The 90908-nt window shown below is 73.8% G+C and carries 72 protein-coding genes and 2 pseudogenes (1 of these 74 cut by a window edge); 32 read left to right on the top strand and 42 right to left on the bottom strand.

Features of this window, described 5'->3' with window-relative positions; translation table 11 throughout:
• Positions 1-393 precede the first annotated feature (393 nt).
• Positions 394-1398 carry a chitinase gene (locus tag AC0B61_RS19680; RefSeq protein ID WP_471741975.1) on the bottom strand — a complete coding sequence of 335 codons (1005 nt, stop codon included), beginning with the start codon at positions 1396-1398 and terminating at the stop codon, positions 394-396.
• Between the two features lie 225 nt (positions 1399-1623).
• Positions 1624-2223 carry a hypothetical protein gene (locus tag AC0B61_RS19675; protein WP_471741974.1) on the bottom strand — a complete coding sequence of 200 codons (600 nt, stop codon included), beginning with the start codon at positions 2221-2223 and terminating at the stop codon, positions 1624-1626.
• A gap of 415 nt (positions 2224-2638) precedes the next feature.
• On the opposite strand from AC0B61_RS19675, the gene AC0B61_RS19670 reads away from it, so the two are divergent.
• The 5 genes from AC0B61_RS19670 (at position 2639) to AC0B61_RS19650 (ending at position 7327) form a co-directional block, all read left to right on the top strand.
• Positions 2639-3394: a hypothetical protein gene (locus AC0B61_RS19670; RefSeq protein WP_471741973.1), complete on the top strand. Its 756-nt coding sequence runs from the start codon at positions 2639-2641 to the stop codon at positions 3392-3394.
• A 105-nt stretch (positions 3395-3499) separates the two neighbouring features.
• Positions 3500-3883, top strand: coding sequence for a VOC family protein (locus AC0B61_RS19665; protein WP_471741972.1), 384 nt, complete (start codon positions 3500-3502; stop codon positions 3881-3883).
• Between the two features lie 93 nt (positions 3884-3976).
• Entirely contained in the window at positions 3977-4318 is a 342-nt protein-coding gene (locus tag AC0B61_RS19660) for a nuclear transport factor 2 family protein (RefSeq protein WP_471741971.1), read from the top strand.
• A 242-nt stretch (positions 4319-4560) separates the two neighbouring features.
• On the top strand, positions 4561-5913 hold the full coding sequence (locus AC0B61_RS19655; protein WP_471741970.1) for a M64 family metallopeptidase: 1353 nt from the start codon (positions 4561-4563) through the stop codon (positions 5911-5913).
• Positions 5914-6172: 259 nt separating this feature from the next.
• Complete coding sequence (locus AC0B61_RS19650; protein WP_471741969.1) at positions 6173-7327, top strand: chitinase; 1155 nt, start codon at positions 6173-6175, stop codon at positions 7325-7327.
• A 66-nt stretch (positions 7328-7393) separates the two neighbouring features.
• On the opposite strand, the gene AC0B61_RS19645 is transcribed toward AC0B61_RS19650, so the two are convergent.
• The 4 genes from AC0B61_RS19645 to AC0B61_RS19630 form a co-directional block, all read right to left on the bottom strand.
• A complete protein-coding gene (locus AC0B61_RS19645) occupies positions 7394-7750 on the bottom strand; it encodes a hypothetical protein (protein WP_471741968.1) in 357 nt (118 codons plus the stop codon).
• Positions 7751-8067: 317 nt separating this feature from the next.
• On the bottom strand, positions 8068-8661 hold the full coding sequence (locus AC0B61_RS19640) for an anthrone oxygenase family protein (protein ID WP_471741967.1): 594 nt from the start codon (positions 8659-8661) through the stop codon (positions 8068-8070).
• Between the two features lie 220 nt (positions 8662-8881).
• Entirely contained in the window at positions 8882-9529 is a 648-nt protein-coding gene (locus AC0B61_RS19635) for a hemerythrin domain-containing protein (protein ID WP_471741966.1), read from the bottom strand.
• Between the two features lie 86 nt (positions 9530-9615).
• Positions 9616-10467, bottom strand: a complete 852-nt coding sequence (locus AC0B61_RS19630) for a Rossmann-fold NAD(P)-binding domain-containing protein (protein ID WP_471741965.1) — start codon at positions 10465-10467, stop codon at positions 9616-9618.
• A gap of 585 nt (positions 10468-11052) precedes the next feature.
• Between AC0B61_RS19630 and AC0B61_RS19625 the strand changes: the two genes are divergently transcribed.
• Positions 11053-12576, top strand: coding sequence for an MFS transporter (locus tag AC0B61_RS19625; RefSeq protein WP_471741964.1), 1524 nt, complete (start codon positions 11053-11055; stop codon positions 12574-12576).
• A gap of 35 nt (positions 12577-12611) precedes the next feature.
• Here AC0B61_RS19625 and AC0B61_RS19620 read toward each other — a convergent pair whose 3' ends face one another.
• Positions 12612-14276: an alpha/beta hydrolase gene (locus tag AC0B61_RS19620; RefSeq protein ID WP_471741963.1), complete on the bottom strand. Its 1665-nt coding sequence runs from the start codon at positions 14274-14276 to the stop codon at positions 12612-12614.
• Positions 14277-14495: 219 nt separating this feature from the next.
• On the opposite strand from AC0B61_RS19620, the gene AC0B61_RS19615 reads away from it, so the two are divergent.
• From AC0B61_RS19615 to AC0B61_RS19590, 6 genes are all read left to right on the top strand, one after another.
• The gene (locus tag AC0B61_RS19615) at positions 14496-15755 is read left to right on the top strand and encodes a Rieske 2Fe-2S domain-containing protein (protein ID WP_471741962.1); all 1260 of its coding nucleotides are present in this window, start codon (positions 14496-14498) and stop codon (positions 15753-15755) included.
• Positions 15756-15866: 111 nt separating this feature from the next.
• Positions 15867-17489 (top strand): serine/threonine-protein kinase, encoded by a 1623-nt coding sequence (locus tag AC0B61_RS19610; protein ID WP_471741961.1) that lies wholly within the window; start codon positions 15867-15869, stop codon positions 17487-17489.
• A 279-nt stretch (positions 17490-17768) separates the two neighbouring features.
• Entirely contained in the window at positions 17769-18587 is an 819-nt protein-coding gene (locus tag AC0B61_RS19605; protein ID WP_471741960.1) for an AfsR/SARP family transcriptional regulator, read from the top strand.
• A gap of 148 nt (positions 18588-18735) precedes the next feature.
• Positions 18736-19524 (top strand): SDR family NAD(P)-dependent oxidoreductase, encoded by a 789-nt coding sequence (locus AC0B61_RS19600; RefSeq protein ID WP_471741959.1) that lies wholly within the window; start codon positions 18736-18738, stop codon positions 19522-19524.
• Between the two features lie 62 nt (positions 19525-19586).
• Positions 19587-22001 (top strand): condensation domain-containing protein, encoded by a 2415-nt coding sequence (locus AC0B61_RS19595; RefSeq protein ID WP_471741958.1) that lies wholly within the window; start codon positions 19587-19589, stop codon positions 21999-22001.
• Between the two features lie 71 nt (positions 22002-22072).
• Positions 22073-22507: an SRPBCC family protein gene (locus tag AC0B61_RS19590; RefSeq protein ID WP_471741957.1), complete on the top strand. Its 435-nt coding sequence runs from the start codon at positions 22073-22075 to the stop codon at positions 22505-22507.
• A gap of 140 nt (positions 22508-22647) precedes the next feature.
• On the opposite strand, the gene AC0B61_RS19585 is transcribed toward AC0B61_RS19590, so the two are convergent.
• Positions 22648-22851: a hypothetical protein gene (locus AC0B61_RS19585; RefSeq protein WP_471741956.1), complete on the bottom strand. Its 204-nt coding sequence runs from the start codon at positions 22849-22851 to the stop codon at positions 22648-22650.
• A 119-nt stretch (positions 22852-22970) separates the two neighbouring features.
• The gene (locus AC0B61_RS19580; protein WP_471741955.1) at positions 22971-23912 is read right to left on the bottom strand and encodes a TIGR01777 family oxidoreductase; all 942 of its coding nucleotides are present in this window, start codon (positions 23910-23912) and stop codon (positions 22971-22973) included.
• A gap of 244 nt (positions 23913-24156) precedes the next feature.
• Here AC0B61_RS19580 and AC0B61_RS19575 point away from each other — a divergent pair, with 244 nt between their 5' ends.
• The 3 genes from AC0B61_RS19575 to AC0B61_RS19565 all read left to right on the top strand — a co-directional run bounded on the left by AC0B61_RS19575 (position 24157) and on the right by AC0B61_RS19565 (position 31241).
• On the top strand, positions 24157-26373 hold the full coding sequence (locus AC0B61_RS19575; protein ID WP_471741954.1) for a glycoside hydrolase domain-containing protein: 2217 nt from the start codon (positions 24157-24159) through the stop codon (positions 26371-26373).
• A 308-nt stretch (positions 26374-26681) separates the two neighbouring features.
• The gene (locus tag AC0B61_RS19570) at positions 26682-29057 is read left to right on the top strand and encodes an RICIN domain-containing protein (protein ID WP_471741953.1); all 2376 of its coding nucleotides are present in this window, start codon (positions 26682-26684) and stop codon (positions 29055-29057) included.
• 129 nt (positions 29058-29186) lie between these two features.
• Positions 29187-31241, top strand: a complete 2055-nt coding sequence (locus tag AC0B61_RS19565; protein ID WP_471741952.1) for an alpha-galactosidase — start codon at positions 29187-29189, stop codon at positions 31239-31241.
• Between the two features lie 36 nt (positions 31242-31277).
• On the opposite strand, the gene AC0B61_RS19560 is transcribed toward AC0B61_RS19565, so the two are convergent.
• Positions 31278-32510, bottom strand: a complete 1233-nt coding sequence (locus tag AC0B61_RS19560; protein ID WP_471741951.1) for an MFS transporter — start codon at positions 32508-32510, stop codon at positions 31278-31280.
• Between the two features lie 54 nt (positions 32511-32564).
• Between AC0B61_RS19560 and AC0B61_RS19555 the strand changes: the two genes are divergently transcribed.
• Together AC0B61_RS19555 and AC0B61_RS19550 are read left to right on the top strand one after the other, a co-directional pair.
• The gene (locus AC0B61_RS19555; protein WP_471741950.1) at positions 32565-33308 is read left to right on the top strand and encodes an AraC family transcriptional regulator; all 744 of its coding nucleotides are present in this window, start codon (positions 32565-32567) and stop codon (positions 33306-33308) included.
• A 50-nt stretch (positions 33309-33358) separates the two neighbouring features.
• Positions 33359-34102, top strand: coding sequence for an SOS response-associated peptidase (locus AC0B61_RS19550; protein WP_471741949.1), 744 nt, complete (start codon positions 33359-33361; stop codon positions 34100-34102).
• A gap of 24 nt (positions 34103-34126) precedes the next feature.
• Here AC0B61_RS19550 and AC0B61_RS19545 read toward each other — a convergent pair whose 3' ends face one another.
• The 13 genes and pseudogenes from AC0B61_RS19545 to AC0B61_RS19485 form a co-directional block, all read right to left on the bottom strand.
• On the bottom strand, positions 34127-35773 hold the full coding sequence (locus AC0B61_RS19545; RefSeq protein ID WP_471741948.1) for a thiopeptide-type bacteriocin biosynthesis protein: 1647 nt from the start codon (positions 35771-35773) through the stop codon (positions 34127-34129).
• A gap of 18 nt (positions 35774-35791) precedes the next feature.
• On the bottom strand, positions 35792-37756 hold the full coding sequence (locus AC0B61_RS19540) for a TOMM precursor leader peptide-binding protein (protein ID WP_471741947.1): 1965 nt from the start codon (positions 37754-37756) through the stop codon (positions 35792-35794).
• A complete protein-coding gene (locus tag AC0B61_RS19535; protein WP_471741946.1) occupies positions 37753-39516 on the bottom strand; it encodes a hypothetical protein in 1764 nt (587 codons plus the stop codon). Before AC0B61_RS19535 ends, AC0B61_RS19540 begins: the two co-directional genes overlap by 4 nt.
• The gene (locus tag AC0B61_RS19530) at positions 39513-40676 is read right to left on the bottom strand and encodes a hypothetical protein (protein WP_471741945.1); all 1164 of its coding nucleotides are present in this window, start codon (positions 40674-40676) and stop codon (positions 39513-39515) included. The genes AC0B61_RS19535 and AC0B61_RS19530 overlap by 4 nt, the downstream gene beginning before the upstream one ends.
• Entirely contained in the window at positions 40673-43492 is a 2820-nt protein-coding gene (locus tag AC0B61_RS19525) for a lantibiotic dehydratase (RefSeq protein ID WP_471741944.1), read from the bottom strand. Before AC0B61_RS19525 ends, AC0B61_RS19530 begins: the two co-directional genes overlap by 4 nt.
• Before the next feature lie 97 nt (positions 43493-43589).
• Positions 43590-43787, bottom strand: coding sequence for a thiazolylpeptide-type bacteriocin (locus AC0B61_RS19520; RefSeq protein ID WP_471741943.1), 198 nt, complete (start codon positions 43785-43787; stop codon positions 43590-43592).
• A gap of 60 nt (positions 43788-43847) precedes the next feature.
• Entirely contained in the window at positions 43848-44048 is a 201-nt protein-coding gene (locus tag AC0B61_RS19515) for a thiazolylpeptide-type bacteriocin (RefSeq protein ID WP_471741942.1), read from the bottom strand.
• A gap of 368 nt (positions 44049-44416) precedes the next feature.
• Complete coding sequence (lanL, locus tag AC0B61_RS19510) at positions 44417-47113, bottom strand: class IV lanthionine synthetase LanL (protein WP_471741941.1); 2697 nt, start codon at positions 47111-47113, stop codon at positions 44417-44419.
• 94 nt (positions 47114-47207) lie between these two features.
• On the bottom strand, positions 47208-47375 hold the full coding sequence (locus AC0B61_RS19505; RefSeq protein WP_199807811.1) for an SflA family class IV lanthipeptide: 168 nt from the start codon (positions 47373-47375) through the stop codon (positions 47208-47210).
• Positions 47376-47569: 194 nt separating this feature from the next.
• Positions 47570-48481: a phytoene/squalene synthase family protein gene (locus AC0B61_RS19500; RefSeq protein WP_471741940.1), complete on the bottom strand. Its 912-nt coding sequence runs from the start codon at positions 48479-48481 to the stop codon at positions 47570-47572.
• Between the two features lie 90 nt (positions 48482-48571).
• Positions 48572-49117, bottom strand: coding sequence for a hypothetical protein (locus AC0B61_RS19495; RefSeq protein WP_471741939.1), 546 nt, complete (start codon positions 49115-49117; stop codon positions 48572-48574).
• Between the two features lie 257 nt (positions 49118-49374).
• Positions 49375-49578: pseudogene (locus AC0B61_RS19490) on the bottom strand (styrene monooxygenase/indole monooxygenase family protein); the annotation flags it as partial.
• A 107-nt stretch (positions 49579-49685) separates the two neighbouring features.
• On the bottom strand, positions 49686-50336 hold the full coding sequence (locus tag AC0B61_RS19485; RefSeq protein WP_471741938.1) for a helix-turn-helix domain-containing protein: 651 nt from the start codon (positions 50334-50336) through the stop codon (positions 49686-49688).
• Positions 50337-50676: 340 nt separating this feature from the next.
• Here AC0B61_RS19485 and AC0B61_RS19480 point away from each other — a divergent pair, with 340 nt between their 5' ends.
• Together AC0B61_RS19480 and AC0B61_RS19475 are read left to right on the top strand one after the other, a co-directional pair.
• Positions 50677-51510: a slipin family protein gene (locus tag AC0B61_RS19480; RefSeq protein ID WP_471741937.1), complete on the top strand. Its 834-nt coding sequence runs from the start codon at positions 50677-50679 to the stop codon at positions 51508-51510.
• Between the two features lie 228 nt (positions 51511-51738).
• Positions 51739-53103, top strand: a complete 1365-nt coding sequence (locus AC0B61_RS19475) for an FAD-dependent oxidoreductase (RefSeq protein ID WP_471741936.1) — start codon at positions 51739-51741, stop codon at positions 53101-53103.
• A gap of 209 nt (positions 53104-53312) precedes the next feature.
• Here AC0B61_RS19475 and AC0B61_RS19470 read toward each other — a convergent pair whose 3' ends face one another.
• Entirely contained in the window at positions 53313-53930 is a 618-nt protein-coding gene (locus tag AC0B61_RS19470; protein WP_471741935.1) for a TetR-like C-terminal domain-containing protein, read from the bottom strand.
• Between the two features lie 586 nt (positions 53931-54516).
• Here AC0B61_RS19470 and AC0B61_RS19465 point away from each other — a divergent pair.
• Positions 54517-54738, top strand: a complete 222-nt coding sequence (locus AC0B61_RS19465) for a hypothetical protein (RefSeq protein WP_471741934.1) — start codon at positions 54517-54519, stop codon at positions 54736-54738.
• Positions 54739-54872: 134 nt separating this feature from the next.
• Here the strand turns inward: AC0B61_RS19465 and AC0B61_RS19460 are convergent, their stop codons facing one another.
• The 3 genes from AC0B61_RS19460 to AC0B61_RS19450 form a co-directional block, all read right to left on the bottom strand.
• Positions 54873-56936 (bottom strand): sensor histidine kinase, encoded by a 2064-nt coding sequence (locus AC0B61_RS19460; RefSeq protein WP_471741933.1) that lies wholly within the window; start codon positions 56934-56936, stop codon positions 54873-54875.
• A gap of 156 nt (positions 56937-57092) precedes the next feature.
• Positions 57093-59024 (bottom strand): glycoside hydrolase family 5 protein, encoded by a 1932-nt coding sequence (locus AC0B61_RS19455; RefSeq protein ID WP_471741932.1) that lies wholly within the window; start codon positions 59022-59024, stop codon positions 57093-57095.
• A 296-nt stretch (positions 59025-59320) separates the two neighbouring features.
• Positions 59321-59677: a zinc ribbon domain-containing protein YjdM gene (locus AC0B61_RS19450; RefSeq protein WP_471741931.1), complete on the bottom strand. Its 357-nt coding sequence runs from the start codon at positions 59675-59677 to the stop codon at positions 59321-59323.
• A gap of 213 nt (positions 59678-59890) precedes the next feature.
• Here AC0B61_RS19450 and AC0B61_RS19445 point away from each other — a divergent pair, with 213 nt between their 5' ends.
• Together AC0B61_RS19445 and AC0B61_RS19440 are read left to right on the top strand one after the other, a co-directional pair.
• Entirely contained in the window at positions 59891-60739 is an 849-nt protein-coding gene (locus AC0B61_RS19445) for a universal stress protein (RefSeq protein ID WP_471741930.1), read from the top strand.
• 46 nt (positions 60740-60785) lie between these two features.
• Positions 60786-61349, top strand: coding sequence for a YbaK/EbsC family protein (locus tag AC0B61_RS19440; RefSeq protein ID WP_471741929.1), 564 nt, complete (start codon positions 60786-60788; stop codon positions 61347-61349).
• 84 nt (positions 61350-61433) lie between these two features.
• Here the strand turns inward: AC0B61_RS19440 and AC0B61_RS19435 are convergent, their stop codons facing one another.
• The 4 genes from AC0B61_RS19435 to AC0B61_RS19420 all read right to left on the bottom strand — a co-directional run bounded on the left by AC0B61_RS19435 (position 61434) and on the right by AC0B61_RS19420 (position 65698).
• A complete protein-coding gene (locus AC0B61_RS19435) occupies positions 61434-62618 on the bottom strand; it encodes an ABC transporter ATP-binding protein (protein WP_471741928.1) in 1185 nt (394 codons plus the stop codon).
• A gap of 34 nt (positions 62619-62652) precedes the next feature.
• Positions 62653-63486 carry a carbohydrate ABC transporter permease gene (locus AC0B61_RS19430; RefSeq protein ID WP_471741927.1) on the bottom strand — a complete coding sequence of 278 codons (834 nt, stop codon included), beginning with the start codon at positions 63484-63486 and terminating at the stop codon, positions 62653-62655.
• On the bottom strand, positions 63483-64328 hold the full coding sequence (locus AC0B61_RS19425; RefSeq protein WP_471741980.1) for a carbohydrate ABC transporter permease: 846 nt from the start codon (positions 64326-64328) through the stop codon (positions 63483-63485). The genes AC0B61_RS19430 and AC0B61_RS19425 overlap by 4 nt, the downstream gene beginning before the upstream one ends.
• Before the next feature lie 92 nt (positions 64329-64420).
• Positions 64421-65698, bottom strand: a complete 1278-nt coding sequence (locus tag AC0B61_RS19420) for an ABC transporter substrate-binding protein (protein WP_471741926.1) — start codon at positions 65696-65698, stop codon at positions 64421-64423.
• 319 nt (positions 65699-66017) lie between these two features.
• On the opposite strand from AC0B61_RS19420, the gene AC0B61_RS19415 reads away from it, so the two are divergent.
• Positions 66018-67580 (top strand): MFS transporter, encoded by a 1563-nt coding sequence (locus tag AC0B61_RS19415; protein WP_471741925.1) that lies wholly within the window; start codon positions 66018-66020, stop codon positions 67578-67580.
• Between the two features lie 84 nt (positions 67581-67664).
• Here AC0B61_RS19415 and AC0B61_RS19410 read toward each other — a convergent pair whose 3' ends face one another.
• Complete coding sequence (locus AC0B61_RS19410) at positions 67665-68633, bottom strand: molybdopterin-dependent oxidoreductase (protein ID WP_471741924.1); 969 nt, start codon at positions 68631-68633, stop codon at positions 67665-67667.
• A 210-nt stretch (positions 68634-68843) separates the two neighbouring features.
• On the opposite strand from AC0B61_RS19410, the gene AC0B61_RS19405 reads away from it, so the two are divergent.
• Entirely contained in the window at positions 68844-69233 is a 390-nt protein-coding gene (locus tag AC0B61_RS19405; RefSeq protein WP_471741923.1) for an SCO5389 family protein, read from the top strand.
• A gap of 283 nt (positions 69234-69516) precedes the next feature.
• The gene (locus AC0B61_RS19400; RefSeq protein WP_471741922.1) at positions 69517-70560 is read left to right on the top strand and encodes an LLM class flavin-dependent oxidoreductase; all 1044 of its coding nucleotides are present in this window, start codon (positions 69517-69519) and stop codon (positions 70558-70560) included.
• 84 nt (positions 70561-70644) lie between these two features.
• Here the strand turns inward: AC0B61_RS19400 and AC0B61_RS19395 are convergent.
• Positions 70645-71052 (bottom strand): annotated as a pseudogene (locus AC0B61_RS19395) (Uma2 family endonuclease); the annotation flags it as partial.
• A 189-nt stretch (positions 71053-71241) separates the two neighbouring features.
• Between AC0B61_RS19395 and AC0B61_RS19390 the strand changes: the two are divergent.
• On the top strand, positions 71242-72258 hold the full coding sequence (locus AC0B61_RS19390; protein ID WP_471741921.1) for an NADP-dependent oxidoreductase: 1017 nt from the start codon (positions 71242-71244) through the stop codon (positions 72256-72258).
• 114 nt (positions 72259-72372) lie between these two features.
• On the opposite strand, the gene AC0B61_RS19385 is transcribed toward AC0B61_RS19390, so the two are convergent.
• The 4 genes from AC0B61_RS19385 to AC0B61_RS19370 form a co-directional block, all read right to left on the bottom strand.
• Entirely contained in the window at positions 72373-73308 is a 936-nt protein-coding gene (locus tag AC0B61_RS19385; RefSeq protein ID WP_471741920.1) for a class I SAM-dependent methyltransferase, read from the bottom strand.
• Between the two features lie 117 nt (positions 73309-73425).
• A complete protein-coding gene (locus AC0B61_RS19380) occupies positions 73426-74214 on the bottom strand; it encodes a hypothetical protein (protein ID WP_471741919.1) in 789 nt (262 codons plus the stop codon).
• Positions 74215-74251: 37 nt separating this feature from the next.
• Positions 74252-76384: a protein kinase domain-containing protein gene (locus AC0B61_RS19375; protein ID WP_471741918.1), complete on the bottom strand. Its 2133-nt coding sequence runs from the start codon at positions 76382-76384 to the stop codon at positions 74252-74254.
• Positions 76381-78582, bottom strand: coding sequence for a protein kinase domain-containing protein (locus AC0B61_RS19370; protein WP_471741917.1), 2202 nt, complete (start codon positions 78580-78582; stop codon positions 76381-76383). Before AC0B61_RS19370 ends, AC0B61_RS19375 begins: the two co-directional genes overlap by 4 nt.
• Before the next feature lie 432 nt (positions 78583-79014).
• On the opposite strand from AC0B61_RS19370, the gene AC0B61_RS19365 reads away from it, so the two are divergent.
• The 5 genes from AC0B61_RS19365 to AC0B61_RS19345 all read left to right on the top strand — a co-directional run bounded on the left by AC0B61_RS19365 (position 79015) and on the right by AC0B61_RS19345 (position 83841).
• Positions 79015-80799: an ATP-binding protein gene (locus tag AC0B61_RS19365; protein WP_471741916.1), complete on the top strand. Its 1785-nt coding sequence runs from the start codon at positions 79015-79017 to the stop codon at positions 80797-80799.
• Between the two features lie 17 nt (positions 80800-80816).
• Positions 80817-81203, top strand: a complete 387-nt coding sequence (locus AC0B61_RS19360; RefSeq protein WP_199807809.1) for a roadblock/LC7 domain-containing protein — start codon at positions 80817-80819, stop codon at positions 81201-81203.
• Positions 81204-81266: 63 nt separating this feature from the next.
• Complete coding sequence (locus tag AC0B61_RS19355; protein WP_471741915.1) at positions 81267-81626, top strand: DUF742 domain-containing protein; 360 nt, start codon at positions 81267-81269, stop codon at positions 81624-81626.
• The gene (locus AC0B61_RS19350; RefSeq protein WP_471741914.1) at positions 81607-82224 is read left to right on the top strand and encodes a GTP-binding protein; all 618 of its coding nucleotides are present in this window, start codon (positions 81607-81609) and stop codon (positions 82222-82224) included. Before AC0B61_RS19355 ends, AC0B61_RS19350 begins: the two co-directional genes overlap by 20 nt.
• Positions 82225-82260: 36 nt before the next feature.
• Positions 82261-83841, top strand: a complete 1581-nt coding sequence (locus AC0B61_RS19345; protein WP_471741913.1) for a cytochrome P450 — start codon at positions 82261-82263, stop codon at positions 83839-83841.
• A 93-nt stretch (positions 83842-83934) separates the two neighbouring features.
• Here the strand turns inward: AC0B61_RS19345 and AC0B61_RS19340 are convergent, their stop codons facing one another.
• From AC0B61_RS19340 to AC0B61_RS19330, 3 genes are all read right to left on the bottom strand, one after another.
• Positions 83935-85572 (bottom strand): purple acid phosphatase family protein, encoded by a 1638-nt coding sequence (locus tag AC0B61_RS19340; RefSeq protein ID WP_471741912.1) that lies wholly within the window; start codon positions 85570-85572, stop codon positions 83935-83937.
• Positions 85573-85713: 141 nt separating this feature from the next.
• Positions 85714-86538, bottom strand: a complete 825-nt coding sequence (locus tag AC0B61_RS19335) for an SAM-dependent methyltransferase (protein ID WP_471741979.1) — start codon at positions 86536-86538, stop codon at positions 85714-85716.
• Between the two features lie 103 nt (positions 86539-86641).
• Positions 86642-87994 (bottom strand): MFS transporter, encoded by a 1353-nt coding sequence (locus AC0B61_RS19330; RefSeq protein ID WP_471741911.1) that lies wholly within the window; start codon positions 87992-87994, stop codon positions 86642-86644.
• 146 nt (positions 87995-88140) lie between these two features.
• On the opposite strand from AC0B61_RS19330, the gene AC0B61_RS19325 reads away from it, so the two are divergent.
• The gene (locus tag AC0B61_RS19325) at positions 88141-89757 is read left to right on the top strand and encodes an alpha/beta hydrolase (protein WP_471741910.1); all 1617 of its coding nucleotides are present in this window, start codon (positions 88141-88143) and stop codon (positions 89755-89757) included.
• A 122-nt stretch (positions 89758-89879) separates the two neighbouring features.
• On the opposite strand, the gene AC0B61_RS19320 is transcribed toward AC0B61_RS19325, so the two are convergent.
• Positions 89880-90230, bottom strand: coding sequence for a 5-carboxymethyl-2-hydroxymuconate Delta-isomerase (locus AC0B61_RS19320; protein ID WP_471741909.1), 351 nt, complete (start codon positions 90228-90230; stop codon positions 89880-89882).
• Between the two features lie 100 nt (positions 90231-90330).
• Positions 90331-90908, bottom strand: partial view of a phosphatidylinositol-specific phospholipase C domain-containing protein gene (locus AC0B61_RS19315; RefSeq protein ID WP_471741908.1) — the 3' portion only. Its footprint extends 493 nt past the window's final position; 578 of the gene's 1071 nt are visible here — the last part of the coding sequence; its start codon lies off the right edge, out of view; the stop codon is at positions 90331-90333.

Here is a 90908-nt window from a genome sequence, read left to right as displayed (position 1 = left end):
ACAGCACGGAAGCGACCAGCGGACCACCGGCACGCGAGCGACACGGAAGCGACGACCCGCGAAGCGGGTACCGACCGCAGCACGCACCCGCCTGGACCGACACCACCCTCAACTACCGGCCACCACAGGCAAACCCGCGACCCGGCCCCCGCACCCCGCAACCCCGGGCCACAACCAGCACCAGGACCGGCACGTCACGTCACGGCACGGCACGACAGTTTCGGCTGAGCTCAGCGAGGTGTACGGATTGCGTTAGCGCTCACATGGTCGGCCGGAACGTGCCCCTCACGGTGCCCACGTGGTCGCCGCCCCCACCACGGCCGGGCGAGGCGGCGTGGCGGGGGCGGCGAGGGTCAGGGCGGGCGGATGCCTCGTCCGCGAGGCCGCCGGGGCTCAGCCCTGGTACTGGACGACGATCTTGGTGAACTCGTACGGGGACTGCGAGACCCCGCTGCAAGCGTCGGCGTCCGTGCCGGACCCGCAGGCGCGGTCGCGGTTGACGGCCCAGTAGGTGAAGCGGGCGAGGTGGTGCTGCTTCGCGTACCCGAGGATGGTGCGGAAGTCGCCGGTGGTGACGGTCTCCCCCGCCTCGTCGGTCTTCCCGTTCATCGAGGAGACGCCGATGTGCCGGTACGCCGCGTCGTCGCCGTAGCCGTACGCGCTCGCGACTGCGGCCTTCAGCCCGTCGAGTGCGCCGACCGTGGCCTGCCCCATGCTGCCGCTGTGGCCGCCGAAGTCGAAGGGCATCACCACCCAGCCGTCGTTCGCCAGGCCGGCGGCCGCGCCGCGCTTGATGAGATCCTTGCCGTTGGCGTCCGGGCCACTCGGTGTGGTGCCCATGGTGACGTAGGTGACGATGCCGGGGTTCTTGGTCTTGACGATCTTCAGTGCGTCGACCACCCGCTGACGGACCGTCGCGCTGCCGAACTCGGTGTTCTCGATGTCGATGTCGAGGGCCTTCAGCCCGTAGGCGTCGATCACCTTCTGGTAGGCGCCGGCCAGTGTGCTCGCGCTGGTGCACTTCTCGCCGAGCTTGTTCCCGCTCCACCCCCCGACGGAGACCACGACGTCACCGCCGGCCGCCCGGATCGACTTGATGGCGGCCTCGTCGGAGCCCCCGGTGAGCGGTCGGCTGCCGTCCCACTTCGCGTTGCATCCGCCGTCGGAGAGGACGAACGCGAGGGTGAACCACTTGACCCCGGCCGCCTTCATGACGTCGGTCGGCTTCTGCGGGTTGCCCCAGCCGAGGTACTCGTACGGCGCGGCGACCATCCCGGGTACGGCGGCCGCAGCGGGGGCCGCCACGGCGAAGGTCGCCGGGGCGAGCAGGAGTGCGGCCGGGCCGAGGGCGGCGGCCAGCAGCGGGACGGTGAGGCGGACTCCGATAGTCGTGCGCATGCCAACTCACTTTCGTCGTTCCGGGGCTGTGACGGCAGGCCGGGAAGGCGGGGCCACCCGCGACGGACGACGGGTGCCCGCCGACGGGTGTCTCACAGAATCGGGGCACCGGGCTGCGGGGTCAATGGCTTTCGTTAGGAAAGTTTCCCAACGTTTCGCCGACGACCCCGCGCCGAGCGCGCACTCCGCCGTCGCCGCCCTGCGGACATGCGCGTCGCAGACCGGTCAGCCGCTCCAGGACGTGGTCGAGGCCGTCGAGGTGGTCGAACTCGACGAGCCGGTCGAGCTCGACGAGGTCGTCGTCCGGGTCGCGCCTCCCCCGCTGGTGATTCGCCCACCGGGGACGGCAGGCCGCAGGTTGTCGGCCCCGACTCCCGAGGCGGTCGTCCGCACGCCCGGGGCCGTGGTGCCGCCCGCCGGGGCGTGCGGCACGGCGGTGGTCCGGCGTGCGGCGGGGGTGGCCGTCACGGCCGAGGGCCTGTCAGCGCCGTCACCGCCCGGCGTGACCCGCTCGATCCGCAGGACCAGGTTGCGGTCCTGGCGGTCGCCCGCCTGGTCCCGGTTGCGGCTGTGTACGACCTGCGTCAGCTTGCCCTGAATCTCCTGCCAACGCCCCTGCACCGCCCGGACGTTGGCGCACCAGTCGCCCTGATGCCGGTGCTCCAGGTCGAGTTGCCAGCTCTCCGCGTCGACAAGGTGGACGGCGCCGACCTCCCCGGGGAGTACCACCGGCCCGGCACCCCGGACGGTCACCACCACCCGCTGCGGGAACCGCCCCTCCACCGCCGTCACCGTGATCCGGCTCGGCCCCTGGTACCAGGCCATCGCTGTCCTCCCGCATCCGTCCTCGTGCCGACTACCGACCGGCCTCAACCGGTAGCACGGACGGCGCGCCCTCCGGGGTTCGACCGGCCCGACCCCGGCCTGAACCCGAGGGCGCACGGCGTCCGTTCGCTCACCGTCGACGGCGTGCCTCGTGGCACCAACGGTCGGGGCCACACCGGGGGCCTGCGCCACGCGGCACGGGCACCCGCCCCCAGCTCCCGAAGCCACCCCGAGAGCGCCGCTGGCGGAGCGGCCGCCGGGGTGTCGCAGTTCTGTACCGGAGTCCACCGGTCCGTTCCTCGGCGGGCGGGGGCGTGGCTATCGTCTGCCGGGCATCGCGACGACGGCGGGGGACGGGACGGACGTGAGACGTGTGGACGACGGGGGCTCGCCGAGAACGGGTACGGCAGCCGGCTTGAAGGCGGCGGGCCGGGGCGCGCTCCGCTTGCTGCTGACGGCGTTCGCCGGTGTGGGGATCACCGTGGTCGCGGCGGGCATCGCACTGTGGAGGCTGCTGTCCTGGACCGGCCCTGACCCGACCGACACCGTCGGCTTCGCGAGCTACCTGCTGGTCGCCGCCCTGTGGGCGGTCGGGATGGGGCTCGCCGGCCTGTACGGGGCGCAGGTGCGGCGTTCCGGTGGCAGGGGATCGGCACTGGCCTGGCTGGCCTGGTGCGATCTGGGGCTGCTGCTGGCGCCCCTGTGGCCGCTGCAGGTGCTGGCCGTCGCCGGCGTCTGTGTCGTACGGGCCAGGCACCGGGCCCGGTGGTTGCGCGGGAGCGCGGCCCTGGCGGGGGTCTGCCTGGCCGCCGCAGGATCGGCTTGGGGCGCCACCGGCTACGAGGCCGAGCAGCCGTGGACGGCCACCGATCCTGCCGGCCGGGCCGTCATCGGCACCTGGAGCGGCCCGGCCGGCGAGACCCTCACCCTGCAGGCCGACGGCCGGTTCCGCGCCACCGTTCCGGCGGAGGCCGGCAGGCACCCGGCAGAGTCCTGGTACGCCGGCGAAGGCCGTTGGACCCTGACCGGCACGGTCAGTCCGGGAGGGACGCTGACCCTCGCCTTCGCCTCCGGCGGCAACGACGACCTGGTGGTGTACGGGGCCCTGTCCCCGTCCACGATCTGCCGGCCCGTCGCGGAGGAGTGGTGCCAGACCGCCCTCCATCGGTGACGCCCTGCCGGAGACAGGCACGGGGCAGGCACGGAGACGGGCACGGGGCAGGCACGGGGACGGGCATCCTGGCGTTCGACGTGGAGATCGGGAACACTCGCGCGCATGGTCTCAGTACTGCAGAACGTGGCGATCGACTGTGCGGATGCCTACGAACTGGCACGGTTCTGGAGCCGCGTGACCGGCCGTCCGCTGGATCCCGACGACCGCCCGGGCGCGCGGGAGACCCAGGTGCAGCTGGCAGAGGGCCCGGTGCTGTACTTCAACCAGGTGCCCGAGGCCAAGGCGACCAAGAACCGGATCCACCTGTGCCTGCGCCCCGAGACCTCGCGCGACCAGGAGGTCGACCGGCTGCTGGCCCTCGGCGCGACGTTCGTCAGCGATCACCGGAACCCCGACGGTTCGGGGTGGGCAGTCCTCGCCGACCCCGAAGGCAACGAATTCTGTGTTCTGCGCAGTGCGTCCGACCGCGCAGTCGGCGCCTCCTGACGTCCTGACGCGGAGGAGCAAGCACCCCTTGTCCGCGCGGAGGTCAGACCGCCTCGCAGGCCCCGTCCCCATCACCCGAAGCACGGAGATCGCATGCACGACAGCCCCGCCAGCATCGTCGACGAGGCGTTCCGCTGCTACCGGTCGCAGGACCGGGACGCGGCCCTGCCCCTGTACGCCGACGACTTCACCTTCACCAGCCCGCAGGACGACCACATCGACAAGGCCACGTTCTTCCGGCGCTGCTTCCCCACCGCCGACCGCTTCCGGGAGCAGCGGCTCCTGCACGTCACACCCGCCGACGACGGGGAACTCGTCTTCGTCCACTACGAGTACGAGCTCGCCACGGGCGGCCGGTTCCGCAACGTCGAGGCAATCACCGTACGGGACGGCCTGATCCAGGAGGTGCAGGTCTTCTTCGGCGGCAAGGTGTAGGCGGATGAGCACCCCCTCGGGGCGATCCACGCCGCTCACGTCGAGCTGCACACGTTCACCACCCGGTCTTGGACCCGCCCGCCGGGCCCGGGCGAAAGCCATGGGGCTTTCACGGCCTCCACCAGCCGTTCGCCGCGATGGCGCTTCGGAGCCGTCGCAGCTCGGCGGACGGGAGGTGATTGTCAGGTTCTCGACATGGGAAGGGGGAGGCCACAGACCGCTTACCGGGGAGGACCACGCTCGTGCACCGCACCGCCGTCAGAACCACCACCGCCCTGCTCACCGCCGCCCTCGCCGCAGCGCTCCTCGGCTCCGCGCCGGCCTGGAGCGCTGCGGCCGCAAGTACGCCGGCCGCAAGTACGCCGAGCGGAAGTGCACCAAGCGAAAGTGCACCGGCCACGCGGCCGGTGGAGTCGTTCGCCGAGGACGGCGCCATCTCGCACGCCCAGGCCCCGACCGTCTCCCCGTTCGTCGCCGCCCAGCAGCAGGGCGTGGCGCCGGTGCCGGGCGACGGCGACGTGACGCCGCTGGTCCACGGCGGCGACCCGGCCACCAAGCTGGACGTGGTGGTGATAGGCGACGGCTACTCCGCGCAGGAACAGGAGAAGTTCCGTGCGGACGCGGCCGAGAAGTGGCGCGAGGTGACCGCCGTCGAGCCGTACGCCACCTACCGCGGGCTGTTCAACGTCTGGGCGGTGTCCGCCGTTTCACCGGAGTCGGGGGTGACCGGGGATCCGGACCAGGCGACGGTGCGGCACACCGCGCTGGGCTCGTACTTCTGGTGTGACGGCGTCGAGCGGCTGCTCTGCGTGGACGAGAAGGCGGTCGAGCGGTACGCGGCGAAGGCCCCGCAGGCGGACCTGGTGCTCGTGGTGGCCAACAGCACCAAGTACGGCGGCGCCGGCTACAACGACGTCAAGTCCCCGCTCGGCTACGAGGGGATCGCCACGGTGGCGGGCGGCAACGCCAAGTCCGGACAGATCGCGGTGCACGAGACCGGGCACTCGCTGGGCAAGCTCGCCGACGAGTACGCCTACGACGGCCAGGGGACGTACCAGGGCGCGGAGCCGGCCGAGGCCAACATCAGTACGCTGACCGCCGACCGGATGCGCGGGCAGGGCACCAAGTGGTCCCGCTGGCTCGGCCAGGCCTCCCCGGACGGCGGCACCGTCGGCACGTACGAGGGCGGCGGCTACTACCCGGCCGGGCTGTACCGGCCGACCGAGAACTCGATCATGCGCTCGCTCGGACGGGAGTTCAACCTGCCCGGGCGTGAGGCGATGATCGCCGGCTTCTACCGCCACGCCACCCCGCTGACCAGCCCCACCGCCGCGGGCAGCCGGCTGACCGCCGCCGACCACCTGACCGTCGACCTGCCCGTGCCCGGCACCCGGCTGCACTGGTACCTGGACGGGCGCGAGTTGCCCCGGATCGCCGGCCGCACCGCGCTGGACCTCGCCGACCTCAAGCTCACCGGGCCCCGTTGGCGCCCGCACCTGCTCACCGCCATCGCCACCGACCCCACCCCGGCCGTGGCGGACCCGGCGCTGCGCGAGAAGCTGACCGCGAGCCTGTCCTGGCAGGTGACGCGCTAGGCCTGTCGGGCGGGACAGCCTGGTGGTCCAGACCTCTTGACGGTCCATCGGTGCGCTCCTACGATTCCCAGCGGCTGCACCGCGCCCCCTGCCGGGTGACGACGTGCGTGTCAGGGCCGCGACATCCGGGCCATCGGCACGCACCGCGGCCGGGCTTCCCGCCGACCGACCACCCCCACGTCACCCCGCCATGGCCACCCCCACGCCGCCCCGCCCCCACGGGGCGTCCCGGCCATGGCCGGAAGGGAGCTAGACCGTCATGGCCCACCGAACGATCCGCGCTGCCCTGCGCCGGAAAAGCCACCCCACCAGCCACCCCACCAGCCACCGCAGCCGTACCCCACGGCTGCTCGGCGCCCTGGCGCTCGCCGTCGTGGCGATCGCCCCCACCACCGCCACGGCGTCTGCCGCCACCACCACCGCCCCGGTCGCTGATGCCACTGCCGCCGGTTGCGGACAGCAGCAGCGGCCGGCCGGCAAGGTGCTGCAGGGCTACTGGGAGAACTGGGACGGCGCGGCCAACGGCGTCCACCCGCCCCTGGGTTGGATCCCGCTGACCGACCAGCGCATCACCGGCCACGGCTACAACGTGGTCACCACGGCCTTCCCCGTCATCCTCTCCGACGGCACCGCGCTCTGGCAGGACGGCATGGACACCGGCGTCAAGGTGCCCACCCCGGACGAGGTCTGCCAGGCCAAGGCGAGCGGACTGACCGTCCTGATGTCCATCGGCGGCGCGGCGGCCGGCATCGACCTGTCCAACAGCTCCGTCGCCGACCGCTTCGTCTCCACCATCGTGCCGATCCTGCGGGCCAACCACTTCGACGGCATCGACATCGACATCGAGACCGGCCTGGTCGGCGGCGGCAGCATCAACTCGCTCTCCCCCTCCCAGGCCAACCTGATCCGCATCATCGACGGCGTCCTCGCCGCCATGCCGCCCGGCTTCGGCCTCACCATGGCGCCCGAGACGGCGTACGTCACCGGGGGGAGCATCGTCTACGGCTCGATCTGGGGCGCCTACCTGCCGGTCATCAAGAAGTACCTGGACAACGGCCGGCTGTGGTGGCTGAACATGCAGTACTACAACGGCAGCATGTACGGCTGCTCGGGCGACTCCTACTCGGCCGGCACCGTCCAGGGCTTCACCGCGCAGACCACCTGCCTGAACAACGGCCTGACCGTGCAGGGCACCACCATCCGCATCCCGTACGACAAGCAGGTCCCCGGCCTGCCCGCCCAACCCGGCGCGGGTGGCGGCTACCTGAGCACCGGGCAGGTCGCCCAGGCCTGGAACTCCTACGGCAGCGGGGCGTCCAGCAGCCTCAAGGGGCTGATGACCTGGTCCATCAACTGGGACGGTTCCAAGAACTGGACCTTCGGCAACAACGTCCGTTCCCTGCAGGGGCGTTAGCTGGAAGAGAGGCCAGGTCCCGGCAGCGCCCCGCTGCCGGGCCCGGGCCCTTTCGGCGTCCCGCCGTCACCCCGGTCGGCGCTGCTCCGGCACCGTCGGCGGGCGGCGACGCAGCGGCGCCAACTCGCGCTCCAGGGTGCGGACGTCCAGGGCGATCCGGGCCGCGATCTCCTGCGGGCCGGCTCCGGCGGGCAACCGGCGCGACCACGAGCGGGGCTTGGCCGGGCCGTCCTGGACCATGTGGAAGTTGAGCCGCACCACGTCGGCGACGTCGACCAGGCTCACCAGGATCCGGGTGTCCGGGAGGTCGATGCTCACCTCGTTCCCGATGCACGAGCAGGCCACCAGGCCTTCGATGTCCTCCTCGGCCAAGTACTTGGCCAGGGGGACAGCCTTCCCCCGGACCAGAAACGGACGTTCCATCGGACCCACCGGACCCGCCTCCTCCCCAGCACGCGTACGGCGCCTCGGCCGCGGCGCAACCGCGCCGCAACGGACCGGGCCCGCCCATGCTCCACCACATCGGCGCCCGGCGCCAACTCCGGGTCTCGCCAAGCGAATTGGGCGAAGTCACCGACCCGGCGCACTGGCGCACGCTCCGGCGCACCCGGCCCGCGCCCCGACAGCCGGCAGCGGCATTGGCGGCGGCAAGGGAACGGGAGAACGCGCAGGTGCCCGTCCGCGGACAGCGGACGGGCACCCGAGGTGGTACGGGGGGCAGGGCGGCAGGGCGGCCGGGTTCAGCGCCCGGCGCGGCCGTGCAGCACGAGGGAGCGGGTCAGGGCGAGCAGGGCGCCCGTGCACAGCGCGGTGCGAAGCATGTTGGCCGGTACCCAGCTGTCGGCGAACTGCGCCCGCACCGCGGCGAAGTCGTGGATCTGGGACGGGTCACCGGCTGCCGCCAGCTGGTTGTTGAGCGGGATGTTGACGCCCATCGTCACCACCAGCGCCACCACGTACAGCGCCGTCGCGGCCGCCGCCCACAGCGCCGCCTGCCGACGGCCCGCCTTGTGCTGCAGCCACGCCGCCAGACCCGTCGCGACGAAGGCCCCGACGAAGACCAGGCCGAACATCCCGTTCTCGATCGACTTGTTGATGTGCTGCATCGCCGTCACGTAGGTACGGTCGTCCGCGGCCGCCAGGCCCGGCATCACCGACACGTCGAAGGCGAAGAACAGCCCCGCCATCAGCCCCATCGCGATGGTGGCACCCACCAGCAACGGTCCGACGGCCTTGCTCTGCCCGGCGGCACGCACCGAACTGCCCGCCCCCACACCACCGATGGCCGACGGCGTGGAGTACGACAGCGGAACCGCGGTCTGATCCGAACGCATCTCAGGACCCCTTCACTCTCCCGGCCCCGCGGGCTGCGGTGCCGACGGACTTGGTACACACGACACCGCCCACCGTGCGGTGAACCGCGCAACGGAACCGCGACAACCGGAACCCCGGCCTGCGAAACGGGACTTGCCTCGTCTTGCACTGCCGGTCGGCGGCCGGCCAAGGGCCGACTGCCAGCGGGCGGCGACCGGCAACCGGCAACCGGCAACCGCGTCAGAGCACTGGAGCCAGGCCGCGCCGGTACCGCCGCTCCAGCACCGTGCGACCGATCAGCCGCACCGGGGCCGGGATGGTCGCCGACACCGCCCGGACGGAGGCCGCGTCCGCGCCGTCGAACATCCAGGGCTGCAGGTAGGTCATCACCGGAGTCGGCGCGCTCCTGATGATCCGGCGCTCGACCTGCAGGTACTCGTCCACCGGCAGACCGGCCAGCGCCGGGAACACCACCGGCTCCTCGTGCCCCAGGTGTTCGCGCACCAGGGTCTCGAACCCCTCGGCCGCTTCCGGGACTTCGGCACGCAGGCCGGAGCCGAGCACGCCCGCCACCCGCCGCATCGCGCGGTCCAGCGCCTCGTGGTCCTGCTCCAGGACGCCGCTGCCGTCGAAGGCGGCCACCCGGTCGCGCAGGTACGGCCAGAGGATCTCGTCCTCGCTGTGGTGGTGCCAGTCGATCACCTCGCGAAGCCGCCCGAACCACTCCGCAAGCGCCGCCGTGAAGCCCGACGGGCCGCGCGCGGCGAAGGCGCTGAGCCGTGCCGCGTCCCGGCGCATCGCCACGTGCATCAGGCCGAAGCCCTTGATGTGTCCGGGCAGTGCGCCGATGCCGTGCTCACTCGACCAGACCGTTGTGCCGTCCGACATGATGACCAGACCTCCAGAGTCCGTTCAGATTCCCTTGCGACGCCCGTCCGGGGGCGGCCGCTCGGGGCCGCCGGGGACGAGCCGGCTCACGCGTTCCACACGCCCGAGGCGGCGGCCTCCCGGGCGTAGTCCGCGAAGTCCCGCGGCTCACGACCCAGCGCACGCCGCACCCCGTCACCCAACGACGCGTTGCGACCGTCCAGGATCACCGAGAACAACTCCGCGAAGTCCCCCGGCAACCCCGCCTCCTCCAACACCCCCCGGTACACCTGCGCGGACACCGCCTCGAACCGCACCTCACGACCCACCGCACCCGACAACTCCACCGCCACATCCGCGAACGACAGCAACCGCGGCCCCGTCACCTCGTACACCTGCCCCGCATGCCCCGCCTCCGTCAACGCCGCCACCGCCACGTCCGCAATGTCCTCCGCATCCACGAACGGCTCCACCGCACCACCCACCGGCAACGCCAACACCCCCGCCAGCACCGGCTCCAGGAAGAACGACTCACTGAAGTTCTGGTCGAACCACGCGCACCGCACCACCGTCCACGCGGCCCCCGACTCCATCACCGCCTTCTCCCCCGCCTCCGCCGCCTCCTCACCACGGCCCGACAGCAACACCAGCCGACCCACCCCACGAGCCGCCGCCAACCGCGAGAACGCCCCCACCGCCTCCACCGCACCCGGGAACGCCAGATCCGGGTAGTACGTCAGATACGCCGCGCTCACGCCCTCCAACGCCGCCTCCCACGTCCCCCGGTCATCCCAGTCGAACGGCACCGCACCCGACCGCGACCCCACCCGCACCCCGAAACCCCGCGCCACCAACCGGTCCGCCACCCGCCGACCCGTCTTGCCCGTACCGCCCACCACCAGCACGACACCGGCATCCGCCGAAAGATCCACTACACCAGCCATCACGATCACCCTCATTCGAAGAGACACGGAGGAATCACAGGAGACCGACCTGCCGAAGGCGCCCGTCGCACCGATCGGTTCGTCGTCGTGGCACCATTCAAATCCCCCCGGGCCGGGCGAGCCATAGCCACCGCACTCACGTCCATGCGCGAGCGTCTACACCGCCCACCAGCGGTTCAGTCCACCGGCAGCCTGTCGACCAGCTGCGGCCACGGCTCTCCCGCCATCCACCACAACACACCCCACCCCCGCCCGAAAGCTCATTCCAGTACGTCTCGACCCCTCCTCGACCGTCTTCGGAAATGCCTGCGAATTCCGAACGGGAGGGGTCTGCGGGCAAATCCGCCAAGCGGGCGCGAATGGGAAAAGCCGGAGTGGGCAGACGAATCCCGGCCGGAAACCCCGGCTCCTCCGCCGGGTCTCTTCGCGGGCGATCGACGCGCGGGGTCGATGACACACCGGGCGCGACCGCTCACCGAACGCGACGGCGATACGGAGGCGGGCGAGGCAGCGGGGCGCCACGACCAGCGGGACCAGCAGGACCAGCGGGACAGGACGAACGAGAGGGGACCTGTCATGGCCGATCAGGCGAAGTCATCCATGTCATCCACCCCAGCAGCGCCATCGGGTTCAACAGCATCACCGCCGTCAACCGCCCACCGACCGCAGTCGGAGCCAGGGGTGGTCGAGACCCGGGTGCCCGCCCGTCTGGACCGGCTGCCCTGGGCCGCCTGGCACTGGCGGATCGTCATCGGCCTGGGCACGGTCTGGATCCTGGACGGCCTGGAGGTGACGATCGTCGGCAACATGGCGGCCCGCCTGGCGCAGAGCGGCAGCGGCATCGCCATCTCCACCAGTCAGGTGACCACCGTCGCCGCCGCCGTGTACGTGGCGGGCGCCTGCTCCGGCGCCCTGTTCTTCGGCTGGCTGACCGACCGGTTGGGGCGCAAGAAGCTCTTCATGCTCACGCTCGCCGTCTACCTGACCGCGACGGCCGTGACGGCGCTGTCCTGGTCGGCCTGGTTCTTCTTCCTCTGCCGCTTCTTCACCGGCTTCGGCATCGGCGGCGAGTACGCGGCGATCAACTCGGCCATCGACGAACTGATCCCGGCCCGGGTGCGCGGGCGGATCGACCTGATCATCAACGGCAGCTTCTGGGTCGGCGCCGCGCTCGGCGCCTTCGCCTCGATCGCGCTGCTCGACAGTTCGCTGTTCGCGACGGACGTCGGGTGGCGGCTCGCCTTCGGGATCGGCGTGGTGCTGGGCCTGGTGATCCTGCTGGTGCGCCGGCACGTCCCGGAGAGCCCGCGCTGGCTGTTCACCCACGGGCGGGCACGGGAGGCGGAGGAGGTGGTGGCCGACGCGGAGCGAGCGGTCGAGCGGTCGACCGGCGCGCCGCTGCCGCCGGTCACCGGTGAGCCGATCCGGATCAGCGAGCGGGCGGCACTCGGCTTCGGCACGATCGTCCGGACCGTCGTCGCCCGGTACCCGCGCCGCACGGCGCTCGGCCTCGCGCTGTTCGTCGGCCAGGCCTTCCTCTACAACGCGATCACCTTCGGCTACGCCGTCATCCTGACCACCTACTTCGGTGTGGCGGACGGCCGCACCGGCTACTACTTCGCGGTGATCGCGGTCGGCAACTTCCTCGGCCCGCTGCTGCTCGGCCACCTCTTCGACTCGGTCGGCCGCAAGCCGATGATCGCGGGCTGCTACCTCGGCTCCGGCGCGCTGTTGTTCGCCACCGCCGTCCTCTTCCAGCGCGGCGACCTCTCCGCCACGACGATGACGGCCTGTTGGACGCTCGTGCTGTTCCTGGCCTCGGCCGGGGCGAGCGCGGCCTACCTGACGGTGAGCGAGATCTTCCCGCTGGAGACCAGGGCGCTGTCGATCGCCTTCTTCTACGCGGTGGGCACGGCGGTCGGCGGGATCAGCGGGCCGCTGCTGTTCAACGGGCTGGTGAGCAGCGGGAGGGCGGCCGACACGACGCTCGCGTTCTGCGTCGGGGCGGCGTTGATGACGCTGGCCGGGCTGGTGGAGGCGGCGATCGGGGTGCGGGCGGAGGGGCGCAGCCTGGAGTCGTTGGCCACGCCGCTGAGCGCGGTCGGCGGGACGCAGAAGGGGTAGCCCGCGGGCTGCGCGGGCCACCCCCTGGCGGTCGGCTACCGCAGCACGCCGCGCACGGCCTCGGGGTCGGTCGGTGCGAGGCGGGCGGCGGTGCCGGTCGCGGTGCCCGCCGCGGTGCCGGCCTCGGGCGCAGCCTTCGCGGCGGCCGGCGCCGGCGGCGGAGTGACGTACACCGGCGCCGGGTCGGCTTCGGGCGCGCAGGTCTTGGCGATCCGTCCCCTGCCGTCGGGCAGGCTGCCGTCGCGCAGGTAGGCGGTGAAGGTGTCGTCCAGGCAGGCGTTGCCGTGGAAGAGGATCTCGTGGAAGCTGCCGCCGGTCTGGACGACCAGCTTGGAGCCGGGCAGGGCGTCGTGCATGGCGAGTCCGCCCTCGTACGGGGTGGCGGCGTCCTCGGTGGCCTGGAAGAGCAGTACCGGGGGCAGGCCCTTGCCGGTGATCTTCGGTCGGCCCGCCGGGTTGCCCTGGTACGGCCAGAACATGCAGGCGGCGTTGTACCACATGTTGTTATAGGTGTAGAAGGGCGCGGCGGCGTCGACCTTGGCCTGGTCCTTCTTCCAGGTCTCCCAGTCGCGCGGCCAGGCGTTCTCGGTGCACTGCGCCGCGTTGTACGCCGGGAAGGCGCCGTCGTCGGGGCCCGGGGCCGCGTACTTGTTGTACGCGATGTTCAGCGGGCGGGTGTCGTGCTGGGTGAGGTAGGCGGAGAGCACGGTGGCCATCCGGGGCCAGCGCAGGAAGTTGTAGCCGCCGCCGTAGAAGGTGTCCTCGAATTCGGCCGGGCCGATCCTGCCGGGGGCGGGGGCGGCGTCGACCGGGTCCTTCCGCAGGGCGTCCTCGACCTGGCGGTAGGCCTGCTCGACGGCGGTGGCGTCGGTGCCCAGGTGGTAGACGGGGTCGGCCTTGGCGGCCCAGGCCGCGAAGGCGTCGAAGCGGCGCTGGTGTTCCTTGTCCTGCAGGATGTTGTGGTCGTACCAGCTGATGGTCGGTCCGACGATGCTGTCCAGCACCATCCGGCGTACGTGCGAGGGGAACAGCTGGCCGTAGGTGGAGCCCAGCGAGGTGCCCCAGGAGCCGCCGTAGAAGTTGATCTTCGGGGTGCCGAGCGCCCGGCGGATGCTGTCCATGTCGCGGGCGTTGTCGACGGTGGTCATGTGCGGCAGCAGCCAGGACCAGTCGGCCGCGCAGTCGGCGGCGTAGCCGGCCGCCTTCTTCAGCCAGGCCTTGGACGTGCCCTGGCTCACCTGATAGTCGGGGCGCTCGGCGTCGAAGTAGTGGGCGTCGCAGACCACATGGGGGTCGCTGCCGTTGGTGCCGCGCGGGTCGAAGCCTATCCAGTCGTAGGTCGAGGCGACGTCCGCCGGGAGCTGCCCGGAGATGTACCCGGGCATCCAGAGCCCGGAGTCGCCGGGACCGCCGGGGTTGAGCAGGATCGGGCCCTGCTGCCTGTCCTTGGGCGCGGTGGCGGGGAGCCGGTTCAGCTTGATGGCGATCTTCCGCCCGTGCGGGTCGGCGTAGTCGACGGGTACGTCGAGCATCGCGCACTGCAGCGCGGGGGTGGTGGCGTCGTTGCAGGGGCTCCAGACGAGCCTTCCCTGGCCGGTGTCCGCCAGGTCGGTGGCGTCCGGTCCGGCGGCGGAGGCGGAGGTGCCGCCGAGGGCGGCGACGGCCGTGACGGCCGCGAGCAGGGCGATGGCTTTTCTCATGAGGAGCATGATGTGACATGTGCAATGGCACATCTAGGGAGCCGACCGGAATTTGCCAAGCTTTGACCATTTCAGCCTGGCACATCATCAGACTTCCACCGCTCTCGGGAGGTTGTCCGTGCGAGCACACACGGTCCGTGGCTAGCATCTGAAATGCATTCTGTTCGAGCGCTAATCGCCTGGGAGGGGCGGCGCCGGACGGACCCGACAGGAGAGTCCATGCACGTGTCCCACAAGCATGTCCACCCCGTCAGCGACCGCCCCACCGCGGCCGACCTCGCCCTGCCGCCGGCGCTGCCCTACCCCGACGGCTGGTCCGCACTCGCCTTCTCCGCCGAGCTCCCGCCCGGCACCGTCCTCACCCGCCAACTCGCCGGATCCGACGTCGTGTTGTACCGGCTGCGGAACGGCCGGGTACGCGCGATCCGCCCGTACTGCCCGCATCTGGGCGCCCACCTCGGCCTGGCGGCGGTCGAGGGCGACGACCTGGTCTGCCCCTTCCACCGGTTCGCCTTCGACGCCGACGGCCGCTGCGTGCGGACCGGCTACGGCACCCCGCCGCCCAAGGCCGCCCTGACGCAGCTGCCCATCCGCGAGGTGAACGAGACCGTCTTCGTCTGGCGCCACCACGACGGCCGGGAGCCGGACTGGGAGATCCCGTCCTGGCACGTCCTCGGCGACGGCCGGCAGCCGCTGCGGTACGCCTCCTTCGAGATGCCCGGCTACGCCCAGGACGTCATGGAGAACTCCTTCGACCTGGGCCACTTCGTCACCCTGCACGGCTGGCCGCAGGGCGAGTTGGCGGCCCCGGTGGAATTCGACGGCACCCGGTTCCACGTCTCGATGCGGGTCCGCGAGACCTTCCCGCTGCTCGGGATGCGGCAGGTCGACGTCGAGGTCGACGGCTACGGCCTCACCGCGCTGCACACCGACGTCCGCACACCCTCACTGGGCATGGAGATCTGCTCGCTGGTGATGCCCACCCAGGTGTCCCCCGGCCGGATGCAGCTGCGGCAGGCGAGCCGCTTCATCATGAGGGAGCCGGCCGGCCTGCCGCCGCTAGTCGCCCGCACCGTCAGCCGCACGCTCACCGCGATGCTGGCGGGGCTGATGTTCAAGCGCAACCTCGAATTCACCTCGGCCGACTTCCCGATCTGGTCCACCAAGAGGTACCTGTCGCCGCCCCGGCTCGCCGCCGGTGACGGGCCGATCGGCGCGATGCGGCACTGGGCGCGGCAGTTCTACCCGCCGGACCAGCAGGCGCACCTCCCGGCGCCCTCCGCCACCCCAGCCTTCCCAGCCTTCTCCGCCACCCCCGCGAGCCCTCCGAAACGTCCGAGCCGTCCGAGCCGCGACGGGCAGGCGGCACCCGGCGGCGACACCGTGAGCCACGGGACGGACCTCGCACCGGACGCCGCACCGGACGCCGCATCGGACGCCACCGCCGGTGGCGAGCCCAGCGGCGTTCCGCGCGGCTGAGCCTCCCACCCCGTCCCCGTCCCCGGCAGGACACCGGCCACCGCAACCGGGGCCCCCGGCGGTACCGTCTGGCGTGGAGTGTACGGGGCGGGCGGCGAGGGGAGTGTCGGCGTGGAGGCGCTGGGGGACGAGGATCCGCGGCAGGTCGGCGAGTACCGGCTGCTGCGGAGGCTCGGTGCGGGCGGCATGGGCCGGGTGTACCTGGGCCGTACGGCGGGCGGGCGCACGGTGGCCGTCAAGCTGGTGCACGAACAGTACGCGGCGGACCCGGAGTTCAGGGTGCGGTTCCGCAACGAGGTGGCCGCCGCCCGGCAGGTCGGCGGCCGGTGGACGGCGCCCGTGCTGGACGCGGACACCGATGGCGCCCAGCCCTGGGTGGCCACCGGGTACGTCGCCGGGCCCTCGCTGGGCAGCGCGGTCCGGGACTTCGGCCCGCTGCCCGGCGCGGCCGTCCGCTCGCTCGGCGTGGGTCTCTCGGAGGCCCTGCAGGCCGTCCACGCCCGGGGGCTGGTGCACCGGGACGTCAAACCGTCGAACGTGCTGCTGGCGCTGGACGGCCCGCGGCTGATCGACTTCGGGATCACCCGGGCGCTGGACGCGGCGACGGCGCTCACCCGGTCCGGCTTCGTGGTGGGCTCCCCCGGCTACCTCTCCCCCGAACAGGCCGAGGCCCGGGGCGCGGGGGCCGCGTCGGACGTCTTCTCGCTGGGAGCCGTGCTGGCGTACGCGGCGACCGGCACCGCGCCGTTCGGGTCGGGGGTGAGCGCGGCCGTCCTGCTCTACCGGGTGCTCCACGAGGAGCCCGAACTCGACATCCCCGACACGCAGTTGTACGCCGTCGTGGCGGACTGCCTGGCCAAGGACCCGGACCGCCGCCCCACCCCGGCGCAGCTGCGCGAGTGGCTGACGGCGCAGGACCGGGCAGCGGGCGAGCGGCTGGACCAACGGGACTGGCTGCCCCCGGCGATCGGAGGAGCACTGGCCGCCCTGGCGGTCGACCTGCTGGACCTGGACGTCGACTCACCTTCCGGGCCCACCTCCCCCACCGGGCGGTTCGGGCCGCCGGAGCCGTGGTCCGCACCGCCGCCCGTGCACCGGTACCCGACGGCCCCGCACCCGTCGCCCTCACACCCATCGCCCTCACACCTGTCACCTTCGCACCTGTCGCCTTCGCATCCGGCGGCTCATCCGTCGCAGCCCCTCCGGCACCAGCCGCACCCTCCGCAAACGCTGCCCGGCCGCCCTCGCATCCGACTCGGATCACTGCTTCTCTCCGCCGTGCTGATCGCCGCGCTGACCGGCACGGTGGTGTACCTGGCCGTCCCTGACGGCGACCGCAGCGCCACCAGGGATCCGGGCACCACCACGAAGCCGACGGCCGCCGCCCTCGCGTCCGACGGTGTGATCCCGGCGGCGTTCCTCGGCACCTGGCAGGGCACCCTCGGCAGCGAACAGACCTTCCTCAAGCCCGATTTCACGATCACGCTCAGCCAGGGCCGCCCGAACGACCCGGTCGCCCAGATCCACAACAACGGCGGCGTCGGCACCCGCTACTGCGATGCCGTCGCGGACCTCGTCCAGGCCACTGCCGACCGCGTGGTACTGCGCACCGCCCCGATGAACTCCCTGAGCGGTTGCGCGGCCGATCCGCACGACCAGGTGTACACCCGCAACCCGGACGGCAGTCTGCACCTGCTGGTCGGCGGTTTCTCGGGCGACCTGCGGAAGAAGTAGCGCCTCCCGCCCGCGCCCACCACTCCACTCCTGTCCGCCCCTACGGCGGGGCCGCACCCGCACCGGGAGCCGCCCCGCCGCACCGGCGCGCCCGGAAACTCCCACCAAGGCGCCCGGAACCGCGCTCGACCCGCACTAGAGGAATCCGGACCGGGCCCTGCGGCACAACTAGGGTGCGACGCATCCACCCACCATCCCCTCGATTCGCACACACATCCGCAGGACCGAGTCTCCACCCCTCGCCCGACCCACCGTCCCGCGCACGAAAGGAGAACCGCCATGCAGCTCAGAGTCCTCGGCCCGCTCACCGCCGACCTCAACGGCATCTCCGTCGTCCCCTCCGCCGCCAAGCAGCGCCAGATCCTCGCCCTCCTGGCGCTCTACCCGAACCGGATCCTGCCCATCGCCACGCTGATCGAGGAGATCTGGGGGGACGACCCGCCAAGACAGGCGCTCACCACCATGCAGACGTACATCCTGCAGCTGCGCCGCCGCATCACCCAGGGCCTCGGCCCGACCCCGCACATCACGGCCAAGGACATCCTCACCACCCGTCACGGCGGCTACCAGCTGACCACGCACCCGGACAGCCTGGACGTCCACACCTACAACCTGCTGATCACCCAGGGCCAGCACGCCTTCAACCACGGCCACGACCACCAGGCCGCCACCCACTTCCGCCAGGCCCTGGCCCTCTGGCACGGCCCTGCCCTGGTCGACGTGCGGCCCGGGCCGATCCTCAGCATCGAGATCATGCGCCTGGAGGAGAGCCGGCTGGTCACCCTGGAACGGCGCATCGACACCGACCTGCGCCTCGGCCGGCACAACGAGCTCATCCCCGAACTCACCCACCTCACCCATCAGCACCCGCACCACGAGGGCCTGCACGCCCAGGCCATGGTCGCGCTCTACCGGGCCGGCCGGCAGACCAGCGCCCTGACCACCTACCACCACCTGCGGCACCGGCTGACCACCGAGCTCGGCATCCAGCCCTCCCCGCACCTGCAGCACCTCCACCACGCGATCCTCACCCTGGACCCGACCCTCAACACGCCCACCACCGCGCATCCGACCACCTACAACCTGTACTCGGCCTGAGCCCAGGGCCGCCAGGACCAGCCTGTCCCCACCAGGACCAGCCATCCGAGCCCGGCCCAGCCCAGACCGGCCCATCCAGCCCAGCCCAGCCCGCCGGAACGGCCGTCCCGCCGACCTCTCCCAGCCGCCCTCACCCACAGGACGCGTCATGACCACCGCACCCGAGAAACCCCTCGCCCTGATCACCGGCGGCACCCGCGGCATCGGCCTCGCCATCGCCCGCGAACTCGGCAGCCGCGGCCACCGTGTCTTCATCTGCGCCCGCACCGCCCAGCACATCGACCAGGCGGTGGCCACCCTGCGCGAGGAGGGCCACCAGGCCGACGGCCGCCCCTGCGACGTCCGCGACCCGACCCAGGTCGCCGCGCTGATCCGGCATGCGGTGGCCGACCACGGCCCGATCACCGTCCTGGTCAACAACGCCGGACGCACCGGCGGCGGACCCACCGCGACCACCACCGACGACCTGTGGTACGACGTCATCGACACCAACCTCAACGCCGTCTTCCTGGTCACCCGCGAAACGCTCCGACACGGCCACATCACCGCCACCGCACACCCGCGCATCATCAACATCGCGTCCACGGCCGGGAAACAGGCCGTCACCCTGGGCGCGCCGTACACCGCGAGCAAGCACGCCGTGATCGGCTTCACCCGGGCGCTGGCCAAGGAGTTGGCGCCCACCGGCACCACCGTCAACGCCATCTGCCCGGGCTACGTGCAGACCCCGCACACCGCCCGGATCCACCACGAGTACGCCACCGCCTACAACACCACGCCCGAGACCATCCACCAGCACTTCCAGACGCACATCCCGCTCGGCCGCTACACCACCCCGGAGGAGGTCGCCTCGCTGGCCGGCTACCTGACCTCCCCGACCGCCGCCAGCATCACCGCCCAGGCGCTCAACGTCTGCGGCGGACTCGCCACCCAGTAACCCCGGCGCGATCCAGGCCGGCCCACGGGAAGGACTCGGGCTCCGGTGCCCGCTGATCAGTGATGACGAATCGTCAGTTCTCCAGCGCACCCGTCACCTTGCTGGTGTCCGGCGCCCCCGCGCCCGAGCCCTGCCTGCCCGCCCCCCGCCCGCCGAGACGGCTCGACGCGGGAGCCGTGAGCGCCGCGCTGGCCCGCACCGCGGCCCGGCCCCGGCAGGCCGCCGTACCGTCCTCCGTGCCGTCCGCCCGGGCCAGCGAGTTCGTCCTGGCCGAGCTGCACCGGACGTACGAGCCGGAGGTGCTGCGCGCCGCACTGCGCACCGTCCTGCCGGACGCCGCCACGCCGGGAGCCCCGCCCCCCGACACCCGGGAGGACGCGCTGTGGCAGCGGACCGTGGACGGCCCGGACGAACTCGACCGGGTGCTCGCCGAGCTGGGCCGCAGCCTGGCCCGCGGGCCGCGGCTGCGGGCCGTCCTGGTCGACGACCGGGGCGGGGGCGAGGGCGACAGCCACGGAGGGGCCTGGGGCGACGGCGGGGCCAGCCGGGACCGGGCGGCCGACCGCGCCGGCCGACGGCGGCTCTTCGTCGGCCTCGCACCCGGCCCGCCCGGGCACGCCGCCGCCCTGCTGGCGGAACTGCGCGAGGCGCTGGCGCAGCCGCCGGAGCCGGTCACCGTGCCGACCAGCGCGCTGCAGCGGGAGATGCTGCGCCAGGTGCTCGGGCCGGCCGACCACGGCGGCCGGCACGTCGAACAGCTGTCCTGGAACTGGCACGGGCCGCTGGACACCCAACGCTTCACCGCGGCCTGGCAGTCCGTCACCGACCACGAGACGGTGCTGCGCGCGGCCTTCGACTGGGACGAGGACGGCACCGGCGACCCCTGGATGGTGCTGCACGAACGCGCCGTCCCCGACGTGACCCGGCACCCGCACGGCGCCGCCGACTGGGACGAGCTGCTCGCCGCCGACCGCCGGCGCGGCTTCGACCTGCGCCGCCCCGCCCTGCTGCGCGCCACCCTGCTCGACGCCCCGCCGGACTCCGACGAGGGCCCCGCCACCCGGGTGCTGCTCAGCTACCACCACGCGATGCTGGACGGTTGGAGCGTGCGTCTGCTCCTGCAGTCCTTCTACCGCGCCTACCTGACCGGCGGCGTCCTGCCCGGCGGCGAGCGCCGCCCCGACCTCCGCGACCACGCCCGCTGGATGCAGGCCCAGGACACCGACGCACCACGGCAGTTCTGGTCCACCCGGCCCGGCGCCGCGGCCGTCCTGCCGCTCGCCCCCGACCCGCGCCGGCGCGGCAGCGGCCGGGCCCGGCGCCGACTCACCCCGTACGAGGCGGTCCGGCTGCGCGGCTGGGCGGCCGCCTGGGGCGCGGGCGAGAGCAGCGCGCTGCAGGCCGCCTGGGCGCTCCTGCTGTACCGCGCGACGCAGTCGGACCGGCCCCGCCGACCGGCCAGGGCGGTCCGGGTCGGCTTCGCGGTGACCGTCTCCGGCCGGGGCATCCCGCTGGACGGCATCGACCGGCTGCCCGGCGCCCTGCGCAACCCGCTGCCGATCTCCGTCCGGCTGCACCCCGGCACCACCGTGCCGCAACTGCTCGCGGCACTGCGCGACGGCGTGCTCGACCTCGCCGCGTACGAGTGGATCTCCCCCGGGCAGGCCCACCGCTGGACGGCCGGATCGCGCGGGCAGCGGCCCAACAGCCTCGTCGTACTGGAGCACCAGCCGACCGCCTCGCACCACCTGCGGCTGGAGACCGACCTGGCCGCGCACGGCATCCACGTGGAGAGCCCCGTCCCCGCGGGCACCTTCACCTCGTACCCGATCACCCTCGCCGCCCACTACGACGCCACTGGCGGGCTCGTCCTCACCGCCACCCACGACCGCGCCCTGCTCGCCGACCAGGACGCCCTCGAACTCCTCAGCCAGAGCGCCCACTTGCTGCGCACCTTCCCCGACCTGCCGAGCGGGCTGAGCACCACGGAGGTGCTGCGCTCCACCCTCGCCGGACAGCCGACACCCCGGCTCGGCGAGCCCGGCTCGGACGCGGACGGTTCGCACGGCTCGGGGGACACGGGTGGATCGCCCGGTGCCGACGCCCCGGCGGTGAGGCTGGACCTGCTGCGCCGCGCCACCCGCCCGGGCGCGGGCTGGGTCCTGCTGCTGCCGCCGCCCGGCGCCCCGCACACCCGCTACCCCGGCGCGACCCGCCGCTGGCCCGGCCCGCAGGCCCTCGCCGTGCTGCGCCCCGCCGACGGCGACCCGCCGCCCGCCGCCTACCGGCCGGTGCTCGGCCCGCTGCTGGAGTCCCGCGCGCCGGTCGCGCTGGTCGCCCCGCCGGGGCTCGGCGTCACCGCGTACGAGATCGCCCGGCTGGCGGCCGCGGCGAACCCGCCGCTGGTGGTGCTGCTCGGCGAGGAGGGCGACCTGACGGCGCTGGCGGGGCTGTTGGCGGACCCGCACCGGCGGTGAGGCCCGCACCCGTCTGACGGCACTGACGGCACTGACGGCACTGGCAGCGGCGACGGCACTACGGTGGGCCCATGGCCCGTTTCGTCCTGACCCGCCGTTCGCCGCTGCCGCCGGCCCGCTGCTGGGAGCGGCTGACCGCCTGGCCCCGGCACGGGGAGCGGGTGCCGTTCACCCGGGTCGGAGTCGCCCGGGGCACCGGCCGGGAGGTGGGCGACGTCGTCCTGGCCCGGACGGCCTTCGGACCGCTGCGCTTCGACGACCCGATGGAGATCGTCGAGCTGGTCGCGCCCGGGCCGGGGCGCGAGGGGCTCTGCCGGCTGGCCAAGCGCGGCCGTACGGTGCGCGGCGGGGCCGTGCTGCGGGTCCGGGCGGTGGATGGGAGCAGCGAGGCGGTCTGGGCGGAGGAGCTGCTGATCACCGGTGTGCCCCGGTTCGCCGATCCGGTCATCGCTGCCGTGGGCCGGCTCGTCTTCGGCCGGGTCCTGGACGGGCTGCTGCTGCCGTAGGCGGCTACTCGGCGCGGCGCCGGCCAGCCCGGAGCCCCATCGGGCGTAGGTGCTTCCCACGGGTCATCGCGCGGCCCGGATGAAGGTGAAACGCCCGTGGTCAGGTCGAGTCGGCGTCGCCACTCGACCTGACCGTTCGGCTACTCCTCAAGCGGGATTCCGTCCAGCAGCGGAACGCCGTGGCTCAGCATCGCCTCTGTGACGGCGCGCCATTCGTCGTTGTCCTCCATCAGGAGGAGCATGCGGGTGACCCGATTGAAGATCACCGGAATATCGACGATCTTGCTCCGGCAGAGGATCCAACCGGGTTCAGACCCGTCCCAGAGGTAGGCGTACTCCTCCATGTCACTGGCTGTGTGGTGTGCCGACGACATGCCATGTCCTCTGTAGGGCTCGTAGGTGGTGCGGCGCGGCAGCGGAGCTGTGACGGCCCCGTGCCGAACCGTGCGAGGTTCGGCCCGGGTCACCTTCCCCGCAGGCGCCGGACCAGATCGCGGGCGGCGGCTGACCAGTGCGGGTACTCGAAGGTGAAGCCGGCGCCCAGCAGGCGGGTCGGCACCACGCGGCGGCTCTTCAACAGCAGCTCGGACTCGGAGCGCAGGGCGAAGGCGCCGAGTTCGGCCATCCAGCGGGTGGCGGGCAGGGCCAGCGGCATGCCCCAGGCCGTCCGCAGGTCGCGCATGAACTCGCGCTGGGGCAGCGGGTTCGGCGCGGCGAGGTTGACCGGCCCGCTGAGCTCCTGGTGGGCGATCAGGAAGTCGACGGCGCGGGCGAAGTCGCGCTCGTGGATCCAGGAGACGTACTGCGCTCCGCCTGCGATCGGACCGCCGGCGCCGAGGCGGGCCAGCCAGGAGAGCGCGTCGAGGGCGCCGCCGCGTTCGGGACCGAGGACGACGGCGGTCCGCAGGGCGACCTTGCGGGTGTGCGGGGTTTCGGCCTCCGCCTGGGCGTGCTCCCAGGCCCGGGCGATGTCGATGCTGTACCGCCAGGACGGCGGGGCGTCGGGCTCGGCGCCGCCGATCAGACCGTCCCGCTCGCCGTTCGGGGCGTCGAGGCGGTGGGCGTAGACCGTGGCGGTGCTCATCTGCAGCCAGACGGCGGGTGGGCGCCGGGCTGCTGCGACGGCCTCGCCGACGGCCCGGGTGGAGAGCACCCGGGAGTCCATCATGGCGCGCCGGTTCGCGTCGGTGTAGCGGCAGTTGACGCTGCGCCCGGCGAGGTTGAGCACGACGTCGCTGCCGTCGATCTCCTTCGCCCAGGTGCCGAGTGTGCGCCCGTCCCAGGCGACCTGCCGGGGCCGGACGGCCCTGCGGGTGAGGGTGACCACCTGGTGTCCGGCGGCGGTCAGACTCCGGTCGAGCAGCGTCCCGAGGGCGCCGGATCCACCGGGAATGACGACCTTCATGAGTTCCCCCTGGTGCGTCAGCTTCTCGCGACAGCGTAGCCCAAGATTCTGAACGCGTTCACTTCCTTCGTCCGTCGCCCTCCCCGGCGCAGGACCGGGCGTCCCGGAGCGGCGTCTGACGGCCGGTCGGGACTACCGAGGGGCCCGCGTCGATCACCCGTCGTGGGCGTGGATATCGTGGCCGCCACCGCCGCGCGGCCGACTTCTCGGCGCGCGGCCCTTCGCCATGTCAGGAGAGATCTGGGTGAAGTCCCGTATCACAGCGCTCCGGAGCGCGTCGGCCGTCGTGGCGGCCGCGCTCATGGCGGCGTCCGCCGCCGGCTCCGCCGAAGCCGCGCCCGCCGGCAGTCCGGACACCAAGGCGGTGACGTACCAGGGGCGTGTCTTCCACGTGCCCGCGGCCTGGCCGGTCGTGGACCTGGCCGTGGACCCGCAGGCCTGCGTCCGCTTCGACCAGCACACCGTGTACCTCGGCCGGCCGGGCGAACAGCAGGCCTGCCCGCCCCGGTTGATCGGGCGTACGGAGGCACTGCTGGTCGAGCCCGCCGCGGCGGCCGCGCCGGACCGGGAGGGCACCAACCCCGTCGCGCACACGATCCGGGCGAGCGACGGTGTCGTCGCGGTGACCGGGACGTACGACACCGACCAGCCGCTGGTGCGGCGGATCATCACCGGCGCCGGGATCACCCCCGAGCCGGCGCACCACCCGGCACCGGCGCCCGCCAAACCGGCCACGGCCCTCGCACCGAGCGCCGCAGCGGGCTCCGCGCCGGGCGTCGCACCGAGGTCCGGCGCCGCCACCGCACCGTCGTCCGACCCCGCCGCGCCCGCCGCGGCTCCGGCGCTGGTACCCGCGTCCGCGACGAACTACAGCGGCAAGGGGTTCGACGCCTGTACGGCACCCTCCGGCGCCGCGATGAACGCGTGGATGGCCTCCTCCCCCTACCGGGCGGTCGGCATCTACATCGGCGGCGCCAAGCGGGCCTGCGCCCAACCGAACCTGACGGCCTCCTGGGTCCAGCAGCAGCAGGCCGGCGGGTGGGCCTTCATGCCGCTGTACGTCGGCACGCAGGCCGCGAAGATCGCCTCCCCGGCCGCCGAGGGCGCCAACGCCGCCGACGACGCGGTGAGCCAGGCCCAGTCCCTCGGCTTCGGCCCCGGCACGGTCCTCTACTACGACATGGAGGCCTACGTCTCGCAGTACTCGGGCGCGGTGCTCGGCTTCCTCACCGCCTGGACCAACGAACTGCACGCCTGGGGCTACAACTCCGGCGTCTACAGCAGTTCCTCGTCCGGGATGAAGGACCTGGCCGCCAACGCCGGCAACGGCGCCTACACCATGCCGGACGCCGTCTTCAGCGCCAACTGGAACGGCCGGGAGGACACCGACGACCCGGCGCTACCGGCCGGCTACTGGGCCGACCACCAGCGGGCCCACCAGTACGCCTCGCCGCAGGCCCCGGAGACCTGGGGCGGTTTCACGATCGGGATCGACCAGGACCTCCTCGACATCCAGCTCGGCAGTGCTCCGCCGGCCCAGTCGTCCGGGTTCTACCTCGGCGTGCGCCAGAGCTCGGGCAACTGGCCCGGTTTTGGTCCGCTGGTGGGCGGGGCGGGGATGTTCCGCGGCTCGGAGGCGGCGATCGCCGGGCTGCCGGGAGGTTCCTCGCAGGAGCTGGGCATCGGTCTGGACGGCCAGCTGTACCACGGGGTCCGCGCCGCGAGCGGCGGGTGGAGCGGCTTCGCCGCGCTCCCCGGGATCGGCACCACGACCATGGCCGCCCAGCGGGCCGGCATCGCCGGCCTGCCGGACGGCTCCTCGCAGGTGCTGGCGATCGGCAACGACGGCAACGTCTACCACCAGGCCCGTTACGCCGACGGCAGCTGGTCCGGTTTCGCCGCGCTCCCGGGGATCGGCACCCCGACCATGGCGGCCGGGGACGTCGCCATCGCCGGTCTGCCCGACGGCTCCTCGCAGGTGCTGGCGATCGGCAACGACGGCATCGTCTACCACCAGACCCGCTTCGCCAACGGCAGTTGGAGCGGCTTCGCCGCGATCCCCGGTGTGAACAGCCCGCGGATGGCGGCCACGCGGGTGGCCATCACGGGCCTGCCGGACGGCTCCTCGCAGATCCTGGCGATCGGCAACGACGGCAACGTCTACCACCAGACCCGCTTCGCCAACGGCACCTGGTCCGGCTTCGCGGCGCTCCCCGGCAACGGCACGCCCACCATGACCGCGCGGACGGTCGGCATCGCCGGCCTGCCGGACGGCTCGTCCCAGGTGGCGGTGGTCGGCGGGGACGGCAACGTCTACCACGAGACCCGTTTCGCCAACGGCAGTTGGAGCGGCTTCGGCGCCGTCCAGGGCCCGTACGGCGCGAGCTCCTTCCCGGCCCGGCGCGCCGCCATCGCCGGGCTGCCGGACGGCTCCAGCCAGCTGGTGGTCGCCCGGGGCTGACCCGAAACGCCCCCCATCATGCGCCGCCCGGCCCGGTACGGCCGGGCCTGGCGGCGCGACGGCTCCTGCCCCTCCTCGTGGGCAGGAGCCGTCGCCACTCGGGCGGCCTTTACCGCCGCCCGTGACGGCCTGTCACCCCGCACAACGGCGCCCGGTCGCACCCAGCCGTGCGCTGCCCGTTGACGCGACTCAATCAACCATGTGAAATGTCACCCATCACATGAGACGAGCCATCGGCCTGTCACGCTCGGATTTGAACGTTCCAACCGCGTCCCACACCCCCCGCCCCCGGCCGGAAGAAGACCGCCATGCCCCGCACCCGCGCCTTGCCGTCCGGTCTCCTCCTCCTGGCCGTCCTCGCCGCCCAGGCCCTCGGCGGCGGCCCGGCACTCGCGTCCGACCAGGCACCCGCAGGGGCGCCTCCCGCGGACGGCGGCAGCTACGTCCTCGGCTCCGCGCTGGACGGCAGCTGCCTCAGCCCGCGGTACGCGGAGTCCGCCGCCGGCACGCCGGTCGTCGGCGCCGCCTGTCAGCGACTGCTCAGCCAGCGCTGGCAGTTGCGCCGCACCGGCGGCGACTACCTGCTCGTCAACGCCGTGAGCGGCCGCTGTCTCACCCTCGGCAGCCAGGGCCGCCAGCCCGCCACCACCGACTGTGGCACCGCCCCCGACGCCGAGCGCTTCACCATCTCCCCCGCGCCGCACGGCACGTACACCCTCGCCGTCCGCGCCACCGGCGCCTGCCTGAGCACCGAGCCGGCCGCCGTGCACCGCCACTGCGACGCGCGCCCCGCCCACCGCTGGACGCTCACCCGCACCGAGGCCCTCGCCCTCGCCAACCCCGGCTTCGAGCAGGGCGCCGACGGCTGGACCCTCACCGAACACACCGGCATCGCCACCAACAACCCGCACGGCGGCACCCGCCTCGCCTACCTCGACGCCGGAAGCGGGTACGCGGTGAGTCGGCAGACGACCGCCGGCACCGCCGGCAGTCACGACCTCTCCGCGTGGATCGCGACGGGCGGCGCCGGCGGCACCTTCTCGGTCAGCGTCAACGGCACCGTGGTGCGCTCCCTCGCCCTCCCCGAGCAGCCGCTGTACGCGAAGTACACCCTCCCCCGGGTCCGCGTCGCCGCCGGTGACCGGATCACCCTCACCATCGGTTCCACGCCCGCCGGCTGGGTCAACGTGGACGACGCCGCCGTGGCCCCGTCCGCGCCCGCCGATCCGGTCATCAGCTCCTCCGACCCCGAGGTCGTCGCCCTGTTCGACTGGGCCAAGACCAAGGCCAACAGCTGGGTGCAGCAGGCCGGCACCGCCGGAGTCCTCGACATGGACGAGAACCACCCCGGCGGCACCGGCAGCATCGCCTACGACACGACGTACTGGGCGGGCTACCCGTTCCGGTCCGCCTTCTACAGCCGCGACTTCGCCCACCAGCTGGTCGGCGCCCACCTGCTCGGCCTGGACGCCGAGAACAAGACCATGCTGCGCGGCTTCGCCGCCTCCGCCACCGAGACCAACGGGCTCCACCCGGTCTGGGCGCTCAACTTCGACGCCCGCACGTACGGCGCCATCGACTACCGCAGCCCGAACCGGTTCGTCCGCGAGCTGCCCGCGCCGTTCGAACTCGTCCAGAAGACCGGCGAGGCCTACCGCTGGACCGGCGACCGCGACTACGCCGACGACCCGGCCCTCGGCACGTACGTCCGCAACACCCTCGGCCCGTTCATCACCCGCCGGCCCGGCCCCGTCGACAACGGCGGCCTGCCGATCCCGCAGGCCACCAGCCGCAGCATCTTCGCCGGCACCGCCAGCTACGCCGAGAACGCCACCAGCACCTACGCCGAGGCCGGCGACGCGCTCGGCGCCCAGTACCAGGCGTACCTCGCCGCCGCCACGCTGGCCGAAGCGCGCGGCGACGCCGCCTCCGCCGCCGGCTACCGGCAGGCCGCCGAGGCGCTGCGGTCGTACGTCAACTCGACCTGGAGCTTGGCCGTCGGGCAGCCCGGCGAGGTCGTGCACGGCTACGACACCGCCGGCCGGCCGATCACCGGCTGGGGCTACGAGGCGAGCGTGCTGATGCCCGTCAAGCAGCTCCTCGACCCGGGCCCGCGCCGGGACGCCGTCCTCGCCGCCGTCGACGCCGCCGACTCCGGCCCGGAGCGCTCGGCCAACCTGGAGGCCTACACCTACCTGCCGGACGCCTTCTTCGCCAACCACGACGGCGCCACCGCCTGGAAGTGGATGCGCCACGTCTACGAGGGCGTCGGCGAGCAGCACGTGAGCGGTCGGCTGCTCAACGGCGACTACCCCGAAGTCCCGTTCACCCTGCTCGCCCAGACCGTCCAGGGCCTGCTCGGCGTCGACCCGGACGCCGCCGCCGGCACGCTCGCCACCGACTCCCGGCTGCCCGCCTCGATGGGCTGGCTCCAGGTCGCGGACATCCCGGTCGGCGGCGGCACGGTGACCGTCCGCCACGACGGCGAGCGGTCCAGTACGGTCACCAACACCGGTACGAAGCCGCTCACTTGGGAGGCCCGCTTCCGGGGGCAGCACGCGCACCTCACCGTCGACGGCGAGGCGGCGGAGGTCCGCGCCAAGACCGTCGACGGCAGCACGTACACCTACGTCACCGTGACCCTCGCCCCCGGCCGCTCCGCGACCGCAGCCGTCACTGACTGACCCCACCCCACCACTGACCCCCACACCGCACCACCGCGGCCGGCCGGCCCCACCCGGCCGGCCGCGGCTCCCTGAACCCGGACCTGACGTGTCATCAGTTCCGCTCGCCCCCACCTCAGGAGAGCACGCATGCGCCCAACTCCGCGCCGCCTGGCGGCCACCCTCCTCGCACTCGCCCTCGCCACCGCCGGCCTCACCACCGCCGGCCTCGGCACGGCCACGCCCGCCGCCGCGCTCGGCAACGGCAACGCGCTCACCCCGCCCATGGGGTGGAACTCCTGGAACTCCCTCGGCACCGAGGTCACCCAGGAACAGGTCGTCCAGACCATCGACTTCATGGCCGGCAACGGGCTGGTCTCCGCCGGCTACGACACCGTCACCATCGACGACGGCTGGTCGCTCTGGCACCGCGACGGCCAGACCACCGACCTGGTCCGCAACCCCGACGGCGGCCTCCAGCTCTACGACAGCGCCGGGCACCCGGTCAGCGGCAGCGACGGCACCGGCACCGACCCCACCTCCGGCCACCTCCTCCCCCGCCCCGACCACTTCCCCGATCGCACCGTCAACGGCCGCACCGTCAACGGGATCGCGTACCTCGCCCAGTACGCGCACAGCAAGGGCATGAAGTTCGGCCTGTACGGCACCGACACCTACCTCACCTGCCAGATGCACCCCGGCAGCCTCGGCCACGAGAGCACCGACGCGGCCGACTTCGTCTCCTGGGGCGTCGACTTCGTCAAGTACGACGACTGCCCGTACGGCCCGCCGATCACCGGCCCGGACGGGCACGACTACGGCACCCAGGGCGAGGGCAGGGAGTTGACCCGCTCGATCTACACCCGGGTGCAGACCTTCCAGCACGCCCTCGACGCCGCCTCCGCCGCCCAGGGCAGGCCCAAGGTCACCCTCAGCGTCTCCGCCCAGCCCGTCCACACCGGCGTCCCGTACCTGCTCGCCGCCGACGACCCGGCCCGCACCGACCCGGTCGTCCGAGCCGCCGGGACGGCCCCGTTCCAGGCGCCCGGCTACTCGCCCACCGGCATCTGGTGCGGCCAGGTCGCCCACCTGTGCCGGATCGGCGGCGACCGGGACAGCGAACTCGACGGGGTGCTCTGGAACGGGCAGTTGCAGACCGCGCTGCGCTACCCCGGCAACGTCCGCCCGGGCAGCTGGAACGACCTCGACATGATGTTCACCGGCTGGCAGGACGTCTACGGCCTCTACGGCACCACCGACACCTGCCCCTGCCACAGGCCCTTCACCGACGACGAGTCCCGGACCGAGACGTCGATCCTCGCCATGCTCGCCGCACCGCTGATCTCGGGCGCCGACCTGCGCACCCCGGAGCAGTCCCGGCACAGCTCCGACGGCTACACCTGGTCCACCGGGATCAGCGCCGCGAGCCTGGCGGTCCTCAGGAACGGCGACGTCATCGCCGTCGACCAGGACGCCCTGGCCAAGCCCGCCACCCTGGTCGGCGCGAAGCCCGCCGACGGGCGGTCACCGGTCGTCCTCAAGCGACAGCTCGCCGACGGGGGCACCGCTGTCCTGCTGCTCAACCAGGACCCGTCCGCCGCCCGCACGGTGGGCACCAGCCTCACCGAACTCGGCCTCGCCGGCACCGGCTACCGTGCCAAGGAGCTGTGGACCGGCACGAGTTCGACCGTCACCGGCGCGCTCGCCGCCGCGCTGCCCCCGCACGGGGCAGCCCTGTACCGGCTCGGCGCGCAGCCGACCGGCGGCACCTCGGGCGTGGTCGACGACGGCGCCTCCCACCCGCTGACCACCGGCGGGCTCGCGCTCTCGGTCGCCGGCTCCTGCGGCTCGCCGCTCACCTCGATCACGGACGTGGAGCCGCGGCGCAGCGGGGATCCCGCGCAGCAGTGGACCTTCACCGGCAATCCCGACGGCACCGTCCGGATCACCGACGGCTGCGACACCCCGACCCACCGCCACACCGTGCTCTCGGCGGGCGCCTCCGCCGGCGACAGCGCCTACCTGCTCGACCTCGCGCCCGGCAACCCCTGGCAGGAGTGGAAGGTGGCGCAGGACCCGGCCACCGGCGCCCTCGCCGTCACCAACGTCGCCACCGGCCTCGCCCTCGGCGTCGGAGCCCCCGCCCCCGGCGCGCCCGTCACCACCGACCCGCCCGCCGGCCAGAGCTGGGCCCTCGGCTCCTGAACCACCACTGAGTCGCCCGCACCGGGCGCCGGACCGCTACCGCGACGGGTCGGCCGGCGCCCGGACGCCACCGGAGTCCGCCGGCTCCTGGCCGGCCGGCTCCGGCAGCGCCGGCTCCGGCAGCGTCCGGAACAGCGCCCAGCTCAGCACCGGCATGAGCACCAGCGGCAGCAGCGCCGCCCGCAGCGAGGTCGCGTCCGCGAGGCCGCCGATCAGCGGTCCGGCCAGGCCGCCGATGCTCACCGTCAGGCCGAGGGTGATCCCGCTCGCCGTGCCGATCCGCGACGGCAGGTAGTCCTGCCCCAGCGTGACCTGCAGCGAGAACGGCACGTACAGCCCGGCGGAGGTGAGCGCCACGCACAGGTACAGCGCCGGGCCCGGCACCAGCAGCACCCCGGCGATCGCGGCCGCCGCCACCAGGTACGACCGGCGGGCCACCGTGACCCGCCCCCAGCGGTCCGCCAGCGCGCCGCCCAGCACCGAACCCACCGCGCCGCCCGCGTACAGCACCACCAGCGCGGCGGTGCCCGCCGCCGAACCGCCGCCGAGGCGCCGGGTGACGAAGAGCGAGAGGAAGGTGCTCAGCCCGACGAAGGCGATCGAGCGGCACACCACGGCCAGCGACAGCTTCACGAAGGAGGCCCGGTCGTCCGCCGCCGGAGGCTTCGCATCGCCCGCCCCGGCCGTGCGCCGCCGCTCCAGCTCGCCCAGCACCGGCAGGCACAGCGCCACGCCCGCGAGCGCCGGCAGCACCAGCAGCGGCGTCAGCCGCAGCCCGCCGGTGCCGACCACCACCGCGACCAGCAGCGGCGCCGCCGCGAAGCCCAGGTTGCCGCCCAGCGAGAACCAGGCCATCCCCCGGTGGCCGCCCCGCCCGCCCCGCGACCGCTGCGCCGCCAGGCGCGCCACCCGGGCCGACTCCGGGTGGTAGGCCGCCACCCCGATCCCGGACAGCGCCACGAAGGCGAGCGTCAGCCCGTACGAGCCGCTCACCCCGCCGAGCGCGATGCCCGCCCCGCCCGTCAGCGTGCCGGCCGGCAGCAGCCAGGGCAGCGGTCGGCGGTCGGTGAGCGCCCCGAACAGCGGCTGCGCCACCGAGGACAGCAGCGACGCCGCGAGCACCACCCCGGACACGGCGGCGTAGGTGTAGTGGCGCTCGGCGACGAAGAAGGGCACCAGGGCCGCCACCGCGCCCTGGTAGACGTCCACGCAGGCGTGCCCGACGGAGAGCAGCAGGATCGACGTGCGGTCGGAGGTTCGCTTCGGCATGCCGCCATGCTCCGCTCGACCACCTCTGTCGGACTTCCGATAAGCTGCCAAGCAATGCCGAGAATCCGCCACGATCCGGTGGCGCCGACCCGGGCCCAACTCCTGCCACCCGGCGGCGGGATCGACGCGCACCGGCACGACGACCACCAGATCGCCTACGCCGCCCGGGGCGTCGTGGCCATCACCACCGACGCCGGCTCCTGGGTCGCCCCCGGCAACCGCGCCCTGTGGATCCCGGCCGGCACCGTCCACGCCCACCAGGCCCACGGCGCACTCGAACTCCACCTCGTCGGCCTGCCCGCCACCGACAACCCGCTCGCCCTCGACCGCCCGACCGTCCTCGCCGTCGGCCCGCTGCTGCGCGAACTGATCGTCGCCTACACCCGCACCCCCGGCCAGGACACCCCCGAGCGCGCCCGGCTGCGCGCCGTCCTCCTCGACCAGCTGCGCGCCTCGCCCCAGCAGCCGCTCCACCTGCCCACCCCCGTCACGCCCGTGCTGCGCGCCCTGTGCGCCCTGCTGGACGCCGACCCGGCCGACCGCCGCACCCTCGCCGAACTCGGGCGCGCCGTCGGCGCCAGCGACCGCACCCTCTCCCGGCTGTTCCGCGCCGACCTCGGTATGACCTTCCCCCAGTGGCGCACCCAACTGCGGCTCCACCACGCCCTGGTGCTGCTCGCGGACGGCCTGCCCGTCACCGCCGTCGCCCACCGCTGCGGCTGGGCCTCCGCCAGCGCCTTCATCGACGTCTTCCGCCGCACCTTCGGCCACACCCCGGGCGGCCACGCGCCGCGCTGACCGCCCCGACCGCGAGCGCGTTGTCCGTGCCACGTGGCAGGCTGGGACGCATGTGCGGCCGCTTCGTCTCCACCACCACGCCCCAGGACCTCGTCTCCCTCCTCGGAGAGCTCCGCTGGGATCCGGCCGAGGCCCTCGCGCCGAGTTGGAACGTCGCCCCCACCGACCCGGTGCCGGCCGTCCTGGAGCGCGTCGACCGGGAGACCGGCGAGGTGCTGCGGCAGCTGCGCCCGCTGCGCTGGGGCCTCGTCCCGTCCTGGTCCAAGGACCCGTCCGGCGGCGCCCGTATGATCAACGCCCGCTCGGAGACGGTCGACACCAAGCCCGCCTTCCGCAAGGCCTTCACCGCCCGCCGTTGCGTCATCCCCGCCGACGGCTACTTCGAGTGGCGCGAGGTCCCCGCCACCGCCGACCGCAAGACGTACAAGCAGCCGTACTTCCTCAGCACCGGCGGCGTGATGCTGATGGCCGGCCTCTACGAGTTCTGGCGCGACCGCACCCGCCCCGACGACGACCCGCTCGCCTGGCTCGCCACCGCCACCGTGATCACCACCGACGCCACCGACAGCGCCGGCCGCGTCCACGACCGGATGCCGCTGACCATCGCGCCCGACGACCTCCCCGCCTGGCTCTCCCCCACCCACACCGACTCCGCCGAACTCCACCACCTCCTGCGCCGCCCCGCCGACGGCGACCTGCGCGTCCGCGCCGTTCCCCCCACCGTCAACAGCGTCCGCAACAACGGCCCCGAGCTGCTGGCCGACGCCCCCGACCCGCTGGGTCTCGCGGACTGACCGACCGTCACAGGCCCTCAGCCCCTACGGGGGCGTCGGCCGCCCGAGCGGGAGCAGGTACTGGATCGGCTCCGCCAGGTCGTCCAGGCCGAGGAGTTCGTGGGCGAGGTCGTCGTGGAGGCCGCCGAGGGGGGTGGTGCCGAGGCCGAAGGCGGCGGAGGTGAGGAGCAGGTTCTGGGTGAGGTGGCCCGCTTCGAGGAGGCCGAGGCGCAGGGCCCGCAGGCCGTAGCGGCGGCGCAGGTGGGCGAGGTCGAGGTAGACGGCCAGGACGGCGGGGGCCTCCTCGATGTCGATGGCGTTCGGGTCCACGGCCGGGCGGGAGAGGTAGGAGGAGAGGGCCTTGAGGTCGGCGAGGGCGGGCGGCGGGCCGATCGGGCGCAGGCTGCGGTGTTCGGGGAGGCACTGGTAGGTGCCGGCTGGCAGGCCGTCCACGGTGCGGGCGACCAGCCGGGCGCGGACGCTGTGCAGGGCGCCCGCGCTGGGGTACGGGCGGTGGCCGGTGTCGGGGCCGGGGGCATACGCGGACCACAGCAGGCCGCCGAGGGTGCCGGCGGTGAGCGGGCCGGTCAGGGTGCCCCGGGTGGAGCGGCGGGTGTGCAGGGCGGCGGCGAGGGTGACGGGCGGCAGGGGGTCGGCGGGCAGCGGGACGTCGCCGGGGCGGGGCGGTGGTGCCGGGGTGGGCGGGAGGTCACGCAGGGCGGTGTCCTCGGTGCGGCCGATCTGGAACTTGCTGCGCTCCAGGTACTGGTGGTCGGGCGCGTAGTGGTCGGTGGGGAAGAAGGTGAACGGCTGCGCGGTCTCCAGCAGGGTCCGGGCGGCGAGGCGGCAGACGGCGCGTTCCTCGTCGGGGCCGACGCCGAGCCGGTTGAACAGCATGTGCAGCTGGGAGGCCCAGACCCAGGACAGGCGTTCCGAGGCGTCCGCAGGCGCCACGGCCCGCATCCGGGCTGCTGCGTCGGCGGCGTGGGCAGCCCAGTCGGCGAGCCAGGGAGCGGCCGTCCCGGCGTCGAGCGCCGCGCGCAGGGCCCGGGCGCGTCCGGCCAGGGCCTGCCGCTGCCGCGCGAACACCGTGTTGACCCGGGTGTGGACGGCGGCGCCGGGCAGCGGCGGGTACTCGGTGACCCAGCGCCAGGAGGCGGCGTGACGGCGCAGCCAGCGCGAGGCGGCGAGTTCGTCGAGGCCGAGGGCGTACGCGGTGGTGTGGGCGAGGTCGAGGGCGAGCGGCAGGCGGGAGTCGGGGGCCGCCCCGAGGGCGCGCAGGGCGTGCACGGCGGTACGGGTGGAGCGGGTGAACACCTCCTCGGCGATCGGCAGCAGGGCCGGGCCGCCGTAGCGGTCGGTCTCGGGCTCGTATGGGACCTCGGTGACCTCGCCGTGGCGGGGTGTCCAGGGCCCGTCGAGCGGGGCGCGGCGGGTGGCGAGGCGGGTGAGGTCGGCGGCGAGGGTGGCAGCCGGCGGGCCGGGGCTGCGCAGCCGGATCCGCAGGTGGGGGCCGCCTTCTCCGTAGCGGATGAAGAACCAGTCGGTGTCCGCGAGTCCGTCCATCAGCGGGGCGAGGTCCGCGGTGACGAAGTCGTCGGCCTGCCGGGCGGACAGGGGCAGCGCGAGGTGCAGGCTGTGCCAGCCGGTGCCGGGTGTGGCGGGGGCGGTGGGCAGCTGGTGGGTCGTCATCGCGTCCTTCCCGGACGGCTAGGGGAACGGGTGCGGGTGCAGCGGCAGTTCGTCGTGGCGCAGCGGGGCCGGGGTGCGGCCGAGCCGGTACGGGACCTCCAGCAGGCGCGGCAGGCCGAGGGTGCGGCGGTTGACGTGGCCGAAGGTCATCGGCAGCGTGCCGGGGACGATCACCTTGGCGCAGTACAGGCCGAGGCGGTCGCGGACGCCGGGTTCGTCCTGGCTGACCACCACGACGTCCAGCCCCTCCACGGCGAGGCGGGCGACCGTCCGGTCCAGCAGACCGGTCAGGTCGGTGACGGGTCCGGGGGCGCCGGGCCAGCGCTCGCGCCAGGGCACCGGGGGCGGGCCGGCGAAGAGGAAGTCCAGCCGGGGCTGCGCCTCGGGCAGGGCGTTGAGGCCGACGTGGTCGTCCAGGGTGACGACCAGCTCGGGCCGCTCCAGCATCGTCCGCAGGCGCTGCGGGTCGCGCGGGCCGCCCGGGGCGGTGGAGCGGTGCGGGGCCTCCTGGACGTTGGTGACCACCTCGGCGACGGCGGAGCGGATCGCCGTCAGGGGGTCGTGGTGGGCGCCGGCGGCCAGGAAGGTGCGCGGGGCCGCCGGGTGGCCGCCGTGGTGGCTGTCCTGCCGGCCTCGGTGGCGGCCGCCCTGGCTGCCTCGGTGGCTGCCTCGGTGGCGGCAGAGGGCGATCACGGCGGGGACGCCGAGGTCGTTGGTGGCGTCGAGCAGGGTGAGCCGGTAGCCGAGCAGGCTGGCGCGCTCGGCGAGGTCGGCGACCTGCGGGTCGTCGGTGGGGACGGCGACGGCGGGCAGCGGGGTGCGCGCGTACCAGGCCATCAGGAAGGCATCGCGTTCGGCGACCTCGAACAACCCGTAGAGCGCGGCCTCCTGGGGGCTGTTGCCGAGGCCGCAGCCGTTCGACGACTCGTAGACCACGCGGGGCCGGTCGCGGTCCGGCAGGTCCCAGTAGGCGATGTGCTCGGGCACGGCGACCGGGCGGCGGCGGGTGAGCGACCAGCCGTGGACCCAGTCGAGCACCAGGTCCGGGCGGTACGGGACGGTGGCGGCGGCCGGATGCCCGTGATGGGCGGGGTCGGGCAGGCCGAGCCGGGCGGGGTCGAGGACCGCGCCGGGGCCCGACCCCCGGGCGAGCGCGGCGAAGGAGGCCCGCAGGACGGTCCGGCGCCCGAGCGGACGCATGCCCGCCAGACGCTCCACGGCCTCGAACAGCGCCACCCGCTCGCTGGAACGGAAGTCCGCCGCCCTCCCGTACCCGCCGTCGTCGAGCGCGCGCCCGTCGGTCACCCAGGCGGTGGTGAGGGCGAACGCCGAGTCCTCGGTACGGAACAGCCGACGGACCGGGCCGAACCGCTCGTCGTGCAGTTCGGCCCGCAACTGCGCCGCGCTCGTACGGTCGTTGGGGCCGCGCAGCACGGCGGGGTCGGGCAGCGGGCGGGGCGTCGCGAGCAGCCGGGCCGCCTCCGGTGCGTCGGCGGGCAGCGGACGGCAGACCGGGCAGCCCCCGACGGGGCGGACCCGGTGGGTGGACCACGTGGCCCGGGCGCCGTTCACGACGTGGACGACGGCTGCGGCCGGGTCGGCCGGGTTGTCTGCGGCTTCGGCTGGTTCGGTGGCGGCTTCGGCGAGGTCTGCGGCGAGCGCGGCCACCGCTTCGCCGAACGCCGGGGTGCCGGTGCCCGCGAGCGCCAGGTCCGGGCTCTGCCAGGGCACCCGGCCGCCGGCGGTGGCGAGCCGCTGGTACTCGGTGCAGCCGAGGCAGGCGGACGCGCCGGGGTGCAGGACGGGGCCGACCAGGGTCAGCGCGCCGTCCTCGCGCACCGGCACCAGTCGTACGGGGTGGGCCAGGGCGTGGCGGCTGAGCCGGGTGGCCAGGCCGAGGGTCCACTCGGCGAGGTACACGACGGCGGTGCCGCTGGTGGCGGCCAGCGCCTGGTCCGGGGTGAGGACGGGGAGTTCGGTCATCGGCCGTCTCCGGTGGTGACGAGGGCCGTGAACCCGCAGCCGTCCAGGGCGTTGGCGAGCGGACGGGCGCCGGGGGCGGCGGGCCGCCAGGGGGTGGTGCGCAAGCCGGTCAGGCGACGCAGTGTGGTGCGCAAGTCCGCTTCGTGGTCGGCGAGTTCGGCGAGCCAGCGGTCCGTCCAGCCCTCGTCCGCCCACGCTGCCGGCTGGCGACCGGCGGCGGCGAGCCGGGCAGCCGCGCCGCTGAGGGCGGTGTGGTGGGCGGCGGCGAGGCCGTGCTCCCGGGCGAGGAGGCGGGTGAGGGCGGCCAGGGCGGCGTGCGCGACCGCGGCGGCGGGAGTGGCCTCGACTGCTCGGGCGCCCTCGATGTCCGCCAAGTACACCTCGTGCCGCCTGACTTGATGCAGCGTCAGCGCTGGCGGACGACTGAGGCGCCGGACCAGGACACCCCACCAGTGCGCGGCCTGCGGATGGTCCCGCCAGGCGGCGTCCGACAGCGGGCGGCCGTCCGGGGCCACGTGGGCGACGGCTGCCCGACGCAGCGCCCGGCCGAGCGCGTGGTCCGGGTCGACACCGACCGTCACCTGGGCTCCCCCGTCGACGGCCGCCACGTGCAGCTCGACGGACCGGCAGGCGGCGGCCAGCCGCGCCAGGTCCGTCCGGACCGCGCCCGCTGCCAGGGTGCCGGACGGCGTGCCGCAGCAGACCAGGGCGGCGGGCAGCTGCGGGAGGTCCCCGGGGGACGGCGCGTCGAGGACGCCCAGCCGGGGATCACCGAGGACGGCCACCCGGCGCAGGGCCTCGGCGAGATCCGTGGGCGGCGCGGCGGCGGCACCGGGGCCCGCCGCCCACGGGTGGTGCTCAGCGCGCGGCGGGCGGGCCCCGGCGAGCAGCACGGCGGGGCGACCGGCCAGCAGGCGCGGGTCGTCGCCGGGCGCGCCCGGGTCCGGCAGGCCGGCGACGGCGCAGAGCAGCCGCTGGGCACCGGCGGCGGCGAGTAGGACGGGCAGCGTGGCAGAGCGCCCGGTGATGTCCCTGGTGATGGCCCGGGTGGCGGTGTCGGAGGAGGCGGAGGAGGAGGCGGAGGAGGTGTCGGTGGCGGCAGTGCCCAGCAGGGCCGCGAGGGCGGCAGCGTCCGCGCGGGTGCGGGCCGGGTCGGCGGGTTCCGTGACGAAGCCGCCGTCCGCGCCGCACTGCACGGCGACCGCCACCGGCGGTTCGCCCGCCGAAGCCACCACCCGACCGGCAGGCAGTCCGCGCTCGGCGACCACCACCGGTGCGGCCGTCCCGCCCCGGGCGAGGGCGCGGGCCAGCGCACGGGCCGGTGGCCCGTCCGGGTCCGCCGCCGCCACCACCGGACGCGCGGCCGCGAGGGCAGTCGCCACGCGGGCGGGCGCGTCAGCCACCGCACCCGGCCAGGGGGACGGTCGGGTGCCGTCGGGGTGGTCCACGATCAGGTCGTGTTCGCGCAGCCGGGCGGTGACGGTGGCCAGCGCCGCCGCCACCTGCGGGAGGGGCGCGGGCTGCGCCGGCGCGTCCGGGCCGGGGGCGAGCCGGCTGGCGAGCAGCTTCCACAGCGCCGGGAGCGCCCGGCTGCCCTCCAGGGTCAGGCTGGTACCGCGCCCGCGCAGGTGGAGGCCGTCCCGCAGCGGGGTCACCGCCACGCCCGGGCGCAGGTGGGGCCGCAGCCGCCCGGGCCGTGCGGCGCCTGGTTCGGTGACCGGTCCGGCGACCGGTCCGGTGACCGGTTCGGTGGTGGTCACGCGGCGCCCTCCACCACGGCGATGACCTCGTCCAGCCGGTCCTGCCACCGGTGCCCGGTGAGCGCGGGCACGCTGCGGACCACCAGGTGGGCGGCGAGGTAGCGCTCCACCGGCCGGACGTCGCAGATCGCGAGCAATCGGTAGAGGCCGTTGGTGCAGGCCCGGTAGATCAGGTAGTCCGGGCGGGTCCACATCGTGCCGTCGGGGTCGGAGCGGTGCAGCAGCTGGTGGAACTCGCTGTAGCGGGTGCGCAGTTCGGGGTTCCAACGCTCGGCGGTGGCCCGGTCGCCGAGGGCGGCGGCGCGCTCGCGGTACTCGCGGCGGTCGCCGCCGAGGTCGGCCCCTGCCGTCAGCCGCCGCTCCGCCAGCTCCCAGGCCGTCGCCGACCAGCGCGCCCAGTCCCGTTCCCAGCCGCCTGCGCCGCCGCCGGCGATCCGGCCCACCAGTTCCGTGACCGTGCCGCCGGCACACTCCCAGCGCCGCTCGAAGGCGGCCCGCAGGTTGCCGTCCGGGTCCTCGTGGACGAGGAAGTCCTCCAGGTGCGAGAGCATCGAGTAGTGGCCGCCGACCAGGCCGTCCGGGTGCGCGGCGGCGTGCGCCGCGAGCGCCGCGACGACCAGTTGTACCCTCGCCTCGGGTGCGTCGCCGTGTGCGCCGAGGAAGTCGCACCCCGAGCCGAGGGCGGGGAGCCCCAGGCGCAGCAACTCCTCGCGCAGGTCGGCGGATCCGGCTCCGAGCAGCGTCCGCAGGGTGTGCTCGGCGGACGGGTCCACGGGTACCACCCGGACGGTGTTGTCCGGCACCAGCGGACCGTACGGCGGTGCGACCAGCTCTGCCCGCCCGGCGACGGCGGCCTCGGCCAGCAGCTGCTCGTCGGTCCGGTCGGCGACGGACGGGTGCGCCGCCGCCCAGGCCCGCAGCTGCTCGGCGGCCCGCTCGGCCGCGACGGCCACCCGGGTGGAGGGGCCGCGCAGCCGCAGCCGCAGGTGCGGCCCGAACCGCCAGTGCCGCTCGACGTGCGCCGCCAGCCCGTCCGCCGCCGCCTGCCGGGCCAGCGGCAGGACGGCTTCGCGCAGCGCACGGGCCTTGACGGGCTGGTAGTGGGTCAGGACCACATCGCAGACGGTCACGGCCTCCGGGCCGTCGGCCGGGTCACTCATCGCACGTCTCCTCGGCTCTGCGGGGTCGGGACGGAAGGACGGACGGCAGCGTCGCAAGGACGCGCACCGACGTCGGCCACGCCGACGCCCGCCCTCCCGGGGCGGTACGTCTCCACCACGAGCTCGACCGCCCGGGTCGGTTCCGCCGCCCCGGCGACGGCGGGCAGGGCCTCCTCCAGCGCGACGCCGTTCGGGTACCGGGTGAGCCATTTGGCGAGGTGGCGCAGGTGCAGGGGGTTGCCGAGGTCGACGGGTTGGGGCTTGGGGGCGCGCAGGTGGGCCACGAAGGCGTCGGCGGGCGTGCCGGTGGTGGTGGCGGCCGGCACGGGGTGGAGGAAGAGCTGTTCGGGAAGGCCGAGCAGGGCGCGCCAGCGGGCGACGGCCGCCACCGGGACGCTCTCCGGACCGGGGCGGTGGCCGGGGCCGAGTCCGGGTCCGGGCCCGGGATCGGCAGCCAGGTCGGCGCGCAGGGCGTCGAGGACGGCGGCCGGGAGGTGCCAGCGGCGGCGGGCGAGGACGACGTGGCGGTGGCGCAGGCGCGGGGTGCGGGTGACGGTGCCGCCGGGTGCGGTGACGGCGGTGCGGGGCACGACGGGGCTGAAGTCGACGACGCCGTTGGGGTGGTCGGCGAGCAGCGGGGCCAGCCGCTGGGGCAGCATCAGCGGGGCGAGGAAGCCCAGGTAGAGGATGTCCAGTTGCTCGCCGGTGCTCCGCAGCCGGAAGCGGAGCTGGTCGGTGGCGGTGTCGTGGACGAGGTCGAGGTCGGCCTCGGCGAGGCTGGTCCACTGCCGGTCGGGGCCGATCTCGTCGGCGAGCAGCAGGGGGTGGAGGTTGGCGTTGAAGCCTCCTACCGGCCGGATCTGGGCGGCGCGGGCGCCGTCGCCGAGGCCGCGCCGGATCTGTCGGGCGACGTCGGCGGCGGCCCGTGGCGGGCCGGCGTCGAGGAAGCGGCTGGTGAAGCGTCCCCAGCCGCCGTAGACGTGGTTGACGCACAACAGGCCGTCAGCGGTGTCGCGTTGGACGAACCAGGAGTAGCTGAGCGGCCGGGCGGCGGTCCAACCGGGCAGCCGGGCGGCCAGCGCGCGGACCCGTTCGGCGGGGAGCACGAGTTCGCCGTCGGCCTCCGGTAGGGCGGTGAACTCGGCTCGCAGTGCGACGAGTTCGTCCGGAATGGCGGTGTCGGCCCAGGCCTGTGCGGCGTCGGCTCCGAACTCCCACGGGGTGGCGCACACCCCGCCGTCTCCGTACCGGGCGACGAAGCGGTCGCGGGCGGCCCGGCGCATCAGGTGGCCGTGGTCGAACAGCTCGGCCAGTGCGGTGAGTTCGGCGAGTGCGGCCCGGTCGGCGCCGCTCGGCCGGGGCTGCGGCGGGGCGGGGGCGTGGACGTCCTCGCTGAGGACGGTGAGCGGCGCCGCATCCGCCGGAACGGGCCGGCCCGCGTCGTCCAGCACCCTGCGCCAGACGTCGGCGAGTACGGCGAGCAGCACGGGGCGCAGCTCGCCCGGAGCCTCCGCCAACTGTTCGGTGAAATCGATGAGTTGGTCGATCCAGGTGACGATCGTGGCATCCTCCGGCCACTGCCGCAGCCACGCCGCGAGGCTGCGCAGCGCCTGCGGATCCTGCGGGTCGACCGGTTCGGTGGGCACCAGCAGTCCGGCGGCGAGGAGTTGGCCGACGAAGCGGTGGACGGCAGGGTCAGCGTCCGGGCGGCCGAGGGCGGCGGCGAGGCGGGTGGCGAGCCGGACAGGCGTGCAGTGGGCGCCGGCAGTGCCATCAGTGTCAGCAGTGCCAGCACTAACGGTGGTGCCGTGAACGCCAGCGGTGCCCGAGGTGTCGGCGAGCGAGGCGAGCAGCGCGAGTTCGGGCCGGGCGGCGAGTGCCACCTCCTCCTCGCGGGTGACCAGGTAGCGCCCGCCCGCGAACACCACCTCGCTGCGGGCGTAGTGCGCGCGGCCGTCGGCGACGCGGGCGGCGCTGGCCATCCGGTGCGGCAGGGTGCGGCTGCGCCGGGGGTCGTCGAGCAGGGCTTGGACGAGGGCGGCGACCAGCGTCCGGTTCTCCCGGACGACCGCGCGCGCGGGCCGACCTGCGCCGCCCGACCTCCCGTCCGCCGGGGCCCAGTCGACCGCCGTGAACCAGGAGAGCGGGCTGGTCTTGGCGGTGGCCCGCAGGGCGTGGCGCAGGACGGCGGCCTCCTCCTTGCGGGCCCGGCCGCTCCGTTCCCCGGCCGCACCGGCCGCACCGGCCGCGCGCGCCGTGTGGGTGACGGCGCGCAGCAGGTCGCCGCTGGTGAGGGCGACGGCTCGGGCGAAGGCGGGTTCGCGGCAGAGGTCGGCGAGGGCGGCGCGTTCGGCGGCGAGCGCGGGCGGGACGGCGTCGGCGAGCGCGGCGAGCACGGTGGTGCGCCGCTGCCGCAGGTCCAGCCAGGCGGCGAGGGTGGGGACGCGCTGCGGCAGGTCGGCGAGCCGGTCGAGCAGCGCGGCGCGGGGAGGGCGCCCGTTGTGCAGGTCCCGGCGGAGCGGGAGCACGACCCGGCGGTGGAAGTCCTCGTCGTGCCCGGCGCGGCTGGCGTACAGGTCGTCGCAGAGGGCGGGCCGCAGGGCCGAGTCCGTGGCCTCGACGGCGCCGAGTTCAGCCAGCAGGCCCCGTACGGCGGCCGACGCGGCGGACTGCGCGGGCCGGGCGAGCACGGTGGCGCGTACCAGTGCGTGGCGCGCCGTGGACGCGGTCGGCCCCGGCACGGGCTCGGGCGACGGCAGCGCGGCGTCCAGGAGCGGCGCCGGGGGCAGGCCTCGCGGCAGGACTCGGTTCGGCATGGCGCTTCCCTCCGACGGGGCCTGGGCGGTGCACGGGAGGAACCCGGCGCGTCCGCGCGAACGCGCCGGGTTCGGTGGTGGTGCGGTGGCACCGGCCTCAGAAGGTCTGGGTCGGCGGGTGCGGAACGGCGCAGGACGACGATCCGCAGGAGGTCGAGCTGGGGGCACCGGAGGCGCCGGTCTCGGGCAGCGCGACGGTGTCGCGCAGCGCGGTGACGGTCAACTCCCCCAGGTCGAGGCCGTCGAGGGCGAGGATCTCGTCGAGCGCGAGTTCACCCCGGGCGTGATCGGACATGTTCTCTCCCGGATTCTCGGTCCTCGAACGAGACGTCTTCGCCGACTTCCTGACGGTTGGTCAGACGATCGGGGCGACCATGGTCTGCGGCTGGGCACAGGAGGACGAGCCCTGGCAGGAGCAGGAGCCCCAGGACGCGCCGTTCTCGGGCAGCGCGACGGTGTCGCGCAGGGAGGTGACGGTCAGCTCGCTGAGGTCGAGGTCCTGAAGGTCGAGACCGGTCTCGGCGGCAGCGGAACGGGACATGGCGGTGTCGGACATGGCGGACTCCCTTGAGGTGGCAGGCGTGCCGGACGGTCCGGGACGCGACTGCGAAGCGGGTGCTGCGGGATGTACCAGGCCCCCCGTGGGTGCGGCGAACGCGGGCTGTTCGGATCCGGAGGTCGCGTCGCCCGTCGGCGAGTCTAGGTCGCGGGCAACGGCCGGCGGCATGGTCCAACCGGACATTGGCCAGTAGTCCCCACCCCGGCGGCGCATCGCCGCCGCTGCTCCAGCGGTGCTTGAGCGATCCGCCACTGACCTCCGACTTTCCCGCCGCCGACGGATCCCGAAAGTCCGTCACTGGCAAGGAACTTGGGCATACGCAGACCGACGGCTACGGCCCCCGCACCCGCCCGACGACAGAGACTTCAGCGCAGCGGCAGCTGCCCCGGCACCGGGCCGCCGCGCCGCGACAGCCGCCGGAGGAAGGTGGCGACGCCGGGTGTGCCGACCGCCCATGCGCGCGCCTCGGCGTCCGGCTGCCGGCCGGGGAGGACCGGCCGGCTCGGCGGGCCGCCGGCCCGGGTGAGCAGGAGCGCCGCCAGGTCCTCGGCCGCCGCCCAGTGGCGGTCGTCCCCGGTGGCCGTCGCGAGGTCGACCAGGAGGTCCCCGACGCCGGCCAGTCCGCAGCAGCGGAAGACCTGGGCGGTCCTCGGGGCGAGCGCCCGGCAGGTGTCGGCCGCGTCGGCGGCCAAGGCGAGCAGGTCCTCGTCGCCGTACCGCAGTCCGGCCTGGACCAGGAGCGTGCCGAGTCCGGCCAGTCCCCGGCACCAGGAGAGGTAGCGGCGGGTCGCTCCGGGGCGGCGGGCCGCGTCGACGATCCGGGGCAGGTCGGCGGCGAGCCCGTCGACGATGCGGCGGGCGGTGCGCTGTGACGCCGCGTCGGGCATGGCGAGCAGGAAGTGGGCGACGCCCGCGCGGCCGTGGGCGAAGCCCTCCGCGAGGGCGGCGGTGCCGGGGTTGGGCGCGTCCTCGGGGGCGTCGAGCGGCCCGGCGACCAGCCGCGCCGCGCAGTCGGCGGCTGCCACGAGATGCCGGTCGGCAGCCGGGCCGGAGACCGGACCGACGACCGGACGGCCGGGCGGGCGGAGCGCCGCGAGGAGCAGGTGCCCGGTACCGATCCCGGCCTCACCCGCGATCTGATCCGTCCCCTCTCCCGTGCCGGGCGCCGCCGGGAAGCCGTGCTCCGGCGCTTCCGGCCCGAGGACGGCCGCCGCCTGCGCGAGGAACAGCTCCACGCCCGTACGCCCCTGGTACAGCGAGCCGTCCAGACGGTCGAGGGCCGGGTGGGCGGCCGTCCAGCGGGCCAGGGTGGCGGCGGCCGCGCGGGCGTCCGGACGGTCCGCGTGCTGCAGCAGTTCGAGGCCGAGGCCGGCCCCGCCGTCGTAGAGGGAGAGCAGGGTGCGGGGCCGCTCCGCGCCCGGGCCGGTGGCGACCAGTTCGCGGGCCATCCGGACGCAGGTGGTGACGGTGTGGTCCAGGGCCTCGTCCAGCAGGATTCGACCGGAGCGCACCGACCGGGCCTTCACCGACCGGCTCCGCACGGGGGCCGCGCCCGCGCCAGCATCCCCGCCAGCGCCAGCACCGGCCCCCGCACCGCCGGCGCGAAGCGCGGAGGCCGCAGCGGCGCGCTCCGCCGGGTCGAAGCCCAGCAGCCCCTCGATCAGGCGCACCGCCGGGTGCGCCGGCTCCGGGAGGGCCGACTCCGGGAGGGCCGCGCGCAGGCACGCCACCGTCCGGTCGCGGTTGGTCGCCGGGTCCGGGTCGATCACGACGGGGTCGAGGCCGGTCAGGGCGTAGTGCAGCGTCGTCCCGAGCGCGTAGTAGTCCTCGGTGGGGTCGTCACCGGTGGCGCCGGGCAGGCCGTAGCCGGCGGCGGCCCCGGGCGGGCGGTCGCCGGCCAGGGCGCTCACCCCGAAGTCGACGAGCGCGGCGCGGCCGTCGCGGTCGAGCACCACGTTCGCGGGCTTGAGGTCGCACACGACCACACCGCGTGCGTGCACCGCGTCCAGGATGCGCAGCAGCCCGCGCGCCAGCCGCCACCCGTCGCGCCCGCCGTCGTCCGCAGCCCCGCCGGCATCCGCAGCCCCGCCGGCATCCGAAACCCCGGCGGTGTACGGACCGCAGGCGGTGTACGGACCGCAGGCCAGGACGTCCCGGCGCAGGTCGCGCTGCCCGCAGGCGCCGCTGACCAGGTACTCGTCGGTGCCGTGCCGGAAGTAGTCCACCAGCGGCGGCACTCCGGGCACCCCGGCCAGGGCGGCGAGCACCCGGCGCTCGTGCCGCAGCCGGCCGCGCGCGTCGGTGCCGGCGCCGTCCTCGGCGACGAAGGCCCGGGCCTGCTTGACTACCACATCGCGCCCGGTGGCGAGTTCGACCGCGCGGTAGACGTGGCCGCTCGGCGCACGGGTGATGCCGGCGGTGATCCGGTAGCGCCCGTCGCCCACGCGGGTGGTCGCCGGGCGGGCGGGGGCGGCGGCTCCGCCCGGGGCGAACGGGTCCTTCGCCCATGGGGGTTGGCGGTACCGGGCCTCGGCCAGGCCCGGGCACACCGTGCCGTCGGGGCCGGCCATGCCGCGCTCCGCCTCGTCGTCCGTGACCCGGAACGGCCCGTAGCGGTAGTACACCGGGGCGTCCGGCCGGATCCGGCGGTCGCTCACCACCTCGGGACCGGACCACCCGGCCAAGGCCAGCGCCAACTCCAAGCCCAGCATGCGGACTTCCTCGGGCCGGGGGTACACCGTCACGGCCTTCCCGACGGCGGCGGCGCCGTGTCGGCCGCTGTTGAGCTCCTGCAGCACCGCCGCGCTCTGCGCGAACTTCGCGTCGCAGGTGTGGCGCAGCAGGATCGGGACCACCACGTCGAGCAGGGCGGCCAGTTCGCCCGGGCGGGTGGACACGTGCAGCTTCCAGCCGTGGGGCAGCGCCGGCATCCTCGCGTCCCGGAGGTACCACCACGGGCCGTCGGTGCCCAGCGGGCGGCGCGCGCCGGGAGCGTCGGCGGTCAGCGCCTCGACGCGGCACCGCAGTGCCTCGGCGGATCCGGGGTCGGGTCGTGTGCTCAATGAGGCCCTCCCCCGGGTCCGCTGCGACGCCATGGATCCGATCAGTCCGCCAGCCCGACCCATCCAACCAGCCGAATCAGGCGGATCAACCGGATCAGGCATTCATCTCACAGGGGAAGCGGGTCGGAACGTACGTGACCCACGGGTCGGCGAGACACGCGACCGGCGCGAGGTCCGCGTCGAACTCGTCCTCGAACACGATGGCGTCCTCGTCGATGTCCAGCAGCCCCGCGTCGCGGATGTCGGTCACCAGTGCACTCATAGGGGTCCTCCCGGTGATTCTGGTCATTGGGTCCTGCAGCTGGGCGCTCATGCTAGCCAGGCCCCGGGAGCCGCGACAGGGCCACGACGGAGCTGCGAACTCTCCTACGACAGAGGGTGGTTCCGTTTGTGGACGCCCCCTCCGCATACCCTCCCACGCCGCCCGCCGCCCCCGGAGCCTCCACCCCGCCGCTCTCACCCCCGCAGCCGACGCGCCCGGAGGTACTCCCGCCCGAGCAGCCGCAGCGCGCCGGGCTTGGACGGGCTCGCGGAGCGGCGCAGCAGGGCGCCCCGGTCGGCCCGGGCGGCGGCGCTGGTGAGCTCGTCCACGCCGACGATGCACCGGACCATCGGCCGGTGGACGGCGGGCACCAGGTCGATGACGGCCCGGCCTTCGGCGAGGGTGCGGTCGACCCGGTCGAGCTGGTCGCCGAGCAGGGCCCGTACGGTCGGCAGGTCGCGGCGGTGTTCGAGGTCGGCTCGGGTGACGCCGTGTTCCCGGAGGGTCTGCTCGGGGATGGTCAGCCGGCCGTCCGCGAGGTCCTCGGCGAGGTCGTTGACGAAGTCGAGCCGCTGGCTGGCGTCGATGTAGGTGCGGCAGCCGGTCCGGTAGGCGCTCTGGTCGCCGTCCGGTCCGAGCAGCGCGGCGACGACCATGAAGCCGGGCAGCGAGTACCCGTCCACGTAGGCCTGGTAGTCCTCTTCGGTGGCGAACCCGGTGAAGCCGAGGTCCGCGTCGGTCGCGGCGAGGAAGTCGAGGACCCGTTCGCGGAGGACGGGGTGCGCGTCGATGCTGTGCAGCAGGGGGCGCAGCTCGGGGTCGTCGGTCCGGCCGGCGGCCAGGCTCTCGGTGACCCGCTGCTGCCAGCGGGCGGACGCGGCCCGGCGTTCTTCGAGGGGTCCGCTGTCGAGGAGGGTGTCGGTGCGGTGCATGAAGGCGGCGGCGGCGATCACGTGCGGGACGGTCCGGCCGGGCAGCAGCAGGGCGGCGGCCAGCGTGACCTCTCGCTTGTACCGGGCGACCTGCTGCCGCTGCCGGCTGTAGTCGGCCCGCAGTCCCGGGTCGTGTACGCCGGCCGCGTCGAGCGCCCGCTCCCACCTGCTCACTCGCTTCACCCCATCATCAGTTCGACGGGCACCGAGCGTAGTGGGTGGGAGCGGGAGGGCTTAGTCGGGCGTCCGCTCGGGGGCGGGCGGTCAGCGCTGGCGGATCGTGGAGAATCCGCAGGCGGGGGTGCAGAGGGTGACGATGCCGCTGTAGCGGTGGGTGGTGCGGCCCCGGGTGACGCTGTGGACGGTGAGTTTCTCCCGCAAATTGAGTTCGCGGCAGCGCGGGCAGGCGGCGGTGACCGGGGTGCCCCAGGGGCGGTTCGGGTTGAGCTTGGTGGCGGCGACCGCCATCAAGACGACGGCGAGGCCGGCGCCGCCGAAGCCGATGGCCCGCCACACTCCGTTGGAGGACTCCCGACGGTCGATCATCTCGTCGTACGAGTAGGTGCCCCCGCCGCCGTGGTTGGACCAGATCCGGCACTCGCTGGTCCGGGTCATGGTGTGGCCGTCGCAGGTCGGCGCGGAGGTCGAGTCCGACTTGCCGACCACCAGCCCCAGGAAGAGCCCGACCGCGGCCAGCAGGCCCAGCACGACCATGGCGGTGGTCCGGCTGCGGCCGGTGTGCAGCCGCTTGCGCTCGTTGTAAGCCGTATCGATCACAACCTGGGCCATGTTGCCCCCGTCGACCGCCACCACGTGTCTCCTGTTGTCCGCATGCTGTCCGCACTGCTCGCGTTCCGAGCCGAATGGTCCCCTCGGTGAGGGACTGACACGAACCCACCATGATCGACACGTTCTTGCACCCGATTTGGCGAACTCTTGACCTTTCAGTCGCCGATCGTGACCGAGGCCAGGTAGGCGGCCGCCTTGGCCGGGTCGAGATACCACCGGTCCACGCCCGCCGGCGAGGTGCTGCACGTCGGCGGCGGTCACCGTGCGCAGGTCCACCCGCCGCCGCGCTCGGCGAAGAGCTCCAGCCAGGTGGACATCTTCAGCCGCTGGTCGACGGACTGCGCGTAGGCGTCCAGCCGTCCGACCCAGTCGATCGCCCGCGCCCCGTCCGGGCCGGTCACCGACACGCCGACGCCCTCGATCCGGGGCGCCTGGTCGGCCCACAGGTCCAGGCCGAGGGCGCGCTCGGTGCGCAGCGCCGAGTCGGCCCGCGGGAACGCCGGTTGCTGCCACGGTGCCGATGCCCAGGCCGACTCAGGCAACACCTGCCCCACCAGGGGACCAAGCACCGCCACGGACCCGCGATCCCTCAGCCCGTGACCAGCCGGCGGCCGGTGATCTCCTGCGGGCGGATCCGGACCCAGCACGGCCGGTCCCCGCCCGACCACGGTCGGGCCCCGGGCAGACCGGCCAAGTGCTCCTGCTCGTCCGGCTCGTTCACGTAGTGCGCCTGGCCGAGGGCGAGCACGCTCCAGCCGCGGCCGAGGTACTCGTCGATGCGGTCGACCTGGAAGGAGACCGCGGCGCCCTCCTCCGGGGCGGCGGCGTGGTGCTCGCCGGTGCGGAAGGCGAAGGAGGCCCGGTCGACGACGTAGTTGACGGGCAGCACCACCGGTCCCGGCTCGACGGGCAGGCCGATCCGGCCGATGCCGTGCGTGCCGACGAGCTCCCAGCACTCGGCTTCGGTGAGGTTCTGCAGCCGGGGGCGCGGGCCGGGGCCGCCCTGTCCGGGCGGTGCGTCGCTACGGCCCTCCAGAATTTCGGACCGGCTGCTGCCGAGGGCCGCGGCGATCCGCAGGAACCCGCCGGGGTCGAACGCGGGCCCGGCGTCGAGCAGGTGCCGCAGGTAGCGGGGGGCCATCGCGGCCCGGCGGGCCAAGTCCTCCTCACTCAGGCCCAGTTGATCGCGCCGTTCGGTGATCCGGCGGGCCACGGCGGCGGCATCGGTGGTGTCGTTCACGGTGGTGGCTCCTCGGCTGGCCGGGTCCGTCCAGTTGACCAGGGCAGAGCCATCCAAGCGCCCGGCCTGCGGCAAGTCGAGCAACAGCACGGCCCCGTGCGTGTCGGCCCGCACCGCCCGCCGCTCCGGGATCCGGCCTTGATCCCCCACCACCCGGCTGCGATCGCCTCCCCGACGCGGACCCGGGTCCGAGCCGCCCGCCGAGGGCCCGTCAAAACCGCTGTGCACACGCCTGTCCCGCCCGGCACCCCGGGCGCATACTGTCCTGCGCGGCTCGCACCGCGCGACAGGGCCATCCCGGTCCCGGCCCGGCTGCGTGCCGACGGGGGAGGTGGGATTCGTGACAGCGGTCGTGATCGTCGCCGTGGTGCTCCTGCTCTGGCTGCTGACCGGCGTACGGGTGGTGCAGCAGTACGAGCGCGGCGTGGTGTTCCGGCTGGGGCGGGTGCGCGGGCGGGTCCGGGAGCCGGGCATCACCCTGCTCGTGCCGGTGGCGGACCGGATGCGCAAGGTCAACGTCCAGGTCATCACCATGCCGGTGCCCGCGCAGGAGGGCATCACCAAGGACAACGTCTCGGTGAGCGTCGACGCGGTGCTGTACTTCCGGGTGATCGACCCGGTCAAGGCCACCGTGGACGTGCAGAACTACGCCTTCGCCATGCTGCAGGTCGCCCAGACCTCCCTGCGCTCGATCATCGGCAAGAGCGAGCTGGACGACCTGCTCTCCGGCCGGGAGAACCTGCACCAGGGGCTGGAGATCATGCTGGAGAGCCCGGCCACCGGCTGGGGCGTGCACATCGACCGGGTGGAGATCAAGGACGTCAGTCTGCCCGGCTCGATGAAGCGCTCGATGGCCCGCCAGGCCGAGGCCGACCGGGAGCGCCGGGCCCGGATCATCACCGCCGACGGCGAGTTCCAGGCCGCCACCAAGCTGGCCGCGGCGGCCGCCAAGATGGCCGGGACGCCGGCGGCCATGCAGCTGCGGCTGCTGCAGACGGTCGTCGAGGTCGCGGCGGAGAAGAACTCGACGCTGGTGCTGCCGTTCCCGGTGGAACTGCTGCGCTTCTTCGAGGCCGCCGCCGCCCGGGTCGCCGACGGTACGGGCGACGCGGGTGCCGTGCCCCAGGCCCCGCCGCCCGCCGTACCGGCGCAGGCCCCGGCCGACGGCGGCTGACACCGCCACGCGGCCGGCCCGGGCGCCGTCCCGGTCCGGCCGCCCCCACCGGCCGCCCCGGCACCGACCGCCAGGTCCGGCCACCACCGACCGCCCCACCGGCCGCCCGGCCATAGGTCGTCTCTATGCCGCCATAGACCGGAGCCCCCTACACCCCCGTCCCGCCCCCGGGTTGGCTGCAAGGGTCCAGACCACTTCCCGCTGCGCCCGACCGGAGGCCCGCCCGCCATGCCCCGCCCGATCAGGGTCGCGATCGTCGGAGCCGGCCCCGCCGGTATCTACGCCGCCGACGCCCTGCTGAAGTCCGACGCCGCACAGACCCCCGGCGTCTCGATCGACCTGTTCGAGCGGATGCCCGCCCCGTTCGGCCTGATCCGCTACGGCGTCGCGCCCGACCACCCGCGCATCAAGGGCATCGTGACGGCCCTGCACCAGGTGCTCGACAAGCCGCAGGTCCGCCTGTTCGGCAACGTCGACTACCCGTCCGACCTCGCCCTGGACGACCTGCACCGGTTCTACGACGCCGTGGTCTTCGCCACCGGCGCGATGGCCGACCGCCCGCTGGACCTGCCCGGCATCGACCTCGACGGCTCCTACGGCGCGGCCGACTTCGTCTCCTGGTACGACGGCCACCCGGACGCGCCCCGCAGCTGGCCGCTGGAGGCCGAGAAGGTCGCGGTCCTCGGCGTCGGCAACGTCGCCCTGGACGTCGCCCGGGTCCTCGCCAAGACCGCCGAGGAGCTGCTGCCCACCGAGATCCCGCCGAACGTCCACGGGGGCCTGCTGCGCAACCGGGCCCGCGAGGTGCACGTCTTCGGCCGCCGCGGCCCGGCCCAGGCCAAGTTCAGCCCGATGGAACTGCGCGAGCTGGACCACTCCCCCACCATCGAGGTGATCGTCGACCCCGAGGACATCGAGTACGACGCCGGCTCGATCGCCGAGCGCCGCGCCGTCAAGCACGTCGACCTGGTCGCGTCGACCCTGGAGAACTGGGCGATCCGCGACGTCGGAGACCGCCCGCACCGGGTCTTCCTGCACTTCTTCGAGTCCCCGGTGGAGGTCCTCGGTGCGGACGGCCGGGTGGTCGGGCTACGCACCGAGCGCACCGAGCCGGACGGCACCGGCAACGTGCGCGGCACCGGCCGCTTCACGGACTGGGACGTGCAGGCGGTCTACCGCGCCGTCGGCTACTACTCCGACGAGCTGCCCAAGCTGCCCTTCGACCCGGTCTCGGGCACCGTCCCGCACACGGCCGGCCGGGTCGTGGACGGCGACGGCTCGCACCGCGCCGCCACCTACGTCACCGGCTGGATCAAGCGCGGCCCGGTCGGCCTGATCGGCCACACCAAGGGCGACGCCAACGAGACCGTCGCCTGCCTGCTGGAGGACCACACCGCGGGCCGCCTGCCCGGCGCCACCGAGCCCGACCCGGCGGCGGTCGAGGAGCACCTGCGCGGCCAGGGCGTGCGCTACACCACCTGGGCGGGCTGGCAACTGCTCGACGCGCACGAGCGCGCGCTCGGCGGAGCCGAGGGCCGTGCGCGGGTCAAGGTCGTCGAGCGCGCGGACATGCTCCGCCACAGCGGGGCGTGAGCCCGGACGTCACCTTCACCGAAACCGACGGGAATTCCGTCCGACCGAACACGGCATCCGACCGAAAGCGACATCCACCGGAAACGGCATCCACCACAAGCGACATCCACCGGCAAACGGCACCCACCGGAAGTGAAATCCGGAGAGAATCCGACGGCCGCTGCCGATCGTCCTACCGCACCGCGATCCGCACACCGGGCGGTGCCCCGTCACGGGCGGACGATCGGCAGCAGCACCTCGTCGACGATCTCCTCCGGGTCGAGCTGCACCGCCTCCCCGCCGCACATCTTGATCCGGTACAGCATCAACGCCGGCACTACGTCGGTGACCAGCGGGGTGACGGCCCCCGGGCGGACCTCGCCGCGCAGGGTGCCGCGGTCCAGCACCTCGGCGATCAGGGCGGTGGTCGGCTCGACCACCCGCGCCAGCACGATCTCCACGAAGGCGTGCGCGCGCCGGTGGTCGAGTTCGCTCATGATCGCCCGGACTGCGGCGCCCACCTCGCTGAACATCGCGGCGCGCAGCCTGGCCACCACCTCCAGCAGGTCGTCGCGCAGGCTGCCGGTGTCGGGGGCCGCCCCGCCCGGCGGCAAGCTGGCCCGCAGCGCGTCCATGACCAGCTCCTCCTTGGAGGCCCAGCGCCGGTAGAGCGCGGCCTTCCCGGTCTGCGCCGCGGCGGCCACGCCCTCCATGGTCAGCCGGGCGTAGCCGTCGGTGGTGAGCTGCCGGAGGACCGCCTCGTAGATGGCGCTCTCCAGCACCTCGCCGCGCCGCCGCAGCGGGGCTCCGGCCAGCGGTCCGCGCACGGCGTCCGTTTCAGCGGTCATGGCTGCGCACCTTCTTCAGTCGCCCTTCCTCGATCCCACCGGTACACGCATTCGTCCGCGCCGTGGTTCTCCGGGGCACGGATCTCGGATCTCCGAAAGGAGTTCCCGTCCGCCGGCGCGATGGCGAATACGGTTCCTCTATCACGGGACTACTGTCGATGTTAGTGAACGAACCCGTTCCCTCCCACCCCCTCGGCCTTTCCGTCATTGCGTCGACTTCCCAAGTCGCCGAGTTGCGAAGGACGTTCACGCCGCTACGCTTCCAGAAGAGGCTCCCCCGGTGCCCGGGCCCGGCCGTCCGCCGAGTCGCCCCCAGCGCACCGCACCCGCACCAAACCCGCACCGCACCGCACCGCACCGCACCAACCGAACCGGAACCCCGGTGGAGCCCGGATGCGGAGGTGCCCCACTGCAGAGCAGCCACGGCCGCGCCGCATCGCCCGCGCCCGATCACCAGGGGTGGCAGCCCGCGCGCTCAGCGGGACCGGGACAGGACCGTCGCCCCATGCGGTTGGGGCAGGACCGGCGGTGGCATGGAAGAGCAGGTCGGAGCGGCCGGCCTGCGGAACCCACCGTGGAGGTCACCATGACCGACAGAACGGCCGGCACGGCGCTGGTGGCGGCCGGTGCCGCCGCGGTCTGCGCCGCCGTGAGCCTCGCCGCAGCCGCCCGGGCGTGCAAGTGCCCGGTCGAGGGCGCCGAGAGCGTCGCGGGCAGCCGCAGGCCGAAGCGGCGCCCCCGCCTCGGGCACGGTCCCGGCGGTGGCGCGCCCCGACCCCTGTGCCCCAACCCCCCGAACTGCAATTGATCGCGTTACCGATCCCTTTTGCATCTTTCGATCCCGCACCGATCCCGCCCCCGGCCGACCACCCGTCGCGCCGGGGGCGAACCCTTGTCCGCCGCTCCACCCCCGCCCCCGGCCGCAGCCGACGGCACAGCACCTCACTCGCCCGCGGGCCGCCGAGGGAGCACCGCGTGCACCCGGGTGCCACGGCCGAGCGCGTTGACGGTGCAGCTGCCGCCGATCTCCGCGGCCCGCTCGGACATCGACCGCAGTCCGACCCCCGGGTGCGCGGGGCCGCGCCGGCCCGGGCCATGCCCGTCGTCCTGGACGACCAGTTCCAACTGCCCGGCGTCCACCCGCACGGACACCGTGGCACTGCTCGCCTGGGCGTGGCGCAGCACGTTGTTGAGCGCCTCCGCGGTGATCCGGTAGACGGCGACCTCGACGGCGGCGGGCAGCTCCGGCAGCGGGTCGGGCTCCAGCCTGGCGGTGACGGCGAGGTCGGCGCCGCTGAACGTCTCGGCGAGCCGGTTGAGCGCCTGGGACAGCCCGTAGTCGCCCAGGGCGGTCGGCCCGAGCCGGTCGGTGATCCGCCGGACCTCCCGGACCGCCGAGGCGAGGTCGTCCGCGACCCGCTCCAACGCGCCCGGGAACAGCGCCGGGTCGTCGACCGCGGCGGTGCCCTGGAGGCGCAGCCGCAGGCCGGCCAGCAACGGGCCGAGGCCGTCGTGGATGTCACGGCGCAGCTGGCGGCGCTCCTCCTCGCGGGCCGCGACGATCTGTTCGCGGCTGGCCCGCAGGTCCTCCATCAGCTGCAGCGAGGCGACGGCGGGCGCGGCCTGGTCGGCGAGCGAACGGAGGATGTCGCGGTCGCTGTCGTCGAGCGTCTGCTGGCCGGGGCGCGGGGCGACGGTGAGCCGGCCGATCTCGGCGCCGCGGTGCACCAGGGCGAAGCCCTCGCCGCTGCCGGAGCGGTCTCCGACGGCGGCCAGCGGGCGTTCGCCGCCTCGGGTGGAGACGGTCAACGCCACGCCGGAGAGCCGGAGTTCGTCACTGACGGTGGTGCACAGCACGGCCGGCACGTCCTGCGGGTCGACCGTCTGGCTGACTCGTCCGGCCAGGCTGCGCAGCACCTGGTACGGCTGTGCGCGCGAGCCGTAGTACCAGCGGTCGACGACGCCGGAGGCCCATCGGACGCCCCGGGGCAGCCCGGCGGCGAACAGGAAGACGACGGCGACCAGCAGCAGCGCCCCGGCGCCGCGCCGCCCGGGCAGCAGCATGGTGGAGAGCACGCAGGCCACCAGCACGAACACCACGACCAGCCCGGCGGCCACCAGCAGTCCGACCAGCACCCGCCGGGCCGCCCGGTCGAGCCGCCAGGAGCCGTCGCGCACGGCGACGACGGCCAGGGTGAGCGTCCACAGCGCGGAGGCGATCGCGAAGGCGATGTACGAGGGCGTGCTCTGCTCGTCGAAGTAGTAGCCGAGTTCTGCGCCGCCCCACAGCAGGTAGATGCCGAGGCCGATCAGCACGTTCTGTCGGCGCCGGGGGGACACTCCGCGGGTGCGGGCGAGCGGTACGAGGATCACCAGGGCGGTCAGCACGACGAACACCACGAGCTGGGTGGCGTGCAGCCGGTCGTTGAACTGCCGCAGCCAGCCCGCGACGGCGCTGCCGGCGAGCGGGTTGGGCCGGCCGAACACCGTGGGCTGGTAGACGTAGTAGCACGCCTGCGGCAGCATCCACAGGCCCACTGCCCCGATGGCGTACCACCAGCGGCGGCTCGGCAGCGTCCCGTACGGCAGCCACAGCGGCAGCGCGTGCCACAGCGTGCCGCTGACCGTGTAGCCGGCCGACACCAGGACCACCACGGCCCCGACCACCCGCGAGTCGCCCACCTCCACCCAGACCGGGGCCTGGGCGGCGAGCGGCACGATCAGCGCCGTCCCGTAGGCGAGCAGCGCCCAGCCGAGCTGGTTGCCCGGCCGGTGGGCGTGCAGCAGGACCCCGCCGGCGACGGCGGCGAGGCCGTAGCCCAGGACCGCCAGGTGGTGGGCGGGCTGGGAGAGCCCGGGCGAGCCGAGGTGGCTCACCACGTAGCCCACCCACAGGCCCCCGGCCACCAGGCAGACGGCGGCGCACCAGCCCGCCATGGCCAGTTGCCGCTCCGCCGCACCGGACCGGGGCCGCCACCAGGCTCTCCGCGCACTCTCCGCAGCCATGACCACCCTCTCCTCGCCGACGGCCGGATGGCAGCAGTGTCCTGCACCCGATGTCCCGGGCACATGAGGCACCGGCCCCGGGCGAGGCGAGCCACCACCAGACGGACGCCCGCCCCGGTCCGGCGCGTCAGGCGAACGGGACGGACACCCGGCGCGTCAGGCGAGCGGGCGGCAGAGCAGGGCGTCGGGGGCGCCGTACTGGAGCGACCGCCAGGTGTAGGCGACGCCGGCCACGTACTCGCCGTCCGTGCACTGGCCCTTGTAGTGGCCCGGCGCCCAGTCGCTCGCGACGGAGCCGCCGGTGGCGGGCCGGTTGTCGCCCCGGTCGAACCAGAGGGTGCGGCCGGTCGAGGGCAGCGGTCCCGCCGCGGGGGCGCACAGCAGGGCGGCCATGGCGTCACCGTGCACGCCGTAGCCGACGGCGTAGGTGCGGTCGGGGCACTGGAGCTTGCTGTAGCCGGAGGCCCAGTCCCCCGCGGTGACGTAGCGCTCGTCGGTGACGGTGGTCCAGTCGCCGGTGCCCGTCGCGGGCTCGCCCGTGTCGGTGCACAGGCCCCGGCTGTCGCCGCGGCCGAGGGCGAGCAGGCGCTGGCCGTCCGGGCAGTTGCCCTTGCGGTTGCCGGGGCTCCAGTCCGGGAGGGCGAGCATCCGCCGGGAGACGTTCTGGTCGCCGTGGTCGAGGTCGAGCATGTTCCAGTGGTCCACCCGGGCGACCGGGCCGGTGCGCGCGGCGGCGTCGACGAGCTTGTGCCAGTCGGGTGCCCGCCAGTCACCGGGGTCGCCGAGGCCGGTGCGCCGGCCGGCGGGGTCGTAGGAGAGCAGCGCCCAGGTGTCCAGCGGCCGTCCGCCGGCGTCGGCCCAGCCGACCAGCGGCCAGACGGCGAAGTCGGTGTCGTTGCGGACCAGCAGGTCGGTGAAGGCGTCCAGCCAGGCCTGCTCCTTGGCGTCGGTGGAGCCGCGTCCGCCCGCGCCGAACTCGCTGATCCAGACCGGGGCGGTGAAGTGCTGTCCGGCCTGGGTGACGAACAGCGCTTCGTCGTCCACGACCTGGGCCAGCTGCGCGGGGGTGAAGTCCTCGTAGCGGGGGTCGTTCGTCGCCCCCGGACCGCTGCCCGCACCGGTGTTGGCCGGTCCGGTGTAGGCGTAGAAGTGCGCGGAGTACACCAGTTTGCCGGAGTCGATCAGGGTGTTGGAGAGGTTGCGCACCGGGGTGAGCACCGGGCGGCCGTGGCTGAACGGCGCGGCGGGGATGCCGTACCAGTTGATGCCCTCCATGACGACGAGCAGGTCCGGGTCGGCCTGCAGGATCCGGTTGCCGGCCTCCTCGAAGGCGGCGTACTCGTCGTGGGCGTCGCCCAGGCCCCAGTTGGGGTCGTCCCAGGTGTCGCGGCGGACCTCGTTGCGCAGGTCGGCGCCGACCACCCGCTTGTTGTCCTTGTACCGCTTCGCCAGGAACACCCAGTCGTCCTCCCAGGCCTGCGTGGACTGGCCGCTGTTCCAGCGCTCGTTGCCGTCCAGGCCGCAGCAGAAGCGGTAGGTCGTGGTGTGGTTGTTGAGGATGACCGCGAAGCCGTCGTCGGTGAGCGCCGCCACCACGGCGTCGTACACCTGGAGCGGTGTGCGGCCCCGCAGTTGGGGGTTGGCCGCGACGGCGGCGTCCGGTACGGGCGCGGTGTCGTGGATCATCGCGTTGGCGAACGGCAGCCGGATGCTGTTGAGGCCCAGGGCGTGGAAGTCGTCCAGGAGCCGGGCCATCGGCACCCGGTCCAGCCCCAGCGGGAGGTTGTGCGACACCTGCCCGGCCTGGTTGTTCGCCGGGTCGTCGGCGTTCCCGCTGCCCTCCCAGGTGCCTTGCGCCCCGGCCCAGTTGGCGGCCTTCAGCTTGAACCGCTCGCCGTTGGCATCCACGATGTAGCGCCCGCGGGTGCTGAGCGGGCCGGTCCAGGACACCGTCGGCTGCGCGGCGGTCGACGCCCTCGCGGCCGCGCCCTCCGCGGCCGCGGGCCCGGAGCCCGCCGTCAGCGCGGCGAGTACGAGCAGGCACGCGGCCAGGGCACGCAGGCGCGTTCCGAGTCTCTTCATGGTCATCCCCGGGGTGGTGACGGTGGCTCGACAAGTCGGCGCTGACCGACCATACGGGGCGACCGTGGGTGCCGGGAAGGGCGCGGCGAGGACCGGAACAACGCTGCGGGCCCGGGTTTGACGCTCCGTCGGCCGACGGGCACGGCAACCACGGGGCCGCCGCATGAACACGAACACCCCGACCGACCGCTCCCCCGCCCCGTCCTCCAGGCTCCGCTACCACCCCACGCCGATCCAACGGGTCTTGCGTCAGGCCCGCGCCTAGGAGGCGCGGGCCTGCTCCACCGGAGGGGGCGGGCTCGTCAGGCCTTCTTCACCACACCGGACTTGAGCTGCATGGCTCCGAAGCCCTCGATGCGGCAGTCGATGTCATGGCCGTCGACGCCGTCGACCAGGCGGATGTTGCGGACCTTGGTGCCGGCCTTGATACCGGAGGCGCTGCCCTTGACCTTGAGGGCCTTGACGACGGTCACCGTGTCGCCGTCGGCCAGGACCTTGCCGACCGAGTCCTTGACCACTCGCTCTCCGGCCCCCGCGGAGGCGGCCTCGCCGTCGGTGGGCGCCCACTCGTGGCCGCACTCCGGGCAGACCATGAGGGCGTCCATCTCATAGGTGTACTCGCCGGCGCACTGCGGGCAGGCGGGAAGGGTGTCACTCATGTGACCAGGATATCCAGTCGCCCGGGGCGTTTTTCCCTGGTCAGTGGGTGCGCGGGCCCACTGCGACACCGCTCGGCGTCTGCCGCCCCGGGCACGGCTCCGGCCGCGGGCGGCGCGCTTCGGGAGGCGCCGGCCGCGCCCACCGCCGATACTGGGGCCGCACCCGAGGCGGCGGGCGCCGCCTCGATCCGCCGCGGAACCGAGGAGGACGCCATGAGCGGATCCGTGGTCGTCGGATTCGACGGCTCGCCCGAGAGCATGGCCGCCACCGAGTGGGCCGCCCGCGAGGCGGAGCGCCGCGGACTGCGCCTCGACCTGCTCCGCGCCTGGCCCCTGCCCAGGCGGGACGTGGTCGGCAGCGAGCAGAGCCACGCCCACGCCCTGGCCCTCCTCGGCGACCGCGAGGCCGAGTTGCGCGCCCTGGTACCCGGGGTGCCGGTCGCCGCGTCCCTGCTGTCCGCCGACCCCGTCGAGGCACTGGAGGCCGCCGCGCGCGATGCCGCCGTGGTCGTGCTGGGCTCGCGCGGCCTCGGCACGGTCCACGGCTTCCTGGTCGGCTCGGTGAGCCAGGAGGTGCTGCGCCGGGCCGCCTGTCCGGTGGTGCTGGTCCGGGCGGACGCGGGCGAGGGGAACGGCCCGGTGACGGTCGGCCTCGACCTGGCGCGCCCGGCGGACGCCGTCCTGGCCTTCGCCTTCGAGGCGGCCGCGCTCCGCTCGGCGCCGCTGCGCGTCGTGCACGTCTGGGCCCCGCCGCCGGGCAGTGAGCACCTGTCCTACGGCGCCATCGGCGGTCTGGAGGGCGAGGTGTCCGCCGGCGAGCGGGCCGACCTGGCCGAAGCCCTGGAGTCCTGGCGGGCCCGCCACCCCGAGGTGGAGGTGACGGCCGACCTGGTCCGGGGCCGGGCCGCCGTCGAGCTCGTGGACGCGGCGGCGACGGCCCGGCTGCTCGTGGTCGGCCGCCGTCACCACCGGATGCCGCTGCGCCACCACCACCTCGGACCGGTGGCCCACGCCGCGATCCACCACGTCCGCTGCCCGGTTGCCGTCGTCCCGTACGAGTGACCCAGCCCGCTCCAGCCGGACGGGCGACCGCGCTACAGTCCGTCCCATGAGTGAGTCCGTACACCCGCCCTTCGGGAACTTCCCAACTGCCTTCGCCGCACTGGACGTTTGCGACGACCTCGCCGCACCCGTGGCCGACGCCCTGAAGAACTGGGACGCCCGGGACGCGGCCGCGTCCGTGCTCTACGTGGACACCGACCCCGAGAAGGCGGACACGGCGGTGTTCTGCGAGACCTACGACGCGCCGCCGGAGCTCTCCGCGAACTGCGTGGTGGTCGCCGCCAAGCGCGCGGGCGAGGTCACCCTGGCGGCCTGCCTCGCCCTCGCCACCACCCGGGTCGACGTCAACCGGGCGGTCCGCACACAGCTGGGGGCGCGGAAGGCCTCCTTCGCCCCCGTGGACACCGCGGTGGAGCTGACCGGCATGGAGTACGGCGGGATCACCCCGGTCGGCCTGCCCGCCGCCTGGCCCCTGCTGATCGACGAGGCGGTGGCCGCGGCCCCGTACGTCCTGGTCGGCAGCGGTCGGCGCCGGGGCAAGCTGATCCTCCCCGGCCGGGCCCTGGTGGAGCTGCCGAACGCCGTGGTCCTGCCGGGCCTGGCCGGCTGACGGCCTCCACCTCTACCCGCCCCCGGCGCAGGCGCAGGCGCGGGAGTCACAGGAGTCACGCGGTGCCCGCCAGGCTCCGGCCCGTCACCCCGCCGCACGCTCCGGGTGGGTCAGGTTGGCTCCGCCGCGCGGGTCGAAGACGTGGATCCGCGCGGTGTCGACCCACAGCTCCAGCGGGCTGCCCTCGGCGGCGCGCGTGGCCGTGTTCAGCCGCGCGACGACGCGGTGCTCCCGCATGCCCGTGTCGGCCCGGCCCGAGTCGGCGGCGAGTTCGGCGAGCTCATCCGTCGGGGCCGGTCCGCCTTCCTCCGCGAAGTGGACGTACACGTCCGAGCCCACGGATTCGCGGACGTCGACGGTGACGCTGCAGGTGACGCCGCCGGGGTGCTCGGCCAGGGAGGCGTCCTCGAAGTCCTCGGGGCGGATGCCGACGATCAGGTCGCGCGGCGCGTCCGCGCGCTCCAGGGCGCGCCGGGTGCGGTCGTCCATCGGCAGGTCGCCCAGCGAGGTGCGCAGCACGTTCTCCTCCAGGACGGCGCCGAGGAAGTTCATGCCGGGCGAGCCGATGAACCCGGCGACGAAGAGGTTCACCGGCTCGTCGTACAGCTCCTGCGGCGCGCCGACCTGCTGGACGAGGCCGGCCCGCATGACGACCACCCGGTCGCCGAGCGTCATGGCCTCGACCTGGTCGTGGGTGACGTAGACGGTGGTGGTGCCCAGGCGGCGCTGGAGTGCGGCGATCTGGGTGCGCATCTGGACCCGGAGCTTGGCGTCGAGGTTGGACAGCGGCTCGTCCATCAGGAAGGCCTTGGGGTCGCGGACGATCGCCCGTCCCATCGCGACCCGCTGTCGCTGCCCGCCGGAGAGGTTGGCGGGCTTGCGGTCGAGGTGCTGGGTGAGGTCCAGGATGCGGGCGGCCTCCTCGACCTTGGCCGCGATGGTCGGTTTGTCGACCTTGGCGAGGCGCAGCGCGAAGCCCATGTTGTCGCGCACGCTCATGTGCGGGTAGAGGGCGTAGCTCTGGAAGACCATCGCGATGTCGCGGTCCTTGGGCGCGCGGTCGTTGACGACCTTCCCGGCGATGCTCAGGGTGCCTTCGGTGATGTCCTCCAGCCCGGCGATCATGTTGAGCGTGGTGGACTTGCCGCAGCCGGACGGGCCGACCAGGATCACGAACTCGCCGTCGGCGATGGTGAGGTTGACGTTGCGGACGGCGAGGGCGCCGTCGGGGTAGCGCTTGGTGATGCCGTCGAGGACGATCTCGGCCACGATCTGCCTTCCTGGTCCGCCGGGTGCGGCGGTCTCAACCTTTGACTGCGCCGGCGGTGAGCCCGGCGACGATGCGGCGTTGGAACAGCAGCACGAAGACCACGATCGGGATCGTGATGATCACGGCGGCGGCCGCGATCGAGCCGGTCGGCTGCTCGAACTGGGAGCTCCCGGTGAAGAAGGCGATGGCGGCCGGTACGGTCCGGGCCGAGGTGGTGGAGGTCAGCGAGATGGCGAACAGGAAGTCGTTCCAGCAGAAGATGAAGACCAGGATGCCGGTGGTGAACACGCCCGGTGCCGCCAGCGGGGCGATGACCAGCCGGAACGCCTGCCAGGGCGTGGCGCCGTCGACCTTGGCGGCCTTCTCCAGGTCCCAGGGGATCTCGCGGAAGAACGCCGAGAGCGTGTAGATCGCCAGCGGCAGCGAGAAGGTCATGTACGGGATGATCAGCCCGGGCCAGGTGTCGAAGATTCCCAGCACCCGCTCGATGTTGAACAGCGGTGAGACCAGCGAGATCGGCGGGAACATCGCGATCAGCAGGGACACCCCGATCAGCAGCCGTTTGCCGGGGAAGCGCAGCCGGGCGACCGCGTAGGCCGCCATGGTGCCGAGGACGACGGCGATGGTGGTGGCGATCACCGCGATCCCGATGGAGTTCACCAGGGCGCGGGTGAACTCCGAGGTCTGGAAGATGCCGCGGTAGTTGGCCCAGGTCCACTTGCGCGGCACGAAGTCGCCGTCGGAGAGGGTGGCGGGGTCCTTGAAGGAGAGCGCCACGATCCACCACACCGGGAAGAGCGCGTAGAGGACGACGACCAGGTTGGCGATGCCCCAGCCGGTCAGGGTCCGGGCGTGGCGGCCGTTCATCGGCCCTCCGGTTCGGCGCCGGGCGTCGCCGCGCCGAACAGCTTGACGAAGACCAGCGCGATGAGCGCGACGCAGCCGAAGATGAGGACCGAGATCGCCGAGCCGATGCCCAGGTTGAGCGCGGTGAAGAGGTTGTCGTAGCCGAGGATCGAGACCGACCCGGTGCCGTTGGAGCCGCTGGTCAGCACGTAGATGTTGTCGAAGATCCGGAAGGCGTCGAGGGTGCGGAAGAGCAGGGCGACCAGGATGGCCGGCTTCATCAGCGGCAGGATCACCAGGCGCAGCCGCTGCCCGAAGGTCGCCCCGTCGACCATCGCGGCCCGGACGGTCTCGTCGGGCACCAGCGCCAGGCCCGCGAGCAGGAGCAGGGCCATGAACGGGGTGGTCTTCCACACCTCGGCGAGGATGATCAGGCCGACGGCGGGCCACTGCTCGGTCAGCGGGGCGCTGCCCGCCGGCAGCAGGGCGGCCAGGTAGCCGGTGCCGGGTGTCCAGGCGTACTGCCAGGAGTAGGCGGCGACCACGGTCACGATCCCGTACGGCACCAGGACCGCGGTGCGGACGGTGCCGCGGCCGAAGACGGCGCGGTGCATCACCAGGGCGAGCGCCAGGCCGAGCAGCAGTTCGACGGCCACCGACACCGCGGTGATCAGCACGGTGACGCCGAGCGCCTGCCACCAGAACGTCGAGGTCAGCACGGCGCCGTAGTTGGCGAGCCCGACCCAGTGCGCCTGTGCGGGGAAGCGCAGGTCGTAGCGCTGCAGCGACAGGTAGAGGGCGTAGCCGATCGGGTAGGCGGTGACCGCGAGCATCACGATCACCGCGGGGGCGCAGAGCAGCAGGCCAAGGCGGCGTTCCTGGCGGGCGCCGCGGGAGGGCCCGGCCGGGCCGGCCGGCCCCCGTACGACCGGGTCGCGGGCTCCGGTGGACGGTGTCACGGAATCAGCCCCTTCGAGCCGAGGGCGTCCTGGATCTGCCCGCGGAGGTCGGCCACGTCCTGCTCCGGGCGGATGCCGGCGGGCGGGGAGAGGGTGTGGGAGATGGCGATCGACACGTTCTGGTAGGCGGGGGTCTGCGGCCGGATGCTCGCGGAGTCGAGGGCGGCCAGCACCTCGGCGGCGAACGGGTAGCTCCGGGTCAGCTCCGCCGCCTGGTAGAGGCTGCGCAGCGAGGGCGGCAGGCCGCCCTTCAGCGCGTTGGTGAGCTGGTTGTCCCGGTCGCGCAGGCACAGGGTGGCCTCGAAGGCCAGGTCGGCGTGGCGGCTGTAGGCGCCCACCGCGAGGTCGATCCCGCCGATGGTCACGCTGGCGGGGCGGTCGGGGGTGACCGCGGGGTACGGGGCCCAGCGGAAGTGCGGGAACAGCTGCGGCTGGTTGGCCTTCATCGAGGGGTAGACGAAGGGGTAGTTGAGTTCGAAGGCGGCGGTGCCGGACTCCATGGCGAGCCGGTTCTGGTCCTCCATCTGGTTCGGCAGGGAGGGGTCGGCGGCCACCGAGGTCGCCAGGTCGTGCATCACCGTGGCGGCCGCGACCGCCGGCGCCCCGAGCGAGGCCGCCTGCGCGTCGGCGCCGAGGATGGAGCCTCCCGCGCTGGTGACCAGGGTGTTGAACCAGACCGTCAGCCCCTCGTACTGGGCCCCCTGGATCTCCACGAGGTGGGGCTTGCCCTGGCGGGCCAGATCCTCCGCGCGGGCCAGCATCTCCGCCCAGGTCTTGGGCGGGGTGGGCACCAGGTCGTCGCGGTACCAGAGCAGTTGCGTGTTGGAGTTGTAGGGCACGGCGTAGAGCCGCCCCCGCCAGGTCGCGGTCCGCACCGCCGCGTCGAGCGTGTCGGCGGTGGCCTGCTCGTGCATCGCCCCGGTCCACTCCCTGATCCAGCCGGCCTCGGCGAACTCGGCGGGCCAGGTGACGTCCAGGCCCAGGATGTCCACGCCGGCGTCGTGCGCGGCCATCCGGCGCACCAGCTGCTGGCGTTGCCCGTCCGCGCCGCGCGGCAGTTTGTTGTAGCGGATCGTGTAGCGCCCGCCGGACTGCTGCCCGCAGCGGTCGGCGGCTTGTTGGAGGGCCCCCGAGTCGTCCGGGAAGTTGTACCAGTTCAAGGTGACCGGGCCGCCCTGCCCGCCGCCCCCGCAGCCCGTCAGGGCGGACGCGACCACGGCCAGCCCGGCGGCGGCGCGCGCCCACCGCGAGCGGATCCTGGAAACCCTGGGCATCGTTCTCCCGTGGTGGGGGGCTGACCGGTCCGCCGACCCTAGCCCGGCAGCCCTTCCGGCCCCCGGCGTGCCGCGCCGCCGACCATCCGAACGGGTGAACCGGGCCCCTGCCTGCCACCTGCCGCCTGCTACCGGCCACCTGCCCGCGGATTCGGACGGCGGGGTGCGAGCGCTCCGGCGGCTCGCCGTTCGTCCGGAAATCGCCATTCGTCCGTAATGAACGGTTGTGTTCCCTATCACCCCGGGTCTACTGTCGGGGGTGGCGAACGAATCCGTCCCCCCTCCCGCCGTTCGCTCCCGAGCCATTGGGGAACCTGCCATGGCCACTTCGCGTGCCCTGGCCACGGCTCCGCCCGCGACCGCACGCCGGGGCCAGCACCCAGGGATAGCCCTCACCGTCATCGCGGCCACCCAGCTGATGGTGGTCCTCGACATCACGATCGTGAACATCGCGCTGCCACACATCCAGCAGGCGCTGAAGTTCAACACCACCGACCTGTCCTGGGTCATCAACGCCTACACCCTGACCTTCGGCGGGCTGCTGCTGCTCGGCGGACGGGCGGGCGACATCCTCGGCCGGCGGCGGGTGTTCGTCGTCGGCGTCCTGGTGTTCAGCCTCGCCTCGCTGCTCGGCGGAGTCGCGCAGTCCTCCGCCTGGCTCCTGGCCGCCCGGGCCCTGCAGGGGCTGGGCGGTGCGATCGCCTCGCCGACCGCGCTCGCACTGATCGCCACCAACTTCAAGGAGGGCGCGGACCGCAACCGGGCCTTCGGCGTGTTCTCCGCCGTCGCGGGCGCGGGCGGCGCGATCGGGCTGCTGCTCGGCGGCATGCTGACGTCCTGGCTGTCCTGGCGCTGGGTGTTCTTCGTCAATGTGCCGATCGGCATCGCGATCGCCCTGCTGGCGCCGCTCTACATCAACGAGTCCGAACGCCGCCCCGGGCGCTTCGACCTGACCGGCGCGTTCACCGCCACGGTGGGCATGGTCTCGCTGGTGTACGGCTTCATCCGCGCCTCCGAGCACGGCTGGACGGACGTCGTGACGCTGACCGCGTTCAGCCTCTCCGTCGTGTTGCTCGCCGCCTTCCTGGCCAACGAGCGGCGGGTGCCGCAGCCGATCACCCCGCTGCACCTGTTCCGCGACCGCAACCGCTCCGGCGCGTACGGGCTGATGCTCTGCGTGGCCGCGGCGATGTTCAGCATCTTCTTCTTCATCACCCTGTTCGTGCAGGAGATCCTCGGGTTCAGCCCGCTGCGGGCGGGCTTCGCCTTCCTGCCGATCAGCGTGGCCATCATCGCCGCCGCCCAGTTCGCCGCGCGAAACCAACTGCGGTACGGACCCAAGCCGTTCCTGCTCACCAGCTCCGTCCTGGTGCTCGCCGGCGTCGCCTGGGCGAGCCAGATCGACCTCGGCAGCACGTACGTCGGCGGCATCCTCGGGCCGACGCTGCTCTTCGGCTTCGGCATGGGCTCGATCTTCGTCCCGGTGATGCTGACCGCCGTCTCCCGGGTGGCCCCGCACGAGACCGGCGCCGCCACCGGCATGCTCAACACCACCCAGCAGGTGGGCGGTTCGCTCGGCCTGTCGATCCTCGTCACGGTGTACGGAACGGCCAGCCGCAACGAGGCCCGGCAGCAGGTCGGGAAGTTCCTCCAACAGGCCACGCCGCAGCAGGCCCTCCAGTTCAAGGCGACCGGCAGACTCCCGGCGCCGTACTCCTCGGAGGTGCTGGTGCACGGCATCGCCGCCGCCTTCCAGCTGGGCCTGGTCTTCGCGGCGCTCGCGGTGGTCATCGCGACGTTCGTGATCAAGGTCCGCACCTTGCCCGTTCCGGGCGGCTCGGCGAAGCAGGATGCGGATACGGATGCGGGGAGATCCGCGTAGCCGGTGTGCTGGGCCTCGGCGGGGGCGGGCGGGGCGCGACCACCCCCGCCGCGATGTCCACCGAGGCCCGCCCCCGCCGGGCGATCACCCCTCAGCCGCCGGTACGCGGGCCGCCTCGGCGACGACGTGTATCTCGTGGACGGCGTTCCGGTCGCCCGCGAGCGGCTGGACCCGCCCCTTGGAGTCGGTGGCCCGGCAGCGGATGCGGTGCGGCCCGGGCTCGAGGTCGTACGAGAGGCGGAAGCGCTGCCAGGCGGGATCCGGGCCACGCCCGTCCAGCGCGGCGGGCCGCCAGTCGGCATCGTCCACGGCGATCTCGACGGACGTCACCTCGGTGGAACTCCAGGCGTAGCCCGCCACTTCGCAGCGCCCGGCCGGGACGGGCTGCCCGTCGGCCGGGGCGAGCAGCTTGCTGCTGACGTCCTTCTCGCGGACCGGCCGGGCCTCGGTCTCGCCGGGCAGGACGCGGGTGTAGAGGCGGGTGGTGAAGACGTGGTCGGGGCGCTCGGCCGCCAGCACGATCCGGGTCAGCCACTTGACCGAGTTGGTGCCGAACATCCGGGGCGCCACCGCGCGCAGCGGGTAGCCGTGGACGGGGCGCAGCGGTTCGCCGTTCATGGTGTGCGCGAGGACGACCTCGGCGCCCGCCTGGTCGAGGGGCAGGTCCTTGAGGTAGCTCAGGCCGGTCTCTCCCGCGAAGTCGCCCGAGTCGGCGCCCTCCAGCCAGACGTGTACGGCCTCCGGACGCGGGCGGGCCAGCTCCAGCACGGCGGCGAGCGGCACACCGGCCCACTCCAGGTTGGTGACGGCGCGGGTCGGCACGGTGGGGCGGAGCGGGCTGCCGAAGCACTCGTGGACGGCGGTGAAGCTGGTCTGCGGCAGGCCCTGGATGGTCGGGAGGTCCAGCCGCAGGGGCCGCTCCACCAGGCCCTCGACGGTGAGCGACCACGTCGCGGGATCAAGCCCTGGAGAGGGCCCGAGGTGGTTGCGGACGAAGACATCGTCGACCGGGGTGATGTAGAGGTCGGGCGTACTCGGATCAGTCCTGATCATTGGTCATGTCCCCGTATCGATCTCGCCATTAGGTCCGGTCGACAGTACAAGGAGCGACTGACATCGTTCCCGGCCCGCCCTTCGGAGGAGGGTACTTGACAGAGCGTCGGGGCTACCGGAAGAGTCCTGTCTGGAATGGTTTTCATCTTCGATAACCATGGCGGTGGCGGCTGCCCACCGACGCCCACGCACCCCCGAAAGAGGACCCCCATGTCGCTCGACGTCTCCCCCGCCCTCCTCGCCCAGGCCCGGGAGGGCCGCGTCGACGAGGCCGCCTTCCTCGACACCGTCCGCACCTCGCTCCCCTACGCCTACCAGGTCGTCGCCGGCCTCAGCACCGAACTCGCCGCGGGCGACGGCGAGTTCAGCACCGACAACACCACGCCCAGCGACGAGGAGCGCGCCCAGCTGCTGCGCGCGCTGGCCAGCAACGCCATCCGGGGCAGCCTGGAGGACCACTTCGGCGTGAAGCTCGCCTTCGTCAACTGCCACCGCGTCGGCGCGTTCCGCCCCGGCTCCGAGGACAGCGAGGCGTACCGCGAGTTCACCTCGCTGCACAACCAGATCCGCAACCAGAGCCCGGAGCTGCGCAGCTGCTGACGGTCGGCCTTCGGAGGGCCCGTACCCGCCCGGGCGGGTACGGGCCCTCCGACCGGGACGGCGCGAACGCCGGTACGGGGAGCGCCGGTACGGGGCGGCGGAAGCGTCGGTGTGGGGGCGGCGGGAGCATGGCCGTCCGTGACGCCGTGTTGCGCCCCGTGGCGGGCCGGTGTCCGGATCCGCTGCCGATCTTGTCGAGCCCTGCAGCGGATGCATACGTTCGGAGGGCAACCACCTCGGCACCCTTCCCGGGGCCGCCTCACACCACGCGGAGCCGCCCACCATGCCCTCGGACCCTCGTCCCCTGCGGAAACTCGGCTTCCTGACCATCGGGCTCTTCGACGAGGCGGACCCGCGCCGGGGCCACGAGTCCACGCTGGACCTCATCACCCTCGGCGAACAGCTCGGCTTCGACAGCGCCTGGCTGCGCCATCGCCACCTCCAGTACGGGATCTCCTCCCCCGTTGCCGTCCTCGCCGCCGCCACCCAGCGCACCAGCCGCATCCGGCTCGGCACCGCCGTCATCCCGCTCGGCTGGGAGAACCCGCTGCGGCTCGCCGAGGACCTCGCCACGGTGGACGTGCTCTCCGGCGGCCGGCTCGACCCCGGCTTCAGCGTCGGACCGCCCGTCCACTACGAGCACGTCCGCGGCGCGCTCTACCCCGACACCGCCGAGCACGAGGACTTCAGCCCCCGCCGCGCCGAACGGCTGCTCGCCCTCGTCCGCGGCGAGGACGCCTCCGGATTCGCCGGCACCGAAGGCATCGAGGTGTACTCCCGCCGGGTCCAGCCGCACTCCCCCGGCCTCGCCTCCCGGCTCTGGTACGGCGCCGGCAGCCTGCGCTCCGCCCGCTGGGCCGGCGAACAGGGGCTCAACCTGCTGACCAGCAGCGTCGTCAAGGCGGAGACGGCGGAGGGCCCGCCGGACTTCGCCACGATCCAGGCCGGGCTGATCCACGCGTTCCGCGAGCGCCACCCCGACGGCGGGCGGGCCCGGGTCTCCCAGGGCCTGGTGGTCATCCCCACCGACACCGCCACCCCGGAGCAGCGCGCCAAGTACGAGGCGTACGCCCGCTCCCGCACCCCGCGCACCCTCGCCCCGCAGGGCCCGGCCCGGCTGCTGTTCGCCCCCGACCTGGTCGGCACGACCGAGCAGCTCGTCGAGCGGCTGCACGCCCACGCCGGGTACCGGGAGGTCGACGAGGTCGCCTTCGCGCTGCCGTTCAGCTTCGAGCACCGCGACTACGTGCAGATCCTCACCGACCTCGCGACCCGGCTCGGGCCGGCGCTCGGCTGGCAGCCCGCGCCGGCCCCCAGCGAGGGGTGATCGGCCGGCCTGTCGGTGCGGCAGCCTGGGACCGCACCGACAGGCCGCGTCCTCTCCCCGCCCCGGCACCGGCCTACCCCGGTGTCAGAACTCGGCGGTGTCCAGGCTCAGTTCGAACGGCTCGGGCAGCCGCACCGGGACACCGAACGGGTGCGGCCCCTCGACCCGGGTGTAGCCGAGCGACCCGGGCTGGGCGAACAGCGTGCAGGCCCGCTCCTGCCGGTCCACCAACAGGTAGATCGGCGCGCCGAACTGCGCGTACCGCCGGCGCTTGACGGTGCGGTCGGTGTCGCCGTCGGGGGGCGAGGTGACCTCGACCACGAGGATGGTCTGGTCGGGCAGCAACGCGCCTTCCGTCTTTGCCAGTTCGCGCGGCACGACGGCCAGGTCGGGCACGTAGAAGTTCTCGACGCCCGGCAGGTCGCGGTTCCCGGAGCCGGCACGGAGGCCCAACTCCCGTATATATGGCCCGATCTGCTCACGGATCAGGTCGCCCGGCGCCTGTTCTCCGCGCTCGGGGGCTACCCGGGGCCAGACTACCTGTGGATCACCGCCAGGTCGGCTCCTTCGCGCTCCCAGCGCGGCCACGGTCCGAACAGTCTCTAGCCAGATGACTAAGCGCTTGCTTAGACTCGGACCCGTCGAGTTGCCAGAGCCGAGCGCGTACACCCAGGAGTCGTCATGACCGCAGACACCGGAGTCAACCGCCAGATCCGCCTCGCCCGGCGGCCGGTCGGCGAGGTCCGGGCGGAGGACTGGGCACACGGGAGTGAGGCGGTGGGAGTGCCCCGGGACGGGGAGTTCCTGGGGCGCACGCGCTACGTCTCGCTGGATCCGGCGATGCGGGGCTGGCTGGACGACCGGCCGTCGTACCTGCCGCCGGTGGGGCTGGGCGAGGTGATGCGGGCGGCCTCGGTGGTCGAGGTCATCGCGTCGAACCACCCGAAGTTCCGGGTCGGGGACCACGTGGTCGGCGCCTTCGGAGTGCAGGAGTACGCGCTGTCGGACGGCAAGGGCGCGCTGACCGTCGACCCCGCGCTCGCGCCGCTGTCGACCTACCTCGGCGCCCTCGGCATGCCCGGCATGACGGCCTACTTCGGACTGCTGGACGTCGGCGCGCTCAAGGAGGGCGAGACCGTGGTGGTCTCCGGCGCCGCCGGGGCCGTCGGCAGCATGGTCGGGCAGATCGCCAAGGTGAAGGGCTGCCGGGTGGTCGGCATCGCGGGCGGCCCCGACAAGTGCGCCCTGCTCACCGACGAACTGGGCTTCGACGCGGCGATCGACTACCGCGCAGAGGACGTCCGCAAGGCGCTTCGCACCCACGCCCCGGACGGCATCGACGTCTACTTCGACAACGTCGGCGGCCCGATCCTGGACGCCGCGCTGACCCGCCTCGCGATGCACGCCCGCGTCGTGGTCTGCGGGGCCATCAGCCAGTACAACAACGAGGACACCGTCCAGGGCCCGGCCAACTACCTGTCGCTGCTGGTGCGGCGGGCCCGGATGGAGGGCTTCGTCGTCTTCGACTACGCCCGCCGGTACGCGCAGGCGGCCGCCGAGATCGCGGGCTGGATCGGCGACGGCCGGATCACGGTGAAGGAGCAGGTGGTGGAGGGCACCGTCGACGACTTCCCGGGGACCTTCCAGATGCTGTTCCGCGGCGAGAACACCGGCAAGCTGGTGCTCCGCCTGGCCTGAGCGCACGCCCGGGGCAGTGCGGACGCCCGGGCGCCGACACAGTCGAATGACGTGATCGGGCCCCGGGCGCGTCCGTACGGACGGGTGACGGGTGACGGGTGACGGGTGACGGGCTCAGCTGAGCCGGATGCGGGTGCACCTCGTCAGGTACGGCATGGCGATGGTGTCCTGGCCGGCCAGGTCCGGGTGGGTGGCGAGCAGGTCCTCGACGTCGGCCAGCAGGCGGTCCCGTTCGGCTTCCGGTAGCGCGATGACGTAGCTGCGCGAGGCGACCAGGTCGACGATCCCGGCCCGCGTGGTGGGGTGCTCCCAGCGGATCTCCAGCCGCTCGGGCGCGCCGAAGGGCGCCGGGAGGACCGGCCTGGTGTCGATCCGCTGCTTCGTCGAACGGTGCATCAGCGCGCCCAGTTCGGCGGCCCACGGCTCGGACTCGTCCCGGACGTTCCACACCAGCGCGAGCGTCCCGCCGGGGGCGAGCACCCGGGCGACCTCCGGCACCGCGACGGCCGGGTCGAACCAGTGCCACGCCTGGGCCACCACGACGGCGTCCACGCTGCCGTCCGGCAGCGGGATCCGCTCCGCCGAACCCGCCCGTACGGCCGCCTTCGGCACCGCCGCGACCAGCTGCGCCCGCATCCCCTCATCGGGCTCGACCGCCACCACGTCCAGGCCCGCCTCGACCAGCAGCCCGGTCAACTTGCCCGTGCCGGCACCGAGATCGAGCACCTTCCGGGCTTCCCTGGGCACCGCCGAACCGATCAGCGCCTGCGGGTAGCCCGGCCGCCCGTGCTGGTAGGAGGCCGCCGCGACGCCGAACGACCGCGCCCGCAGCCGCTCGGCCCAACGCCGCGTCGCGCCCTGCCGGGTCATCCCGCAGGCCCGGCCGATCTCCTCCCAGGTCGCCTCCCGACCGCGCCGCAACTCCTCCACCAACCCGGTCCGCCGTTCCTCCAACGCCGCGATCACCCCCGACAACCGCCGCACCCCCTCCAGCCCGCCGCTACCGGCCACATCGTCCGCCACCCGCTGCCCAAGATCGTCCGTCTCCATGGCTCGGCACTGTAGGGGAGCTCACGGCAATTCGTCAATGACCGTTGCTCTCCGAGGCAACATATGTTGCCTCGACCATCGCAATTTCCGGACGCCAGGGGCCCCGGCCACCGGGGTTCAAGACGTGGTGAGCGTGCTCAGCACATCCTGCGCACAGGCGATAGCGGCGGCTTCGGCGGTGGTGCTCGGGATGTCTTTCAGGGTGTAGCCGGACCGAGTGGCTGCGTCGTAGCGGATCGTGATGATGGCGTTGCGCTGAAGCACTGCGAGGTCGACGTGGCCGAAGCCGCTCACGGTGGTGTAGAGCAGGGTCGCCTGCTCACCGAGGCCGGGAACAGCACGGTCGTCGGTGATCTGCGCGGCGGTGGTGGTCGCCATGGTCCGGTCCATGGTCAGCATCTGGTGGTAGACGCTTTCTGCGAGCGAGGACAGTGTGACGCTGACCTGTATGTCGGTGAAGCCGGAGTCCTTGCTCATCCACCCCCCGGTCGACACGGTCGTGCCACCGATCGGTTTCGGCTCGGTGCAGGTGGCGCCCTTGGCGTAGCGGTCGACCGTTTCCGGGCGCAGCAGCGCGCAGCCATTGACCAGCGTGGTGTAGAGGGCCGTGGCAGGGGTGCTCGGGCCGGCGGAGGACGGCGTCGCCGGGGTGGTCACCGCGGTGGTCCCTGCGGCGCTCGGCGCCGGGTCGACGAGGTTGGCGACCAGGCTCAGTGCGAGCGCTGCCGCGCCCGCCCCGGTCGTGATGCCGCCGAGCAGCCAGGTCCACCGCCGGGTGGGGCCGGCCGGGCGCAGGTCAGCCTGGTCGGGAAGGGTGGCCGGGGTGGGCTGCCCCGGCAGGAGGCGGGTGAGCTCGACAGTCGGCAGCGGCTGTGTCGCGGGTGGGGTGTCCTCGATGTCGGCCATCTCGTGGTGAACCTTTCGAAGTCTGGTCAGCTGCGGGTCAGCTGCTGGGCAGGTGATAGGCGGTCAGAGCGGTCCCGTAGCCGACCAGCAGGGCGGAGTCCTGGGCGAGGACCTGCGGATCCCCCGGCTGCCGGGCGAAGGTCTGGTGCCACTGCGGGGCGCCGGTGGTGGCGGTGAGCGCCTGCAGGGTGATTCCGCCGGTGGCGGTGGGTGCGGTGACGAGGACGAGCTTCCCGGCGGCGCCCCGGACGGTGGCGGCGCCCTGGGCCGGCCGCCAGGTCCAGGCGGCGCGCCCGGAGCGCAGGTCCACGCCGGACGCACCCTCCGGCCCGCCGGTCACGACCACCCCTCCGGCGTCCGCGCATCCGGTGATGGCTCCGGTGTGCGAGCCGCTCCAGAGCCGGGTGCCCTGGTCGGCGTCGAAGGCCGCCGTGACGATCCTCCCGTCCGTGACCGTCGCCGTGACGGTCGGCAGGCAGGTGACCACTCCCTGGCGGAGCGAGAGCGAGCCCTGGTACGCACCGGTGACCATGGTCGCCGCGGCCGACGGGAGGCCGGTGGGCCGGCTCCACCTGGCGGTCCCGTCCTGGCCGTCCACGGCGGTGAGGGCGAGATCCGGGGCCAGGGCGTACAGCCGGCTGCCGGTCGGCGGCGCGTACAGGTCCTGGGCGTCGAGCGACCAGCGCCGGCGTCCGGTCGTGCTGTCGAGCGCCACGAAGCGGAACGCGCCGTTCGTGGTCCCGGCCACGTCCCCGAGGAGCATCACGACCAGCAGTCCGGCCGAGGGCATGCCCTGGAGGCGGTACGAGGTTCCGAGCGTTTCCCCGGTCCACAGCCGGCCCCCGGCGGCCGCGTCGTAGGCGTGCGGTGCCCCGTCCTTCCCGGTGACCAGCACCAGGCCGGGTACCGGTAGCGCGACGGACTTCGCGCCGGGGACCGTGTCCGCCGAACGCCAGAGCGTGGTGCCGCTGCGCGCGTCGCGCGCCTGCACCACGCCGTCGGAGTCCACGGTCCACACCCGGGTGCCGTCGCCGACCGGGAGGATTCCCGTCTCGGCGGTGCTGCTCCACAGTGTCCGCCCGTCTGTGCGGGCGTAGCCGACCACACCCGTGCGGTCCGCGCACACCACTGCTGTCGGGCCGCAGCCGACGGGGGTCATGCCGGCCCGGGGAAGCGTGACCGACCAGGCTGTCGGGGGCGTGCCCCCGGCCGGGCCGGGCCACAGCGCCCGGGTTGCCCCGCCCGCGGCGGCCGTGGCGAGCAGCGCGCCGCCGAGGACGACCAGCCGGCGTCGGGTGCCGTTCGGGTCGCTCAGCACCCGGGCCAGTTCCCGCTCGCGCCGACGCACGGTCCGCTCGGCCCCGCCCATCCAGTCGGTGCCGACCGCCGGACCGTACCGGAAGGCCTCGGCGAGCTCGGCCGGTGCGGGCCGCCGGGCCGGATCCCGGTCCAGGCAACGCACCAGCAGTCCGGTCAGCTCCGGCGGGGTTCCGTCGAGGTCCGGGGGCTCCTCGGACGCCCGGTAGACCAACACCGCCGGCGGTCCCTCGCCGAACGGCGCGCGGCCGGTTGCCGCGAAGGCCAGGACCGCGCCGAGTGAGAACAGGTCGCTGGCGGGGGTGAGTTCCTTGCCCGCCGCGTGTTCGGGGGACATGAACCCGGGTGTGCCGATGATCTCGCCGCTCACGGTGGGCATCGCGTCCGCCGTCGGTTTGCTGATCCCGAAGTCGATGACCCTCGGGCCGTCCCGGGTGATCAGGATGTTCGAAGGCTTCAGGTCCCGGTGGATGATCCGGGCGCGATGGATCGCGGCGAGCGCCTCCACCAACCCTGCCCCCAGTGTCTGCAGCGCCGGCCCGGTGAGTGCGCCGTGCCGCGCCACGGCTTCGTGCAGCGACGGACCGGCGACGAACTCGGTTGCCAGCCACGGAGTCTCCGACTCGGTGTCGGCATCCACCACAGCCACCGTGTAGGCCCCGTTGACGGCACTGGCCGCTGCCACCTCCTGGGTGAACCTGCGTCGGAACTCGGCGTCGGCTGCGTACTGCTGTTGCACGGTCTTCACCGCGACGGGTCGTCCGCTGTCGGTGGCGGCCAGGTAGACGTCGCCCATGCCCCCCGCGCCGAGCCGTCGCAGGATGCGGTACGGACCGATGCTCCGCGTGCTCATGAGCGGTCGGCCCGGAAGGCGCGCAGCGTGGTGGCGGAGGCGCAGTAGAGCGTTCCGCCGGTCGCCGCGGTGGTCCACTGGCCTTCGTCGGAGGTCGCGTGCGCCACCCAGCGGACCGCGCCGCTGGTGGCGTCCAGGACGGCCACTCCGGACGGTCGTTGCACCAGGGAGACGCCGAAGAAGCCGTCTCCCGCGGACGGTGCGCGGAAGCCCGTGCCAGAACCCGGATCGGTGGCCTTTTCCACAGTGGAGTGCCACAGCCCTCTGCCGGTCGTGACGTCCAGGCAGTAGGCGGTGCCCAGGGCCCCGGCCAGCAGCAGTCGGCCGGTGCCGAGCGCGCAGCCGAGGACCATCTGCGAGACGGCGGGGGACGTCCAGCGTTGCTGCCCGGTGGCCGGGTCCAGGGCGACGACCTGCTGGCCGTGGACGACCAGCAGCAGTCCGCCCGTGCGGATCAGCCGCGAGGGCATCCCGGTGGTTCCGGACGTGATGCCGGTGGCCTGCCACCGGGGCGCGCCGGTCTGCAGGTCCACCGTACGAATGCCGCCGCTGTCCTCGTAGTAGCAGCGGCCGTCGGCGACCAGACCCATCAAGCTGCCGGAGCCGCTCAGCAGTGACTCCATATCGCGGGCCATGCTCACCGCCATGTCCTGGGCGACCTCCTGCTGCCACAGCACGTTCCCGCTGACCAGGTCGGCCCCGACGACGACCCCGCCGCCGGTGAGGGACGTCTGGCGAGCCATCACCACGGTCCGGCTGTCCGCGCCGAAGACCCGCATGCTCATCGCAGCGGAGGTGCGTTCCGCGGAGGGCACGGTGAGCGGGCTCCGGTGGTTCTCGGCTTCGGCGTTCAGCCACACCAGGCTTCCGAAGTCCATGGATGTCCCGTAGAGCAGGTCGTTCTGTACCTCGAAGAACTGGATGTCCTGCTGGGACCAGGCCTGACGCCCGGTCGAACCGTCGAAGCCGACCGCGCCCATCCCCTCGCTCCACCACACCGGGGTGGACCCGAGAACGGACAGCCGGTGCCCCGCCGTCACACCACTGACCGGATGGCTCCACAGCGGCGCCGGGGCGGCGGGCGACGAACCGGCACCTCCTGCGTCCACTCCCCACGCGTCCACGGCCTTTCCCACCGTCGCCGCACCGCCGGCCACATGCGCCCGCCGGGTGAGCAGAAGCGGCACGCCGACGGCGGCAGCCGCACCCGCGCCGAGCCCGGCACCGAGGCCGAACAGGCCACGGCGACTGAGCGACTGCCACGTCCGCACCGGCAGCGCGGGCGGATCGGCAGGCGGCGCGGCCAGGTCGATCTCGGCCTGCCGCTCCCGGGCGTCGAGGTCGGCGAGCAGCCCCGCGCTCAGCAGTGCCGCCGGATCGGCCGGGGCCAGTGCAGCCAGCACGGCCGTCGCCGTGGGCCGTCGGGCGGGATCCTTCTCCAGGCACGCGGCCACCAGCAGGCGCAACGTGGCGGGGACTCCGGAGAGTTCGGGCTCCTCGTACACCACCCGCCGGTTGATCTGCGCGGGCTCGCCGGTGCCGAACGGGGTGCGGCCGGTGAGTGCGTACACCAGCAGGCAGCCGAGCGAGAACACGTCCGCCGCGGCGGAGGTCACGGAGGCGGAGACGATGCGCTCGGGGGCGATGTATCCGGGTGTGCCGCACACCATGCCGGTCCTAGTCAGGTGCGTGGCGTCGAAGGCGCGGCTGATTCCGAAGTCGATGACGCGCGGCCCGTCCCGCGCGATGAGCACGTTGCCGGGTTTCAGGTCGCGGTGCACCACTCCCACCGCGTTGATCGCGGCCAACGCCTCGGCGAGGGCGGCCCCCAAGGCCCGCGCTCCGGCCTCGCTGAGGGTGCCGAACCGCATGACCACTTCGCTGAGCGTCGGCGCGGGCAGGTAGGACGTGGCCATCCAGGGCCGACGGCCGCGCGGCTCCGCGTCCACCACCGGCGGCGTGTGAAAACCGGTCACCCGCCTGGCGGCTTCGACCTCCTGCTGGAACCGGCGCTGGAACTGCGGGTCTTCGGCGTACTCGGGCCGGATGACCTTCACCGCGAGCAGTCTCAGCCCGGGCGAGCGGGCAAGGTACACCTCGCCCATCCCGCCCTCGCCCAACGGCCGCAGCAACTGATGCGGCCCCACGAACACGGCCGACTGCCCCCGCTTGCCCTTGGCGTCCCCGTCGGCAGCCACCAAGCCTCCCCCACGTGTGTTGCCGCCATTGCAGACAGACAGAGTGGCACGGACAACTCACCTGGCGGTTCCCTTTCACACAATGATTCGACTCCACCGTCGGCGCGTTGACCGGGACGTCCGGCCTTAGCACGAACTCGTGTGTTCGCGGGGGGACTTGGGGCGGAAACCGTTCACATGGGGGAATCCGGGGCGGGTTGGCGGCGCAGGGGCGGCGGGGGCGAGAAGCCTGGTGGCAGGGCGGCGGACCGCCGGGGTGGGACTGGTGTGCGGGATGTCGGGCATGTCCGGCAAGTTGCCACAAGTCGGTTGAGCGGCAGTATTTTTGAGTTTCGGTCAGAATTGTCCTGAACTTGGCTATGCTGCACCACCACGCCTCCGGAGCCGGTCGCCGTCCGTCCCCGTACTGTTCCGATCGTTTGAGGATGTTGAATGCTTCGAGCTGGATCGTCACGCGCCAGACGGCGCCCCGCGCCCCTGTTCGGCTGGCTGTTGCCGACGGCCGTGATGGCGGCGGCCGTGGCGGTGGCCGCGGTGGTGGTGTCCGCCGGGGCCCGGGCCGGGGTGCTGTGGTGCGGGGCGACGGGCACCGTGCTGGTGGCCGTGGTGGCCGCCGAGTCCGCGCGCCGGGGGCGGGCGTTGACCGAGTTGCGGGACCGCAGCGCCCGGCAGGCGGAGGACCTGCAACGGCGGCTGGCCGGGCAGGAGGACGAGCTCGACCGGCTGGCCAAGGTGGAGCTGCGCCGGGTGGTCGCCGGGGCCCGGTACGGGTACTCGATGGACATCCTGCTGGGCCCGATCGAGCAGGAGAACGCTCCCGTCTCGCCGCGGTTCCGCAAGTCGCTGGTGTCCGTGGCGCACGGCATCGCCGTCGCCGTCGACGACGAGGTCAGCCGGCGCGACTCCGCCGAGCGCGCCTTCGTCAACATCGCCCGCCGGGTCCAGGCGATCATCCACCGGCAGGCCAAGGACCTGCGGGAGATGGAGGACCGGCACGGCAACGACCCGGCGGTCTTCGACGACCTGCTGCGCCTGGACCACGGCAACGCCCTCACGGGCCGTCTCGCGGACAGCATCGCCGTCCTGTCCGGCGCCCGCCCGGGCCGCCAGTGGACGCGGCCGATCGCGCTCTACAGCGTGCTGCGCGGCGGCATGTCGCGGATCCTCGAGTACCAGCGCGTCGACCTGCACCCGGTGGCCCAGATCTCGGTCACCGGCCCGGCCGTCGAACCGCTGATCCACGCCGTCGCCGAACTGCTCGACAACGCGACCCGCTACTCCCCGCCGCACACCCACGTGCACCTGAGCGCCTCCGAGGTCCAGAGCGGGATGGCGATCGAGATCGAGGACGGCGGTCTCGGCCTCACCGACGAGGCCACGGCCCGCGCCGAGCGCGCGATGCGCGAGGCCATGGTCTCCAAGGACTTCGACGACCTCACCGAGTCCCCCCGGCTGGGCTTCGCCATCGTCGGCCGGCTCTGCCAGGCGTACGGCTTCCAGGTCTCGCTGCGCCGATCCGCGTACGGCGGGGTGCGCGCGGTGCTGGTCGTTCCGCAGGAACTGCTCACCACCGCTCCCCCGACCGGCCGGGCGCACGGCATCGGCGCCTTCTCCGGCCCCCGCCCGCTGCCGCCGAACCCGCCCCGGCACGCGGCCCCGGCACGCCCGTGGGGTACGCGGACGACGTCGGCCGGCGTCGGGCCGTCCTACGGTTCGACCACCCCGTGGGGGCCGTCCGCCTCGGCGGCCGCCGCCTCGGGGGCCGCCGACGACGAGGTGATCGTGACCGAGCGCACCGCCAACGGCCTGCCGCAGCGCCGGCGCCACCGGCCGACCGGCCGGGCCGCCTTCGCCACACCCCCGCGCGGCACCGCGCAGCCCGCCGGTCCGACCGCGGGGCCCGTGGCGGGCCCGACGGCGCAGGCCCCCCGCCCCGGCAAGGAGCCGAAGCAGCCGGGCCTGTGGCTGGAGGCGTTCATGGACGGCATCAAGGGCAACACTCCGGGGCCGTCCGCCGGGCAGACAGGGCAGCCGGGGCAGACAGGGCAAGCCGGACCGGCCCCGCAGGCGACCCAGTCGGGGCCGCCGGGGCTGCCCGGCCAGCCGGGCCAGGCCTGGCGGGCCGGCGCCGCACCCGCCGGGGCAGGGCCCACGAGTGCCGGACCGACCGGTCCCGGCCGCACCAGTGAAGAGACGGCAGGGAAAGGCGAGCAGTGATTCCGCACCGCAGCAACATGGACTGGATCCTCAACGACCTGGCGCACAGCGTCCCGTGCGTGCGCCACGTCATCGTGCTGTCCGCCGACGGCCTGCGGATCGCCCAGTACGGCACCGACCCGGACACCGCCGACCGCCTCGCCGCCGCCTGCGCCGGGCTGCAGAGCCTGGCCGGCGCGGTCGGGCACGAGTTCCCGCACGGCGACGGCTCGATGCGGCTGGTGGTGATCGAGGTGGACGGCGGCTACTTCTACCTGATGGCGGCCGGTGACCGCGCCTACCTCGCGGTGCTCGCCGACGAGGGCGTGGACGCCGGGCTGGTGAGCCACCAGATGCGCGACCTGGTCGCCCGGATCGGCGAGCACCTGTCCACGCCCCCGCGCAACCCCGAGGTGGTCGCGTGAGCCGGCTCCCGGCCCGGCGCAGCGGCGGGACGGGCACATGAACGAGCACTGTGAGGCGGTTGCATGACGGCAGTCCAGGGCGGCTGGGACGGCCCCGAGCCCGACCGCCTGTACGTGATCACCCGCGGTCGCAGCGGCCCGTCCGGGCCCGGCGTCTTCGACCTGGTCACCCTGATCGTCTCCCTCGCGGAGCCGACCCCCGCCTTGCAGCCCGAGCATGCCGCGATCCTGCGGCTGTGCCGCTCCCCGCTCTCGGTGGCGGAGGTCTCCGCCTACCTGGAGCTGCCCACGAGCGTGGTCACCGTCCTGCTGGCGGACCTGCTCGACGACGGGCTGATCGAGGCCCGCGCCGCCGTGCCCGCGGCGGAACTCCCCGACCGTGCCCTGTTGGAGGCGGTGATCCATGGACTACAGCGGCTCTGACACGGTGGCGGGGCCGGCCGGCGCGGACCTGCTGCCGGACACCGTGACCACGGCGGTGAAGGTGGTGATCGTGGGCGGGTTCGGCGTCGGCAAGACGACGCTGGTCGGCTCGGTCAGCGAGATCCGCCCGCTGACCACCGAGGAGACCATGACCCAGGCCGGGGTCGGTGTGGACGACCCGACCGGGGTCGAGCTCAAGACGTCCACCACCGTGGCCATGGACTTCGGCCGGATCAGCATCAGCGACCGGCTCGTCCTGTACGTCTTCGGCACCCCCGGGCAGGAGCGGTTCTGGTTCCTCTGGAACGGCCTGTTCGAGGGCGCCCTGGGGGCGGTGGTGCTGGTGGACACCCGCCGCCTGGAAGTCAGCTTCGAGGTGATCGGGCGGCTGGAGGAGCGGGGCGTGCCCTTCGTGGTGGCCGTCAACGGCTTCCCGGAGGCGCCGGCCTTCGCGCTCGACGAGCTGCGGGAGGCCCTCGACCTGCCGACCGAGGTGCCGATCGTGGCCTGCGACGCGCGCAGCCGCGAGTCCAGCCGGGACACCCTGATGACGCTGATGCGCTACCTGTACGAGCTCGCCGCCCCGCCCGCCGGCTGACGCCCCGCCCACCCGAACCCTGTGACCGGAGACCCTGTGACCACCCCGTTCCCCGACGGCGCCCCGACCCCGCCGTCCGGCTGCCCGGCCCACGGCCGCGGCTTCGACCCGATCGGCTTCGACCCGATGGACCTCGGCCCGAACAGCCCGAGCAGCTCGACCAGTCCGATCGGCCAGCCCGGCCCGAGCAGCCCGATCGGCCCCGGCGGCCTGCGGCGCCTGTACGGTCCGGAGGCCGAGGCCGACCCGGCGGGCCTGTACGAGAAGCTGCGCGCCGAGTACGGCGAGGTGGCCCCGGTGCTGCTGCACGGCGACCACCGGGCCTGGCTGGTCCTCGGCCACGGCGCCAACATCACCGCGATGCGCACGCCCTCGCTGTTCTCCCGCGACTCCCGCCTGTGGACGGCGTTCCGCACCGGCGAAGTCCCGATGGACTCCCCGCTGATGCCGGTGCTCGCCTGGCAGCCGATCTGCGTGTTCGCGGACGGCGACGAGCACCGCCGGCTGCGCGGCGCCGTCCTGGACGGCCTGAACCGCTTCGACCGGCGCGGGATCCGCCGCCACGTCCGCCGGTTCACCACCGACCTGGTCCAGGTGGTCGGGCCGACCGGCCGGGCCGAGCTGATCACCCAGTTCGCCGAGCACCTGCCGATGCTGGTGATGACCAAGCTGCTCGGCATGCCCGACGAGTACGGCCCGCAGCTGGTGACCGCCGCCCGGGACCTGATGCAGGGCACCGAGACGGCCATCGCCAGCAACGAGTACGTGGTGGCCGGTCTGCGCCGGACCATCGCCATCAAGCGCGAGGCGCCCGGCGACGACCTGACCAGCCGTCTGCTGGCGCACCCGGCCGGGCTGACCGAGGACGAGGTGATGGAGCACCTGCGGGTGGTGCTGCTCGCGGCCAACGAGACGACCGTCAACCTGATCGCCGACTCGCTGAAGATGGTGCTCACCGACCCTCGCTTCCGCGCCCACCTCTCCGGCGGGCAGATGACCCTGGGCGAGGCGCTGGACCAGGTGCTCTGGGACTCCCCGCCGATGTCGCTGGTGGCCGGCCGCTGGGCGACGGCCGACACCGAGCTGGGCGGGCAGCGGATCAAGGCGGGGGACCTGCTGCTGCTCGGGATCGCGGCCGGCAACGTCGACCCGGTGGTCCGGCCCGACCCGGCCGCCCCGCTGTACGGCAACCGCTCCCACCTGTCCTTCGGCGCCGGTCCGCACGAGTGCCCGGGGCAGGACATCGGACGGCACGTCGCCGAGGCCGGCATCGACATCCTGCTCACCCTGCTGCCGGACGTCCGACTCGCGGTGCCCGAGGAGGAGTTGACCTGGAGTGCGGGCTGGATCTCCCGGCACCTGACGGCGCTGCCGGTGGAGTTCACCCCGCGCGACATCGACCCGGACCCGATGTCCGTCGCCGAGGCGGAGCGGGCGGCCGCGGTGGCGGCCGAGGCGGAGCGGGCGGCGCAGGCCGAACGCGCCGAACGGGCCGCGCAGGCCTCGGCGGCAGCCGCGACCGCCGGGGCGGCCGGGACCGCGCCCCGGACCGCCCCGTCGATCCCGGCGCAGCGGCGCAGCTGGTGGGACGTGCTGACCGGCCTCTTCCGCCGCTGAGCCCGCGCCCCCACCAGCGGCCCTCACCAGCGGCCCTCACCACCGGCCCGCATCAACGCCCGCCGCCCGCCGCCCGCCGCCGACGCCCCGGCGTCAGTGCTCGCGCGCGTCCGCCCGGCTCCGGTGCAGGGTGAAGGTGTCCACCGGGGTGAGGTCGCCGTGCGGCCCGTCGAAGGTGTAGTAGGTGACCCGCATGGTGGTGGTGCCGCCGCGCCGGTCGCCGGGGTCGACGTCGAAGGCGGCGAAGCCGTGGGTGTGCGTGCGGTCCTGGTGCGCGGCCCACGGGGCGTCCTCGGTGAGCCAGATCGACTGCCGGTACGGCACGGGCGGGCGCGGCTTGTCCTCCAGGGCGACGACCACCCGGCCCTTGGGGTCGGGGAACAGGTCGTCCTGGGTGGTGGCGGCGTTGCCGCCGGTGCCGATGACCATGTGGACGGTGCCGCGCCCGGTGTCGATCAGGTCGGTGCGGGTGTCGGTCGGCACCGGGGTGCGGGTGTCGTTGGGCAGGGTGCCGCGGACGGCGTGCGAGCGCTCGTAGTAGTGCTCGTGGCCGGTGACGACGAGGTCGACCCCGTAGGCGTCGAACAGCGGGCCCCAGGCCTCGCGGATGCCGAGGTCGCTGCCGGCGCCGTGCATCGAGCTGGAGATCATCGGGTGGTGCATGCAGACCACGATCCAGTCGATCGCCCGGCTGCCGCGCGCGGCCCGCAGCTCCCGTTCGAGCCAGCTCCGTTGGGCGCCTCCGGAGTAGCCGCGCAGGTAGCGGTCGCCGGAGTCCTGGATGGCGACGTCGTCGTTGGCGAGGCTGATGAAGCGCACCGAGCCGACCGTGAAGGCGTACCACATGCCCCTGGTCTCCTCGTCGGAGGAGGCGGTGGAGTCGGGCAGCGAGAAGTACGTCTGGTAGCCGAGGGCGCCGATGGGGCCGTTGCCGCTCTCGTTCTCGCCGTTGCCGGCGCACGGCATCCAGGGGCGCAGCCGGGCCGAGCGGCTGTTGTTGATGAACCAGTCGGCCCAGGTGGCGGTGCGGCTCTGGCCGCGTCGGCCGCCGTAGGAGGCGTAGCAGAGGTCGCCGTTGACGAGGTTGAACAACGGGCCGACGCGTTCGACGGCGGCCACGATGTCGGCGGAGTTCAGGGTGCCGACCTGGCTGCTGGTGTACAGCGGGTACTTGCCGAGCGGCGAGGGCATGCCGTCCGGGAAGGCCACCAGGCGGCGCAGGTTCGGGGTGGCCTGGTCGCCGAAGCTGGTGAAGGTGAAGGGGGCGCGGCCGCGGGGGGCGGTGGTGAAGCTGCCGTTCTCGGGGTTCGCGCCGTCGTGGCCGGCGCTGTAGAGGTAGGTGGTGCCGGGTCGTAGGCCGGTGAGCCGGGCGTGGTGGACGTACACCTCGGCCTGGTCGAGTGAGTCCCGGTAGGTGCGGGTCTCGGCTTGGGCGAGCCGACCGAGGCCGCCGTCCGGTGAGCCGTACCGGACCTGGGGCCGGCGGACGGATTGCGGGGTGAGCCAGGAGACGGTCATCTCGGTGGCCGGGTCGGTGCCGAACTGCAGGTGGAGGCCGGTGACGCCGGCTGCTCCGGTGCGGTGCGGGGTGGTCTGCAGGAGGGGGCTGGTGGGTGCGTCGTCGGCCGGTTCGGCGGCTGCCGGTGGCGCGGCAGCGGCCGAGCCGGCCGCGACGAGGGCGGCTCCGGCCGCCGAGGTGCCTTTGAGGATGGACCTGCGTGCAATGGTCATGACACTCCGCCTGTCGAGTGGGGGATTCGACGGGCTGTCACTTTAATGACATGTTCACGGCTGTACGATCGTTTTGGCAGACTCCGGCCTGGCGAGTAGAAAATATGACGCTGCGTCAATCGGCCTTCACCGGACGGCGGGCTACACCTTGCGCGCCAGCCCCCCGTACACCGCGACCGCCTCGTCGGCCGGGCCCCGGGCCGGCACCTCGCCCGGTTCCGGGTGCCAGCGGTCGACCAGGACCACGCCCGGGTCCTCCGGCTCCAGCCCGGCGAAGAAGCGCTCGACGCCCTCGCGCGAGCGCAGGTGCACCTCGATCCCGGCCTCGGCGTAGCGGCGGGTGCCCAGCGCGGCCCGCTCCGGCGAGGTGTCCGCGGTGCCGGCCGTCAACGCCAGGAAGCTGCCGACGGGCAGGGCGTCCAGGAGCTTGCGGACGGGCGGGTGCGCGGCCTCGTCGGAGAGGAAGTGGACGATGTTGATCAGCGTCAGCGCGATCGGCCGGTCGAGGTCCAGGGTGGCGACCACCGCCGGGTCGGCGAGGAACCGCTCCGGCTCGCGCAGGTCGCCCTGGACGTAGGCGGTGCGGCCCTCGCGGGTGCTGGTGAGCAGCGCGCGCGAGTGGGCGAGCACGATCGGGTCGTTGTCCACGTACACGACGCGGCAGGACGGGTCGACCGACTGGACGACCTCGTGCAGGTTGGGCGCGGTGGGGATGCCGCTGCCGACGTCCAGGAACTGGCGGATGCCGTGCACCTCGGCGAGCCGGCGGACCATCCGGTGCATCACCGCGCGGGCGGCGGTGGCACCCTCCCGCGCGCCGGGCAGGTCGGCGAGGACGCGGTCGCCGACCTCGCGGTCCGCCGGGAAGTTCGTCTTGCCGCCGAGCAGGTAGTCGTAGACGCGGGCGGAGTGCGCCCGGTCGGTGCGCAGGTCGACCTGCGGCGGCTCCTCGAACCCGGCGTCGATCAGCCAGCTGTCAGGCCCACTGGCCTCCGGCGTGTTGGTGTCCACGCTCGCCCTCCCCGTTCGGCGCTTGTCCGACCACTCAACCACAGCCGGTGACCGACCGTCAGGCGGATTCCGGTGAAGGGCGGACGCCGGCCTCCGCGCCCCGGACGGCGGCGGCGAAGGAGGGCACCTTCACGGCCGTGAGCAGCGCCAGGGCCGGGCCCATCGTGCAGACCGTGACGTACGCCGGGATCACGCCGAGCCAGTGCCGGTCGCTCAACCACTCGGCGAGCAGCGGGAAGGTGCCGCCGAACGCGGCGATGGTGGCCGCGTTGACCACGCCGAGGCCCACCGCCCGTACCTCGGTCGGGAACAGCAGCCCGGTGAAGACGTTGAGGGTGCCGAGCACCGTCGCCACCAGCATGCCCAGCAGCACGGCGACGACCTGGAAGGGCAGCCAGCCCTGGCGCAGCCCGGCGAGCAGCACCGCGACCAGCGGGATCGGCAGGCCGAACCCGATCCGGGCCACCGGCAGCAGGCCGAAGCGGTCGGCGGCGGCGCCGGTGAGCAGCATGGTGGCCAGCACCACGCCGAGCACGACGGTCATGAAGGAGGCCGCCTCCTCCTTGTCGATCACGTGGTAGGCGGCGGCGTACTGCGGCAGGTAGACCAGGGCGAAGTAGTAACCGACCGTGCCGCCCAGGGTGTTGAGGAAGACGGTGAGCACCGCCCAGCGGTGCTCGCGGAGCGTCCGCAGGAAGGGCGGGCGGCCGTTCGCCTCCGTGCGCGCCCGGGCCCGGTGGAACTCGTCGCTCTCCGGCGCCGCCCTGCGCACCCAGACGGCGGCCAGCCCGAGCAGCGCGGCGACCACGAAGCCCCAGCGCCAACCGCCGTTCTCCAGGCCGGACTTGCCGATGGTGTGGATGAGCAGCGTGAGCACCCCGAAGGAGAGCAGCGAGCCGAGGATGATCCCGCCGTAGGAGACCGAGCTGAACGCGAAGCGGTGCCGCGGCGGAGCCGTCTCGGTCACGTACGCGGCCACGCTCGGCGCCTCCCCGCCGAAGGCGAGGCCCTGCACGACCCGCGCGGCGACGGCCAGCACGGCCGCCCAGACCCCGATCGTGCGCTGGCCGGGTACCGCGGCGATGCCCAGGCTCGCGACGGCGATCACCGCCATGCCGAGGCTCAGCGCGAAGCGCCGGCCGCGGGTGTCGCTCAGCCGTCCGATCAGGTACGAGCCGACCGGCCGGGCCACGAAGCCCACCGCGAAGGTGACGTAGGCGCCGAGCACACCGCCGACTCCGTGCTTGCCGTGGCCGAAGAGGTCGGCCGCGAAGTAGGGCGCGAGGACGGCGTAGATGTTCCAGTCGAAGGACTCGACCACCGACCCGACCGTCGCCGCCGCCAACTCCTTCCGACGGCCGCCGACTTCCGACCGGTGACGGCTCGGGGCGATCGCACTGCTCTCTGTCATGGCCTCAGCATGACATCGTTCGCGGTGCGGCGGAATCGAGTGCCTCAGGCCCGATCGGCCGGGCCAGGGTCGGTCTCCGGAAGCCCCGGCGGGATACCCATGTGACTGATGTGACAGTCGGGTGATATTTGTGTGCGGTGTATTCCATGATCACCAGAACCCCGCGGCGCGCCCTGCCCGTCGCCGTCACCGCCGTCACCGCCGCCGCCCTCCTGCTGGCCGGCTGCACCGGCGGCGGCAGCGGCAAGACCGCGCCCACGGCCACCACGGCCTCCGCCGCCGACGCCACGGCGCCGAGCACCACCCCGCCCGCCACCCCGACGGCCAAGCCCACCGGCGCCGCCGACCCGGCCCTCCAGACCTTCTACGGCCAGCAACTCGCCTGGGCGGCCTGCCCGAAGGACCCGCAGAACAAGCAGGACACCTCGGCCCTGCAGTGCGCCACGCTCAAGGTGCCGCTCGACTACACCGCCCCGGCCACCGCCAGCCTCGACGTCGCCGTGGTGCGCAACCCCGCCACCAAGCCCGACCAGCGGATCGGCTCGCTGCTGCTCAACCCGGGCGGCCCGGGCGGCTCCGGCGTCGACATGGTCACGTTCGACCCCAAGCGCTTCGACGGCCCGCTGCACGACCGCTACGACCTCGTCGGCTTCGACCCGCGCGGCACGGACGGCACCAGCCCGCTCAAGTGCCTCGACGACCAGGCCCGGGACGCCTGGCTCAACACCGACACGCCCGGCGCCGACCACGGCAAGCAGCTCGCCGACGCCTGCCAGGCCAAGTACGCCCAGGTGCTCCCCTTCGTCAGCACCCGCAACACCGCCCGCGACATGGACGTCCTGCGCGGCGCCCTCGGCGACCAGAAGCTCAGCTACCTCGGCATGTCCTACGGCACCTACCTCGGCTCGCTCTACGCCGAGGAGTTCCCGGACCGGGTCGGCCGGCTCGTCCTGGACGGCGCCACCTCGGCCTCCACCCCCCTGGTGCAGCACAACATCGAGCAGTCGGCCGGCTTCGAGCGGTCCCTGAAGGCCTTCGCCGCCGACTGCGTCACCAAGGACCCCTGCCCGCTCGGCACCGACGCCGGCCTCGCCCCGCAGAAGCTCGCCGACTTCCTCGACGGGCTCAAGGACAAGCCGCTGAAGGCCGCCAAGGGCCGCACCCTGACCTCCAGCGCGGCCTGGAACGGCGTGATCAGCCGGCTCTACGGCGGCGAGAAAGCCTGGGCCGGCCTGCGCAACTCCCTCGGCTGGGCCATGGTGCGCGGCAAGGGCGACGACCTGCTCGCCATCGCCGACGGCTACAACGGCCGCGACACGGACGGCCGTTACCAGGCCGCCGCGGACGCCTACACCGCCATCCACTGCGCCGACGGCGCCACCGACGCCCCGGCCGGCGAGCAGCTGCAGGCCGCCCTGACCGACCTCGCCGCCAAGGCCCCGATGGTCAGCAAGCACGACCCGCTCGCGGCGCTGTTCGACCCGGACTGCCGGGTCTGGCCGTTCCGCTCCACCGAGAAGCCGCACGCCATCAAGTCCGCCGCCACCGCGCCGATCGTGGTCGTCGGCAGCACCGGCGACCCGGCCACCCCGTACGCGTGGGCCGAGAAGCTCACCGCCGAACTCGGCAACGCCGTCCTGCTCACCCGCGACGGCGAGGGCCACACCGCGTACGGCGCCAGCAAGTGCATCCGCGCCTCGGTCGACACCTTCCTGCTGGACGGCACCGTGCCGACGGCGGGAACGCACTGCCCGACGGACTGATCCCCCGCGGCACCACGGCGCGCCGTGCGCCCGGCTGACGAGCCGGGTGCACGGCGCGGCCGCGTTCCCCTGGTCGGCCTGTGGTCAGTGCCCGCGATGGAGGTCAGTTCCCGGGGTGGCGGTCAGTGCCCGGGGTGGTGGACGAAGCGGTAGGTGTCGCGGTCGAGTTCGGTGACCTGGACCCCGATGGCGGCGGGCCGGGCGATCCGGGCGCGGAGCGCGGCGAGCACCCGGGCCGTCAGTGCGGCACGCTGCTCGGTGGTGCGGCCGGCCAGGATCTTGACCTCGACCAGGACGACGGCCTCACCGGTCGTACCGTCCCCGGCCCGGTGGTGCGCGGCGGTGCGGAAGAGGGTCTTGCAGTCGGCCACGGTGGTGTCGATCACCTCGGTGACGGCCTGGTGGATCTCGGCGGCGAGGGCCGCCCGGTCGAAGTCGAGTTCGGCCGAGTGGTCGACCAGGATCTGCGGCACGGGAACCTCCCGGGGAGACGGACAGTACGGCGCCGAACGCTACCGCCCCCCGGTGCCCGCCGGGCGGGCAGGCCCCGCCGTACTGCCCACCGCCCGGGCGTCAGCCGCGCGGCAGTACCAGGGACTGCACCGCCGGCACCTTGCGCCAGTCGCTCGACACGATGCTCGCGTGTGCCCTGGCCAGCAGCTCCGTGCGAGCCCGGGCCTGGTCGGCCGTCGGGTCGGTGCCGCTGATCGCCGGGGCCACCTTCTGGGCGTCCGTCATCACCAGCAGGTAGTGCGCGTCGTCGTACCAGGCGGTGTCGATGCCGTTGACGTAGGTGGCGGCGTCACCGTCGAAGACCACGAACCACGGCCGGATCGAGGCGTCCGCGCCGGTGTACCGGCCGCGCGGATCCCCTGCCGCGGCGCCGAGCACCGACGGGAACACCTGGGCCTGGCCGATCCGGCCCGCCGACGCGAGGTCGCGCAGGTGCCGGCCGTACTCGACGTCGGTGTGCAGGGTGTCGAAGGGGTTGCCCAGTTCGACCGTGCCCGGGATCGCGTACAGCAGTACCTTGCCGGCCAGCGCCGAACGGCTCGGCCAGTTGCCCGCCCGCACCGCCTCGTCGAGGTTCGGGTACGCGCCGCCGCCGGGCTTGGCCAGCAGGTCGGCCGGGCGCAGCACCGCGGAGCCGA

It is taken from the genome of Kitasatospora sp. NPDC023385 (assembly GCF_055664045.1).
This window is presented reverse-complemented; position numbering and strand designations above follow the sequence as displayed.

Bases quoted from the DNA above. Each gene is read 5' to 3' on its own strand.
- AC0B61_RS19340 (WP_471741912.1), bottom strand. From the start codon at position 85,572: ATGACCATTGCACGCAGGTCCATCCTCAAAGGCACCTCGGCGGCCGGA.
- AC0B61_RS19530 (WP_471741945.1), bottom strand. From the start codon at position 40,676: ATGAGTGACCCGGCCGACGGCCCGGAGGCCGTGACCGTCTGCGATGTG.
- AC0B61_RS19570 (WP_471741953.1), top strand. From the start codon at position 26,682: ATGCCCCGCACCCGCGCCTTGCCGTCCGGTCTCCTCCTCCTGGCCGTC.
- AC0B61_RS19505 (WP_199807811.1), bottom strand. From the start codon at position 47,375: ATGAGTGCACTGGTGACCGACATCCGCGACGCGGGGCTGCTGGACATC.
- AC0B61_RS19360 (WP_199807809.1), top strand. From the start codon at position 80,817: ATGGACTGGATCCTCAACGACCTGGCGCACAGCGTCCCGTGCGTGCGC.
- AC0B61_RS19520 (WP_471741943.1), bottom strand. From the start codon at position 43,787: ATGTCCGATCACGCCCGGGGTGAACTCGCGCTCGACGAGATCCTCGCC.
- AC0B61_RS19325 (WP_471741910.1), top strand. From the start codon at position 88,141: ATGATCACCAGAACCCCGCGGCGCGCCCTGCCCGTCGCCGTCACCGCC.
- AC0B61_RS19375 (WP_471741918.1), bottom strand. From the start codon at position 76,384: ATGAGCACGCGGAGCATCGGTCCGTACCGCATCCTGCGACGGCTCGGC.
- AC0B61_RS19605 (WP_471741960.1), top strand. From the start codon at position 17,769: ATGCAGCTCAGAGTCCTCGGCCCGCTCACCGCCGACCTCAACGGCATC.
- AC0B61_RS19620 (WP_471741963.1), bottom strand. From the start codon at position 14,276: ATGAGAAAAGCCATCGCCCTGCTCGCGGCCGTCACGGCCGTCGCCGCC.
- AC0B61_RS19640 (WP_471741967.1), bottom strand. From the start codon at position 8,661: ATGCGTTCGGATCAGACCGCGGTTCCGCTGTCGTACTCCACGCCGTCG.
- AC0B61_RS19355 (WP_471741915.1), top strand. From the start codon at position 81,267: ATGACGGCAGTCCAGGGCGGCTGGGACGGCCCCGAGCCCGACCGCCTG.
- AC0B61_RS19455 (WP_471741932.1), bottom strand. From the start codon at position 59,024: ATGACCATGAAGAGACTCGGAACGCGCCTGCGTGCCCTGGCCGCGTGC.
- AC0B61_RS19330 (WP_471741911.1), bottom strand. From the start codon at position 87,994: ATGACAGAGAGCAGTGCGATCGCCCCGAGCCGTCACCGGTCGGAAGTC.
- AC0B61_RS19545 (WP_471741948.1), bottom strand. From the start codon at position 35,773: ATGACGACCCACCAGCTGCCCACCGCCCCCGCCACACCCGGCACCGGC.
- AC0B61_RS19595 (WP_471741958.1), top strand. From the start codon at position 19,587: ATGACGAATCGTCAGTTCTCCAGCGCACCCGTCACCTTGCTGGTGTCC.
- AC0B61_RS19440 (WP_471741929.1), top strand. From the start codon at position 60,786: ATGAGTGAGTCCGTACACCCGCCCTTCGGGAACTTCCCAACTGCCTTC.
- AC0B61_RS19675 (WP_471741974.1), bottom strand. From the start codon at position 2,223: ATGGCCTGGTACCAGGGGCCGAGCCGGATCACGGTGACGGCGGTGGAG.
- AC0B61_RS19380 (WP_471741919.1), bottom strand. From the start codon at position 74,214: ATGGCCGACATCGAGGACACCCCACCCGCGACACAGCCGCTGCCGACT.
- AC0B61_RS19460 (WP_471741933.1), bottom strand. From the start codon at position 56,936: ATGGCTGCGGAGAGTGCGCGGAGAGCCTGGTGGCGGCCCCGGTCCGGT.
- AC0B61_RS19565 (WP_471741952.1), top strand. From the start codon at position 29,187: ATGCGCCCAACTCCGCGCCGCCTGGCGGCCACCCTCCTCGCACTCGCC.
- AC0B61_RS19450 (WP_471741931.1), bottom strand. From the start codon at position 59,677: ATGAGTGACACCCTTCCCGCCTGCCCGCAGTGCGCCGGCGAGTACACC.
- AC0B61_RS19465 (WP_471741934.1), top strand. From the start codon at position 54,517: ATGACCGACAGAACGGCCGGCACGGCGCTGGTGGCGGCCGGTGCCGCC.
- AC0B61_RS19415 (WP_471741925.1), top strand. From the start codon at position 66,018: ATGGCCACTTCGCGTGCCCTGGCCACGGCTCCGCCCGCGACCGCACGC.
- AC0B61_RS19580 (WP_471741955.1), bottom strand. From the start codon at position 23,912: ATGAAGGTCGTCATTCCCGGTGGATCCGGCGCCCTCGGGACGCTGCTC.
- AC0B61_RS19665 (WP_471741972.1), top strand. From the start codon at position 3,500: ATGGTCTCAGTACTGCAGAACGTGGCGATCGACTGTGCGGATGCCTAC.
- AC0B61_RS19405 (WP_471741923.1), top strand. From the start codon at position 68,844: ATGTCGCTCGACGTCTCCCCCGCCCTCCTCGCCCAGGCCCGGGAGGGC.
- AC0B61_RS19615 (WP_471741962.1), top strand. From the start codon at position 14,496: ATGCACGTGTCCCACAAGCATGTCCACCCCGTCAGCGACCGCCCCACC.
- AC0B61_RS19585 (WP_471741956.1), bottom strand. From the start codon at position 22,851: ATGGAGGAGTACGCCTACCTCTGGGACGGGTCTGAACCCGGTTGGATC.
- AC0B61_RS19525 (WP_471741944.1), bottom strand. From the start codon at position 43,492: ATGCCGAACCGAGTCCTGCCGCGAGGCCTGCCCCCGGCGCCGCTCCTG.
- AC0B61_RS19600 (WP_471741959.1), top strand. From the start codon at position 18,736: ATGACCACCGCACCCGAGAAACCCCTCGCCCTGATCACCGGCGGCACC.
- AC0B61_RS19645 (WP_471741968.1), bottom strand. From the start codon at position 7,750: ATGGAACGTCCGTTTCTGGTCCGGGGGAAGGCTGTCCCCCTGGCCAAG.
- AC0B61_RS19635 (WP_471741966.1), bottom strand. From the start codon at position 9,529: ATGTCGGACGGCACAACGGTCTGGTCGAGTGAGCACGGCATCGGCGCA.
- AC0B61_RS19430 (WP_471741927.1), bottom strand. From the start codon at position 63,486: ATGAACGGCCGCCACGCCCGGACCCTGACCGGCTGGGGCATCGCCAAC.
- AC0B61_RS19410 (WP_471741924.1), bottom strand. From the start codon at position 68,633: ATGATCAGGACTGATCCGAGTACGCCCGACCTCTACATCACCCCGGTC.
- AC0B61_RS19560 (WP_471741951.1), bottom strand. From the start codon at position 32,510: ATGCCGAAGCGAACCTCCGACCGCACGTCGATCCTGCTGCTCTCCGTC.
- AC0B61_RS19390 (WP_471741921.1), top strand. From the start codon at position 71,242: ATGACCGCAGACACCGGAGTCAACCGCCAGATCCGCCTCGCCCGGCGG.
- AC0B61_RS19350 (WP_471741914.1), top strand. From the start codon at position 81,607: ATGGACTACAGCGGCTCTGACACGGTGGCGGGGCCGGCCGGCGCGGAC.
- AC0B61_RS19365 (WP_471741916.1), top strand. From the start codon at position 79,015: ATGCTTCGAGCTGGATCGTCACGCGCCAGACGGCGCCCCGCGCCCCTG.
- AC0B61_RS19550 (WP_471741949.1), top strand. From the start codon at position 33,359: ATGTGCGGCCGCTTCGTCTCCACCACCACGCCCCAGGACCTCGTCTCC.
- AC0B61_RS19445 (WP_471741930.1), top strand. From the start codon at position 59,891: ATGAGCGGATCCGTGGTCGTCGGATTCGACGGCTCGCCCGAGAGCATG.
- AC0B61_RS19400 (WP_471741922.1), top strand. From the start codon at position 69,517: ATGCCCTCGGACCCTCGTCCCCTGCGGAAACTCGGCTTCCTGACCATC.
- AC0B61_RS19660 (WP_471741971.1), top strand. From the start codon at position 3,977: ATGCACGACAGCCCCGCCAGCATCGTCGACGAGGCGTTCCGCTGCTAC.
- AC0B61_RS19420 (WP_471741926.1), bottom strand. From the start codon at position 65,698: ATGCCCAGGGTTTCCAGGATCCGCTCGCGGTGGGCGCGCGCCGCCGCC.
- AC0B61_RS19470 (WP_471741935.1), bottom strand. From the start codon at position 53,930: ATGACCGCTGAAACGGACGCCGTGCGCGGACCGCTGGCCGGAGCCCCG.
- AC0B61_RS19630 (WP_471741965.1), bottom strand. From the start codon at position 10,467: ATGAGGGTGATCGTGATGGCTGGTGTAGTGGATCTTTCGGCGGATGCC.
- AC0B61_RS19650 (WP_471741969.1), top strand. From the start codon at position 6,173: ATGGCCCACCGAACGATCCGCGCTGCCCTGCGCCGGAAAAGCCACCCC.
- AC0B61_RS19680 (WP_471741975.1), bottom strand. From the start codon at position 1,398: ATGCGCACGACTATCGGAGTCCGCCTCACCGTCCCGCTGCTGGCCGCC.
- AC0B61_RS19515 (WP_471741942.1), bottom strand. From the start codon at position 44,048: ATGTCCGACACCGCCATGTCCCGTTCCGCTGCCGCCGAGACCGGTCTC.
- AC0B61_RS19540 (WP_471741947.1), bottom strand. From the start codon at position 37,756: ATGACCGAACTCCCCGTCCTCACCCCGGACCAGGCGCTGGCCGCCACC.
- AC0B61_RS19590 (WP_471741957.1), top strand. From the start codon at position 22,073: ATGGCCCGTTTCGTCCTGACCCGCCGTTCGCCGCTGCCGCCGGCCCGC.
- AC0B61_RS19555 (WP_471741950.1), top strand. From the start codon at position 32,565: ATGCCGAGAATCCGCCACGATCCGGTGGCGCCGACCCGGGCCCAACTC.
- AC0B61_RS19385 (WP_471741920.1), bottom strand. From the start codon at position 73,308: ATGGAGACGGACGATCTTGGGCAGCGGGTGGCGGACGATGTGGCCGGT.
- AC0B61_RS19475 (WP_471741936.1), top strand. From the start codon at position 51,739: ATGCCCCGCCCGATCAGGGTCGCGATCGTCGGAGCCGGCCCCGCCGGT.
- AC0B61_RS19625 (WP_471741964.1), top strand. From the start codon at position 11,053: ATGTCATCCACCCCAGCAGCGCCATCGGGTTCAACAGCATCACCGCCG.